Here is a 115343-nt window from a genome sequence, read left to right on the forward strand (position 1 = left end):
ATATTGTTATTGTTAATATAGAAAAAGATCTGTCCACAGCAGGCATTGCTGCAAAGCTTTCTGGTATTCCTGTAATACAACGGATTGGTTTACCACATGATATCCCTTATCGTTTAAAAACACGTCTTATCCATACATTTATTAACCCTTCATTTTTATGTCCATGTGAATATATTGCTTCTGGATTTAAAAAATCACTTTCTTATATACCTCCACAGCAGGTAAAAGTTATAATGAATGGTAGAAAGGCTACAAGTGAATTTTTAAAAGTACATAGTCCTCTTAAGTTTATTTGTACACAACAGTTAGAACCTAATAAGTGTCATTCTGTTTTATTAGAAGCTTTTGCAAGAGTTAAAGGAAGTTTTGAATTTCATATATGGGGCACAGGCTCTGAAGAGAAAACACTTAAGCAGATGGCTTCTGAGCTAGGATTAACTGGCCAAGTTTTTTTCCATGGATTTTCAGATAATATTATTAATAAGCTAGAAAAAGGAGATATTTTTTTGTTAGCTTCTGTTAGTGAGGGATTGCCAAATACTCTTATTGAAGCCATGTCTGTTGGATTATTACCTATTGTAAGATTGGTAGGTGGCGTAGATGAAGTTCTTACACCAGAACTTCGTGATTGGGTTTTACCTTATGAAGCAAGTTCAGAAGATTTTCAAAAGGTTATTTCTATGGCTCTTAGTCTTTCTGTAGATGAATTAACAGGCCTTCGAGAGAGTGCACGTGAAGCATGTAGACGTTTTTTTGATATAGATATACAAGCAACTAAACTTGAAGAGTGGTTTTATGAAGTTGTGAATAGAGAGGTATAGTCTTTTTTGAAGGTCATAGTTATTTATCATGAAAATATTTTTCTGTAATTGGCGGGGATTAGAATCTAATTCATCTAGACTTCGGTCAGTACTCTTTATTTTTTTTAGTTTGTCAATTTTATTATTTCCTCTTGGACAAGCATTAAGAGTTATTCTACCTATTCTTTGTTTACCTATAATTATTTTACTTTACATACAGGATTGGAATAACTCTACACTCCGTATATTACCCTTTCGCTGGCTATTTATTATTTTTATAGCAAGTTTTATAATACAACTAGTTACATCTGAGTGGTTAGCTGCAAGTTGGGCTTCAGTAAAACCAAATTTGTTAAGAGGGATTGTTTTAGCTTTTGTGGGAATGGAAGTTGTCCGTTCAGAGAAAGATTTGCGATGGCTTATTATTATTTTTGCGGTAACATTTTTTTATGAAGGGTTAGATGGTGTATGGCAGGTCTTAACAGGATTTGACTATATAAAGCATACAGCTATTATGTCAGGAAGGTTAACAGGTTCTTTAGGGACATATCGAGTAGGTAATTATATGGCAATAATAGCTCTACCTGCCTTTGGGATCTGGACTCTTCTTCCTATGAAAAATAATAGATTACGTATAGTTGCTGTAGCAGTATTGTTATCTCCAGGTTTATTTCTTTGGTTAGGTTCATTTACCCGTATAGGATATTTAGCCCTTTTAGGGGCTTTATATATTTTGTGGATTTGTATTTGGACAAAATTCTCATTATTAAAAGTTATTGTTCCTCCAATGTTATTGCTAGTAGTATTAAGTATGTTTGGAATTGCAAGATTAAGCTGGGAAACAATGCTTAATGATCCACGAATAGAGTTATGGATAAGAGCTATAGAGGTAGGAAAAGAGCATTTATGGCTTGGAACTGGTAGTAGTACTTTTATATTAGCTCTACAGAAACAGGGTATAATTTTACAGTCTGTCCCCTCTATGGATCTTGGTCATCCTCATAATATCTATATTCAATTTTTTATTGATGGGGGACTTATTGGATTTACTAGCTATATTTTATTTTTTGTTATTATAACTCTTTGGACATTGTTTCATATTCGAAGGGGTGTCCAAAAAGAAATACAAGGTTTATTCCCTGGATGTTATTGGCAGTTACTTTCATTTATTTGGGCTGGTTGGGTTGCATATTTAATTACAGGATTTTGTGGACATGATTTTTATCGAACATGGTGGCTATCTACTGCTGCCACATTGTTAGGAATTCTTATCGGAGGATGTCAGTGGGGCAAAAAAGATAGTAAAAAAGAGTTGGATAGTGTTTCCTTAGTTTGATATTGTGAATTTTATTATGAGCCTTTGTGGATAGAAGGTTTGGTCACATGGCCAGAGCGGATACAACGTGTACATATAGTAATAGTTTTTATTCTTCCATCAGGAAATTGATTACGCATATGTTGAAGATTGGGATTGAAAACTCTTTTAGTTTTAATATTTGAGTGGCTTACATAATTACCAACAAGGGGTTTTTTCCCACATATTTCACACTGTTTTGCCATTAACTTCTCCGTAACTATAAAGGATATTTTTAAGGGCTTTCTTATAACTTTAACATAAAAAAATAGCAAGTTTATTATGGAATATTTTTTAATAGTAATAGTAAGTTCTCTTACCTATAGTAACATATCGCTATTGTTTGTTTATTAGTTTTTTATGTTGAACTATTATTGAGTTGTTATGAAAATAAAGCTACTTCAAAAAATTTGTATCATATTATTCCTTATTAACTATAGTCTAATATCAGGATGTTCTTCAACTAAAATAGTAGTCCCAGAAGGTAATAGTTCTGATTTGTTAGAAAAAACACAGGATATAAAAAGTATAGAGGATCAGGATAGGAACATTTCTGCTCAGGCAGAAGAAGCTTGGAAGAATAACAATATGCTTGAGGCGCAAAGACTTTACAGGATTGTTGTGACACAGTCTAACTTAACAGCTTTTGAACGTAACTCCGCATGGGAAAGGTTAATCAAGTCATCAATTGCTAATAATCATTTCCATATAGCACTAGAATTTTTAACTCAATGGAAGCTTAGTGATCCAACAGCTAATATGCAACCAGTTTGGCAAGATTCATGGGGAATAGCTGTACTAAAATCTTCACGTGTACAAGCAATATCTCATGCACAACAGGTCTGGGAAGATGCTTCTTTACCTATTCCATTACGGGGAATAGCTGGAGGAGTATTGATGATTTTAAGCCCAAAAGAAAATAAAACATTGATAGCAAGTAAACTATCAGAGCTTTATAAGCACTCAGATCATGCAAATTGTATGATGCTAGAACAAAGATTATTTACGTTGCTTAGTAATAGTTCTAGTGAGGAATTGTTAGCACTTGAATTTCTTACAGGGCCTGAGAGAGATTTTATGTATCCTTGGTCAATTATTATTCTTGATGTATTACGTCGAGAGTGGCCTAGTAAAACTAATCGTACTGCAGAGTTGCTGGGGAAAATTAATTACCCAGGCGTATTTTCAGACTCTTCGTTGCTTGCTTCAGCTATTCATGTAGCTGAGCCTAAATCGTTGTTAGTTGATCATACTAATATATTATTTTCACCAGGTTGTTATGCGTTAGTACTTCCAATGAGTGGACCATATAGTTCTATTGGTTGGAATATTGCTAAAGGAGCTAATGCTGCCCAAGAGGAACTTATAAGCGCAGGGGTTGATGTTGAAGTTGTTATTATAAATTCTGAAGCAGTAGGTTGGTTAGAAAAACTAGAACAGTTACCACAGAAGTGTATTATTGTTGGTGGTCCATTACAGGCAGAGATATATGCAGCCATAAGAGAAAAGAATATCCTTTCAAATAAGATATTTTTTACATTTTTGCCTTCAATTGGAGAAGGTGATGAAGGTATAACTGCTTGGCGTTTTTTTTCAAGCCCAGAAGATCAAATTTTAGCTCTTCTTCGTTTTAGTCATGAACTTGATATTACCATGTGTGGAGTATTATATCCCGAAGATGGATATGGTAGAAAAATGACAGAATTATTTGTTAAATTAGCTGAGCAAAGTGGAATATCTGTTATGACAACTGGATACAATCCACATGACACATCTAGTTGGTCAAAATTATTAGCAAACGTTACAAAAACAAGAATGATAGGGAAAGTTCCTGTACCATCTACTCCTTTTCAAGCTGTTTTTCTTCCAGATAGCTGGAAAAATATTGAAGTATTATTGCCATATCTTTTTTTCCAAGGGGAAGATAGGCTTGTTTTAATGGGGACAAACTTGTGGGAGCAAGGTCTTTCTCATGGAGAAAAAAATTTTATAAGGAATATGGATCTTGCTGTATTCCCAGGAAGTTGGAATAAGTCTACACCTAATGCCACAGCTGCCATGCTAATAGAACGATTTACAATGGATAATCAAGAGGAACCTGACTTTTGGGTTGGGCTAGGGTATGACTTTATACGTTTTTCTTCAGCATTAAATATACATGAAGTTAATTGGCAAGCATCTCAGGTAAATAAAAGCATAGAGAAAGCTCAACAAATGGATTGGAGCATAGCTCCTATTTATTGGGAAAATGGGAAAGCTCAACAGAAGTTATTTCTTTTTTATCCAACATCTTCAGGGGGTAAGTTATTAAATACTAATTTATTTAAAAAGCGTCTTGATGCAATTAAAAAACGGCACTTAAAACGTGTTTCGGCTGCTGAAAGGGAGGTGTCTAAATAAGATTATTGTTTCTTAAACTATACTAAGGAATATCTGTCCATATAGGTTGAGTTTCGTCAAGGCTTTCATTTCTTAACTGTCTACATAAAAGTTTTTGTACGGCTTCATGAGGAGATATAACTCCTTCAAGAACATTATATACAGCTTTTGTTATAGGCATATCAACGTTCAGCTTACTGGCAAGAGTATTAACAGCATAAGTTGTTTTGATACCTTCAGCAATCATATTCATTGAGTTTGTTATATTTTTTAAAAGTTCTCCTTTCCCAAGACGTAATCCAACTTGCCTATTTCTAGACAGCTCCCCTGAGCAAGTTAGAAATAAATCTCCAAGCCCTGATAATCCTGAAAATGTAAGTGGTGAAGCTCCAAGAGCTTTCCCCAGGCGAGTTGTCTCTGCAAGACCACGAGTCATTAAGGCTACTCTAGTATTAATACCAAAACCTAGACCATCAGAGACTCCTGCTGCTATTGCAATTACGTTTTTAGTTGCCCCACCAAGTTCTACACCTGTAACATCTGTACTTGAATATGTTCTAAACCATGGAGTAGAGAAAATTTCTCGTAGATGTTCACCCAGTTGTTCATTGCGACATGCAAGGACGACAGCTGTAGGTTTTTCACACATAACTTCTTCTGCAAAAGAAGGTCCTGAAAGTACAGCATAGTGAGAAACACGATGAGCCATTTCATCTAATATCATTTGTTCAACTGTTTTTAATGTTTCTACTTCAATCCCTTTTGCTGTATTCACAAGTATACAATTTTTTGTCAAAAGTGGTTCAAGTTCTTGTAATACAGGCCGTAAAGATTGACAGGGGACAGAAAGAATTACAATTGTTGCTTTTGCTAACACATGAGCGGGTTCTTTAGTAAGAAAGCTAATTTTCCCTGTTACAGCGTGGATTGCAGGGTGAATAGAGAATCCAGGAAGGTATATATTATTCTCATGGTGCATATTGATATAGTCAGCTAACTTTTGACTACGTAATACTAAATGTACTTTATGTCCTCCTGTGGCTAATAGATGAGCTACAGCTGTACCCCAGCTTCCTCCTCCAAGAACGACAATAGATTGTGGGTTAGACATAAAGATCCCCTTGGATATTTACTAACATAAAATAGGTAAAAGGGTTATAAAATGGATAATAAGTAGAATATATAATTATGGACAAATAAATAGACTTCATTTTTATTAATAGTTATTTTTATAGTATAATATATAAATTTTTTGTTTTTTTTTTTCAAGGAAAGTATATTTACCTTATAACCTAAAGAACAATTTTTTATTTATTATATATTTAGATAAGATAACATAAAAAAATAACTAACAATTTAAAATTAGTTATTTTAAATATAGTAGTATATTTTTTGGATATCAGTAATCTGATGGAAGTCAATAAACTTTATGAAAAAAGAACGACAAGAAACTAAAAATGCATAATTTTCATTTTGTTAGTGAATATATTTGTTCTACTATTTGTATTTCTAATAACTTTAGAATCCCTTGACCCTTTATGAGGTGTGAGGTACACACTTGTTATAAGGATAAGACCAATAAAAGATATATATTATATACGTAAGTAGTAGAAACAATTTTTTATTTTTTACTATAGAATTTTACCTTTTTTTTATTTATAATGAGTTTTATTTTACTAATCACAGGGAGACTCGGAAAGAATGACCGGGAAAGGTTGTATCATTGAACTAAAAAACGTCAGCAAAATATTTGAAGATACCTGTGCCCTTGATAATATTAATCTACAGATTGCAAATGGTGAATTTTTAACTTTACTTGGTCCTTCTGGGTGTGGAAAGACTACTATCTTACGTATTATTTCTGGGTTTGAAACCCCAGATGTTGGAGAAATATTAATTGCAGGGGTTAATGTAAGTGGCTTCCCTCCGGAACGAAGACAAGTGAATACAGTCTTTCAGCATTATGCATTATTTCCTCATATGACTGTTCGTGATAATGTAGCATTTGGTTTGCGTATGCAAAAATGTCCTCGTGAAAAAGTGAATGAGTTGGTTTTTGAAGCATTACGAATGGTCCATCTTGAAAATTTTGCTGATAGACGCCCTTCTCAACTTTCTGGAGGACAACAACAACGAGTAGCTATTGCAAGAGCTGTAGTAAATAAACCATTACTTCTTTTACTAGATGAACCTTTTAGTGCTCTTGATCATAAGTTACGACAGATTATGCAGCTTGAAATTAAACATTTGCAACGTAAACTGGGCATTACTTTTGTTTTTGTAACACATGATCAAGAAGAAGCATTTGCTATGTCAGATAGGGTAGTTGTTATGAATCAAGGTAGGATAGAGCAAATTGGTACTCCACAATGTATTTATGAAGAGCCAGTTAATTTGTTTGTAGCTCGGTTTGTGGGAGAGATTAATAATTTGGCGGGAACTATTCTTTCTTGTAATGATGAGGGAATATATGAAGCTGCAATTGCAAATGAAGTTTTTCCATTAAGAACACCACATCGTTTTTCTCCAGGAGAAGCTGTGAATGTATTGTTACGCCCAGAAGATATACGGATATACTTATTAGATGAAGAAGTTTTGAAAGTCCCTCACCTTAGAGGTCGTATTGAAGAAACAGTATATAAAGGCGCAACAGTAGATATTATTATTGCATTAGACGTTGGTGGGACTTTACGTGTTGCTGAATTTTTTAATGAAGATGATGCAGAAATTAGCTATAATGAAGGAGAAAGAGTAGCTGTAACTTGGGTTGATGGTTGGGAAGTGGTATTGCCACATGAAATGGCTTAAAGGTTTTCAACTTGTTGTGATAGCACCAACTGTGATCTGGCTTGGTTTATTTGCTTTATTACCTAATGTTGGTCTTTTAGTTGTTACTTTTTTAACAAGAGGTGACCAAGAATTTGTTATTCCAGTATTAACCTTTTCTAATTATGCTAGACTGTTTGAACCTTCTTTTTTAAAAATTTTATGGGATTCTATTTGGTTAGCTCTTATGAGCACACTTTTTTGTTTATTGGTAGGATACCCATTTGCATATCGAAATGCTCGTTCAAAAGCAAAAATTAAACCATGGTTGCTTCTTCTCATTATTATCCCATTTTGGACTAACTCATTAATCCGTACTTATGCACTTGTTTTGATTCTTAAAGCAAATGGACTATTAAGTACTGTACTTATATGGTTAGGTATTATTAATGAACCTATATCATTTATGTATAGTGACTTTGCTGTTTTTATAGGTATTACTTATACGTTTTTACCATTTATGGTTCTTCCTTTATATACGACTATTGAAAAACTTGATCCACGTTTGTTAGATGCAGCAAAAGATTTGGGAGCAGGGGGATTTCGTGCTTTTTGGCATATAACGTTACCTCTTACCTTACCAGGTATTGTGGCTGGATCAATGTTTGTTTTTTTACCTTCTTTAGGCGCATTTTATATTCCTGAAATTTTAGGTGGCTCAAAAGATATCTTAGTAGGAACGTTTATTAAAAATCAATTTTTTGTAAATCGTGATTGGCCACTAGGTGCAGCCTCTAGTACTATTCTAACAATTTTGCTATTTATTTTACTTATACTTCACCATATTACAACACAGTCTTTCTCTATAAAAAATAGAGCTGAAAATGATCCACGATTTAGGAGGCCTGTCTAATGAAAAGATTAGGTCTTATATGGTTATGGATTGTTTATATCTTTTTATATTTGCCAATAATAGTTGTTATTGGCTACTCATTTAATATTGCTAAGTATACATCTGACTGGAAGGGATTTACATTACAATGGTATAGCCAACTTATGAATAATACTCCGTTGATAGATGCAGGGATTAACTCTTTAAGTGTAGCAGCATTGTCAGCTAGTTTTTCGACTTTTTTAGGTGTTCTTACAGCATTAGCTATAAGAAGGTATAGGTTTCCTGGTCGGAAAATTTTGTATGGTTCTATTTATGTTCTTACAGTATCACCAGATATCGTTATGGGTATATCTTTATTAATCTTTTTTATATTTTTTCATATCCCATTAGGTTTTCTTAGCCTTTTTATTGCTCATACTACTTTAAGCTTACCGTTTGTTGTTCTTACTGTTTTAACTAGATTAATGGAGTTTGATGAACAGCTTGTTGAGGCAGCTCGAGATCTTGGTGCAAATGAGTCTCAAGCCTTTCGCTATGTGATATTACCTCTTATAATGCCAGCTATTGTTGCAGGGTGGTTATTAGCGTTTACTTTATCTATGGATGATGTCTTAATTAGTTTTTTTGTCACTGGACCAACTTTTGAAATTTTACCTTTAAAAATTTATTCTATGGTACGCCTAGGAGTAAAGCCAGAAATCAATGCACTTTCAGCTATTATGTTTTGTATTACAGTCGTTTTTGTTTTTATTGCATGGCTGTTGCTTCCTAAGACTCGTCATACAGGAAACTAATATTATTATAAGGGTATTGGCTTTATTAATCTAGAGTGGGATAGCTATTGTATGATAATGGAGAAATACACTATGAAAAAATACGTTAGCTTAGCTCTAATTTTAGTAATATCTTGTTGTCCTCTTTTTGCTAATGATAAGGACACACTTAATGTGTTTACATGGTCTGAATATATTCCTTCAGATGTACTGGCTGATTTTACAAAAGAAACTGGTATTAAAGTGGTTGTGTCTACATTTGAGTCTAATGAAGCAATGTATGCAAAGCTAAAATTATTAGGTGGTAAAGGGTATGATATTGTTATGCCTTCAAGTTACTTTATAGAAAGATTATATAAAGATAACTTATTAGCACGTCTTGATAAATCAAAAATTATAGGGCTTAATAACCTTGCTCCTGAATCCCTTGGACATTCATTTGACCCCCATAATGACTATTCCATCCCTTATATGTGGGGTGCTTTAGGTTTATTGTTTAACAAAAAAGTTGTTGATCCTACAGTTATAACTAGCTTCAATGATTTAAATCGTCCTGAGTTTAAGGGAAGAGTTTTGCTATCTGACGATATGCGGGATACATTTGGTGTAGCACTTAAAGTAAGAGGGTATTCTGTTAATACGACAAATCCTGATGAAATCAAAGCAGGCTATGAATGGTTACAACAGTTAAAACCAGAAATTCGTGTGTTTGATATTACAGCAACAAAACAGGCATTTATTGGAGAAGAGGTATTAGCTGGTATAAGTTGGAATGGTGATGCATTTATAGCTATGAAAGAGAATCCTAACTTACAGTTTATTTTTCCAAAGGAAGGGTTTATTCTTTGGATTGATAATTTTTCAATTCTTAATCAATCTGAAAATAAAGAAAATGCATATGCATTTATTAATTTTTTACTTCGTCCAGAAATAGCCAAGCGATGTGTAGAAGAGTTTTTTTATACAACTCCTAATATAGCTGGTCGAAAACTTCTTGATCCTATTTATCAAGAAAATCCTATTATCTTTCCAAATGATGGTGTAATGTCAAAAGGAGAATTAATTAGTAATATTGGTAATGCAATTAATATTTATACTTCATATTGGGAAAAGTTAAAAATGAGCCATTGATAATCTATTTATTATAAATTCTTTAACCTAAAAAAGATGACTTCTCTAAGAGAAGTCATCTTTTTTAGGTTAAAGAGTGTTTGCAGCTAGAAGTAATAGTTATATTATTAGTAGATGTTATCTTTTAACTCAATAGGTTAAATAAATATATCACTATTTATTATTAATTATGTTTTTATCTTATATGGCTTCCTAAAATATCATCTTTAGATAAAGCTTTTGGTATTTTTAATTTATCATGTGCCCACTGAGCGGAAATATCCATAATTGGTGAAAGTTTTGGAAGTGCATCTGCATAAATACCTACTTCTACAGCTGCACGTGTATCAAATCTAAATGATGGTAGTAGAGTTGTATCTTCTACTTTGCAGTTTAGAGCAGCCATTGGCATAATTAATTGTTTTGAGATAGTTGAAGAAATTTGTAATGCATCTGTAACCATTAAGTCTCTTCTGACTTCATTATGAACTTTCCCAAGGGCATTTGTACTTGTTTGTCCATCAGCCTGAGTTGTTAATGTTCCTCCAAGGATAGCTTTACTCATTCCTAGTTCACAACGTGTGACAAGTTGCCCAGGAAGATCATGGGATGTATTTGTAGGGGATTGGAAAATGATTTCCATGCCAGAAGGTATAATCCCAGCAGCATCTTTCCCAAGTGTTTGAAGTGCCCTTAGAAGAGCTCTTTTGTCTGAACTACTACTTCCAATATGGTATTTCCCAATTCTAAATGGTAATCCATGTATTTGAACATAGTTGATACTGGCTTCAAGAGCATAAGAGCGTACTAAATATGCCCATGCTACTACGCGAAAGAGTCCAGCTCTTGGTAGCCATCCAGATCTAGATCGATGAGTACGAATAACCCAGCCCAGTGGCCAAAGAGGATCTCCTTCAGGATCTTTATTTCTTAACCGTAAGACATTTTTATTTTGTGGTAACATTTGGAACCAGGATTGAGGTCGATGATGAAATGCTTTTGGGATGTGGATATGACCGTCATATTCCCATTCAATTTCTATTGCACTGAAACCATGACCTATAGCATCTGCCATATCTAGTAGTAAATCTTCTATGGAGTAAATACTATTAAACTGTTCTCTTATAGCATCTGCTATTTTTATAGCAGTAGGATTATCTTTTCTTGCAGGAACTATTTCCCAATCTAATGTTAGTATAGCTCGTTTTCTTTTGGATATTTCAGCAGCAAGGTGTTCACAGCGATCTTCCATGTCAGAAAAGAGTTGATGCTGTTCAGTGATATTTCCTTCATCTGCAGCTTGAAGGATAGATCTAAGGCGGCCAGGGGTCAGACCAAAAGAAATATTTCCCCACTGTTCTAAGGTTAATAAAGATTGTGCAGTGTCTGATGTTGTTGTTTGAAGCATACCTGATACAGTTTCAGGTTTATTTTTTTTATTTTTAATGAATTGGAATAACTTCATGTCACTATCTACCTTTATTTTAACAATTTTTAAAAGCTGCTGGAATAGTATAAGATTTTTTTAAAATACGCCAAATATGTCTATCTGAAAGCTTATATCTTCTTGCAAGATCAGATACTAATTGCCTTTCAGAAATACCTTTGGCAGCAAGTTTATCTCTATCTTGAATTATTTTTGCATGTTGTTTTGCTGTAAGGAGTTTTTTACAGTTAGGTATGTATATACATGTTCCGCCAAATGTTTGAACAATATTATGTACTTCTTGCTTCCCAATTTTTTGTGCAAGCAGGTCAATTTTTGTCCTTCCTACTATAGTATCTCCTCTAGGGATGCGTAATGTGCTACCGCCATAATGCTGAATAAGTGAAAATGTACCATCTTCTCCAATAAGGTTGATAAGAAATTGTACTGCTTCTGGGAAGGCTTTTAAATCTAGTTCAGTATCTGAAAGTAATTTTTTCATAGTTGTTTCTCTCTTCTTTAGGAGCCAATTATGACAAACGGAGATTATAATGAGGACATTTCTAGTGAAATATTTTTAAGTTTTCCATCAGGCATCCGTTCATATATACGGATGTATGATTTCGTTTCTACTAAGTGGATACTATCAACTATAGCTTGCATTGCTTGTTCCCAGCGAGGATCTTTAATATTTAGTCTTCGTAGTGCAAGGATAGCATTAGTATTTATTTTCCCCTCCTTATCTATTTTAAATGCATGTTCTATTACTGCACGTAATTCTCCAGGGCTAGATTGGCTCCATATCCTAATACACTCATCAATAATTGCTTTAGCTACTTGTAGTCCTTCATCAAATGAGATGCGTTCCACCATTTGTTTTTTTATTTGGTAATTACCATCAAATGACATAAGTGTGATATTTCCTTTTACTCCACCCATATCTACTTTGTATTGTTTGGCTGTTTGTTGAATAAAGGTATTAAGATCTGTTGTAAGTTCTTTTTTTAATTCTTTGAGTTGTTTCTGTATTTTTTTTACTTTGTTAACACATTGCATAACAAAATTATTTCTTTCAATATCAATAGGCTTAATGTGTTCTTTAAGTATGAAATGCCCTTGAGTATTTTTCATGTATCTATCTTTTGGTAATGACATTGTTTTTACTGTTGATTTGTCCAGTAGCTGTGGCATAATATCCTCTTTTTAGTGCATATGGTAAAACGTTGAAGAATAATTTTCACATTGACCACCAAATAAATATTTGTTAATTTTATTGTGTTGATAGTTCATTGTTGTGTACGAAATATTGTAATTACACAATTTAGTGTAATAGTCAAACATTTTTTTGTAACTATTGCATATATATTACAAAAAATAAAAATTTTTATTAAAAATTTTTACTATAAAGAGTGCGTAGGTACCATGCATGGATATACAAAAAATAGGTGAAAAACTAAAAGCACTACGTGGTCAAGAAAGTAGAGACTCTTTTTCTGCACATTTTGGTATACATAGAAATACACTAGCTGCTTGGGAATCTGGTGAACGTTTACCGTCTCTTGAATTTCTTTCTTTACTTGCACAGCAAAAAAAACTTTCTGTAGCAGAAATTTTAGGAGAGGCTGGAGTAGTGAGTACAAAAGGGCTATCTTCACCTCAAAAAGTACAACAAGAGGCAGATACTACAGTTAATAGTGAATATAAATTAGAGAGGGAGAGGGCATGTTCTCAGTTTTCATGGAAAGGGAATGATTTTACATTGATTCCTCTTGTAAAAGCAGTTCTTTCAGCTGGTGGTGGATCTTTTGAAACTACAGATAAAATAGAAGGACATTATGCCTTTAGAAATGATTTTTTATATTATCGAGGAAATCCAAAAACAATGAAGCTTTTCCGGGTAGATGGTGACAGTATGGAACCTAGGGTTAGTGATGGTGATATAGCTCTTATTGATCAAGGCCAAGTTGCTCCTAGGGCTGGGAAAATATATGCAGTAAGACTTGAAGATGTAATTTATCTTAAAGTCCTTAATACACAGCCAGGAAAGCTGATACTTTCAAGCTATAATACTGACTATACACCTATTGAGTTTGATACACGAGGTGATATGGCGGATTGTTTTTCCATTATAGGGAGGGCTGTTTGGATTGGACGAGAACTTGATTAATACCTATATAGTAAAAGGTTAGATATAAAAAGGGGGAGGAGGATTAACTCCCTTTTTTAATAGTAATAAGTATAGAAAGAAATATATATATATATAATAGTAACAACTATAAGTTAATAATGTGATAAGCCTTATTACACTGTATGTTTTTAATACTAAATCATTTATTTAAATGTTATAGAAATATTATTAATAGTAATATAGTGTATTAAGCAAAGTATAATAACATTCTACCTTGTACTCTTTAGTATAACTAGCTTTAAACTATTTACTAATTAAAAAGAAGTAGGTTTGATAGTATGGCACTACTTTCTGAGCTAATCCAGCGTTTACCTTTAGTAAAAAATACTCATATGAGTTCACAGGGCTTTTCTCTATGGATATGCTGGGATGGTGAATTAGATAATGCTGTTCCACAAGCACTGCAAGATTATGGCGGAATGAGTGTTGTTATAGACAGGTCACAAGCTCTTTGGTTTTTTTTCTCTTCAGACGTATTTCTAGCCCTTGCAAAACTTACTGTATGGTCTAAATTTCATCCTTTGCCTATAAGTGTCCAGGTTTTCCCTAGTAAACTTCTTCTAAGTGTTCGACGTGAGATATCACTCTCCATTGATCCTTCATTAGCTACTCAAGAAGTGTTAGTTCCTCAATCACTAGAAATTTGGGTACATCCTAAAGCAAAAGAGATTGCAGGCATTATTCCTGGAATAACTTATACACTAAGTAAAGAGTTGCAGGGGATGGCGTCTGTTAAGTGGGAAAATCTTGAAGCAGACCCACGGTTACCTTATATGTCTTCTCAGGGCTGGTATGTCCTTATTCATCCTGTTGGGAATCCTTTAGATAAGCTTTTTCAGTCAGGTTGGAAAACAATGTATGAGGCAATAGAAAAAATTATTCAGGCTAATAAATTTAAGTATAATCTCCATAATAACTATCTTATGTTGTCTATTGATAATTTAAGACAACTTAGAATTTGGGTTCGAGACATCCTAAAGTGTATATCAGATGCTAAAGTGCAAGGAACTTATTGGCCTTGTGTCTGTATCTCTATTGATAAAAAGGGATTAAATTTTACAAATGATCTTCCAACAAAAGTGGGTATTAAGTGGGATAACCTTATTCCTGACGTCCCATATATTACATATCGCAATGCATTTTTATTAGGAGAAGGGTTCAAAATTACGGATTTAAATTTTTCTAGTTCACATGTTTCAATGGATAGTTGGTGTGCAGTTGAACTTACCGAAGATAGTTCTTTTGTTAGTGAAGTTATTCCAATTCTTATGCCTGAAAAACTTGTTTCAGGTGAGAATACAGGGTGTTTTTACTGTGGTTCTAAAAATCATGATAATTCTCAATGTGTTACAAGAGGTATGTCACTTTCTACACAAAATATTTGGAATGATTTAGCAGAAATGAGCGTAGAGGTGATGAGTGAAGGATTTCAACTTATTGAACAGGAACTGAATGGAGATGATGTTATTGTTGGATATGAAAATATCCTTTTTAAGGATAATACATTAGAACAAAGGTTATTAAAAGCAATTTTTGAAACTAACTTACCTTTACAAGTAAGAAGTATTAGGAACATTTGGTTAGCTACAGGAAGAGAGTTCCCAAAAAGTGGAGATGTATTTTCTAGTAAAAATAATGTAAAAGATGATAGTCTTGCTTGGGGGTTACTTGAACGATTCAAAAAGATACAAGCTTCAGAGCTGCTATCCTTTGAAAAAGATGTGTTATCTGCTAGTAGGAATGCTCCAAGGGACTTTCGACTTCGTACACTACTTGGATTTATTGCAGTTGAAAAAGGTGATCTATCCCGAGCACAACTTTTATGGAAAGAGGCAGAATCCCTTGCAAGCACAGGGCTACATCAAGTATGGCATATGTTTTTGCAAGCAAGACTTCTTGAAATACAAGGACGTTTTTCAGAAGCTATAGAGATATATCAGAATGTACTTCGTCTATATCCTTCTTGGTTAGATGCAGAATATCGTCAAATTGTCTGTCATGTAAAAATGGGTTTTGCTGAACAAGTACAGACTAAAATTTTTCAACTTATTGAGCAAGACTCCTCATTTTTTAATAGATTTTTTATTGATCCAGAACTTGACAGAGGGTATTTAAGTATCCTTAGTGAACTTCTTGTAGCTTTAGAAGAGAAAAGAAGATTAGCTAGTGATGAAAAAATAAAAGCAGAAAAGCTACTTATAGAGTTAGATGAATGGTTTCCAAAGGACCATGCTATTGCTAATACATTTCGTCAAAAACTTAAACTAGTTATTAATAACTTATCTTTGAATACGTATGTTGCATTTCTTTCTATAATTCAGATGCGTCCTATTATAGAAAATGATATTACAAAACAAATTAAATATGAAATTAAAAACCTTAAACAAATTTTTAAAATTTATTTGAAGCAGTTAGAAAAAATACGTGATGAAGCAGCATGGTTCCCTTTCCCTAATATCCTTATTGAGTTTAATAAAAATTTCAATGAATGTGCAAATATTTTTAATTGGGCATTTACTTCAAATTTTAATGATGCAGAAGTTTTTAAGAAAGCAAGGGGGTATGCACCACTTCTTCAAGAATATTTAGAAGGATTAACACAAAGGTTAAAATTTTTACGGATAGTACGTGACGTAACATTGTTTATTCTTATCTTAGGAAAGACATTTTTTTGGATAGAGGTTATAGGATTATTGCTTTGTGCAACTAGTGTCCCTTTGATTGCTGTTTTTGGAAGTAAAGTTGGACTTGGTTGGTTAAGTACATTGATAAAAGAAGAGCAATGGGGATTACAGCGAGTTTTATTACTTATTATTAGCAGTGTGGCAATAGGTATTTCTGCAATACATACAACATTAGTTTTTGAACGTAAGAGGGATCAATTGATTGCAGAGGCACGTGGACAGCGTGAGAAAATACAACACATAAGGCTTAAACATATTAATGAAGCTAAAAAAGAAAAACAAAAATCTATTGAAAAAATATAGTATTTTTTTTTACTACACTTGTAGTATTATTCTTAAGCCCTATTCGTTAGTACGTTGAATAGATGCTCCAACAGCATTAAGTTTTTTTTCAATAAATTCATAACCTCGATCTAAATGATAAGTTCTTTGTATTGTTGTGATTCCTTTTGCAGCAAGACCTGCAAGAACTAAAGATGCACTTGCACGTAAATCTGAGGCCATAACAGGTGCTCCTTTTAACTCTTTAACACCTGTAACAATAGCTGTGTGTCCGTTTAGGCGGATATTAGCTCCCATTCGAGCAAGTTCTTGTACATGCATGAACCTATTTTCAAAGATAGTTTCATTAACTGTACTAGTTCCATAAGCAATAGACATAAGGGCCATAATTTGTGCTTGCATGTCAGTTGGGAATCCTGGAAATGGCCTTGTTGTTACATCAGTAGCTTTGAGTGTTTTTATAGGGGCAACATAGATACCACATTCTCTTTTTTCAATGTGTATACCCATTTGCATAAATTTATTAATAATAGCTTCCAATTCTTTATAGGGACAACCTGATATAAGCAGTTCTCCCTTTGTAATAGCAGCAGCAGTAAGAAAAGTCCCAGCTTCAATACGATCTGGCATGATACTATATGTACAACCATTAAGAGAAGGGACTCCTTGGATATGAATGACATTTGTACCGTGTCCTTTAATTATTGCACCACAGGCAATAAGAAATCGTGCAAGATCTTCAATTTCAGGTTCTTGAGCAGCATTTTCAAGAATAGTTTCTCCTTCAGCAATTGAGGCTGCTATAAGAAGATTTTCTGTCCCACCAACCGTTGGGAAATCCAAGTAAATATGTGTACCTTTAAGTTTAGTACAGTCCCCTATAAGGTATCCATCTTTTAGGGTAAACTTAGCACCCATTTTTTCAAGTGCTTTGATGTGAAGATCTATAGGACGAGCACCAATAGCACATCCTCCTGGCATAGCTACCTTAGCTTTACCAAGCTTGGCGAGTAGTGGTCCCAGAACAAGAATTGATGCTCTCATTGTACAGACAAGTTCATAAGGCGCCTCATGTTGTAATGTTCCTGGTGTTAGTTCTATACATTGCTCTGTTTGCTGAATAGTGCATCCAAGGATTTCTAGAAGTTTTATTGTTGTCCTAATATCTCGTAACTGCGGAACATTATGTAACGTAACTTTTTTATTTGCTAAAATACTTGCTATTAGAATAGGTAGTGCAGCATTTTTTGAACCACTTACAGTTACTGTGCCTTTAAGTGGGTAACCACCTTCAATAATAAGTTTATCCATGTATTTTTTGCCCCATGATTTGTCCTAATAGCATATTAGATCCTTCTATCTTTTTATTTTATTAGTTATATAAAGTTATTCCATCCATTGTTGATGGATATTTTTTATCTGATTTTTTTGTTTAAAGAAATGGGAATCAAAGAGACTTGGCTTGACCTTATTATTTGTTTAAGATACACACCATCGTGCATATGGCGGATGTAGCTCAGTAGGTAGAGCACCTGGTTGTGGCCCAGGTGGCCGTGGGTTCAAGTCCCATCATTCGCCCCATTCTTATTAATGTTATATTTCCAACGTTAGTCCTACAGGGCAATGATCAGAGCCTTGAATATCCATTTCAATCCAAGCATCACGAATTGTAGGCATAAGTTCTATAGAAACAAAAAAATAGTCTATTCGCCATCCAACATTACGCTCTCGAGCACGCTGTTGATATGACCACCATGAATAATTGTTTGGTATATCCCCATGAACATAGCGAAATGTATCAATATAACCTGCAGCAATAAAACGATCCATCCAGGTTCTTTCTATTGGCAAAAACCCAGAGGTTTCCTCATTTGCTTTTGGGCGAGCAAGGTCTATAGGTCTATGGGCAGTATTAAAGTCTCCACATACGACAATAGGTTTTGTCTTTCTAGCTTCTTCTGCATAATTAAGAAAACTATCATAATAGCCAAGCTTATAGCTTAGACGGTGGTCTCCTTGAGTTCCGTTAGGAAAATAAATATTCATAAAGTGAAAAGATGGATATTCTAAATGGAGTAAACGGCCTTCACCTTGAAAGGTAGGATTAGGTAGTTCAGCTGTAACAGCAAGTGGTTTAGGCTTACTAAATACAGCCACTCCTGAATATCCTTTTTTCTTTATAGAGGCTGACCAGTAAGATAGCCAACCTTCTGGCTTTTGGAGGTTATCTTGGAGTTGTGAAGGATCTACCTTTGTTTCTTGTAAAGCAATAATATCGGATTGATTCTCATGAAACCAATTCCAATGTGGTTTTTTTATGATTGCCCTGAATCCATTGATATTCCATGATGTAAGTCGTAACAAGGAAGGCATAGTAGTCATCCATTTAATAGTCTATTGCTATGGTAAGTCAGCATCATAAGTATATTGCTTCTATAAAAAAATTTAGTAGAAGAATATAGATTATCTAAAAAACAATATTACATGTTAAAGTTATAGCTTTTTTAATATTAATTAATCTTATTAATAGAGAAGCCTAAAAGTATAAGAATTATCTCTTTGCTGTAAGAATCATATAGTTTAGTGGGATAGTAGTAAATATCTTTTCTTTTTTTAAAGTACTAACTGCATCCTTTTGTTTCAAAATTTGTTAAAAATTTTTGTTATCTTTTAATATGTTTTGTTAATCGTTTTAAATTAATGATGGCTTTATAGATGTGATAGGCTCAAGAATAGATGGTTTTCTAGTGAGAGTTGTAGGTTCTTTTTTAGTTGAGTTTATAGATGCTTGATTAGAATACTCTTTAGGTGTTTCTGGTTGTCCGTTAAGTTTAAGCTGAGCTTCTTTTTGTATACTAATATCTTTAGATAATTCTTGTTTTTTTATTGAATTTGAAGGCTTAATTCTAGCTTCCTTTATAGCAGCTTCTTTTTTATTAGAGATTTTTTTATCTTTAGATATAAATGGATTAGAGTTTTTTGGGCTATAGGAGGAAAAAGTTTGCTTGTGTGATACATAGGACTTCCATAGTTTATCAGATAGAAGAGTCCTACTTTCTTCGTGCTGTTCTAGTCCAGTATAGGTTGAAGTACTCCCCAAAAATGAGAGACTCATTTCTCCAAAGGCATACGGTGTATATATCAAAAGGGAGAGGCTTAGAATAGATAAAAATAGGCGAGTCATGTTGAGATCCTCCAACTAATTTATGTTTGTTACAGACTAGTATCGGTTGAAAGTAGAGAATGTTTAGGGACAGTTTTTATATAAAATCACCATTGATGATGAAATGAAGATATTTATCTGATCTTATAATATCGAAAAAATTATCCTTGATTAACAAGGAGTTACTAGGAGCCTATTAATTATAGGTATAGCTCAATGAGTACTTTGTCAGTTCATTGATGAATTTTCTGTTGGTGCAGAAATATTAAGAAATAGGTGTAGTCCCATTAGCCATACCTATTTATATGGGACTTACGACAATAGAGATGTTAGTAGTTATAGGTGGAGGTGGTTTATTATACAACATCTAAAAAGTTAACTATAACTTCACTCCTTCAGGTATCTATTCTTATAGTTATTATGTTTTTTTTTTTGCAGAACATATTCGGAAACTTTTGGAAGAAACAGAAATTGCTGCACACAAAGTTTTTTCAGGGGTAAAGAATTTTTTAAGAATTAATAACTAAGTCCAATAGGATCCTAGTAGTCAAAAATAAGGATCTTATTGGACTTAAAATGCTTAAATTACAATTTGAAGTTAGAATGTTAAACGTGCACTTAATATAATTTGATGCATAAATATTTCTTTTGTTTTTAAACTAGCATTAGCAGTTGCAGTAACAGGTCCTAATGGTAGGAGGTCAACTATTTGACTTTTATTCCAGCTTTTAGTTTCACCTTTACCAAATCCAGCAAAACGATATCCTAAATCAAGAGCAAAAGTTTCTGAAATTTCATATGAAGTACCTACTGTAGCCATCCAGGCAAAGTTCTTTTTTGTTTTATCATCAAGTTTTACTTTGATATCGTAGCCTAAGCTATCTATGATAGCATTAGACTTTGTTTTTACACCAGCAATGCCAAGTCCAACACCTATATATGGTGTAAATGGAGAATCAGTTTTTATATCAAAATATCCGTTTACTAGAAGAGCTCCAAGGGTAATATCCGTCTTTTGCCCATTGTGTTTTATATCCATTTTTTTAAAAAAACTAAATTCAAGCTCTGTACGTATAGGAGTTTGAAACATATGATTAAAATCATATCCAACAGCTAATGCTCCCCCAGGAAGTGATTCTGTTTTTTTATGGCTAACAGAGTCTGAGATAGTTTGTACGTTTACTATACCAATTGTTCCTGTTGTTTTGATATCAACAGGTGCAAATCCCCAAATGAACTTAGGAGCAATATATAATCCTGTTTGTTCAGCTGAAGCAATTGTAGGTGATATAGATAATAAACATGCTGAAAGTAAAATCCATAATTTTCTCATTGAATAATTTCTCCTTTATGTTAGGGCTTAAATTTTTTAATATACTAAACTATAAAAAAAGTAAATAGGATAATTTGTGAACTTATTTTATTTGTTACAATAGGATAAATTACCTTAATAAGGTAAAAGAATTATATTGACATAACATTGTTACAATGTGTAGAAGCATCATTAATTGGGGCTGTAGCTCAATTGGGAGAGCGCTTGAATGGCATTCAAGAGGTAGTCGGTTCAATCCCGACCAGCTCCACCATATTTTTTATAATATATAATAGCTTAATAGTTTAGGTAGCTTTATTATATTAGATTTCTCTTCTTTTTTAAGATACTTTTTATTGTATAATTTACAGTAGTATCATTGTAATTTTTATTTTAGTTAGATAGTAATAGTAAGAATCATCTTACATTACTATCTAACTGTAATTAGTTCTGTCATCTTAACTTCTTATCTACTAGCTAAAAATTAATCAGTCTAAAAGACATTATTATAATAATATTACCTAGTAATAGTTATTATAATATTCATTACCAGTGGATATAAAGTTTAATTTAGAAGGGTATTATGGCTAACAAGTATAAACTCAAAACGAATAATATGCTTAAGTGTGCTGCATGTGGAAACAATGAGTTTGAAGAACATCATAAAGAGAAAGAAGGAAAAGAAAAGTGGATCTATGTTTGCTCAAAGTGTGGATTGATGATGAAATTTATTAATCAGTTGAACGTTGAAAGTTAATAGCCAGGAAGGAGGGGAGTGAGCTCCCCTTTATTTATGCCTGTAATATTGTACCAGAGTATATTAATTTGGAATTAAACTAAGGATGAGCTATGTAACTTCATTTAACTTTGAGTATTGGAGGTCCTATGGGTAATAACAATAATGATAATGGAATATCAGTTAATTCTCTACCATTTAGAGATGGGAAGTCAGCAGAACCACACTATTCTAATACTATCCCCCAAAGTAAATATAAAATTTCTCAAAGACCAACACCACCTGGAGTTGAGCCTATGACTTCAGGTTCATTTAAAACTCCAGATAATACTACAGAAAAGATTAAGGCTATGGACTCAGTTCGTGTCAATGGTCATGATATGGCTATTACAACTAATCTTGGCGTAAAAATAGCTAATAATCAAAATACACTTAGGGCAGGAGTACGTGGTCCATCGTTACTAGAAGATTTTCATCTTCATGAGAAGTTAGCACACTTCCATCGTGAAAGAATTCCTGAGCGAGTTGTACATGCAAGGGGGTCAGGAGCTTATGGATATTTTCAAGTATATAAATCAATGAGGCAATATACAAAAGCTGCTTTTCTTCAGGATCCAGGAGTCAAAACGCCAGTTTTTGTTCGTTTTTCTACTGTACAAGGTTTTAGGGGTTCTCCTGATACTGCAAGAGATTTACGAGGCTGGGCAACAAAGTTTTATACTCAAGAAGGTAACTTTGACTTAGTAGGTAATAATACAGCTGTATTTTTTATACAAGATGCTATCAAATTCCCAGATTTTGTGCATGCTGTAAAACCTGAACCACATAATGAGGTTCCTCAAGGACAGTCTGCACATGATAATTTTTGGGATTATGTATCATTACAACCTGAAACATTGCATAATGTTATGTGGGCTATGTCTGATCGTGGTATTCCAAGGAGCTATCGCATGATGGAAGGGTTTGGCATACATACATTTAGACTTATTAATGAGCAGGATAAAAGTTGTTTTGTTCGTTTTCATTGGAAGCCAGTGTATGGTACTAGTTCTCTTCTTTGGGATGAAGCACAAATTCTTACAGGACGTGATCCTGATTTTCATCGTAAGGATCTTTGGCAAGCAATTGAAGCTGGGGATTATCCTGAGTATGAGTTAGGACTACAAATTATTCCAGAAGAAGATGAGCATAAATTTGACTTTGATATTTTAGACGCTACAAAGTTAATCCCAGAAGCATTAGTCCCTATAGAACTTGTAGGGAAAATGGTATTAAACCGTAATCCAGATAATTTTTTTGCAGAGACTGAACAAGCTGCATTCTGTCCTGCTAATATTGTACCTGGGATTGATTTTTCAGATGATCCACTCTTACAAGGCCGTATTTTTTCTTATTTTGATACTCAATTGCATAGATTAGGTGGGCCAAATTTTAATGAAATACCTATAAATAGGCCTATTTGTCCTGTTACTAATCAACAGCGTGATGGAAATCATCGTATGCAAATTGATTCTACTGTTGCTAATTATGAGCCAAATACTGTAAGTGGAAATTGGCCTCGTGAAGTACAACCATCAGAGCATGGTGGAGGGTTTACTACATATAAAAGTAAAGTTGAAGGGACTAAAGTACGTGAGCGTAGTCCATCTTTTTTTGACTATTACTCACAACCACGCTTATTTTGGTTAAGTCAAACAGCCCCAGAACAAAAGCATATAATTGATGCATTTAGTTTTGAGCTTAGCAAGGTAATGCGACCATATATACGGGAGCGTATAGTAGATTTACTTAGTTATATAGATCGTGATCTTGCTAAAGGTGTTGCTACTAATCTTGGTTTAACTTTAAGTCAAGAACAATTGTCATACGATCTTCCTAAGCCAGTAAATGGATTAACTAGTGATCCATCGCTTAGTTTATACGCTAAAAATAAACAAAATATAAAATCAAGACGAGTAGCACTACTTGTTGCAGATGGTGTAAGTAAGGAGTCAATAGAAACTATTAGCAATATGTTACATAAAGAAGGAGTATATCCACAGTTTTTTGCGCCACATATGGGAAGTATTAAGACGGAAGAGGGTAATGAAATAACAGTTGATGGTACTATTGAAGGGAATCCTTCAGTTGTTGTAGATGCTGTTATTGTTCCTCAAGGGAAACAAAGTCTAAATACATTATTAAATGATGGCAATGCAAAATATTATTTATGTCAAGCATATAAACACCTTAAGCCTATAGGGCTTCCTGGAAATACAAAAGAAATGCTTAGCTATATAGGGTTATCAGAAAATGATATTGATGAAGGATTAGTATTGGCTCCTGATAGTCCAAAAATGATAGGAAAATTTATAGATGCTATGAAACAACATAGGATATGGTCTAGAGAATCTAAGATAACAAGCTTCTCTGCATGAGTATGTAATTATTTATAAGTAACTGCTAAAGAGCTCTCTTTTTATAAGGGAGTTCTTGTATATTTTTTTATTTTTATACTAACCTAGTGTTTAACTTCATTATTTAATTTTGTTATATAAATTTTAATATATATATATTATCTATAAGACGAAAATAAATTAGATAGTTATACCTAAATATACTATATTAAATTTTGTTAATTACTAGTTATTTAATAAGTTTTACCTATTAAATAAACTATACAAAATTAGTAAAAATTTTTACTAATGATTAAATATTATAGTTTATTATATTACTTATGTTATTTAAAGAATATATTAATTAGTATGTATAAAATAAGATTTCTATTTCTAACAATATTAGAATTAATATATTTTATTATAAATTACTAAAAACAAAAGGGAAAAATATTTTTAATAATAGAATAATAGATAAATACTTTTATATTTAGATGAACTAAGTTGATATATTGAAATTTATCATAGTATTGATACATTTTAAATTATGTTAATTTAGTACATAAAATAATTTTTAAAATGTTACAAAAAGTTTTATTTTTACAATTATTATATCAGTAAATTGTAAGTCTCATAATATTTGAACTATAAAAATATTGTGAGACTTCTTAATATGTTAGAAGAAACATAAGCTTTTTATATTAATTTAATAACATATTTTATTATATGCTTAACTAGACATATTCAACCATGTAGCTATATTCAAATACTATAATAAATTTTAATAATTTTTACTTATTATATATACATTATATAAAATAATTTTGTATGGTTAATTTTATTAAAATTAATATAATTATATATGCTTAAAATTATAGTAAATTCTTATTTATAATATCAAATATAACCTATTACTATTTTTAGAATAAAGATTAACTTAGTTACAGTGAAGTGTAATGTTTATATATAGATACAATATATTTTTCCACCATATTAAAAAAAGTTATATTATATAACTAAATTTGATTATTATTGATGATGCATGGCCTTCAAGCAATTGTGATTTTACTTTGTGTAGAATTAATATGGAGGATTCCAATATGCGCTGGAAAGATATTTCTATTTTTAAAAAGTTATTAATAGGCTTTTCTATAGTTATTCTTGCAGGGGTTATTGGGCTTGCAAATGATTATTTTGAAGTGACTAGGATTCGAAATATTACAGATCAAGTCTTATTAGCTGTTAATTATAGAAAAGCTATTTTGAATGCTGAAGTTGCACACCTTACATGGGTAAATAAAGTTGCTAACTATCTTATTGAAAGGGGGAAAAATGAATTACATGTTGAGTTAAATGATCATCTATGTACATTTGGTAAGTTACTTTATGGGGAGCAACGGAAAGAAATAGAAGAACGTATACCAGAAACTAAGTCTTTATTTCTTTTTATAGAGGGACCACACAACCGTCTTCATCAATCTGTTATTGGCATCACAGCTGCTATGGGAGAAGGTAAAATAAATGAAGCATCACAAATTTTTCAGAATGTTACTTTAAAAGAACTTGATCTTATTCGAACAACTCTTAATAAGCTTGTTGTCGTTTTTGATGCTAGGTCTACAGTTCTTGAAGATTCACTTATAAATACAATCCATTTTGCATTAGTCGTTATATTATTATGTGTAGCTGTGATGCTAATTGGTGGTTTACTTTTATCTTTATTCCTTGGAAGAAGTATTGTTAGACCAATATGGAAGCTAGTAGCTTATGCTCATGAAGTAAGTGAAGGAAATTTAAAAGATCCAACATTAAATCAAAAAGATGAAGTTGGTCAGCTTGCAGGAACATTAGGAATAATGGTTAATAAACTTAAGAAAACTATTGAAGAAGCAAATATGAAGGCAGATGAGGCCTATAGAAAGGAAGAAGAAGCAAATGCAGCACGTGTAAATACAGAGTCTGCTATCCAGGAAGTAAAAAAGAAACAGCAAGAGCTACAAGATGTTACAGTTCAATTAAAAGGTGTTGTAGATGTTCTTAGTAGTGCATCAAAAGAAATGTCTACACAAATTGAAACATCTGAAAGGGGAGCAATTTTACAAGCAAAACGTATTAATGAAACTGCAACAGCTATGTCAGAAATGAGTTCATCTGTTTTAGAAGTTGCTCGAAATGCAAATGTAGCAGCAGAACTTTCTGCAGAAGCACGTACTCGAGCTGAAGAAGGATCTGGCATTATGAATAATGCAGTAGAAAGTATTTATGAAGTCCAAAAGCATTCTTTGATGCTTAAAGAAGATATGCAGATTTTAACACAACATGCACAGAATATTGATCAAATTATGAGTGTTATTTCAGACATTGCTGATCAGACAAATTTATTGGCACTTAATGCTGCAATAGAGGCGGCTAGAGCAGGAGAAGCTGGGCGAGGATTTGCTGTTGTAGCTGATGAAGTTCGTAAGTTAGCTGAAAAAACAATTACTTCTACTGCAGATGTAGGTAAAGCTATTGGTGCTATTCAGCATAGTGTTGAGAAAAACATGGGACAGGTTGATAAAACCGTTCAGTCTATTGAGTCAACTACAGATTTATCAACTAAGGCAGGAGAGTTATTGAGAAATATTCAAGAGATGGTAGAATCCACAGCAAGTCAGGTACGTTCAATTGCTACAGCTTCTGAAAAACAGTCTGCTACAAGTGAAGAGATTAGTTCTTCTATTGAAGAAGTAAATCAAGTTGCAAAAGAAACTGCTTCTGCAATGGTTTCTTTAAATAAAGCTATGGTAGATCTTGCTGCTCAAAGTCGGGGATTACAAGAACTCATTAGAAAGTTGGAACAAGAGACAATAGGATAATGATATACAAAAGTTTATCCTAGTATTAGATAGAGATGTTTTTACTTCTTTATCTAAGACTAGGGACTTTTATTTTTAGTAACTAATAGAACTTAATAATTAATTATTCTAGATAATTACTTTTCACTCCAAAAAACTCTACCATTTTTTACTTTAAGCCTTCCAAGTGGAAGTTCTTTCCAAAATAGTGGGACTTCTTTACCTTTAAAATCTGTCATTATGCTTTGTCCTTGTGTAATTTTTTCAAGTTGTTGAACGTTATCAATATGTAAACAATAAGCTAGGTCTGTTGTTGATTGTAATAGACGTAGCCGTGGTGAAGGTAAGATATTTGTCTTTGATGTTTTACCAATAATAGGGCCTTGCCAATATAGAGTATAGGGTAAATAAGTTAAGGCAGCATGAGGAATAAAATGGAGATTAGAGTTGAAGTCAACAAGATTTCCTTGTGGTAATTTAGTTATATCAATGCCAAAAGGTCCAAGGGTATCTAATGAATAGTGAGGATATGAAGATATATCTATTTTTTCATTAGTAGTATCAATTTTGGTTGTATTTTTACCAGGCTTTTGAAGACAAGCAATAAAAAATCCTTGAGAGTCATGGGTATTAGGTAAACGGATTACCCCTTCATAAGAGGGTGATATAGGTTTTATAACAGAGAATCCTAAAGGGAGTTCAAGCGGGATTAATTTTAATCCAAGGTTAGTTATAGCAAATTGTATTTGTGCTTCATTTTCATCTATATTAGTTGTACATGTGGAGTAAACAATTTTCCCCCCGGGGATTAATAGACGTGTTGCCTCTGTAAGAAGTTTTTTTTGTAAAATAATAAGTGGATTAATTCGTTCTCCCTGCCAAATTTTTGTAACTTGAGGATTTTTTTTTATAGTTCCCCATCCAGAACATGGAGGATCAAGCAAAATTTTCCCCCAGGTAGCATCTGGCATAGGTAGTTTTTCAGCTGGCCATGAACATGTAACTGTATTAAAACAATTAAGTCTACCAAGATTATTACGTAATGTTAGTAGACGACTTTTGGTAGGATCATTTCCTACAATAAGTCCAGTGTTACCTACAAGTTGTGATAGTAAAGTTGTTTTACTACCAGGGCTTGCACACATATCTAATATAATATCTCCAACATTAGCTTGTAAAGCTAATACTGGCAACATAGACGATCGATCTTGAATATAAATTAAACCAAAAAATGCAGCTAAACTTTTTCCAAGGGGGAATGGCTCATATATAATTTTTCTTGCTAAATATAAGAAAGGATCAGGTTCAAAGATAAATCCTTGTTCAGAAAGTAAGTTTTCTACTAAAGAAATTTCATTAGGATAACATATAATCCTAAAGGATCGATGGCTAGATTTGTTTATAGACATAAGATTAGTAAGTAATTATGGTTATTTTTTGAGTGATACTAAAATGTTTCATAGTCTTATTTGGAATTTGGACAAAAATAGATAAAGGCCCTTATGGGGTATGTTAAAGAAGCTTTGGTAATAGTTTCTAAGGAGTTATTTAATGCATCAAAAAAGTTGTTTAGTTGCTTTATGTATTATGTTTATTATTATGGTGCAAGTTCTTCAGGCAAATGCAGCTAGCTATGTGGTTTTGCCATTTAAAGTAAATGCTCCTCCAAGCTATACTTATTTGGAAAAAGCTATCCCATCTATGTTAACTTCTAGACTTTATTGGGAAGAACGTTTTCAACCTATCCCGGATGCTAATGCTATTAAAGCAGGAAAGGTAGAAGATATAAAGGAAATGGATAAGGCAAGGATAGCTACAGGTGCAGACTATCTTATATGGGGACAGGTAAATATTGTAGGTGATGAAGCTACGCTTGATGTACAAGTTTGTGATATAGAAGGATCAATTTGGAGGAAAAGTAAAAATACAAAAGTTGATAATTTAATTACTGCCCTTCAAGATACAGCAGATGCAATTAATAGTGAGTTGTTTGGGCGTGCAACTACAAAACCATCATCAAAAGCTACTATTGTAGCTCAAATGAACTCTGGATTGATTAAGGGAAAAGGAAATGAAAATCAGTCATATCTTAATCCAGAATTTCGTTATCAAGGAAGCAATCTTTCCCGTGGCCGAAGTCAAGCTCTTCCCTTTGCTTCAGTTGGTATAGTTGTTGGTGACTTTATAGGAGATAATAAAAATGAAGTTGCCATATTAAGTGAGTATAAAGTCCATATTTATCGATGGGAAGAAGAAAGGTTAGCTCTTCTTGGAGAATATAAATTCCCTCGCTCACTACAGTCTTTACATATTCGTGCTTTTGATGTGGATCATGATGGTGTACAGGAAATCATTGTTTCTTGCTTTGATCCTTCATATGCAAAGCCATATTCGTTTATTCTTAGTTTTAAAAATAGAGTGTTTAAAGAGTTAGCCACAAACTTACCATTTTATTTAAATGTGGTTAAACTTCCACCAGATTTTTCTCCTATGTTAATTGGTCAAAAGAGTGACAATTCAAGGATTTTTTCTCCCTCTGGGGTTTATGAAATAGAAAAACATGGACGTAACTATATAATGGGAAATCGTCTTAGTCTTCCAAAGGAAGCTAATATTTTTAATTTTTCTTGGTTACCATCAGATTCATTAAAAGATGAAGAAGCTAAGTTAGTACTTGTAACCAATAATGAAAGATTAGTTGTATATAATACAAAAGGTACAAGACTTTTTATGACTGAAGAAGTGTATTATGGTTCTTCTGTTGGTATAGACGAGCCCAGTAATATGCCTGGTCTTGGAAAGTCAAAAGAGCTTATCCCTTCTAAATATTTTATCCCAGGACGGATGATTCCTATTAATCTTGATTCAATGGGGAAATGGGAGTTGCTTGTAAGCAAGCCAATTTCTGTTGCAGCAAAATTTTTTGAAAATTATAGATCTTTTGCTGAAGGCGAAATTCAGGCTTTAACATGGGACGGCTTAGGATTAGGTCTTGTATGGAATACACGTCGTATTAAGGGAACTATTACAGATTTTGCCTTAGCTGATATGAATAATGATGGGAAGTTAGACTTAGTTGTTTCCGTTAATAGCCATACAGGGATTCTTGGACTAGAAAAACGAAAGACAATTATAGTATTTTATCCTTTAGAGGTAGATAAACAAGGTATCCCTAAGGCTGTTGAAGATAACTAATTTTTTCCTATTAATTATTTTTTTATTCTGATAGTTAACACTACTATAGTTATATTATTTACTATCTGTTTTAATTTGGTACAGGTTGATATAATAAAACTATTAGATTTATAAGTAGATTTCAATTTTATAAAAGGAAAGTAAGTAGATTCATCATAAATAAACGCTTAAGTAAGGTATAAGGATGGCTTCTATTGCCCTTATGTTACCACGGTTTGGACTATATGGCGGTGTTGAGCAGTTTGCTTATCGTTTAGCAGAAGCGCTTGCAGAAGAGCATAGTGTAGATTTTATTTGTGCTAGGGCAGAAGCTTCTCCTCCATTGGGTGTTCGAGTTATTATTGTAGGTAGATTGGGTTGGTTTAAATGGTTAAAAATAGCTTGGTTTGCTATTTGTGCTGAGCAAGTTCGTAAAAAAGGTTCATATGATCTTGTTATTGGTCTTGGGAAAACATGGAATCAGGATATAGTCCGTATAGGTGGTGGTCCACAATCTAAGTTTTGGTCTCTTTCTGAGCAAGCATGGTCTCCAGGCTTTCATCGTTATAGTAAAAAGTTTCGTAGATATGTTAATCCTGCAAGTTGGCTAAATTTTATTATAGAAAAACATCAAATTTATAGTCAGAGTACTTTAATTTGTGTTTCTGAAACTGTTCGGCAATGGGTACTTGAAGCATACCCTAGTATTCAATCTCCAGAGGTTATTTATAACTTACCAGATTTTAGTCGATTTACACCTACTACTTATGAGCAAAGAGTAGTGGCAAGAGCTAAGTTTGATCTAGACATGGGACACATTGCTATTGCTACAGCAACAAGTAATTTTATGTTGAAGGGAACTAGAAGTTTAATCAAAGCAATGAAGCTTCTTCCCTTAAATTTTAAGTTATTTATTGCAGGGGGTAGGGATATATCCTCTTATAAAAAGCTTGTTCATTTATTAAAAGTTCAGGATAGAGTTGTATTTATGGGGAAAGTAGAAGATATGCTTTCATTGTATAGAGCAATAGATTTATTTGCTCTTCCCACTTATTATGATGCTTGTTCAAATGCTGTATTAGAAGCAAGGGCATGTGGATTAAAAGTTCTTAGTAGTAAATATGATGGTTCTAGCTCATTTTTACCCCAACATTGGTTAATTAATAACCCTAGTAATTCTCAAGAAATAGCAAATAAACTTTTGTCTATGAGCCAAGAACCACCTCCTAGTCCTATGTATATACCAAGTACTATAAAAGCAGGTCTTAGTTCTTGGGTGAATTTTATTGAATTTATGCTTCAAAAGAAGTCTTTAATGAAGATGTAATATAGGAGTTTAATTGTGCTAAATTTGATATAGCTAGCTAAGAATCAAATAGTATGATAAAAAATAATGCTGTATTTATTATAAGTTATTGACTACATCATATTACTTTTTTAAAATAAGTAACACATAGTAATACTATAATTTTTTGAGGTAAGGAAAAGCAAATGAAATTAAAAATATTTTTTGTAGTAACTATTCTCTTAACTTCATTTTATACAGCTACAGCACATGAATTCCTTATAAAGTCTGATAAAGATAATGTAGTAAAAGAAGAGAAAATAACAATTGATGTTGTTGAAACTCATGTTTTTATAAAACCTGAAGAGCTTCCTGTACTTAAGGATGTTTTACTTTCTTTTATACAAGGTAAAAAATCATCAGAAACAATAAAGCTTGAATCAATTTCAAAAGAGAATTTATTGCGTGGCATTATTGATCCTACTACTAGTGAAGATATTGTTGTTTTTGCTAAAAGATTACCTCAATATTGGAGTGAAACTACAGAAGGTATATTAGAAGGTGATAGAGAAATTTTAGAAGCACAGGGGAAAAAAGTTTTAAGTGTTGGAAGTTATGAAAAGTATGCCCTTCTTTTTATCCCTGGGGAAGATTCAAAAACTATTTCAAACTATGTTGTTCCAGGTGAACATCCACCATTATTTCTTGCTCCAATGTTTAATCCTTATGCTGTGAAAGTGGGACAAAAAATTAAATTTATGGTGACAAGCGAAGGAAAGCCTGTTGCAAATGCTTCTATTTCAGCTACCTATGATGGATTCAGTGATAAAGAAAATGTTTATGCTATAACTACAAAAACCTGTAAAAAAGGTTTAGTCCAGATTAGTCCAGATTCTCCTGGGTTATGGTTAATTACAACAGAAGTAAAAGATAAACTTGTTGACTCTATTGCTGATGAAAAGAGCATTCGTTCAACAACACTATTTTGGGTAACACCCTAACAAAGTATATAGTAATTTAATTGAAGAAAGACATTAATATTCACTAATGTCTTTCTTTTTTACTATCTGATTTACATTATATGTATTAATTCATTATTTAACCAGTGATAAAAATCTATTCTTGCCCTTTGTGCATACCATTCTTTACGCTCTTTCTTTTTAATTTTTTCTGTGGGTTCTGGAACAAGGCCAAAATGAATGTTAGATGGTTGAAATTGTTTTGATGGACATGATATATGTTCAAGTAATCCTCCAAGGGCACATGTTTTGGGAGGTCTTAGAATTTTTTTATCTTTAGAAAGTGCAAGCAAAAGTATACTTACCCAGAGACCACAGGCAATAGATTCTACATAGCCTTCAACACCTGTTATTTGGCCTGCAAGATGTATACATGGAAAATTACGGAGTGCTAATTGATCTGTAAGTATTTTGGGTGAATTGATATATGTATTGCGATGCATACTTCCAAATCTAACAAACTCAACATTTGAAAGGCCGGGTACAAGTCTAAATATGGTATCTTGTGCTGGATATGTAAGTTTTGTTTGGCAACCAACAAGATTTAACATACTTTTATTAAGATTTTCAGGGCGTAACTGTAGGACAGCGTAGGGGCGTAACCCTGTATGAGGATTAATAAGACCGACAGGTTTAAATGGACCAAAAAGAAGTGTTTTTTCCCCACGTTCAGCAAGGGCTTCTATAGGCATACAACCTTCAAAGTGTATTTCTTTTTCCACCTTTGAGTTGGTTACTTTTTCTCCTTTTAATAGTGAAGAATAAAATATTTGATATTCTTCATAAGACATAGGACAGTTAAGATAATCCCCTTCTCCTTGTTCTTCATAGCGTGATCCCCAGAAAGCAATGGACATATCTATTGAATCTGCAGTAACAATAGGGGCTATAGCATCATAAAAATAAAGATATTTATCCCCAATAAGGGTTGATAGTGAGTTAGAAATGTTTGGACTAGCTAATGGACCAGTTGCAACTATAATACGATCATATTTTTCAAGGAATGATGTACTCAAAGAAGAAACTTCTTCTCTGATAAGGTGAATTTTGGGGTGAGATTCAATAAGTTGTGTAACTTGTTTAGAAAAAAGTTCGCGATCAACTGCAAGAGCTTTTCCTGCAGGGACACGGCATGTATCTGCTATGGCCATAAGAGGACTATTAAGTTCTCTAAGTTCTTGTTTGAGTAAACCAATACCTGTAGTAAGCTCATTAGATCTTAATGAATTAGAACAAACTAATTCTGCAAGTAGAGGTGTATTATGGGCTGGAGAGAATAGCTGAGGTTTTTGTTCAAATAGTGTGACTGAGAAACCGAATTTAGCTAGGGTTAGAGCACATTCACATCCAGAAAGTCCTCCACCAATAATAGCAATGTTATGTATATTCATATCTTATTATTAATTATTGTTAGGGATAGGGGAGAGCAGGATAATATTTATAAGGTAGTAAAAAGAAGTTTATAAAAATAGATTAAGTTATTATAGAGAGAGATAGTAATATATTATGCCACATTATTAGTTCGTTATTGTTATTATTATTATTATTATTAGGTTTTATTATAAAAGTAGTTATTTACTTTTTGTGACTATCATCTTTTTTTAACTCTCTGGTTTCCCACCAACGTTTATTTTTTTGTTTATACCACCAGTCAGTATGATCAGATATAAGAATAACATGATAAAGTTCTTTTGCTAGACTACTTTTTAATCGACTAAAAAGGTTTTCTAACCAGTTTTTAGCATAAGGATTTCCTAAATTTTGTTCAACTTTGAGATTAAGGGCAAGATCAAGTTGGTCTGCATCATGAGCAAAGATAGCCTCTAGTGTTTGACAGTTAGAATATTCATCCCATAATGAAAGAATACTTTCTCCAATATTTATACCTGAAATAGAATCTTTTAAAGCTTTTCTGGTATTAGCTTTGACATATATATGATTTATGTAGTTAAGATCCCCTATACGTACTTCTGGAAAATCATGAAATAAGCAGAGTAAGCTTGTATGTTCAGGGTTTGCACCACATTCTTTTGCAAGGATATAGCCTATAATTGCTGTTCGATAAGAATGTTCTGCTACATTTTCTTTTCCTGTCCCAAGAAAAGGATAACCACTTCGAGGGATATATCGAAGCATTCCTGCTTCAAAGAAAAATTGGACTATGTTTTTGATAGTGTCACTATTTAATGAAGTATAATTATAATTATTCATAGTAACTATATTTATTTTTAAATAATTCTAATAGTATTTAATATTAATAGGTTAACGTTGAATTGTTTTCCCAACAACATAGCCGCTTGCCCAAGCCCAATGTAGATTATATCCTCCCAAAAGGCCTGTAATGTCAAGAATTTCTCCAGAAAAATAAAGGCCTGGTATTATATTGCTTTCAAGGGTATGAGGGTTAACTTCATAGGTATTAACACCACCAGCCATAGCTTCAGCTTTTTTTATACCCTCTGTTTCAAGAGGGCTCTCAACATAAGCATGAAGTTTGTTACTAAGCCATATACGGTTTTTTTTACTTATTTCAGCGACTTTTTGTGACTGGAGATTAATAGGAATAAAATTATCAATAAATCGAGTAGGAAAAAAGTTTTTTAATAAGCTTTTTACTGTTTGCTTTGTATTACTAAAGGAATGCATATAATCAATAAGAGAAATATGAGGTAAGAAATTTATAGTAATAGTTTGTCCTTTTTCCCAAAAACATGAAGCCTGCAAAGCAGCAGGACCACTAATACCTTTATGTGTAAAAAGAAGTGGATAATGAAATGTGCGTTTTTTATTATCTGCTCCTATAGTGATACTAACATTAAGGCTAATTCCTGCTAAATCTTGTAATGGAGAGTTTTTTTGAAGAATAAATGGAACAAGAATTGGCCGAGTTGGAATAATAGTATGACAGCATTGTTTTGCTATATGTATTCCTAAGTCTGTTGCTCCTGTGGCAGGCCACGCTTGACTTCCTAAGGCTAGCACTAAATTAGAGGTTTTTAGAAGTTGAGTAGAAGTTTTTATTACAAATGATTTTGGGTTAGCAGATACTTTTTGTATACTATTTTTTAATAAAAATTGGACATTATTTTTTTTACATTCATCTATAAGACATTTTACAAAGTGAGCAACTTTTACTTTACAGAAGACTTGATCATGGGATCGTATTTCCCAAGGGATATTATATTTTTTTAGGAGATCGATGATATCATGGGGTGAATATTGTAATAAGACATCTTTACAGAATATAGGATTTTCTCCTACATACCATTTTGGGCTTAAATTTAAGTTAGTTATATTACCTTTTCCTCCACCTGCTAGGCATAGTTTACGCGCTATAGTAGGTGAATGATCTATTATTATACAAGATAAACCTTTTTGAGCTACTGTGAGCCCACACATGAGTCCAGATGCACCTGCTCCAAGAATGACGACATCATAATCATGTTCATAATCATATTTTGGAGATAAGTTGTTTGTCATAAATAATACTATCTTTTTTATATAACCTTAGTTTTATGTTTTATAAAATAATTTGTTTTGAGTATAGATTAACTAGTTTTTTGTAGTATATTGATATACTTATTTACTCTATAAATTTTGTTTTATTATATTATTTAACAATAGTGAGCAACAATATAGCGGAGGGGAAAAAGTTATGAATCCTACTAGTGAAGCATTAATGGCAGCATGGGAGTTTCGTTATGCTTGTAAAGAGTTTGATCCTGTAAAGAAAATTAGTGAAGAAGACTTTCATATAATTCTTGAAGGTGGTCGTCTTTCTCCAAGTTCTTTTGGTTTTGAACCATGGGAGTTTCTTGTTGTACAAAATGTTGAGTTGAGATCTGTAATTCGTGCTTTTTCTTGGGGTGGACAAACACAAATTCCTACAGCTAGTCATTTGGTAATCATCCTAGCACGGAAGCCAGAAACTATGGGGCCAAACTCTTCATATGTTCGAAAAACAATTATGGAAGATACTTAACATTTACCTGAAAATGTTGCTAATGCTAGAGCAGAGAAATATGGAATTTTTTTGAAACATGATTTTAATTTACTAGGTAATGAAAGAGCTTGTTTTGAATGGGTAGCAAGACAATGTTATATTCCATTAGCTAATATGATGACGGCAGCAGCATTTTTAGGAATAGATTCTTGTGCAATAGAAGGCTTTATAAAAGCAGATTTAGAAAAATTACTATCAGATAAAGGATACATAGATCCAAATGAGTTTGGGGCAGCATGTATAGTCACTTTTGGTTATCGTAAAGAGTCATCTCCACCTTTTTTAAAAACACGCCGTCCAGAAAAAGAGGTTGTTCATTGGATAAATTAAATTTACGACCAATGAAATAAAATCAAAAGTTCTAATGCTGGATGAAGACTATGGCAAAGGGGACAGTCTTTAGCAATAGTTTCAAGAGCTATTTTATCTTTCTCTGTAATGTTTATTGTAGATATATTTAATATGATTTCTATTGTTTTGATTCTTTTAGGCTCATGGGTAACTATTGTTTTCGTCTCTGCTTCTAATTTAATGAGCTTAATATTATGTAGTAATGCATGAATATGCATTGCTGTTATAATACAGGTTGTAATAGATGTAACAAACAAGTCCATTGAAGAAAAGGAAGAACTTTGGCCATAATTATTTAATGGAGGATCTGTTATGATTTTTGTTCCACTACTTACATGAAGACATTCTACTTGAAAATTACCAATATATTTTGCTAGAATTACAGACACACTTCTTCATCCTATTTTTTGTTAAAGGTTATATACAATTACTATGAAGAAAAATATATTGTTTCATCTAAACAAAAAAAATTTAGTTATTAAAATTTTTTTTGTTAGAGTATTATAATACATTTTTTATTATATTGTGTAATATTTTTTTATTAATATATAATAAAACTATCTAAAATTTTTAAAAAAGATAGACTGTATAAAATACAGTCTATCTTTTTTAATTAATATATAGAAAATACAGAAATTTTAGAGTTGATATTGTAAGTAACAAGAAAAATATATTCTTTCTTTTACTTAAAGTTATATAGATGTCTAAATCCTGTAAAGTCAAATTTCTATATTTCTATTAGTTTTGTTTTATATAGAAACTCAGTTTTAGTTGTAATATATTTGTTTAGAATTATGGTTTGTTATAAAACAACTGAAGATAATAAAAAAGGAATATATAATGAAGAGGTTACATATTCGTTTTTTTTTTTTTTTTACTCTATTAACATTAAATTGATAAAATAGGAGATCATAATGAATTAGAAGTCTGTTTAGGTAGATCATATAGTCCATATCATGAGTTGATTTATGAATACAACTAATATTGTTATACAACAGTGATTATACTACACTCTAAACCTATTCTAAGGTAAATACTAAAAACTAAACAACAGATAAACCTGCTGGCTCTATATCTGCAGGAGACTAAAGAAGGTATTCAGCAGGGCTTAAAATCAGCTGTAACCAATTTCTGCACTACATCCACCAGTACTATAGTAGCCTACTTCTGATTGACTACAACATGAAGTTTTACAGTTATTAGAGTGATTGGGAGTAGGAGATATTGCAAGAGGTTGGTTAGGAAAATATACTAATAATACTACGATAATATAATATAGTTATTATTTTTTGAATAATCTGAAGATAAGAAATTATATAGTTAATAAGAAATTTTTAATTATTACTACAAGTAAAAAGCGAAAATGTTGTATATAGATATATAATAGTGCTTCCAATGTATTTAATATATTACAGTATAATATCATAATTAAATAAAATTATGTACCGTATTTTAATATAAGTTTATTATATATTAGTGAACCAAATTTTTATTTAGTTATTAAAAGCTAGTAGTAGCTATATAAGGTATAAAAAGATATATAAACTTTTTAATAATAAGTTATAGTTAAATTTTTTTATGAAAAAGATCTAACTATAATAGATAGATGTAGAGAATAAGAAAGAGAACTAGTTGATTTAGATAAAATTAATTAATAAATTATTGGGAATAATGGTGTGCCCGGCAAGAATCGAACTTGCGGCCTACAGCTTAGGAGGCTGTCGCTCTATCCTACTGAGCTACGAGCACATGTTTGATAGTAGATTTAGGTATACTTCACTATATCTGTCAAGTTTATTTGTTTAATTATCTTGAAGTTAGTTACTACAGTTTATTTTATAACACATTAGTTTTATTATAACTATTTTCTTTTGTTGGTTGATGAAGTATTTCCCTTTGCTAATCCTATATTGCAATGATTTTTATAGATATGTAGGAAAACTTTTTGCCTAGCTTTGTGTTTACGATGTTGTGTTTTATATTTTTCTATTTTTTTTATAAGTAATTCTGAGAGACCAATCGATATTATACATGCTACTATTCGTCCTGTTGTGATAACAAGCCTTTTACATTTAGACCAATAGTCATCCCAAGGGTCAAATATTTTTTTTGTTTGCCTATGGTTATCATTAGTTAATAATTGTTGTTTACCCTTGTAGTAATTTTCATAGCTTTCTCCTTATGAAAGCACTACGAGGACTACCTATGAGCAAGATCATGTAATAAACGAAAGGAATCTTCTAATGTAGAACGATCACTAATATTTTGTTTTAGAAATGATTCTATAGGACCATGCATTGTTATAGCTTTATCTATTTCTTCATTAGAGCCTTGAATATATGCTCCAATATTAATCATATCTTCAGCTTTACGAAATGTTGCCATATATCTCCCCACAATACGCCCATCTTGAACCTGTTCTGGAGTGCAAATATCAGATCGTAAACGGCTAATAGAGCGTAATACATCAATAGCTGGGAAATGATCTTGATCTGCCAGGTCACGTGTAAGAACAATATGTCCATCAAGTATAGAGCGAACAGCATCAGCAATAGGTTCATTAAAATCATCTCCATCTACAAGAACAGTATATATTCCTGTGATTGTACCAGTATTACTACGACCTGTTCTTTCAAGAAGTTTAGGTAGTTGTGCAAAAACTGTGGGTGTATATCCTTTTGTAGTAGGAGGTTCACCAACAGCAAGTCCAATTTCACGCGCTGCCATAGCAAATCGGGTTACTGAATCCATCATAAGCAGAACATCTTTCCCTTGATCTCGAAAATATTCTGCTACTGCTGTTGCAGCATAAGCGGCACGCATACGTACAAGAGGAGATTGATCAGATGTAGCTATAATAAGAACAGATCGTGTCATTCCTTCTGGACCAAGCTCTTTTTCCATAAACTCAACAACTTCTCGACCACGTTCTCCTATCAACCCTATTACATTAACATCTGCAGAAGTGTACCGAGCCATCATTCCCATAAGAGTTGACTTTCCAACACCAGATCCTGCCATAATACCTACTCGTTGTCCTTTACCAAGGGTAATCATGGAGTTAATAGCACGTACCCCTACATCAAGAGGATCTTTAATACGTGGTCGTTCAAGTGGTGATGGAGGATTTGAATAAAGAGGGATTAATTTTTCTGGTATAATTGGATTTCCGCCACTAAGAGGTTCTCCAAAAGCATTGAATGCATGTCCAAGAATCTCTTTACCTACGGGGAACACAGGAGGTAAACTAGTATTTCTAATAAGACTTCCAGGTTGGATACCTCTCATTTCTCCATAAGGCATAAATAACAGATTCCCTTCACGGAAACCTACCACTTCTGCAGCAATAGCCTCTCCATGTTCATCATTCCCAGAGAGCATATGACATACAGCACCTAGAGGCGACTTTAACCCTGTTCCTTCAGCAACCAACCCAACTACTTTATTTACTTTACCATAAACACGTAATGGATTGCTTTCTTTTAGCAGTTTTTGGCATTCTTTTGGTGTAAGTCCCATAACCGTACTATACCTTTATTTTATTTATTCACTGGGGGTAAAATTTGTTAAGGTTACTTGAGATGGAGTATTATCCATATTTAATTCATGATTACTACCTTGCTCTACCATAGCAGAAGAGAATTCTTCCATTTGCAAATTTTTTGGTAGTTCAGAAAATATATCCCGTTCTATATTGTCATTTATATCAGTATGATGAGATGTTAGTATGGAGTTGTTATCAGTAGATATATCAGAAGTAAAAGAATCAGTGAGTGATGTTGAAAGAGAAGGATTAGTTATAGTAGATTCATCAGTGGAAGATAGACCAGAAGAAAGTTCTTTATTAATTTCATATTGTGGAATATCAGGAGGCAATTCTATTCCTTCAAGTTCAGGAAATGTGAATTCTACCTCTTCTGATGGTGGGTTTATTAAGTCTATTTCAGCTGGAGAGATAGGTTTTTTATCATTGGGAGATAATGTTTCCTTACTGGAAGGAGTTTTTTCAGAAGAGTCATTTTGTACAGGAGTATGTTGCAGTATTGCTGCCTCTTTTGATAATGCTGTAATTCCTGTTATATCTGCAATATCTGCTATAGATTGAGCTGCAACAATGTCAATTTCACTTTCAGGTATAATTAATTGTTGGAGTATGGCTCTAACTTCTTCTTTTCGAAGTTGGCTGTTACTATCTACCATCCCTGAACGACTTTCTACAATTACATCATTTTCGCCCATTGTTACATCTATTTTTATTTCCCAGTTTTTTAATTCTGGAAATTGATTTTTGATGTTAGTAATGAGGTCGATAATAGTATTTTTATTATTTGGATTAACACGGATAGTAACACGTTGTCGTTCTTCAAGCTGTTGAACAGCCTTGTTAAGAACGCTATCTAGTATCGCCGTGTGTTCTTTGGATAATATCCAATCAGTTGCAACTTCTGTAGCTGTATGTAATAGTTTTACTAAATCTGAACGCCAGTTATCAAAAATGACAGTGTATTGTCTTTCAATAGTCTTCAGTATAGAAGCAGCAGTCATGTGGATAGATTTTATTTGTTCTTTTATCTCTTCTTGAGCTTGCTCAATGCCTAATCGGTATCCTTCTTCATGAGCTAATTCTCTAATATGATCAGCTTCTTCACGAATACGTTCAGCTTCTTTCAATGCTTGTTGAGCTTGCTTATGAAGCTTATCGCTTTCTTTCTTGGTTTTTTCTGCCCATTGTTTAGCTGTTTTTCTAATTGTTTCTGCATTGGCACGTGCTTTATCAAGCATTGCTTGTACATGTATTGTTGCACGCTCTCTCACACGTGTCATGTATTCTGAAACAGTCCGACGGTTCCATACTTCTTGTTCATGTGTACCTATGACTTGTTTTAATGAAGATTCTTTATCAGGAGAAGGTCCCATAAAAACTGTCCCAGTATTCAGTTTATTTTTGGGATGGTTTTTTTCATCTGTAGAGAACTTTTTATTATTCATAAGTTTTGTTACCTGATACTACATTGATAGTATCTTATATATACTATTATAAAAAGACATCTCCACTACCATGGTTAATAGTAACTTTGCCTTCTCCTTCAAGTCGTCGTACAATTTTAACAATATTTTGTTGGGCTTGCTCAACATCAGATAGCTTTGTTGGTCCCATGAACTCAAGTTCTTCACGTACCATATTTGCTCCACGTTCAGACATATTTCTGAAAATGTATTCTTTAAGCTCATCTGAAGCTCCACGTAAGGCCAATGTTAGTTCTTCATTAGAAGTTTCTTTAAGAACTTCTCTAATTGATCGATCGTCAAGTCCTTTTATATCTTCAAATACAAACATGAGATTACGAATATCTTCAGCCATCTGTGCAGAATCCTCTTCAATCTCAGCAAGAACTTCTTCTTCTGTAGCACGGTCAACTGCGTTAAGGATTTCAGCTACAGATTGAACACCACCAACTTTTTTCCCTTCTTTACTACCCATTGCAATGAGTTGGCTTTGTAAAACCCTATCGACTTCTACTAACATATCTTCTGGAACTGATTCTAGTTTAGCAAGTCTAATAAGTACTTCAGCTCGAACTCCAGCAGGAAGCATAATAAGTAAGCTTGCTGCTTGTTCTGGGCTAAGGTGTCCAAGGATTAGCGCAAGAGTTTGAGGATGTTCATTACGTAACATTTGGGAAAGAAGTTTTGGGCTTACTTTTTCAAGTTCTTTAAAAGGAGCAGGTCCGGACTCAACGTTAAGTGAATCCATAATATATTTAGCTGTTTCACCATCAAGGTTTTTCATAAGCATACGTTTTAGACTATCTTGACCACCAATAATGAGATCTTTTCCTGTAACTAAATCTTGGTGAAATGTACGTAATACATCTTCTACAGTATCTTTAGAAACTGTATCTAAGTCTATAACAGCTTTAGATATAGCAGCAATTTCTCTGCGTTCCATACGTTTGAACACTTCAGCAGTGAATTTATCACCCAACACAAGTAATAAAACTGCTGCTTTTTGTGTTCCAGTTAATTCCATATAGTTGACTCCTTGACATAGGTATATGGTATTTATTTAACTAGGATATATGGTTTTTATGTGGATAGATGGCATACTATCTTTTATAAATGCAATCTGCATGCCTATAAAGTTTTTGCTAGGAGTTAAAATTATAGATTAGGAGAACAACAACTTAATTTATACTATATCTAATGTATCAATATGGATAAAAAATAGTATAGGTACTAAAAATGTTAATTAAGATTCATTCATCCATCTACGAAGAATACGAATTGTAGAATCCATTTGACTTTCAGCAAGATTAAGAACATGCTTTTTAAGCTCTTCTACACGCTTTCTTTTTTTTGAACGAGATTCTTGCATACTATGTTTTTCACTAGGCTGAACATCAGGTGCTATGTTTTGGTTAAGAGAACCAACTGTATTAAGAGGAGATTGCTGTTTTTGTATCATCTTTCATCCATCCTCGAAGAACTAAAATAGATTGTTCTATATTATTTTCTGCAAGTTGTAATGTATAATTTTTTATATCTTCTAAGTGCTTAAGAGATTCAAATTCTTCTTCTTCCTCAGAGGCTATTCGTACAGCCTCCATTGCGGCTGCTTTAGCAGCTTCTTCTTGTGTTTCATATAATGCTAATTGTTCTTCTGCAGAAGGTAACCCTTCAAGGCCTTCTACAATGGCTTCTGATTCTACTTTTGGACGTATAAGAGCAAGGATAACAGGTCGTACAACTAACATGAGAAATAGAAATGCTAATAGGGCATTCAAAAGTGGTTTCCCAAGTCGTTCAGCATACTTAGCAATGACTTCTGCTGCAGGTGGTTCTATAGGTAAGTCTGCTTCATCAAAAGGAATAGAACTTACTTCTATTGTATCTCCTCTTGCACGATCAAAGCCTATAGCATGTGAGACAAGAAGACGTATACGATTAAGTTCTTCTTGGGAACGTGGTACAAATTTATATTCACCATTTGGTTCTTTAACATAAGTCCCATCTACAACAACAGCAACAGTCATTCGATTTATTTGTCCAACTTCTCCAACAATATTTTGTTCTTCACGGTTAATTTCGTAATTTGTGGTACGGGTTTCTCTTGTTCCTTCTTGTGTACTCATAGCTCCATTTGGACCATCTCCTCGAAAGTTTACGTCGGGTGAGCCAGATTCAAGATTTGATTGTCCTCGGTTTGTTTCTTCACTTCTTTGTTCAGAACGTATAACAGAACTATTAGGATCATAAATTTCACGACGGATAGTTTTTTGGTTAAAATCTAAGTCTACATTGACTTTAGCAATAACTTTTCCCTGCCCCATAAGTGGGATAAGTAGTTCATCAATACGACGTTCAAGCCCTTGTTCTACTTTTAATTTATATTCACGTTGGGTGACACTAAGCCCTGCTAAATTATCTTCATTTGGGAAATAAAGAGGTTTCCCAAGACTATCTGTTATAGAGACATGCTCTTTATCTAATCCTTCTACAGCCATAACAAGCATATTAACCATCCCTTGAACTTCTTTTTGGTCCATTTTTCGAGATGGGTTTTTAAGTTTTAATACAACAGAAGCTGATGGTTTTTGTTGTTCTTCAATGAACAGGCTGCGTTGAGGGATAACAAGATGTACTCGTGCACTTTCTACATTTGGGAATTCACTAATGGTGCGAGAAAGTTCGCCTTGTAATGCTCGTTGGTAGTTGATTCTTTGTACAAAATCTGTTTGTCCAACATTAACAGCATCAAAAATTTCGAATCCAATACCAGAGCCTACCATCCCACCTTCGCCAGCAATTTTTATTCGTAAGTCATATACACTGGAAGCAGGAACAAGGATTGTTTTTCCATTATCTGCTAATTGGTAACTTACTTTGTCTGCTTGTAATGTTTTGATAATATGATTTGCATCTTCAGGACCAAGGTTAGAATATAATACTTTATAATCAGTACGATTAATCCAAAACATGAGTCCTATAAATATGAGGGTAACAAATACTGCTGAGCCACCAATAAAAAGTTTTTGTGTGAGGTTACTATTATTCCAAAATTCAGTAATTCGGGCGATAATTTGACTAATAAAGTTTTGCATGCATCATTTCCTAGTGGAATTATGTCAAAAATATATCTAACACTAATTAACAGATATCTAATTCTAGATATCTAATTTTTCTTTTATAGAGATAAGTGTCAGAAAAATTACACTAGAATTGTAATCTACTAAGTTCCTTATATGCTTCTAGTACCTTATTCCGAACAGCCGATGTCATGTTTATAGCTAACCCAGCTTTTTGTAATGTAATCATAAGTTCATGAACGTTTTGTGTCTCCCCAGAAGCAAATGATTGAATCATTTGACTTTTTGTTGTTTGCATTTCGTTAACATTTGAAAGAGAATCTTTAAAAGTATCAGCAAAACTTTTTTCAACAGGTTTACTTTGGGGTATAGCTGCAGACTTTTCTTTAAAAGTATCTTGTACCTTTTTAAAGTCACTCATTACATTTGTGTAAGCTTTAAGCCCTGTTGACTGGATACTCATAGTTTTCCCCATAATATATATATATATTAGTTAGATTACATTAAAATATTCAATTATTCTTTATCCTCTACCTATATCAAGTGCCCTCATATACATATTTTTGACGGTATCTATAGTTGTTGAATTTGCTTCATAATTACGACTAGCTGTCATCAGATTTGCCATTTCTTCAACAACATTAATATCAGGGTAAGAGACCATTCCATTTTCGTCAGCATCAGGATGGCCTGGTTCATATATTTGTTTAGGTGGTCTATTATCTGGTAATACATTTAAAATACGTACACCTTTTAGTTCACGATCAAGAGCAGATTGCATTTGTTTACTGAATGGTTCATCTACATCTGTTGCTGCACGGATGACCGTTTTACGTCTATAAGGACCACCTTCTGGTGTACGTGTTGTTTTAGCATTTGCAAGGTTCATTGCAGTAACGTTAATGGTCGTTCTGTCAGCGCTTAGTGCTGAGGCACCAATATCAAAAGCTGTCATGAAGTCCATAATTATACCTTTGATCCTTCCATAATAATATTTTTTACCCCATCAAGGTTACCTTTAATCACTTGTGTTAATGCATTATATTGTAAAGAGTTTTTGGCCATATTTGCCATTTCTTTATCAAGATTTACTCTATCTTCACCATGGACTACGGTTGGTTTTATTGCTTTATCCCACTCAGCATTGAATCCTTCAGGATTAAATACAGCTGGCAAATGATTTTCTTCAGTACGTGACATACGGCCACGCATGTCTAGACCCAAAGCTTTTTGGAGTTGATCTTCAAATTCTATTGTTCTGGGTCTATATCGTGGCGTATTAACGTTAGCAATGTTACTCATGATAACATTCTGACGTTGTAGCTGCATGTCCATAACCTTAGCAACAAGGTTTACATGTGGTTCATACAAGCTTTTCATGCATACGCCTCCTTACTTTCAAAGCTCAATGCTGGGTGATAAAAGTAATAAGCAAAACATATGCCATAGGTGAGTTATCTAAGCTTCTGATATAGGAGGATTATTATATATTGTTATTTGTCAAAAAATGAACGTCATAACTAGTCCTTTTAGTTTAGTTACCTAACTTAGGTTTATATGTTATTTTTATCTTTTTAAAGTTAACATATTTTAATAGTTATCTTTTTACTAGTTATTTGTTCACCTTTAACTATGTATAGTTGAATAATTTTTTGTAATGATAATAAGCTAAGTCAGAGACATGCAGGATTGTAATGATAATGGTAACTCAAGATCATATTTTTTGAGTAGTTGTTCGTTAGATAGAAGTTCTGCTGATGGTCCATCAGCTTTAATTTCTCCTTTACTAAGAATTAACACTCGATTTGCAAAATGAAGGGCCATATCAAGATCATGAGTTGCAATTAAGATTGCAGTATCAATTTGTTGTAATAAATGGATAAAATTTTTCCTTGATTTAGGATCTAGTGCTGCAGTAGGTTCATCAAGCAGAAGTAATTGAGGATGGCTAATAAGTAATACAGCTAACGCAACACGTTGTTTTTCTCCTAATGATAGTCGTTGTGGGGGGAAGTCTAATAAATGAAAACAGTCATATTGTTTAGCTATTGCTTCAATAAGCATTTCTTTATTTTTTTGGTAGATAGAAGATTGGGTTAGTGCAAAAAGAAATTCTTCTCGTACAGAAGGAAAAAGCAGTTGTACATCAGGGTGCTGAAAAAGGAGGCTTGTATATTTTCCTGCCTTTTTAGGACTCCCTGTAATATCATTATTCATAATTTGAACGGTTCCTGCTAGAGGTTTTAGGCAGCCAGCAATAGTTAGAAGTAATGTAGATTTACCAGAACCATTAGCTCCAATTAATGCTACTTTTTCATTGTTATCTAATGAAAATGAAATATAGTTTAGTGTGTTATAACTAGTAGGTAATATAAAAGAATTATGTAAGTTATATTTAAAGAGAATATTTTCTACTTTAAGCAACATTACTCCCCTCAAGTATTAAAATAATATGTTACAGTGACTGTCATAAGCAGTATAAGAATACAGACTGAAATATCTTTATATGTTGTTTTTGGATAAGAGTTAGAATTATACATAATTGGGGAATTTTTTTGCAATAGTACCATTCGGATATTATTTGCACGGTCTATATTATGCACTAAAAGTGTTCCTACAAGGTAAGCATATGCTTTTAGTTTTGGAATACCTTTTAGTTTTGGTGCCCGTAGTGAAAGACTTTGTAAAGCAGAGATAATATCTTTATGTAATAAGCAAATATGTTGATAGAATAAAATAAAAAGAACAATAAGTTTATTGGAAATTTTTAGTGACTGTAGCGTTTTACCAAACTCATGTGGGTTATTGGTTACAAAGCTTATCAAAAAAAGTGCAGTAGCATTTGTTTTTAGTGTGAGAATAAAAGCTAGTTTAATACCAACTAAAGAAATAGAGAAATGTGGGAATATTGTGATAGGGGTAGGATCATATATCGTTAAGGGGAAAGTAATCCATACAATGATTATAAAAATATTGATAGGTAAAAGTATTGATAATACTTTTTTAATACTTTTACTCCATAGAGCAATAATTACAGCCATGGAAAAAAGTATTCCTATGCTAATTAATGAATGGTTAAGAATAGTTCCTATTATAAGAATGATTGCACAAAATAAGCCAGCTCTTGGAGTTAAGATATCTAAAAGTGGATGATTTGGTTTACCATATAAATCAAACTTCATTACAATAATTATTGGTAGTACAATTAGTAGAAGACAAGAGCTCTGGTGCAACTTTCTGTAAAAATACAATAGCTAGTATAGTAATAATTCCTTCTAATATAGCAAGTGGGACATTTGCTGTAAGTAAAGTTAATGCAACATATTTAAATTGTTGATTACTTAAAATAAGTGCAAGGTACAATAAGCATGTTGCTAGAAAAATAGCTCCAAAGCCTGCTATAAAAGAAAAAAGTTTTATTTTATTAGGAGATTGGCAGTGTAGTTTTTGTCTAAATATTAGTGCAATAAGAAGAGCAGGTAGCCCCATAACAATACAATTTACACCTAATGCAACAATCCCTCCAAACTGGAATAATATTGCTTGTAACATTAGTGAAATACAAATAGCTGGGAAAGTCCCCCAACCTAAAATAAGACCAAGAAGACCTAGTAAAGCAAAATGTGCTGAGGTAGGTCCAATAGGTACTCTTATTAGAGAGGTAAGGAAAAATATACTTGAAAATACAGCCATAGTTGGTAAGCATGAATAAGTAATACGGCGTAATGATATTACTAGTAATATAATAGTACAGGTCCAACCACCTGCTAGTACAGGTACGGATAATACTCCCTCACTTATGTGCATGACAGGATTTCCTATATTTAAAGATAATAAATAATCCGATAAATATGTTAAATAAGAGACTTACGCCTAAAAGAGCTCTTAACCATAAAGGCATTGCCATAATAGGACATACTTGTGTTGTGGAATTTAAGGATGACACTGTAGTAGATGTTTGGGTAAGGATATCATCTTCTGTAAGTGTGATTGGTAACTCTGCACGATGACCAACATTATCACTCATGATAATAGTCCAAGTCCCTTGAGTATTGGGTATAAAAGCAAATCGACCAAATTTATCTGTTCTAGCGTTTTGATATTCAATATTTTTATTTTCAGGGCTGTAGACTTCTATTTTTGCATAAGGAACAGGTTCACCTGTAGAATATAGAAACTCAACACCAATAGGCTGTTGTGTTGTAATAATTTGTCCTGAAACGCCATGTGCTAATGCTTCATGGACAAAAGAACATAGTAGTAGGAATATAATAAGAAAAAAATATTTCATAGTTGATATACAGCCTTAGAAGTAATTAAGTTAGTTAACTAGTGTAACAAGATTTAATTCAATATCATTAAGTAATACATTTTTAAAAAAAATGATACGCTAATGTCAATCTCTTTATTTTATCTAGTCCAGTATCTTATTTATATTTCATTAGTTAGAAAGAAGTATAAAATAATTATGAGGAGGAACTATGTTAATTGGGTAACTAATTTTTTGAAATAGTTTTGTATAATATTGGATATTGGTGGGAAAAAATAGAATGCAAGTATGAAATAAAAAATACTAAATGTTATTGTATTAATAGCAATTGTGAGAAGATATAAAATGAAGGGTGAAAAAGATGTTAAAAAAGAAGAAGTTAAAGTTGTAATTATCCAAGCTGATAATCCTGATGGAATGACTATAAAGCAAGATCTCATGAGAATTGTTTTTAGCCCAGTAAATGCTGTAATACCAAAAGTTTTGTACCATTTATAACTAATGAGGAACGTATATGTAATAATAGATATGGCGGTAAGAGAAGCTATCCCTATACTACCCCATGATTTAACAGCAATAGAGAAAAATGGTATAAAAATTACTGTAGAAAAAGTTCCTATTAATGCTGGGGTTAAAGTATTTTGTCGAGCATAAAAGGCTCTTCCAATTACTTGTTGGACTACCCAAAATGGTACTGAGAAGAGCATAATTTGTAGTAATGGTGCAGTAAGCACTGTTTGTATATGACTGAATCGACCCCCTTCAAAAATAATTCCTAATGTTGGTAGGGCAATACCAATCATCCATCCGGTTATAGGTAGTGCAATTATTAAACTACCTTTTAGAGCTTTATTAAGTGTTTCATTGAATTTTGTATTATTATTTTTAGCAGCTAGTGTAGCTAAAAAGGGGAATGAGGCTACACTAATAGATTGAGCTACGACTCCTACTGGGACAAGCATAATGCGTCGTGCATAGTTTAAGAGGCTAACAGCACCTTCTCCTGCAAGAGAACCAAATATACGTATTAATTGTTCGTCAAGTATAATAATGGATTGTCCAAGCATAAGAGGTAGTGCTAGCCAAAGAAAATGTTTCATGAGTGGATGTCGTAGCGAAAAGTAGAAGTGGATACCATTTATTAATCCTACTCCAAATGGTAGGAGGAAAGCACCTAATGCAGCTCCTATAAGGACCCCCCAACAAAATCCTTCCATTCCATTAGAAGAAGAAATTAGTCCACCTAAAATAATACAGCTGTTATAAATAATTGGCATAAGCGCTGGAACAAGAAATTGTTTTCGAATATAAAGTAAAGCAGAGATACATGCTCCAGAAATAAAAAATATTTGACCAGGAAGTATAATGCGTAGGAAGAATCCAAGACGTTCCTGATTAGAGGCTGTAAATCCTGGTGCAGTTATTTTAGCAAGGTCATAAGCAAAAAACCATGCTATGAATGTTGTAACACTGATAGCTATTGTTGCCCAATAAAAGACTGTGGAAAAGAATTTCCAACCATTTTGCTCGTCTTCTTGGAATGACTTGGAAAGAAGAGGAATTAATGTGATGGAAATATACCCACCAGCAAGGAGGTAATTAATAAAGTCTGGGATAACAAATGCTGCAAAATAAATATCTGCTTCAGACGTAGCTCCAAACTCCCATGATATTACTTTATCGCGAATAAGCCCCATGACCCTAGAAAGTATAACACTTCCTGCCATAATAAGAGCTGCCATTCCCATTTTATAAGATGTTGTTAGCCACATGTGGATAGTCTCTTTTATCCTTTTTTATTTGGTTATGCTAAAAATAGTATAGTAGGTTCAGAGTGATAAAAAGATTGCTATAAATTTAATGTAACTTATCAAGATCCCACTCAAAGGTAAGTTCACCTTCTTCTGCTGTTGTTCTTAATGGTATATCGTATTGTAATAATGCATTATGAACTTTAGTAGAAGGAAAGTCATTAGTGTTTAAAGTTCCTGTACTGGCAACAGCAACAGTAGGATGGATTTTTTTATATAATTCAGGAAGAAAACTTGATTTAGAGCCATGGTGAGGCAATACAAGGACTTCTGATTGAACTTCAAGGTTTGTTTTGAGTAGTTCTTTGAGGTCGTTATGTTCTGCATCTCCAGGAAGAAAAGCAAGACCATGGTTTTTAGCAACTAAACGCAAGATAAGTCCTGTGTTTCCTTTTGGAATTACACCTTTTGGTGGTGATAAGACTTCTAAGTAGATATCGTTACTTAATGGAATTTGTTCTCCACGAATAAGAGCTTTTCTTGGTATACGTTTATTTTTAAGTATTGTATCAAGTTGTAGCAAAAGAGGTGAGGCATTCCCTTTGGGAGAATCAATTGCTGGTAAGATAGCAGAGTAGACCTGATCAACATTAAATACATTTGCAAGAAAAAGAAAGCCCTTAATATGATCTCTATGAGGATGGCTTATAGCAAAAAAGTCTAAATGGAGAGAATGAGTTGTAGATAATATAGGTGCCAAAATATCTCTTCCTGTATCTAAGCGATTAGAATAAAATCCACCAGCATCAATGAGTGCTCTTTTATTTTTCCCCCACTCTATAAGAATAGCTTGTCCTTGTCCTACATCCATAATACGTAATCTAATTTTATTAGAATTATCTTTTGATAAGATAAAAAAGAGTGGGGTAACAACTAGTATCATACCAGCAATTAATATACGTTTTGCTGGTGTAGTAAAACCTGTTCTACCTAGCTTTATCCCAATGCTTAACAAGATAAGATAACAACCAAGGAGCATAGTCCAAGATGGTCTAGGTAGCCAAATAGGACTTATTATTTCTGTATTTTTTAAGCTAAGTAATAAACGGATAAGAATTTCACAAGGTATTTGTGCTAGATTAATACATAATATCCCAATAGATGTACATTGAAGAGAACAAAAAAGTAGACTAACAAAGGCAAGGGGTAAGACAAATATCCCCAATATAGGTAGCCAAATAATGTTTAATGGAAACCAAATAGGAATATAGCCAAAGACATATAGGCATAGAGGAAGGGTGCATATCTGTACAATAAGTGTTGTACCTATAGTAAAAATAATAATTTTTATACTTGTTGTTATAGTTGAATAAAGTATCTCTGAGGTTATAGTTGTAGATATCCTTTTGTGGATTGCTTTCCAACATTTTTGTAACAATGGGTTAAAAAATGAAATACTTAATACGGCTAAAAAAGAAAGCTGAATCCCTATATGGTATATCCCTTGAGGATCAAATAAGATAAGGCAGATTAGAGCTATAATTGCAATATCTAAAAAGCATATTGGTTTATTTTGTATAAGATAAATAGACCATATAAATAACATAATTGTTGCACGAAGTAATGAAGGTGGTGCACCTCCAATCCATAGATATAGAAGTGCAAAGGGCAAACTAAATAATGGGATAGCCTTGTATCGTGGTAACGAAAGGAAAAAACAAGGTAAAATTTTTATAAGAATTATGATAATAGTTATAGATGCTATACTTATTACAGCTAGGTGTTGTCCAGATAAAGCTAAGCTATGTGCCAGTCCTGTGTAGCATGTAACTGCATTAAGTGTATGTGAAAGAAAAAATCGATCTCCAAATAATAAGGCTGGGATAAAACTTTTTTCTGGTGGTATATGAAGAGTTGTAGACTTTTGTGTAGTAATAGATTGTTGATTGATATTGCTTGTTTGCTGAATACATTGGATAAACTGATGATAAAGTTTCCCACGTAACCATGAACTAAAATAAGGTGTCCCAGAAATAATAGGATGGACTGCTGCATCTTTTGACCATGCTTGGAAATAAACGTTTTGTCTATACCAGTAGTTAGCTATATTATAACCACCTTTATTACGGAAGCCTTTTATCGGTCGAACTATAACTCCTATAGTAACTTTTTGGCCTGGAAGGATCATATCTCTATTTATTGTGGGGTTTTCCCAGGTCCAAAGAAGTTGACTTGGTAAGCTTACAATTTTTGAAATATTATTTATTTCATTTTGTTGAGAAAATGAAGCAGGATAAACATTTTTTAAAATAAATTGTAAGCGATTACCTGGAATGCCTTGAACTTTTTCTATTGTCCCTGTGATCTGAATAGGCTTATGCTTTTCTAAACATCGAGCTAACCAGATTGGCGTATATTGTGGTTCTTTTGGTTTGGATAGTATCCCAATAATTGAACCAACCGTAATACATATAATAAAAAGGCTGAACGTGTTCCATTTCCAATATCGGCTATCAATCCAAAGAAATATGAGAGATGCAACAAAAGCATATAATGGGAATTCAATAGCAATGATCCCAATGAGAGATACTAAAACAAGTGATTGCCAAAAAAGAAGTGGCTGTATTACCGGATAATAATAACTATTTGTTTTAGTTGGCCTTAAAAATATATTTCTTACTAATAAAGATGGTAAGATAGTTGAGCATGGATAAAAGTATAAAACACAATTGTCTCATATAAAAAATATAGAAGATAATTTTAATGTATATTAATAGAGCAGTGAAGTTTTTTGTATAAAAATAAAAAAGGTTTAAAGTAAACTAGGTTATATTAGATACATATTAATACTTATTTATAACTTAATATAAATAAGTTACTTTTTAAAAGTGTTATATTGTTTAAGCTAACTTAGCTATAAATTTTATATAACTTAATGAATAGAATGATTATCTACTAAGAATAGTTAGAGTAATATTCTTTGGTTTCAGATAGAGACAGTAGCATATTAATAAATTCATATTAAAAAATGAAAGATTCTTCACAGAGAAATAGTTTAAAAATACATTCTATGAGGCATAAAATTTTATCTTGTTATCTAATATAATATAGTGTTATTTAGGTAAGGAGTTATAATTTGAAACTAGTGATACATTTATATTGTTAGAGAATACTTTTAAATTTATATAGTTATGATAAATAGTTGGGTTGTACATTAGTCATATGTAAGTCAACAACTTCTATTTTATCTTCTTGTATGGATGTATTTAAGAATAAACTTCCTATCCTAGCAAATCGAACTTTATCGTCAGTTGTAAGAAAAATAGTAGAACCAATTAGGTTTGTGTTTGGATTTACCATATTATGTTGAATGATACATGCTTGAACAAGTTTTGCTGTTGCTACTGTGGAGTCTACAATAGTTATGTCATTTCCAATAATTTTTTGTATAGTTTCTGATAATAGAGGATAGTGTGTGCACCCTAAGACAAGACAGTCGGGTTGGTCTTTAATTGAGCGATTAAAAAATAAAGAGGAAAGATAGTGTATAATGATTGATTCAACAATAGGGCCACTAAACCAACCCTCTTCCACAATAGGAACAAATAATGGACATGCTTTACTCTCTACAAGAATCTCTGGTCGATATCGAAGGATAGTTTCTTCATAACATTTCCCTTGAATAGTAGACTCTGTCGCAATAACAGCTACATGTCCTTTTAGTGAAGTTTTACAAGCAATTTGGGCGCTTGGCTCAATAACACCGATTATTGGAATAAATGGAAAAGTTTCTTGAAGTAAAGGTAAAGCTGCTGCTGTAGCTGTATTACATGCAATAATTAAGAGTTTTATTTGTCGTTCTATAAGAGTAGAGGCTGATTGTATGGCATAATGCAATACTGTTTTTGGACTTTTTGTTCCATAGGGTAAACGTGCTGTATCACCTAAATAAAGATAGTTCTCGTTTGGCATAAGATTCTGTAAAGCCTGTAGTACTGTTAGCCCTCCTACACCAGAATCAAATAAACCAATAGGAGAAGATTTATTCATTATTTCCCCCAGTAAATTATATCTATGATTATAGAGATAGATGTAATATATAGAATTTCAAATGTATCTTCAATAATTATCCTGCATTATGGAGAATAACATATAGGTATATCTATAAAGCTATATAGCAATAAAATAAAATAGAGGATTATCCACTGTAATAGTGCAGCTCTTATTATAGATAAAAGTTTTTTATTATAGTAATAATATAAATTAATTTGACTATACTCATAAGACGTAATTACTTGCAAGTAAAGGTTATTCACTTAGTTATATAAGGTAACTTAGATTAATTGTACATTTTTTTTTAATAACTTAATTTCGTCATTTTTAAGAGGTCGTACTTCACCTGGTTGAAGATTAGATAGATTAATATTTCCTTGTTTAACTCTAATAAGTTTAAGAATAGTAAGGCCTAACTCTTTACACATACGACGAATTTGACGATTAATTCCTTGCTGTAAGGTTATTTCAAGCCATGTTGTATTAGTTTCAGTTATGCTAGATAGAACACGAACTTTAGCGGGTGGAAGCTTTGTTCCATCAGAAAGCGTTATCCCTTTGGATATATTTTTTAATGTTGTATTTAAAATACGTTCACGAATAAGAACATGGTAAACTTTAGATATATGATAACGAGGATGTGTTAACCGTTGTGTGAGTTCACCATCATTTGTTATAAGTAAGAGGCCCTCAGAAAAAAAGTCTAGTCTACCAACAGGATAAAGGCGATAGTTTTTCCATGGGAATGGAATAAAGTCTAAGACAGTAAGACGATTTTGAGGATCTTTGACTGAAGAAATAACTTTAATGGGTTTATACATTGATAGATAGTAATATTTTTTATTTTTTAGTTGAATATCTACTCGACGTCCATGGAGTGCTATAATATCTTTATCTGGATGAATGTATATTCCTGGTTGTGTGACAGATTTCCCATTAATAGTTACCTCTCCATTTAGGATATATTTATCAACATTACGGCGTGAGCAGACTCCAGCATTAGCTAATGCTTTATTTATACGGATGCTAGTTGTGGTAGAAGATTGTGTATGGTTTCTTAGAAGTTGTGGTATCTGTTTTTGTTTTGTTTGCATATACTAATAGTTGTGTAAGGGTTCTCTTTTATAAGAGATGTTGTCGTGGTCTTCTTTTATTATAATACATAACTAGTTATTAGTCATAAAAAGAAATGAGTCTATATTTAGGACTTAGAGTTATTTTTATTATAGTTTTATTAATTTCTTAGATGTGTCAAGGAAGAATGAATGATAAAAAAATTATTCCCTTTTTTTTTCTTAAAGAATCAAAATCAAGAAAAACAAACTATTATAAGGGTTCTTCAATATTTTTATCCATATAAGTGGGCTGTTATAACAGCTTTTATTGCTTCAGGTATTGTTTCTTTGTCAACAGCAGGTATTGCTTGGCTTATCAAACCAGCTCTTGATGATATTTTTATTCGTAAGGATGTTGAGGCTATTGTATATATCCCTATTATTTTTATTATTTTGACTCTTCTAAAGGGTATTGGTCGGTATGTGCAAAACTGGTGTATGAGCTATAGCTCTTTTGGGGTTCTTGAAAAACTACGTCAGGAATTATTTCATAAGATTATAAGGTTACCTTTATCTTTTTATGAAACATCACAGACTGGTTCTCTTATGTCCTATGTTATTAACGATGTAGGAATGATTCGTCAGAGTTTACCAGCAATTATCCAAGCTGTAAGACAGTTTTTAACAATAGGTGGACTACTATATGTTGTTTTTACACAAAATTTTAGTTTAGCTTGTTGGGCATTAATTGTTTTACCTATTGCAGCTTTCCCCTTTGTTATGTTTAGTGTAGCATTAAGACGATATGGTCGTCGAAGTGCTGAAATTATAGCAAAGACTTCTAGTTTACTCCAGGAATTATTAAGTGGCATTAGAACTATCAAAGCTTTTGCTACTGAAAAAGAAGAGATAGAGCGTTTTGATATAGAAAATAGCTATATTTCTAAACTTAGTTTACGCCAATCAACCATTTCTGAGTTATCCTCTCCGGTTATGGAACTTATTGGTTCTATTGGTGTAGCTATAGCTATTTGGTATGGTGGAACTGAAGTTCTTGAAGATAAAATGACACCAGGAACTTTTTTTTCTTTTGTAGCTGCATTAATTATGCTTTATGAGCCAGTAAAGGCGCTAAGCAATGCCAATATGTCTTTACAAAATGCTTTAGCAGGAGCAGAGCGTATTTTTAGTATACTAGATGATTCAAAGCTGCATATAGAAACTGGAGGGAGTGTATTATGTGGAAAAGAGTTTTATGAATTAACGTTTGACCATGTAACATTACGTTATGACAGTGTTAGTGAACCTGCATTAAATGACGTAAGTCTTACTGTAAGGACTGGAGAAAAAATTGCTCTAGTTGGTCCTTCAGGAGCAGGTAAAAGTACTTTTGTAAGTTTGATACCAAGATTTTATAATCCACAGGCTGGTTCTATTTTTTTTAACGGAAGATTGTTAACAGAATATGATCTTGTCTCATTACGTCAAGCTATGGCTATAGTTTCACAAGAACCATTTTTATTTAATATGAGTATAAGAGATAACATTGCTTATGGTCAACCTTTGGAAGTTAGAGATAATATTATAAAAATTCAGGCTGCAGCAGTAGCAGCATTTGCTGATGAATTTATTGATTTACTACCTGATGGTTACAATACTAAGGTTGGTGAAAGGGGTGTGAAACTTTCAGGAGGTCAAAAACAACGTATTACGATTGCAAGAGCATTGCTTAAGGATCCTTCTTTGTTGATTCTTGATGAAGCTACAAGTTCTCTTGATTCAGAGTCTGAAAGGATGGTCCAAGGTGCATTGGAAAATCTTATGAGAAATAGAACAAGTTTAATTATAGCACATCGGCTTTCTACTATTTTAGAATCTGACCGTATTATTGTATTTGAAGATGGAAAAATTGTATCTTCTGGAAAACATAAAGAGTTGTTAGGAAGTTGTGAGTTATATACTCGTTTATATATGATGCAATTTAGAACTGGTGAGTTTCAGGATGCGCCTATCGAAAAAGGTTGTTAAACCACTATGTAAAATATTAGAGTGGCCTCTTTATGGATTATATTGTCTATGGTGTGGGACACTTCAATATAATGCGATTAATAGGCAAAGCGTTGACTCTAGAACAGATGCTGGACTTCCGGTTATATTATGTTTATGGCATGATGAGTTATTTCCTCTCATTTATTTTAGGGGGAAATTAAAAATCATTACTGTTGTGAGTAAAAGTAAGGATGGAGATATACTAGCTAATGTTATTCAACGGATAGGGTTAGAAACAGCTCGTGGTTCTAGTTCTCGAGGTGGCTCAGAAGCATTGCGTAATGTAATTAAACGGATGAAGGATGGGTTTTGTGCTTGTATCACTGTAGATGGCCCTAAAGGACCACGGCATAAAGTTAAAAAAGGTGTAATTTTTTTGGCACAACAGACAAATGCACCTATAGTACCTATTCGAATATTTATGGAAAAGTCTAAAAAGATAAGTAGTTGGGATAGATTTCAGCTACCTATACCTTTTAGCAAAATTCACGTTATATGTGGGGATGCATATTATGTATCTCCTTCCTTAACAACTCAAGAAGAACTTACTGATCAATGTAGGTTATTAGAAGAACGTCTTAATAACCTGAGGTTATAATGCATGGGGGATATTTCTACACTTACTTCTTTAACATATAAATATTTCCCTCTGCTATTTCATAAATTAGGTTTGTCTAAGTTACGTCTTATTGCTAGTATACTAAGTACATTATCATGGTGGTGCCTACCTTTTAGGAGAGGGTTAGCTTTAAGAGCAATAGAAAAACACTTAGATGTTTCTTTACCAACAGCAAAGCGGTTAGCAAAAGAGAGTTTTACTGAAAATTTTTTATCATTTCTTGAGAGTATGCTAATTCCTTCTTTTGGTTTTGAATGTTCTTCATTAATAATGGCTCAAGGAGATCTTTTAAAAAAAATACAAATGTTGCAAAGACCTATTGTGGCAACTACAGCACATTTGGGAGCCTGGGAGCTTTTAGCAGGTCTCCTTGGGGACTTTTCAACAGTAACCCCTAGTGCTGTTGTTGTAAGAAATTATAAAAATACATTTATACATGAGATAACAACAAAACTGCGTTCAAGTCGTGGAGCTATAGTTTTAGGACATCGTCAAGCTACACGTTCTATTTTACGTATACTGCATAAAAATGGTACAGTAGCTTTCTTAGTTGATCATAATACCAGTCAAAAGGAAGCAATTTTTTTACCTTTCTTAGGAGAGCTAGCAGCTATAAACATAGGTCCAGCATTACTTGCTATAAGGTCAAAAGCCCTTGTCCTCCCTTTGTTTCTTGTAAGAGAAAATAATAAGTATATTTTTTGGGTTGATGATCCTTTAGATACCTGTCTTCTTAAAGGGAATAATACTGAAAAAGTAGAAACAGTAGCCAGTTTTTATACAGAAGCTGTGGAAAAAGCCATTCTTCGTACTCCTAATCAATGGTTTTGGATGCATAATCGTTGGAAAACACGTCCATCTATCTAGTGTTATATATTTTGGAAAAATTAAACAGTTAAGTCTATCACTTTAGTGGTATGCTTAACAACTAATATTATATTTCTAACAACTAACAGAAAACTTAATTAGATATAGTTATAAGTTACAACTCTTCACTGGTTAGTATTAATATATAATTAGTTAGAGTAGTTAAAAGTGAATAACTAATTAAAATAATTAGATGTATAACATTAAAGTTAATAACAAGCTAATAGAACAGTAGAGTCTAATAACTAACTGTTAATAAAAGATATAGGGATATTTATAGTTGTAGAGTAACATTTTTAGATCTCTCAAGGCTTTTTGCTATATTTTATAAAGCTACTTTTTTAAGTTTATAGGTAGCTTTTTTATTTTAATTTTAGAAAGTTATAATAATTAAGAACAAATTAGTTACAGAGTTACTAACAAAATAAGAACATATTTTGTGCTCAATAAGCTTAAAAAACTTAATAAATTAAAGTAATTAAATATATTATGTACAATGCTAGATAAATATTATTCTAATTTTTCGTAGTTAAGAACAATTTAGGAACAATAATTATTCTTTTTTAAGAAAAAATAGTATATCTATTCTAGTTAAGAACAATTTTAGTAACAATAGAAGTAATGATATGAAAGATTGATGAGATACTATATGCAACTCATCTATTGTTTTGTTGGATGACTAATATGGTTCTAAAAAAGGACAAAAAGTGAACTATAATAATTAGAATAAATAAGATATTTTTTAACTAGTTATGGTTTTAGTTATATAACTTTGTTGATAAAGAAATTAAGTATATTATTAGTTTCTCAAGCTAGAGAGGGGTGCTGGTATACATCCTCCATGTTTAATAAAGGTTGTTGCATTACCTTTAGGGACAGGAGTAATAGTAGCCTCGCCAAGTAATCCACCAAAAAAAGCTTTTTCACCAACTTTTTTCCCTGGGACAGGAATTATACGAACAGCTGTTGTTTTTTTATTGATTACTCCAATAGCCATTTCATCAGCAATAATTCCTGAAATAGTTGATGCAGGTGTATCTCCAGGGATGGCAATCATATCAAGTCCTACAGAACAGACACTTGTCATAGCTTCCAGTTTTTCTAGGGATAATATATTTGATTGGACTGCAGCAGCAATGCTAGCATCTTCTGAAACAGGAATAAAGGCAGAAGATAATCCTCCAAGTTGTGAAGAGGCAAAAGCACCACCTTTTTTTATAGCATCATTTAACATAGCAAGAGCAGCTGTGGATCCTGGAGCACCAATAGAGGATAATCCCATACTTTGAAAGATTTCTCCAACTGAATCTCCAATAGAAGGAGTTGGTGCTAATGATAGATCTACAATACCAAAAGGGATTTTTAATCTGGAAGCAACCTCTTTCCCAACGATTTCTCCAACTCGAGTTATTTTATATGCTGTTTGTTTAATAATATCATATAATTCAGTAAAAGTACATGTATCACAAGTAGACAAAGCTCTATCAATAGCTTTTTTTATTACTCCAGGCCCAGAAACACCAACATTAATAACAACATCAGGTTCTCCTATTCCTAAGTATGCACCAGCCATAAAAGGTATATCTTGAGGAATGTTTGAAAAAACAACAAGTTTTGCACAACCAATACCATTAGCTGTACTTGTAGCTGATGCAACATCAAGAATTTTTTGTCCCATAAGAGCAACTGCATCCATATTGATGCCTGCAAGAGAGGAAGCAACATTTATAGAAGAACATACTCGATTAGTTACTGCAAGTGCTTCAGGTAGTGATTCAATAAGGTTTTTCTCTCCAGGAGTCATTCCTTTTTCTATAAGAGCACTATAACCTCCAATAAAATCAACACCTACACTTTCTGCTGTTTCATCAATGAGTTGACAGGTTTTGATAAATTGCTCTGTAGAAAAAGATGCCCCAAGTACTCCAATAGGACTAACACTAATACGTTTATTTATAATGGGAATACCAAAATGTTCTTCTACCTGTTTACAAATAGGTACAAGTTCAGTTGCATAACGAATAATTTTAGAGCTAACTCGATAAGCAAAAATATCAAAATCATGACTAGCACAGTCGAAAAGGTTTATACCAATTGTTATAGTACGAATATCAAGGTTTTCATTTTGTATCATATTCAGGGTACTAATAATTTCATGTCCTGTTATCATAATATCTCCAGTTAAGCTAATTTTCTTATTGCTATTTAATTAATATAGATAATAAAGAATAGAACATTTTAGTTTTATTTTTTTGTCTATGATATAATGGTACTATAAATAGTGAAAGTTTTTCTCTTAGAAAAGAATTATAGTATTGGTATACGATGCATAGCTTCAAAAATTTGAGAATGTTGGATAGTTATATTACTACTATGTGGTTGTAATTGAAGTTTGAGGTCATTATATAAAGCGTCTTTATTTATTAAAGATGATAATGTAATTTCACAACTAACAAAAGAAGTTTGAGACCTATCATCTGTATCAACAACAAGTTTTTCAATATTAATCTTATATTGTGTTATTACTTTTGATAATATGGTAATAAGATTGATAGAGTCTTTACCCTTAACAGTCACTATAAATTTCGAATTATTTGTACTAAGATGTAAAGGTATAGGATCATGAAATGGATGAATTGTTATGTGAAGGTCCATATTTTTTTGTAAAAAGGTGTTAGATAATTGTTGATGAATAATATGATTATCTAATCTGTCAGGCTTTATTATAATAAAAATAGCTGCAAATTGATTTTTAATAACTGTTTGACTGACGGTATCAAACATACAGTTAAGTTTTAACAATGTATCAGAGACGGTATAAATAACTCCAGGAGAGTCCATTCCAATAATAGAAATAACACTTTTATTCATAGGTTCCTTAACTCATAATAATTTTTTATTTTATTATATCATATTCTCTTTTTTCTTTAGGTACAATTAAAGACATTTCCAGTTTTCTCATGAGAAAAGTAAAAAGTTAGTATTTGATTCTATAGTAAAGTGTACAAGAATATCATAAGATATTTTTATATAAAAAATACTAACTAAGCATCATTTTTTTTTGAGGAGGGTTTTATGTCATTAAGCCCATTGAATTATGCTGATTGGGAAATAGCCCAGGCAGCAGAAAAACATATGAAAACAGTATATGATCTTGGTAAAGATCTTGGATTGGACCATAAGGAAATATTTCCTTATGGTCATTATATGGGGAAAGTAGACTATAAGTCTGTACTTTCAAGGTTGGAGCAATCATCTGATGGAAAATATATTGATGTAACAGCTATTACCCCAACTCCTTTAGGAGAGGGAAAATCCACTACTACAATTGGATTAGTCCAAGGCCTTGCAAAACGTGGGAAGCGATCTTCTGCAGCTATACGACAGCCATCAGGAGGACCAACCATGGGGGTTAAAGGTTCTGCTGCTGGAGGCGGTCTTTCACAATGTATTCCACTTACACAATATTCTCTTGGTTTTACTGGTGATATTAATGCTGTTATGAATGCTCATAATTTATCAATGGTGGCGTTAACTTCACGTATGCAACATGAACGTAATTATAGTGATGAAAAATTGTATGCTTTATCTAATATGAAACGATTAGATATTGATCCTACAAATATACCTATGGGATGGGTAATGGATTTTTGTTGTCAATCATTACGTAATATTATTATAGGAATAGATGGGGTGAGCGGGAAATCAGACGGATATATGATGCGTTCGCATTTTGATATTGCTGTTTCGTCAGAGGTAATGGCGATTCTTGCTATTGCTAAAGATTTAAAAGATTTTAGACAACGAATTAGTAAAATTATTGTTGCATATGATAAGCAAGGAAAAGCTATTACAACAGCAGATCTTGAAGTGGATGGGGCTATGACTGCTTGGATGGTTGAAGCTATTAATCCCAATTTGATCCAATCTATAGAAGGACAACCAATTTTTGTTCATGCAGGCCCTTTTGCTAATATTGCTATTGGACAAAGCTCAGTTATTGCTGATCGTTTAGGTTTAAAATTAAGTGAATACCATGTTACTGAGTCAGGCTTTGGTGTTGATATTGGTTATGAAAAATTTTGGAATTTGAAGTGTCATTATAGTGGCCTTACTCCAGATGCTGCAGTTATTGTTACAACGGTTAGGGCATTAAAAAGTCATGGAGGCGCACCAATTCCTATTCCAGGACGTCCTCTCCCAAAAGAATATACAGAAGAAAACGTAGGGTATGTGGAAGTTGGCTCTGCAAATTTAATACACCATATTAACACAGTAAAAAAATCTGGTGTACCACCAGTAGTATGTATTAATGCATTTACAACTGATACTCCATCTGAAATTGCTAAAATTAGACAGTTATGTGAATTGGTTGGAGCAAGAGTTGCTGTTTCTAAGCATTGGGAATATGGAGGAGACGGTGCTTTAGAATTAGCGGATGCTGTGATAGATGCTTGTAATGAAGAAAAGAATTTTTTGCCATTATATGATTGGTCTCTTCCATTGAAAGAGCGTATTGAGAAAATTGCATTTGAAGTATATGGGGCTGAAGGAGTGGAGTTTTCTGAAGAAGCAATCTATAAACTAAATAAATTACAAGCAGATAACAATAGTTCCGACTTGGGTGTATGTATGGTAAAAACACACCTTTCTTTGTCTGATGATCCTAAACAAAAGGGTGTCCCTGATCATTGGAAGTTACATGTAAGAGATATCATGTTCTTTGGTGGTGCAGGATTTGTTGTACCTATTGCAGGTTCAATTACACTTATGCCAGGAACAGGTTCTAATCCATCTTTTCGTCGTATTGATGTGGATACAGATACAGGGAAAGTAAAAGGAATATTTTAAAAAATTTTTTAGAGAAAAAGTATAAAACTAGGAGTATTATGGCTGCAGATATTATTAATGGGATGGAAATTAGAGAATCTATTCTTGAGGAGTTACGTGGAGAGGTAGCTAATCTTAAAAGGGATTATAATGTTGTCCCAGGACTTGTTACAATCTTAGTTGGGAATCATCCAGCATCATTAAGTTATGTCACTCTTAAAATAAAAACAGCTATTGAGTTAGGTTTTCATGAAATTCAAGATAACCAGTCTGAGACAATTACAGAGGAAGAACTCATTGGTATTATTAAAAAGTATAATGAAGATCCTCTTATTCATGGGATTTTAGTTCAACTTCCTTTACCTAGTCACATTAATGAGGGGAAAGTATTACATGCGATTGATCCAAATAAGGATGTAGATGGATTTCATCCTATGAATCTTGGAAGGTTAGTTATAGGTGGTAATGCTATTACTTTTTTACCATGTACTCCTGCAGGAATCCAAGAACTTCTTATACGTTCTTCTGTAGAAACGTTAGGAGCAGAAGTTGTTGTCATTGGTAGATCAAATATTGTTGGTAGACCAATATCAATTATGCTTACTCAAAAAGGAGTAGGTGGCGATGCAACTGTAACATTGGTTCATACAAAGTCAAAAAATATTGTTAGACATTGTCAACAGGCAGATATTGTGATTGCTGCAGTAGGTGTTCCTAATTTTGTAAAAGCTGAATGGATTAAACCTGGAGCTACTGTTATTGACGTAGGTGTAAATCGTATTGGTTTTAATGAAGATACAGGGAAACCAATACTTTCAGGAGATGTGGATTTTGTTAATGTAAGTCAGGTGGCAGGAAAAATTACACCTGTACCGGGAGGGGTTGGTCCTATGACTATTGCTATGCTTATGAGGAATACTGTACGTTCAGCATTTTTCCATCTTTCTTTATGAATAGCTATGCCCTATTTTTTCTGTATGATTGCTCCAAACATAATATCTGTTCCAAAACGATCAGGTATTCCTTCCCATTGTTTTTTTAGAGAAGCTTGTGGATAGTCTTTTAGAAATTGTATGACTTGCTGTTCATTTTCGGATGGATTTACTGTACATGTTATATAAATAAGTTCCCCCTGTGGTGGAAGAAACTCCCAAGCAGTATTAAGTATTTTTTTTTGTAGTTGGATAAGTTTATCAACATCTTTTGGTGTACGAAATTTTTTTATATCAGGGTGACGAGAAAGTGTTCCTAGGCCACTACATGGTACATCTAATAAGATAGTTTTAAGTTGAGAGCAGAGGACATTTTTTAGTGCAGGCTGGGTAGAAGAACTACAGAAGATAGATGGAGTTAAAAGTTTAAGACGTTTAGTCTCAGCTATTAACCCTTGTAATTTACTAAGAGAAATATCACTTGCTGCAAAAATTGGTATACCCCATTCTAATAATAATGATGTTTTCCCACCTCTACCTGCACAGGCGTCCCATATAGGTATCTTCCATGTTTGGATATCAAGGGCATCCATAACAATCTGGCTACCTGCTCCTTGGATAGAGATGTATCCTTGTTCAAGATAATATTGTAGCTCCTTTGGTTTTCTATTTGGTTTGAAATATATTCCTGAACGACCTATAGGGATTCCACCATTTTGACAAAGATTTTCATATAGTTCCCTCCAGTTGTCATATATTGGGTTTACTCGAATGCAAAAATATGGTCTTTGTAAAGAGGATGCTGCAAGTTTTAATGTTTTTTGTGTTCCATAATTAGAAATCCATAGTTTAATAATCCAAAGTGGGATGCTATACCAAATAGAAAGATAATGGATATCTTCTGGTAGTCTTTGTTTATAAAAGGTATTATATTTAGGTCCATCATTATGTTTACTTTTTCTAAATATTGTTTGAAGGCTAGCATTAGCTACTCCTGCAAGGATTTTACCAAATTTAGATTTAATAGTTGAAACAGCTGTATGTATAGTAGCATAAGGAGGAATTTTATCGAGAAATAGTAACTCATAGGTAGCAAGACCTATGATAAGTTTTACTTCATAAGGAAGATGTTCAGATTTTTTTAAAAATTGCTCTAGAATCCATACTATACGTATTTCTAATCGTAAGTATCCATAAACAAGCTCAGTAACTAAAGCAATATCTTGTTTGGATAATGGATATGTCAAAAGTATATTATTCAATAATACTTGGATAGGTTGGCCTTCTTTAATTTTTTGCAGTGCTATTGTTGCTATTTCACGAGCTGTTTTTGTTTTTTTTCTATTAGTATATTTTTTTTCTGGTGATTTAATCATTTATATATTTAAAGAAGATAGTAATAGTGATAGTGGATAAAAAAAGTAGTTATGAATGTTAATGTCCAGTAATATTATATTTTTTTAGTTTATATTGTAGTAAGCTTTTTGATAATCCTAATAATTCTGCTGCTTTGACTTGTGTAAAGTTTGTCCTAGCAAGGGCTCGGCGAATAAGTGTTGCTTCAATTTTTTCAAGTGTAGCTGCTAAATCAATTTCTACAGGGAGTAAATCTACAGCACTTTTAAATTGAGCTTCTTCATCTTTAATTTCAGATGGGAGATCATCAATAGAAATTATGTCATTAGGAACAAGGACTAGGCATCGTTCTATAACATTTTGTAATTGTCGGATATTTCCTGGCCATTCATATCCAGTAAGATAGTTGAGAGCTTCATCTGTAAAATTTTTAGATTTAATATCATTTTCTGATGCAATTTTTTCAATAAAATGTGCAACTAATAAAGGGATATCTTCTCGTCGTTCTCGTAGAGGGGGTAGGGGAATATGGACAACATTAAGTCGATAATAGAGATCTTCACGAAAAGTCCCATTTTGTACCATAGACTGTAAGTTTTGATTAGTTGCGGTTACAATACGTATGTCTATATCTAACTCTTCTGTTCCACCTACTCGTTCAAATTTTCTTTCTTGTAATACACGAAGTAACTTGACTTGTAATTCAGGTGTAAGCTCCCCTACTTCATCTAAAAAGAGTGTTCCTTTATTTGCTTGTTCAAAGCGGCCTCGACGCATAGCAACAGCACCAGTAAATGAACCTTTTTCATGGCCAAATAGTTCACTTTCAAGTAGTGTAGGGCTTAATGCCATACAGTTAACAGAAATAAAAGGTTGTTGACTTCGTGGGGAAGAAAAATGAATAGCTCTTGCAACAAGTTCTTTCCCTGTCCCAGATTCACCTGTAATAAGTACTGTTGCTCTGCTTGGAGCTGCTCTTGTTACAAGTTTCATCATATCTTTTATTGCATTACTGCGTCCAATAATTTGATGCTTTCCAAAACGTTCTTCAAGACTTTCATGAAGTATACGATATTGTCTGTGAATTTTTGCAAGTTCTGCAGCATTTTTTATGGAAAGAAGAAGCTCATCATTAGCAAATGGTTTAGTGATATAATTAAAGGCTCCATACCTCATTGTCGCTACCGCATTCTCAATAGAGCCAAAAGCGGTCATTATAAGAATTGGGATATGTGGCCAACGTTGTTTTACATATTCTAGTACTTCTTGGCCACTTATTTTTGGCATTTTCATGTCTGTAACAATAATATCTACTTCTGACTCCTCAAGAAATGCTAATGCTGTTTCAGGATCATTGAGGGCTGTAACTTGGTACCCTTCATCTTTTAAGAGGGTTTCCAAAACTAATAAGTAATTTTTTTCATCATCAATAAGTAAAATATGTTCAGGCATTGTGAGTCCAATAGCTACTTTTAAAATACTGGTAAGAATGATTAGTCATAGTTTCTATATTATGATTATTTTGAAGTAGGAAGTAAAATTTGTATTAGTGCACCACCATTGGAATCATTTTTTAGTATAAGCTTCCCATGATGGCTTTGAATAATACTATTTGCAATAGGTAGCCCTAAACCTGTGCCATTATCTTTAGTTGTATAAAATGGGCTAGTAACATGTTGGATTTGATCCTGAGGGAAGCCTGCCCCACTGTCTTTGAAAGTAAGTTCAATAAAGCCATCTTTATTTTTTTCTCCATTAATATGTATGAAACCATCTTTATTAATAGACTGAAAAGCATTAATGAGTATATTATATAATGCTCTATAGAGTAAAGATGTATCTCCATAAAGTTGGAGTTCTGATGAAATATCTTTTGAAATTGTGATATGTCTTTTTGTTGCTTCTCCTTGTAAGAATCCTAGTACTTGTTCAAGGACTGAATTAAGATTAAGAAGTTCTTGTTTAGGTATTTTAGGGCGTGCATAATCTAGAAAGTCATTAACAGTTTGACTTAGACGGCAGGATTCATCATATATTGCAGTTAATATTTGTTTATTATCAGGATTTATATCCACAGCACGACGTAATAATAGTTCTGCACTAGAGCGAATAATCCCAAGGGGATTACGGATTTCATGTGCAATACTAGCAGTGATTCTTCCCATACTTGCAAGTTTTTCATTTTGATGTAGTTCCATTTCAAGACGATGATTTTTTGTCATACGTTCTGAGAGGATCCGTTCTGCTTTAACAATAAAAAATTGTAGAAGGATAAAGAGTATAATTGAAGAACTTAGGCAAGTAGCAAGTATAAGCCATTGGAATCGAATGATATAACCATAATCATCTGTGATATCTTGTGTTATTTCAAGAAGTCCTGTTACAATGGATTCAGAAGGTTGTGTTTCTTCATTTCCAGTAAAAGGAATTGTAAGAGGGAAAATAGTACGTAATATAAAGCTATTAGGTGGTAGTTTTAAGGTAAACATTGCAGATAGTAGACTTAACGTAGAAAGAATTTCAAAAGAGGGTGAAATTGTTTCTATAGCAGGTTCTGCTGTTGGAGGAATATGACCATCTTGTCCAAGTTCATCTTTATTTATAGAATAAGTAACAATTTTATCCATTCCATAAATACGTAAGCTATTTATATGAAGTCCATGAATAGTAGATAAAATAACTTCATCAAGTTGTTTATATTGAATAGGTTGCCGTAATGCTATTCTACCAAATGTTAAGAAGGTTGGTAGAGTAAATCGACGATAAATTTGATGATTTAAATTTCCAACGATAAGTAACGCATACTGTTGCTGTCTTAATAATAAAGTATGTCGAGCAGAGTTACCAATAAATAATGCAAGTACAATACTTGAGATAAGAATAAGGACTAAAGATATCCATGAGAGAAATCGTGTAAGGCCAAAAGGGAGTTTTGTTTTTATAGCAGGTTTTTGGGACACTTTAGGTGGGATCCTCCAGAGAGGTAGTATTAAGAAATGACTGAAGGATAGCTGCCTCTTTAGGATAATGGTTATCTCCTAATTTGACTCGAGCAAGACGTTTACCAAGTTCAACGGCAGGTTGATCAAGAGGATTAATATGTAATAACCAGCCGGTAAAGAGTGTTGTGGTCATTAAAAGTCCCATCAGTTCCCCCGCAGCATAACAGTTTGTGTTGTCAAATTGAAGTTGTAATAATGGTACATCATGTGTAACAAGAGCAGCTGCGGTTCCTATTTTTTCTGCTTCAATAAGTTCATTAAGTTGTCTATGTTTTAACCAAGACCAGTTTTCAGGGATAGTTGGTGGAAAGACAGGTCCAGGTATATAGTTTTTTGTTGATAATAAGATACAACCTTTATCCTTTGGGCCATCAAGAAACATTTGTTGGGTAGAATGTTGGTCTGTAACTCCTATTGCAGAGAGAGGCATACTTCCTTGTCCAGACTTACCAAGACTTTCCGCCCAAAGTTGGATAAACCATTGTCCAAACATTGACCATGTAGCAATATAATTAAAGAAAATAAGTTGAGTATATCCATTTTTTAAAAGAGTATAACACCATTTTGCTATTGTCCAGGCAGGATGTTTTTGGAGACTTTGGATTGTTACATGACGTAATGGGAGCATTATTTGATTGGCTCCATTAAGAAGCTCTTCCCATTCTATACCTAAAAATGCAGAAGGAATGAGACCAACCGCAGATAGTACAGAGTATCGTCCTCCTAAGTTTTTAGGAACTGGTAATGTTTGAATGTTTTCTTTTTGAGCTTCTTGTCTTAAGAATCCAGAATCCGGATCAGTAATAAATAAGCAATGTTTTTGCCAAGAATCCTTTAAAGTAGTTTGTAACCATGTTTTTATAAGGAAATATTGTGCCATGGTTTCAATAGTTTCTCCTGATTTACTGATAGTAACTACTAATGTTTTTTTAGGGTTTAAAGATGTAAGTAGTGCATTCATGCTTTCACTATCAATATTATCCATAATCCAAAGCCAGTTACCACTATGATTAGGTCTATCTTGTTCAGGTGCAAAAGCTTTTTGTAGTGCTTTAGCTCCTAATGCAGAACCTCCAATCCCTAAAACAACCATATATTTAAATTTATGTAATAATGGGGTAATATGATTAATTTGTTGTTTAAGTTTTTCTTGATAACTCATAGAAATAAAAGGAAGAATGTCATCAGATAGATCTTGGTTTAGCCGAGTTATGTATTCTTCAATTGGAAGTGGTGATTGTAAAGATTGGGTTAGACGGCCTTCCCATGCGTGATTCCAATTAATGTAATACATAATATTTCCTTAGTTATTATTTTGTTACTATTTATTTACTACTTTACTGTTCTAAGGCTAACTATTTTTCTATTTACTATAGATTACTACATAGCACATATTGGTAACTTATTGGATAATAATCTGATTATATATTTGATGAAATAATGTATATATGTTATTTTAGAATATTAATTTCTTTTATTTTAGTACATTAGTATCTTATAGTTAGTTATGTTGAAGTTAACTACTATACTCCAATTCTATAAAAAGATTTAAGAATCGTAGTAGGTTATGGGAACTTCATATGATGTGTTATAATTCTGAATGAATTAGTTTTCTACTAAAAGCTATATAGTTCTAATAAGCAATCTTAATGTTATTCTAGTAGAATATAAATAGATATAGACAGTTATGAATGGTATAGATATTATTACTAATAGACTGATATTGAATAAAGAGATATTAATTTGAATAGGAATAGTTAATGGAAAAAACAATTATTTATTTCCCGAAAGGTTGTGTTATTGGGAGGTTTGTTAAAAGATATAAACGTTTTTTTGTTAATGTCCTTGTGGACGGTGAAGAAGTAGTAGCACATACAAATAATACTGGTTCAATGTTAGGATTACTTAATTCTGGGACTCCAGTATTATTATCTCCTGCATTAAATCCAACACGTAAGCTTCAATGGACATTAGAACTTGTTTGGACAGGAGGGACATATCCTGATGAAAACAAACTTCCTTCATTTCCAAATAAAGAAGGAGGGGTAACTCCATTCCATTCTGGTTTAGGTTTTTGGGTTGGAGTCAATACATTAATCCCTCATAAATTTTTTAAATTAGCTTTTGAAGCAGGTTTATTTCCTTGGACTAAAGGTTATTCTATCTGTAATACTGAAACTAAGATAGGTATGAGTCGTTTAGATATTTGTTTACATGGAAATGGAGTTCCACGATTATGGGTTGAATGTAAAAATGTTACATTAGTTGAAAACAATGTTGCTTTATTTCCAGATGCTGTTTCACTAAGAGGTCTTAAACATCTTCAAGAGTTGAAAAAGATTATAGATAGTGGTGAACGAGCAGCAACTTTTTATTGTGTGCAACGTAAAGATGGTAAGTTTTTTGGTCCTGCCGCTTCTATTGATCCTCAATATACAGAAATGTTTTGGAAAGTAAAAAAGAGAGGGGTTGAAATATACCCTTATCATATAGATATTACAACTAAAGGTCTTAGTCTTGGCCCTATATTGCCATTATTATCCGAATAAAGAATAATACGTTAGTTAGCAGAATGTATTTTTAAAAGAAAATTTTTTATGGGGGTAATAAAAAAGAGTTTCCATATAGTAACACTCATTATTACTAGGTTTGCAATCCAAGCACCTATAATAGGCGATATAATACCTTTATTCCCAAGAGATATTCCTATTGTATTTAATGCATTATATATAAAAGTATAAAGAAGAGAAAAAGCTATAGCAATATAAATATTATTTTTCCATGCTACAATAGTTGTAGCTAATAATGCCATTACTACAAGGGAGAATGAATATGAAAGCTTGGTGTGCCAACTAGTTTTTAATAGTTCTACATTAGATCCTGAACGTTCTAATTTATGAATAGTTTCTCTTAATTCCCAAAAAGAAAGTTGTTGAGGTGCATTATTATTTTGGATGAATTTTAACGTTTCTGATGATTGGTTAAAAGTAAGTGTTAACTCTTGCAACATTTCTTGTGAATATAAAGCTGGTTCTGAGACTGCAACTTTTTTTAATATCCATTCATTATTGTGAATAGAAAAAGATAATGCCCAGATGATTTTTTCTATTGTAAGACCATTTTTATCTAAAAGATATGCGCTAAATCCACTACCTGTATCATCAGGCTTGAGTGTATTTATGGATACTATCCAATTTTTATCTGTAAACCAGATATCTTTTAGAATAGTTTTTGATTTATGTTGGTTATGGACATATTCTTGCCATATTTGAAGTGATTTTCGACCACAAGCTGTTCCTATATATTCTGAAAAAATAAACTGTATTGTCCCCCAAAATAAACTTGCTATAATTATAATAGAGGCTATTCGAGTGAAAGATATGCCTCCAGCTTGAAGTGCTATTAATTCTTTTTTTTTTGCCATAATGCATAATTGAATTACCGTAGAAATTAAAAATATAAATGGTAATATTTGTGCAATAGCAAAAGGTGTTTTATATATAAAATATGTTAGAATAATTTTAGTTGAAGTATGAGCTTCTATAAAATTATCTAAACGTTCAAAAAGATCTGTTAAAATATATACACCAATACCGATAGTTAGAGTCAATAGTAAAATTTTTGTATTATTTTTTATTAGATAACGAAATAGAAGACTCATCTTATACCTTTTATTTTCCTTAGTATATTTGGGATAAGGTATACAATATTTGCAGTTTTTTCACGTGATGTAAGATAGATACCATAGAGTCCAAGTAAGAAGAAGAGTATATTTGGAAGCCATAAGCCAATGGCAGGAGGGATAGTACCAGATTCGCCTGTGCTAAATCCAAAAGACATTAATCCATAATAAATAAAAAACATGATAAGCGCCAGAATAAGTCCAAACTGTCTATGTATCCCTTCAAACATGATTGCTAAAGGTAGTGCAAAAATTGTAAGAGCAATACATGCTGCTGGGTAAGCCCAACGTTTATGAAGTTCAACAGAAATTTTGTTTTGGTATTGCATAGTATTTGTTATATTATACTCTTTTATAAGCCTTTCCCAAGACATTTCTTTAGGGCGTAACTCGTTGAAGTTTATATTTTTAAGAAGAGTAGTAAGTGGGATTCGAACAAGATATTGATCAAAAGAAAGAAATGATGTTTTATTTAGACTCATTGTGTAGATATTACCATTTGTTAGGTTAAAGATTAATTCTCCTTTTGTAGGATTTGTTTCAATTGTTCCTGTTGGAGCAAGGATAACAAGATGGCGATCTTTTTGAGAGCGATCTTCTAGTAAGATTTGATGTAGTTCTCCTGAAAGAGGGTCTACCTGTCGAGCAAAAAGAACAAAACCTGGGAAGTTGTTATTAAAAACTCCAGGTTGTATGGAAATTTTTACTTTTGTTCTAGCTATATCTAAAAGTGTTGTCTTAAATTGTTCCATTCCCCATGCTATCCAAAAGAGTGATATCCATAATGTAAGTAATGTACAAAAAAAACTAAATGCTAGAGGTGCAGGAAGCATTTGATATATACTTATACCAGAAGCTTTTAATGCAATAAGCTCTTTATCTAAATTCATTCTAAGAAAGGTTAGAAATACACCTAACATACAAGCAATAGGTATAACTAATATAAGAAATAATGGTACCATGTAGCTAAAAAGAATTAGAACATCTAAAATTTCTAATTTAAGACCTATAAAAAGGTCTCTCATTTGTATAGCACGATTTATAATAATAAGTGTTAATAAGGCTCCTACTACTAGGAAGAATATGTATGTGCTTTCACGGAATATTTGACGTTGAAGGAGGGGGATCATAATAAAAGTATGTTATATTTTTTGGGTAGTATTGTTGTTTTGTATTAGTTGAGGAGAAAAAATTTTTGTAAGATGCATTGCATCTAGTGGGGTAAGATTAAAACGCATACTAGCTTCGTCTATTAGTTCTACTATTGATATTGATGGACGACTTTTGTGTGCTTCTATCAGAAAGTTTAGAGCATTTTGAATAAGCTGATTATGTTTTATAATAGACATAATTTAGAGCTCTTTTGATGTATTTGGCTCCATAGCAATATACTTACATTCAGGGGCCATTGCCTTAAGATAATTTTTAAACCGTTCAGGAGTTTGTTCAAGGACTGGAAACGTTCCCCAGTGCATGGGGATAACCATTTTACATTTAAGCATTTTTGCAGCATATGCCGCTTGATAAGAATCCATTGTAAAGAATCCTCCAATAGGCAAAAGTGATAAATGAAGGTTATATAGTTTCCCGAACGTTTTCATAGTTTGGAAAATTCCTGTGTCTCCTGGGTGGTATAGTGTAAAATTGTTAGGCATAGTGATAATATATCCTGCAGGAGAACCAGACTCAGATGTATGAAAAGATTGTGTCATAGTGATACGTACACCTTTTCTCTCTATTGTTCCACCAATGTTGAAGCCAATTTCACCAATAATGAGGTGTTGTGGCATACCTTGTTGTATAAGTTTATCTGCAGTACCAACAATACAACCACAAAGTGCACCTGTAGATTTACAGATTGCAATGGCATCACCAAGATGGTCCGAATGATCATGTGTTATAAGAACAATATCAGGTTTTTGAATTTCATTCCAATTTTTTGTACATCTTGGATTGTTTGTAAAAAAGGGATCAATAAGAACAGATATTCCATTAGCATTAATTTGAAAGTTAGAGTGTCCATGCCAAATAATAGTTGTATTCATTGGTTAAACCCTCCACTAATGATCATTAAGTTAATAGACAGAGCTTATACCTTGACACAGTATGTTACAAGGGCTAGTTTCCCCATCTATGCGCTCGTAGCTCAGCTGGATAGAGCGTTAGCCTCCGGAGCTAAAGGTCACAAGTTCGAATCTTGTCGGGCGCACCAGTTAGTTTTTTGTAGCCCTCTGTGTTAAAAGAAAAAATATACTTAATGTATAACTTGTAAAACTACAATCTGGCTATGATTGTTTTTCTGCTTAGGTTGATAGGATTATTAATGAGTTCGTATTTTTTGTAGTAAAGTTATAAGGTTAAACTAAGGATTCCTGAGTTGTCTTTTATCACCTATTCTAATGGTTAATTTTTCTTTATCAAAATACTCTAGTAATGGAATACTATACTTTCTGGGAAGTCCTCCAGATAACTCTTTAAATGTTGCAATATCAAGTTCTTTATGGGAATTAAACCAATTCTGAAGTATAGATTTTAGTTTTTTTATTGCTTGTGTAGAGTAATACATATCTTCTGTTATATGAGTAAGAGCTTTTCTTTCTAAAAGTAATGTAATAATAGGAGTGGCTTGTTTGATAGTACTATTTAATGTCGTAAGAATATTGCTCAATTTTGGAGGGGTATAACCAGCTTCTATATATAATTTTAATATGTTGTCGTAGAGATGTTGTTGTTCAAAAGAAAGAGAAATAGTATGTGAAGGTAAATAGATATAATTCCCTTCAGAGGTTAAATTTCCTTTTTGAATTAGTTGGTTGATAATAAAACCAATAAGTTTATGAGGAAGAATTTTACCCCATATTTTATAATTTGTAAAAAAGGTTCCTTGTTCTATTCCTTGCTTAATTGGGTTTTTTTTATGAAAATTTGTTATAGCAACTAAACATTGTTCAACTAATGTTTTCATTGTGTTAACAGACAGATATCCATAGTTTTCTTTATCAAAACATATAATTATACCTCTTTCTATAAAAGAAGTTAATATAGATAGAAGACGATTATGTTCAATATTGGTTACTATAGATAATGTTGTTAAATATATTCCTGTGGCATCTAAAAATTCTATTTGTTTTTTGACAAGTTCTTCTTCTGTTGCAGATGGAAGAGAAAGAAGAGTATCTATAGTGTGATCAGTAATAGTATGGCGTGAGATAGGTGACGCTATAGGGTTAACTATACTCCCACCAGCAACAGTTTGTAATGGTGAAAAGGTTCGAATAACAACATGGTCACCAAATATTCCAACTAATGGTTTTTTTAATCTGATTTCACATAGGATAGTTTCCCCAGGGGCAAGAGAGTTTTTATTAAAAAAATATAGCTGTGCTAGAATTTCCTGTGTTCCATGATGTAAGTGGACTTCTGAACAATGTTTTAGTGGACGAGGTGAAGATGGTAGGCAGGTTAGGGATATCAGCCAACGTGTTGAAAGCACTAAAGTGTCAGGATGAGCAAGTATATCACCACGTTTGACTTCTGAAGTATTTATTCCATGTAAATTAATAGCAGTACGTTGGCCAGCATATGCTGTTTCTACTATATTACCATGATATTGGATTTGTTTAACTTTTGTTTTTTTGTTTGAAGGAAGAATAGTAATAGCTTCTCCTGTAGCTATAGAACCAGATGCAATAGTCCCTGTGACAACAGTCCCATGTCCTTTAATAGTAAAGACTCTATCAATAGGTAGACGAAAAATATCTGTTTTTTGTTTGGAGTGAGGTATAGAAAGATAATGATTAAGATGAGTTTTAAGGTTTTTGATTCCTTCTCCTGTAGTAGAAGATACTTGTAATATTGGTGTATTATGAAGAAAAGTGTTTTTAAGGAATAGTTTAATATCTTCCTTTATAACTTCTAACCATTCTTTATCAACTATATCAGTTTTGGTAAGGACAATGAACCCATGTTTTATCCCTAACAATGAACAAATTTCTATATGTTCTTTTGTTTGTGGCATAACTCCTTCGTCTGCTGCAATAACAAGCATAACAACGTCAATTCCTGAGGCACCAGCTACCATATTTTTGATAAATTTTTCATGACCAGGGACATCTATAATGCTTAGTTTTTCCCCTGTAGGAGAAACATAGTATGCAAATCCAAGGTCAATTGTAATGCCTCGCCGTTTTTCTTCAGATAGTTTATCGCAATTGATACCTGTAAGTATTTGGACAAGGGATGTCTTACCATGGTCAATATGTCCTGCTGTTCCAATTACTATAGACATTTGTGCTACTTTATAACGCCTTTGAAAGAATTAACACATAATTACAATGTAATTTTTATTACTAATCAAAAATAATAAGCTATTATATTATATACTAGTTAGAAATAACTAAAGGTTAGGTTGTGAAGTTGGCCCTAAGTATTTATGTAGTATATTCCCAATAGATAAAAGAGTAGATTCGTCAAAGGCTTGCCCTATTAGTTGTATCCCTACAGGGAGTCCTTTTACAAGTCCTGCAGGAATGCTCAGGCCAGGTAATCCAGCAAGGTTTAAAGAAACAGTAAAAATATCTTTATGATATATTGTAATAGGTTTTTTTATAGTAGAACCTATTTCCCAAGCTGTTATTGGAGAAACAGGTGTTAATAATATATCACACTTTTTAAATACTGATAAAAAATCTTGGAGGATGAGGTAGCGTACTTGAGCAGCTTTATGATAATAATTTTCATAATAGTCAGTTGAAAGAACATGTGTTCCAAGTAAGATACGTCGTTTAACTTCTTCTCCAAACCCTTTTGTTCGAGAGTTTATATATAATTCTTCTAATGTATGACTATTTTTTGCACGATATCCATATCGTACACCATCAAAACGTGCAAGATTTGATGAAGCTTCTGCTGTGGCAATAATATAATAAGTGGCAATCGCATGATCTGTGGCATGAGGAAGTGAAAGATCAATAGTTTTTGCACCAAGTTCTTTTGCTTGTTCTATAGCCTGTTGGTAGATATCAAGTATAGGGGGGTCAATATGTTCAGAAATAAATTCTTTTGGGATACCAATGGTTATACCTGTTAAGTCTTGTTTTTTTAGGTTAATATAATAGTTATCTGTTGCTTTAAAGGATGATGTAGTATCTTGAGGATCATGTTTAGCCAAGACAGAAAGCATTATAGCTGCATCTTCTACTGTGCGAGTTATTGGTCCAGCTTGGTCTAAAGAAGAAGCATAAGCAATAATACCATATCTAGAAACTCTTCCATAGGTTGGCTTTAAACCTATACATCCACATAGTGCTGCCGGTTGTCTAATAGATCCACCTGTATCTGTCCCAATAGCCGAAAAGCATTGAAAAGCTGCTACGCTAGCTGCAGAGCCTCCACTTGATCCCCCAGGGACACATTTTGTATTCCAAGGGTTATATGTTGGACCAAAAAAAGAGGTTTCTGTAGAAGAACCCATTGCAAACTCATCCAGGTTTGTTTTTCCTATAATAATAGCACCAGCATTTTTGAGTTGCTGTATAATAAAAGCATCATACTGAGGTATAAAGTGTTTCAACATGCAAGAAGCTGCTGTAGTAGGGATATTCTTTGTAAGAATATTATCTTTAACCGCAATAGGTATACCCCAAAGGGGTTTTTTAGGATCAGGAGTAGACTGATCTAGTTTTTTTGCTTCACTTAGTGCTTCTTCTGCACAGATTGTTATAAAAGCATTGATAGTAGGCTCTGTAGCAATAATACGATCAAGACAAGCTTGTGTAACTTCTTCAACACTTTTTTCTCTTGAGATAAGTAAATTATGAATTTGTGCAAGAGAAAGGTGTATATCACTTGTCATAATTTCCCTTATAGTTAGATTTTATTATACAATTCGTGGAACAACAAAAAATTTTTCGTTTGCCTCTGGTGAATTTGTAAGGAATTCCCTTGGGTTAGGGGTTGGTATAGGAATATCATTTCTTTTATTATCTTGCATAATTGTTGATGGGTTATAAAGGGCAGGTATATTTGTTGTTTCTACTTGAACTAATTTTTCTATATCATGTAATATATCTTTATATTCATCATTAAATTTTTTAAGTGTTTCACTGGATGTGTTAAGTTTTGCCAGTTGTGCAAGATAAGTTAAATGTTCTATTGTTAACATAAAATTTTTATTTGAAATTTAAGGAATCTTAGAGAGCAATATATACACTAATTATGTCATGAGTGGTAAATAGAATCAAGTGTTATTAGTGACTGATGACAATTTTTGAAAGATGTAAGTCAGTTTTATTGGACATCAATAAAATTGCCTGGAACTGATTTCCCAGGCAATTCAATATGTGTAGGATAAGCCATAAGGATAGAATGTTTATTGGAGGCGTTTTTTTATTATAGCATATAATCACCACGGTTAATTTTAGCTTTTTCTACGACAGCCATGATACTTAGCTCATTAACCATAGATTCTAAATCAGAATTAGGAGGTTGTATGTTTGCAAGATTTCCTTGTAAATTTTTAGTATGATTTTCTATAGTGGTAAGTTTTTCCCAAGCTCCACGTGTTGTTATTCCTTCTTCTAGTGCTGAGCTATATTCATCCCATGAATTTAAGAGTATACTTGCTTGTTCTGTAATAGAAGTTAATGTAGCATCTTTAACAAATTTTGCTGCTTTTGGCTTAGCAAGTCCCATTAGAAGCATTTGCTCAACATTGCTACTTTTCCCACTAAGGACCTTAGAGGGATTTATAGTACTTGTTGCTGTTAGTTCTTCTGAAAGGAGATTTTCAAAAGAACTCCCTTGGATAGGCTTAGATATTTTTTTAGTTTCTTCTTGTCGTTGTAATTCATTAGCATAATTAATACGGATACTCATATCGCCTCCAAAGCAATCTTATATCTAAAAATTTAAGCAAAAAGCTTGCCAAGAGTAAAGTTAAAATAACCTAGTGAAATATAAATTAATAATGATTAAAAAGATACAGGCAAAAAATTCCAACTTATGATTTTTAATCTGTTAAAACTAGCTTTATACTTGTTTCTTTGCTAGAAAGAGACTATTTTTTAATGAAGTTAGAAGTAAGTGGAATTTTAATTTTTAGCTTAGAGGAATTGATGGATAAATAAGGAGAAAAGAGATGCCTGTATTAAATAAAATTGTTTGTGCGATTGATTTATCGGAGCAAAGTAGAACTATTGCTGACTATGCTGTAATGCTTGCTAAAATGTCTAATGCTTCTATTATAGTTGTATATGTAGCTCCAACACTTACTCAATATACAGGATTTCATATCCCGCCAAATACTATTGATAGTTTTGTTGGTGAAATTGTTTCTGGTGCTGAACAAGCTATAAAAAGTTTTGTGGATACACATTTTCAAGGAGTTAATGCACAAGGAACAGTTGTTGTTGGTTATGCAGCTGAAGAAATATTATCTTTGGCTGAGATTGAAAAAGCAGATATGATAGTTATGGGTACAAGAGGAAGAAAAGGGCTTGATCGTATTTTATTTGGATCTGTTGCTGAAAAGGTTGTAAAAAGTTCAACATGTCCAGTACTTACAGTACATCCTGTAGAGGAAAGTGTATAGAAGTACTAAGCTAGTATGTATCTACAGTTTAACTATTTATCTATTACCTTTTTTTATTAAAAGAATATATTTTTTTATGTTGAAGAGTCCATATTGCAAATCTATATTTAATTAAAAACTTTATATAGTAGGTTTAATATATATTTTCATTAAAATTTTCTATAGATATGATAATAAAAAGCATTTTTTATGTACTATGAGTTATACTTACTGTTATGAAGTTTTACTGTAATATAAGTATGATAATTATATATTTTATATAATAAATAGATTTATTAAAGATGTATGTATTTTCCTATAAAATAATAAAAATAAAAGTGTATAATTATCAATAAAAAGATGTACAAAATTTAGTTAAAGTTTTTAATTTAGTAATACATAATGATATAAAGTATAAAGTCAATATAAAAAATAATATTGTATATAAACAATATATATATATATTCATTTTTGAATAAATTTTACTGTTGATTCATATATATATATATAATAAGTAATAAGCTTTTTATTAAATCTATTACTTAATAAAAGTTCTTTTTAATTAGTTGTTGACCTTATAGTGATATGATACCACATAGTTCTGCTGCTTTTTCTTTGACTTTATTACTTTTAATAATACCTTCACGGAGTATACTTATTGTATTATTTGGATGTAACTCAATGAGTGTTGATGGTAATCCGCCAGTAGGGATAGGAGGTATATCTATAATTCCTTCTATATAGGGATAAAGTCTTATATCAAGTTGAGTAATTTTTGTAACAGGAGGATTTTTATTTATATTTGCACTGGTAGCTATAATAGGTTCTCCAACAAGATCTGCAATTTCCTTTGCAATAGGATGTGAAGAAAGACGAACAGCAACTTTTTGTGTACTAGCTGTAATATATGGTGAAATATTTTTTTTAGCATTAAGTACGATAGAAAGTGCCCCAGGCCAGAAGTGTTGCAGTAAAGGATAGATAATTTGAGGAACTTCTGCTGTTATAGTAAGTTGTTCCCAGTTACCTATAATAAGTGGAAGAGGCATATTAATAGCACGTTGTTTAGCTATAAAAATTTGTTGTATTGTATCCTCATTATTAAAAATTTTGCATCCAAGTCCAAAGAATGTTTCTGTAGGAAAAATAATAAGTTTCCCTTGATTGATGAAATTTACAGCTTCTTTTAAAGAAATTATTTTTAACATATTAAGAATAAGTTGTAATTTTTTTGACTAACCTTTTTTTGATAAGCATTAACGACATTTTTTTATTAAAAGAATATTTTTTTATGTTGAAGAGTCCATATTACTTGAATGTGCTATAATATAAAAGCGATATTACAATACTTAAGTAATTAAGGTAGTTACTTGAGTAAAGTTTATAAAAGTTTCCATTATAAAAGTTATTAACTGCAAAAAGAGATGTACATAAGTGTATTGTAGTAAATGTGATGGGGGTACAGCTAAAAATATATAAGGTAGAAAGTGAATGTGGCTGTATTATGTATTATGTATTTAGTAAGAGAGGTGTATTCCTAGGAATACACCTCTCTTACTTTTTATAGAATGAGTTAAAAAATTAATTAATAGTAATAGTTGAAATGAAAGGAAATATGTTGTTTCTTTTCAATTTTTTTTCTTTTTTCAAAAGAAAGTATCCCATCTATATCAAGAGTTAATGTTGGTGAGAGTTGTACTTCATATGATAAGCCACCTTCTGCCTTTGTATATTTTTTCTTATAACTAGGAGCCGAAATAGTATATTTAAATAGAGGCGTTATCATTGAGTTTGAACTCAAACTATTTGTTTGTTTTAAACCAGAGCTTCCAACTATCCATGTTTGTAGTTGAGAATATTCTGTCAATTCCCATTTAGTTTTCAGACCAATACTTTTTTCTAAAAGGTTTTCCCTATTCTCACTAATTTTACAAACAACAGGAGATTGTTCTTCAGTGTATGGACTCCATCTAACATTGGAGACAAGGCATCCAATATATGGTGTAAGTATTAAAGTTTTTATTGCAGGTATGTTATAGCCAAGATGGATTAATCCACCAGTTAAGGTTATGTCAGGGCTGCCTTTTGTAACAATATGCTTCTCTCCATGGGTAACCCGACGAGAATTTGTAACTTTCCCCCAACTATAGAAACCTATCATAGTACCTGTAATCCCTTTTTTTTCAGGGTTTAAAGTAAAAATAGCAGCTAAACCATCAGTTGTTGATTTAGACTTCACAGAACCATTACTAGAATTAAGTTGTGTTCCTGAATATTCTTTGTATTCTTTTTTGTTAAAGTTATAAGCTAAGCCAATATTAGTTGTAGGAGAGAAGTTAAGCATAATACCTGCTTGTGCTGAACGGAGTTTGTTTTCTAAGTTAGTGGTATACTTATTTATAGAAGTAAATACAGTGTAAGATTTAGTAGGCTGTAGTGCCTCTATAATATTAGTATTTTCAATAGTAGATTTATTGAGGGAGCCAGAAGTTTTTCTATTATTTAAGCAAAGTTGTAATTTTTTATGTGTAGTAGTGGAGAGATGTTTACTAGAGAAGTGGGCCTTTAGAGCAAGAGACTTTAAGGTTTCTGAGATAAACTCAGAGGTGTCAGATAGAGCAAATTGTAAACTTTGTAAAGAACTAAATTGTCCTTCAGGTAAGAGTTCTGCGATTAAGGAGTTAGTGGAGGGATGTTTTTTTGTAAGCAGTTGTGTTTGCCTAGTTTGTTGTCTTCTAGCTCTTCTTCCATTCCCTGGGAGTGGAGTAGGCTGTGCAGGAGTTTGTGCAACAATTGGATGTTGAGGAGTATTTTGTCCTAATGGGCTTGTCCCTGTATTATTTGTACATTGAGGTTGTTGTTGTTGTTGAGCTTGAGATTGTTCACTTTCTCTTACAGCTACTTGGATTTCTTCATTTTCACCAACATTTTTTTGGGGGTCTTCGTTATCTTCTTCCCCTTCTCCTAGGGGGCTATTATAGATATCAAGAGTTTCTAATGTTTCAGTTGTAATACTAGTAACATCTCCTATAATATTAGGAAGATAGGTATGTGGTTTTTTAGGTCTAGGACTCTCCAGATCTAAATTATTACCACAGAAAACTCCTGGGATATACATTGGTCCAGAATCTTCTTTAGTATTATCATCATCTGAGAATTCATCTGGTGGACTTAATGGACAGTTTTTTAATGCTTCTTTTTTGTCTTTATGGTCTTGATTGATAAAGCCAGAAGGTGGTTGTATAGGTGTGGTGTCAGATGTACTAGTTGTTCTTCCTTCAGAAAGCAGAGAATCTCCAACAAGTGTACCGAGTCCAGGTTTCTTTTTTTTCTTTGGTTTTTTCTTTGGAGTATCTGGAATTTTTAGTTCTTCAAATTCAGGTCTATTTAGGGTTGGATAGGGAATGGTAGAATCTTCATTACTAGTAGAAGTTTTTTCTTCTTCACAACAAGTTGGGATGGAACTTGAGGGGTTTTTAGGTGTATGTTTCAGATGCTTTTTCTTTTCTTTTTTTTTCCTTGGGATATCTGGAGTGCATTCATTTTCTATAGCCTCTTTTGTTTTAAGAGGCATAGCATTAGATTGCTGAGAGGTTGATTCTATAGATGGCGAGGGACTATTTGCATGTATAGAAAGTAGTGATTGGTTGCTAGATAGCGTTGAAGTCTGTGTTTGTTTCTTTTTCTGTTTATGATGAGAGCTAGAAGAAGGTTGTTGTTTGTCCCCTGTAGCAACAAGAGTTTTAGCTTCTAATGGCATTTGTACTGTTGTTTGTTCAGAGCTTATAGAGGTTGTAGTTATAACTTCTTCTGATGGAATGTTTGCTGAAAATGTATGTGTTTTAACAGGACTTGTTTTTTTCTCTTTTTTCTTTTTTTTAGTGCTATTAGAGCTAGAAGAAGATTGTTGCTCAGATGAATGTGGTGGTTCGATATCTGTCTCTAAAAGTGAAGAAGACTTGTCTAATGTAGCTATTAGATTCTTTTTTTTTGTTTTTTCCTTTGTATTTGTGGTTTGAATTCCTTGTTGGTTTATTCTAACTGTTGTTTTAGATGTTTCACTTCTTCTATCATCTTTTTTTTCTAATATGATAAATTGTATATTGTTGCCATCTTCACTTTTGGGGGAGGGAGGAATTTTTTCTTTCAGAAGTTGAGTTATTGCTTTTACCTCTTGTAATCTATATGCAAGTCCACTGGTTGGTGGTAATTGAGACAGTTTTTCTTCTGAGAAATTTTTAGTAGCCATTAGTACATCTGTTTGCAGAGTAACTAGGTATTGATATTTTTGTTGTAATGTTGGATCAACTTGTTTTCCTTCTTTAATTTGTTGTCTTATTTGGTCTTCCAGCGTGCGTCTTTTGCTTTCTACAGGTTCAAAAATATTTTTTAATGTAGTTAAATCAAGTTGACTTAGTTGATCAACAGGTAAGCTTAGTAGATCAAAATTTATTTGTTCGGGTGTAGAGGTAGAGCAGGATATATTTTTCTTTAGCATTTCTAATAAGTCTTGAACGTTTTCATGTCTTTTCATTACTTGTTTGATTTGTTGTTGTTCTTCTTCTTCTTCTTTTTCTTTAATAAACTTTGCAAGTTCTACTTGTTGTTCAAGCATGCTACGATATTTTTCTGTTAATTCTTTATCAGCCTGCCCTTCTCTATGTAAATCTTTAATGGTTTGTAGTAGTATATGTAGGGTACTTTGTCCTTCCTCATAGATTGCTTTAATTTTTTGTAATCCAAGATTTTCTAGTAATTGCAGATTAAGAGAGAATACAGATCTTTTAGAAGCTGTCACTAGAGTTTGGGGTTTATCTAAGGGAGCTTTGTTTTTCCCCTGTTTAGTTGATGGAATTTTAGGTCGTACAACAGGTTCTTCTAGGTTTGAAGTTGTTATTATAGAGCTTGAAGCTGATTGAGTAGACTGTGGTATACTACTAGTTTCTATAGAGCTTGAGGTTCTAGTGGTAAGCGTTTCAGTTGATGACACTGGAGCGTATTTTCTCTTAGAGCCTAATGGTGAAGTTAACTGTGCAGCCGTTTGTAATTTATTACTGCTTTCTGCACCTGATAGTCCTAGTTGTGCCAGTTGTCTAATTGTTATCGGTTGTTGAACTAGTGTTTTTAATAATTCAAGCTCACTTTGATTTACCTGAGTATAGCTACCAAATATTAATGGTTCTCTGAGTTGTGGATGTATTATAGTGCAGTTAATAATAATTGATTTTTGACTTGGATTTTTAGTTTTTTGACTTTCTTTTATAGCTGTAACGTTAATATCAAGCTCTGTCTGTTCATCATCAAGGTAGCAGTGAAGTTTTTTTGGTACTAATCCCTTGAGAAAGTTTGAAATATTTGGAGTAGAAGCCTCCTTATCATTCATATCACTATTTTTATCCATAGCAAAAGTTATAGTTACTTTAATACACACTATAGAAAAAAGTAGTATCAGAATACATGGTATACTTTTTATATTAATTTTTGTTAAATATTTAGAGTTATTATTTATATTATTAATATATTTTACTAATCTATATCTATTTAAAAATTTTATTATATATAATAGTTTAATATAATTTATTAGACTTAGTACACATGTATTATTCATTATAAAATTCCTGTAAATATAAATAGTAGAAGGTTGTTTGTTTTATATAAAAACAATAATTTTTCTCTTAATAGAGAATATTTTATTATAAAACTTCATTTTAGAATGAAGTTTTATAATATTTAACTATATAATAAAAAATTATATAACTAAATATTCATAAGTTACAGTAATTATGCAAAGCTATTGCAATAGTATTTGTAAATAGTATGACTATATAATAGTCAAAAAAGCAGTATAATATTTAGCCAAGATTTTTAACTACGGTGATATATAAGGGGAAAATATAAAAAGTCAAGGTAAGAAAAGAAGATTAGACGTAGGTTGAATATAGCTATTTGTGAATATTACATTTTTATAAATAAAATTTTTATAGAATTTTTAACAGCCAGTAGTTGTAACTTATTTCTAATCTTATTCTTATTATATTTTTTTAATAAAAGAGATTAAGTTATAAATTTTTATGTTTATAGCGTTTTTTATGTATGAAGTAACGTTTTACATTAAACTAAGTAGTAAATATGAAGTTTTTGTGTATTTTATTACTAGCTGTAATAGTCTTTCTATATAAGACTTGCAGTTTTTTACAGGTTGTGAAAAGAAGCCTAGTAACTTATATATTAGTTATAATATATAAAGTGAGAAGTTTTTACTTAGCATTAATTATGGTAGTAGTGCATTATACCAGAAGTAATACAATAAAAGATAGACAATCTAAGAGATTTCTGTTTGTATAGGCAGCTTTTTTAGTCCTAAGAAAGATAAAAAATATAAGTAACTACTAGTAAAAAAATTGTGGTATTATATTCTTGTTGTTAAAGGTGTTATATCCAATACTAAAGTATATTGTTGTAAAGGTAATATAAGTTTTGTGAGCTATAAAGTATGTAGTTTCTTTTAAAGAAATTGTATTTAATCTTGCTAAATGAGAGTAATCTCCTATTTGTTAGTTTCTTGTGCTGAGTATAATTATGTCTTCAAAATCATTACGATTAATTGTTGTAGGTCGGTTACGTATACCTTTTTGGAGAGCAGCTGCAGAACATTATTATAAACGTATTTCTTGTTGGAGAGCAATTTATGAAACTATCATTAAAGATGGAAACTCTTCATTATCTGTTTCTCAACGCAAAGCAATGGAAGGAAAAAATATACTTGCAGCCCTTGAACCTATAGATATACCTATTTGTTTAGATGAAAAAGGTAAATCTATCTCTTCACAAGAGTTTGCAAATTTTCTTAGAAATTATTTTGAAAATACAACAAAGCGACCATGTTTTATTATTGGTGGTGCCTTTGGTCTTGATAGTAGTGTATGTAACATTGCTAATGACTGTTTATCGTTAGGGAATATAACATTCCCACATGAACTAGCAAGAGTTATATTTCTTGAACAGGTTTATCGTGCAGAGACTTTATTACGTAATATACCTTATCATCATTAGTACTAGAGAATGTATAGGTATCTTTTTTGAATTGAAGAGGGGAATAAAATTGTTTGTTACTAATAATTAGTTTTAATATAGTATTGTTATGAAGATACATAGTAGTGCATGGATCATTATTGGAGCTTTAGGCCTATGGTTTGGTGTAGAAAATCCTATATGTTATATCCCAGGTCTTATTTTTTTCTATCCTTTATCTTTAATTATATTAGGACATAATGCACCAGGAAAAGTTGATGCATTAAGAGCTGGCTGGATTCTAGGATTACTAGGATCATCTTTAAGTCTTTATTGGCTAGCTGTTCCCATACATACTATAGGTGGTTTACCATGGTTGCTTGCTTGCCCTTGTGTTGTCCTTGTTGGTGGTTCTTTAGGATTTTTTTCTGGTTTGTTTTCATTCTTTGTTTTTTGTTTTCATCATATACAATTTTGGCAGAAAAGCTTAATGCTAGGATTGGTATGGTATTTAATTGAGTGGATAAAAAGTTGGTTTTTTACAGGGTTCCCTTGGCTTCCTTTTACAATGGGATTTGCACGATATCCTGTTATGTTACAATGTGCATCTATTATTGGTTCATATGCTTTGAGTGGACTATATGTAGCTATTCTTTGTTTAGTTTTCTATAGTATTCTCTATTCTCAGTCCAAAGATATTCATAAGTGTAGTATTAAGTGGCCCTTAATAAGGGCTCTATCTGTAGCCTGTATTCTTTTTATAAGTATTGTACTTTTTGGATACATAACTTTAAAGACAAATCCCATTGATATGAATATACAAGATGGAGTTACTATAGCTATTATACAGGGGAATGATGATCAGATTGTTAAATGGAATCCTCAAACAAAATATCGATCTGCTCAAAAATATGTTAGGGCTAGTGAGGAGTTGTTAAAAAATATTTTTCGACTTCATGAAGGTGGGAATACATATTATCCTGACGTTTTTTTGTGGCCTGAAACAGTCATTTTATTTGATTTTAAAGCTGAAGTTGAAAAAGGCATACATAATCCTTTAACATATTTTGTAAATAAATATCAGATTCCTGTTATTTTTGGAGCACCTGGAATAGAAACAGCAGGGAAAGACATAACTATTTTTAATAGATTATATTATTATAGTCCAGGTAACTATAGATTAGATTGCAGTGAATCAAATAAAATAAATAAATCTCTTCAGTGGTATGATAAAGAGCATTTAGTCCCATTTGGAGAATATACACCTCTTTTTTTCAATTTTCCTTTTTTAAGTCAACTATTGCAGGAGGTAGGTACATATACTCCAGGTGAAAAGGTGGCTCCACTTCTTTTTGAAATAAAAGAAACAGTAAAGAAAGGAAGTATAGCATGCTATAGAACTATTTCAATGGGTATACTTATTTGTTATGAGGTAATTTTCCCTGAGTTAGCAAGAAAGCGTGTAGCTGAGGGGGCACAAGTATTTATTACTGTAAGCAATGATTCATGGTTTGGCCATACTATTGCACCAGTTCAGCATTTACAAATTGCCCAGATGCGATCAATAGAGTTTGGACGGTGGATGGCTCGAGCTGCTGTAACAGGGATATCTGCTTTTATAGATCCTTATGGCCGTATTATAGATTCAACAAAAATTTTTATCCCTACATACCTTGTTGGAACTATAAGACCTATTATAGATAATACGGTCTTCTTTTGGATAGAGCCATGGCTTCCAACTTTTGCTATCTTAGTATTATGTATTATGTTGTGGAAAAATAACTTAATAACCCATTCTTGTGGACATAAAAGTAGAGGGTGTTCATGATTCAGTTTCCTGAGTTAAAGGCATGTATCCTATCTTTATCAGAGCAGTTTGAAATTTTTTGGAGGCGTCTTTGACCAACCATCTTATAAAAATCGTCTTTCTGAAATAGAGAAAATTCTTTCAGCACCAGATGCATGGAGTAACCCAGAAGCATTAACGCCTATACTTAAAGAGAAGAGTCAACTTGAAGCAGATAATCTTCGATTTGAAAAATTACATCTTTGTCATACAGAAATGATAGACTGGTTTGAGCTTGTTCAAGAATTTTTAACAACTAATGAGTCCAGTACTGAATTTTTAGAAGCATTAACTGCACTAGAATTACAGGTAAAAAAATTTCAAGATGCTATGGAAGAAGCAGAGATGTATCTTCTTCTTGGAGCAGAAGAAGATAAAATGGATGCTATATTAGAAATTCATCCTGGAGCTGGAGGTACAGAAGCTCAGGATTGGGCAGAAATGTTAGAGCGTATGTATTTACGCTGGGCAGATTTACATGGTTTTTCTAAAGAAGAGATGGATTACCTCCCTGGTGATGAGGCTGGTATTAAATCAGTAACATTGAGAATTTCTGGTGAGAATGCTTATGGGTTGCTTAAAGGAGAAAGAGGAATACATAGGCTTATTCGCATTTCTCCATTTGACTCGTCTGGAAGGCGTCATACGTCTTTTGCATCTGTTGACGTTATTCCTGACGCAGGTGAAGAAGTTGTTATAGATATAAAAGATTCTGATTTACGTATTGATGTTTTTCGCTCAAGTGGTCCTGGAGGACAGAGCGTAAATACAACAAGTTCTGCTGTTCGTATAACACATATCCCCACAGGAATTGTTGCTCAATGTCAAAATGAAAAGTCACAACACCATAATAAAGAGTCTGCAATGCGTATTCTTAGAGCTAGGCTTTATGAGCAAGAAATTAAATTACGTGATGCTGCAAAACAAGCTCAATATATGGGGAAAGAAGCAATTAGCTTTGGAAGCCAAATACGTACATATACAATGCAGCCTTATAGGCTAGTCAAAGATCATAGAACAAACTGTGAGTCTAGTGATGTTGAGGCTGTTTTAGGTGGACAGATTGATAAATTTATTAACTCTTATTTATTATCAACATATAGAAATAATAGCTTATAAGAAATATTAGTAGTTATGATAACTTTTATAAATGAATAGATAAGTATAATCTTTGAAATATGATGAACTAAATTTTAATAAATAATATGTTATTAAGATAGAAAGTGTTGAAGTATTTTTTAAAACTGTAAATAAGTGTAAATATTATTTATAGTTAGTTACATAACAAATGTATATTCATTCTATTTATAGAATAGTATTCTTTATTTAAAAGTAGATATACTAAAACTAAAAATAGTATATAGTTATTTTAAAAGTAGAATTAAATTATGTCATGATTTTTTGATAATATAATAGAAATAATAGAGTAAATTATGGTGATAATGTGATACAATAAATTCTTATGATAGATAATATGATAATTTGATATCTTGATTTATGGTGGAGTATAGATTATATTGCTGTTTCTCTTACACATGTAAAGATTCCTTATGGAGTTGCCATGAACAAAAGTGAACTTGTGAAGTCTTTATCTGAACAGGCAAATATTTCTTTAGATGAAGCTACATTGGTTGTTAATACGTTTGTAGATAGCATGAAAGAATCTCTTCTCAAAGGTGGTCGAGTTGAGGTTCGTGGATTTGGTAGTTTTAAAGTAAAAGAGTATGAAGGATATGCTGGCCGTAATCCTCGTACAGGCGAAAAGGTTGTTGTACAACCAAAACGTCTTCCATTTTTTCGTGCAGGTAAAGAGCTGAAGGAATATCTTAATAGCTAGATTTACCTCTTTGTTAGTAAATATAATTTTTCTTTATTATAGTATAATTCTTTTCTAGAGGGAGTAAAAATTTTTAATAAAGATATTTATTAAACTATTATTAAATAACTGGCTATAGAATTATATTATATTCTATACTTAATTAAGACTACTTAAAAGAGAACTATCTTTTAGTAGTCTTTTTTATTAGTTATTGATTATGCCAAATTGATTAACTATGCTATAATTGTATGCTATCTAACTATTTTTTACTTTTATTTATATAATAACCTTACATTATAATTAATGATTGTAACTAAGAGCAATAATTAATATTGGAAAATTACTATGTTTAGCAGAGAAGATATACCTAGTATAGAATTTTTTAAACTTCATGGTTGTGGAAATGATTTTGTTTTTATTGACAATAGATCTCTTTTTATTCCTAAAGAAAAAATGTCTAGTTGGGCAGAGGTAATTTGTAGACGTAAGAGAGGCGTTGGAGCTGACGGTATTGCATTTTTTGAGCTATCTACAATAGCTGGTGCTGATTATATGTGGCATTTTTTTAACTCTGATGGTTCAAGAGCTGAAATGTGTGGGAATGCTAGTCGTTGTATGGGGGTATTAGCTGTTAAGATAGGTCTTGCTAATATGCAGCATACATTAAGTACGGATGCTGGGTTAATAAGTATTACTGTTGGTGATGAGTTACAGGATGCAACTGTAACTATGACAGATCCAACAAATATTTTGTTGAATGTATCTCTAGAAGTAGAAAAAGAAACACAACAAGTACATTTTGTTAACACAGGGGTACCACATCTTGTTGTATTTCATGATAATCTTATTGATTATGATATTATACCTAAAGGAAAGTTATTACGAGGACACTCTCATTTTTCTCCTGAGGGAGTAAATGTAAATTTTGTTAAGATTGAAAGTCCAAATTCTATGTTTGTAAGAACTTATGAGCGTGGTGTGGAAGATGAAACTCTAGCTTGTGGTACAGGTGTATGTGCATCTGTTATTATTGCAAATCAACTTGGGTTAGTTGGAACTAACGTCAAAGTCATGACGGCAAGTAAAGAGATAATAGAGCTTAATTTGAATAATGGAAAAGTATTAATGAAAGGACCTGTTGTTCATGTTTACACAGGACAACTGCAATTGTCAGAGCTAGGTCTTTTTTGACAATAAAAAATAAAAAAATTATTATTTTGGTAGGTTATATCTTTTAATGGAGTATGTTATGGGGCAAATACAATTTCAAGGAGCAATCACAGCACTAGTCACACCTTTTAAAAAAGGAGAGATAGATCTTGAGTGTTATCGAGAAATCATTGAATGGCAGATTGAGCAAGGTATTAATGGATTAGTTTCTTGTGGTACTACAGGAGAAAGTGCAACATTAACATATGAGGAATATAAGTTATTAATTAAAGCATGTGTTGAACAAACAAAAAGCCGCGTCCCTGTAATTGCAGGTGCTGGTTCGAATGATACAGCTAAAGCAATTCAGCTTACAAAAATTGCAAAAGAGTTAGGGGCGGATGGAGTATTACATGTTACTCCATATTATAATAAACCAACTCAAGAGGGTTTATTCCAACATTTTAAGACAATAGCAAGTCAGGAATCTATTCCTATCTTATTATACAATGTCCCAGGGCGTACTGGTTGTAACTTACTGCCTGAAACAGTTGCACGTATTGTCCAAGATATACCAGAAGTTGTTGGCATAAAAGATGCTACAGGAAATTTAGAACAATTTTCTGAAATTATTGAATTTTGTCCTATTGGGTTCCAAGTATTAACTGGTGATGATTTTACTATATTACCATCTATGATCCTAGGAGGATGTGGCGTTATTTCTGTAATATCTAATATTGTTCCAGCTATGGTTGTTGAGCTATGTTCATTAATTGAAAAAAATAAATTAGAGGAAGCACGTCAAATCCATTATAATTTAGCGCCACTATGTAGGTTAATGTTTGTTGAAACAAATCCTATCCCTGTAAAAACGGCTCTTTCTTTAATGGAGAAGTTAGAGCTTGAATTTAGGTTACCTTTAACAGAGCTTAGCCCTATAAATTTTACTAAGCTAGAGTCTACACTAAAAAATATAGGGATTATAAGTAAATAGTAATCTTTCTTTGTAGATAAGTATAGTTAAAGTAAAATAAATAGATTAGATTTGGATGTTAGTTGAGTTCTTAGTATAAGAAACTAACTATATCTAATAGCAAATTATAATAATGTACTATTAGTAACTAATGTTGTTTTATGAGATTATTAATCTATACTATTTATTATAATAAATGATACTTTATTAACTAACTTATTTATGTTATATATTAAAAAAAGTCTTATAGCATTATCTTTTGGTACCCTTGGACTGGGTATTGCAGAATTTATAATAATAGGCATATTACCTTATATTGCTACTGATTTTGGTATAACTATACCTACTGCAGGACATCTCATTTCAGCATATGCTTCTGGTGTATTTATTGGTGCTCCTTTTTTAATATTTGTTCGTCGTTATCCCCTAAAAAATATTCTATTGGCTTTAATAGTTATTATTATGTTAGGCAACCTGATAGCATCCATTGCTTTTAACTATGAGACAATGATGTTAGCTCGTTTTATTTCTGGACTTCCTCATGGATCCTATTTTGGAGTTGGTTCTATTATTGCTGAGAAGTTATCAGATAAGGGAAAATCTACAGAAGCTATTTCTATAATGATATCTGGGATGACGGTTGCTAACTTATTTGGTGTCCCATTAGGAACATTCTTAGGTGTTACGCTCTCTTGGAGAATAGGTTTTTTGATTGTTGTTGGCTGGGGACTAGTCACATTTTTTTATGTATGGCGATGGGTTCCTCAGATAGAGAATGTACCAGATACAGGCCTTAAAGGACAATTTTATTTTCTTAAAAGACTTGCACCTTGGTTACTAATTATTGCTACTATATTAGGTAATGGAGCTGTTTTTTGTTGGTATAGTTATATTATACCATTATTAACAAATGTATCAGGTTTTTCTCCTCATAGCGCAACATTGCTTATTGTTTTTGCAGGTGTGGGGATGGTAATAGGTAATTTTTTTGGTGGAGTATTGTCTGATCGTTTGATGCCAATTCGTATAGCAATTTTTATACAAGGGTTGCTCAGTATTGTCCTTATTTGTATCTTTTTTTTCTCTTATATCCCATGGGTTTCCATCTTATTGATGATATTAGGTACTGCTTGTTTATTTGCTTTAAGTAGTCCACAACAGTTATTATTAATTAAGTTTTCCAAAGGCGGAGAATTGTTAGGAACATCAAGTGCACAAATGGCTTTTAACTTGGGGAATGCTATTGGGGCATATTGTGGTGGGTTACCTATTCAAATGGGGTTAGGATATCAGTATTCAGCATTAGTTGGTGTTCCATTTTCAGTAATAGGTTGTTTTATATTATATTTCTTTTACCAAAAATTTGGTATGATAAAAGTAAATTGAGTAATGAGTATTCTGAGTTATTAATAGTATCTTCTTATTAATTATTACTATATTAGTAGTATTGGGACATTAATAAGAAAGATAGGATAAGTAGAGCTATAATTATAATTAAAAATGTATTTTTGTAATTCTATATATGTCTAAAAAATCTGTAATTAGACCTAATCCTGAAGATTTAAAGTTGCCCTTAATTGGTGCAGATTCTCATGCACATTTAGTGTTTCCTGAGTTATTTACTAGACTCTCTGAAGTTATTAAGAGAGCAGCCTCTGCAGGTGTTGCTTTTTTAGGGAACGTTTTTTTAAGTATTCAAGAGTATCAAGAGTATAATGAAGTTTTAAAAACTATTCCTGGAATATTTTTTCTTTTAGGCATTCACCCTTGTGATGCTATGAAGTTTAATAAAAATATCCTTAAAATTATGTATGATCTCTTTCGTTGTGATGAACAATTAAAAGCAGTTGGTGAGATAGGGTTAGATTTTTATCATAAAGATTGTACTGCTACTCTCCAAGAAGAAGTTTTTAGAGCTCAGCTTAACTTTGCAAGAGAGATGAGAAAACCCATAGTAATACATTCACGTGATGCTGCAAGGGATACGATTAGGATTCTTGAGTCTGAAGGATGTATAGCTTACCCTGTACTTTGGCATTGCTTTAGTGGTGATGCAGTATCTTTTCTAGATAGAATTTTAAGTAATGGTTGGAATATTTCTGTTGCAGGGCCTGTTACATATCCTGGGAACAAAGAACTACAAGAAGTAATCCCTATGATTCCAGAAGACAAGTTATTAATTGAAACAGATTGTCCATACCTTTCTCCAGTTCCATGGAGAGGAAAGTGCAATGAACCAGCTTTGGTTGTTTTTACTGCAGCATATATAGCTTCTTTAAAGAAGATAGATATTATAGAACTTTGGACACAATGCGGAGAAAATACTAAAAAATTTTTTATGTTATCATAACTTAAGCGTATCATTACTCTATTGTTACTTATACATGTTTATTAATTCCACTGAAAAAAGAAGTTTGTCCTCCCGAGAAATCCATAATAGAACTAATGCCCCCTCCTCCAGAGCCTGAATACCATGCCATCATAGATTCAACTTGAACACGTTGTCTAATAGCATTAACATCAATTCGTTGTTGTTTTCGTGATTCTTCAACATTGTTAAGAGCTTGTATTTTTTCAAATTGTTTAACAAGATCAGGGTTGTCTTCAAAAAATTTTTCTACTTTTTCTTTCTCTGGTGAGTCTGCAATAACTTTTATTCCTCCTTCATCTCCTGAAACAAGTTGAAATTTAACATTTTCATCTAATCCTGCTTCTTTTAATCCTTCTTTTACTTTAGTATCAAATTCATTTTGGAGTTGATCTCTGTAAGAAATAATAGTTGAAAAAGATATTTTATCAGTAGGCCCAAGTCCCATACCATCCATGGTGGCACTTACAGCTTGTTGTAACCAACTTATAGGATTACTTGAAAGATAGTTGTTGTTTTTTTGTGTTCTTTGAGAATTATTTTTTACTGCTTCTGTATTTTTTGTCTCAGTATTTGAATGTAGGTTTTCAGTAGATGATTTTTTTTCATAATTAGTTGAAACGTAACTATTTTTGAGTGGTGTAATAGACATATTTAATTCCTTATTGTAAATAAATATTTTTTGTATTTATAATGCAATATTCATACTATTAATGTATAATGCTTTTGTTTATGATTATGTTAGTGATAAAGAATAGTTTAAGAAATTAGTAATATTGTAGAGATAGTTAAATTTTTATTGTGTGTTATTTAAATAACGATATAATAAAGTTTAATATTCAACATAGTAGTAGAATAAGAAATATGAAGAATTTTAAATAGTAAGAAGAAAGGATTAAAAAATTAATATGGCTGTAATTTTGTTAGGTAATGAACATATATGGAAGTTACCTTTTTGTCGTTTAGAATTTGTTGCTATTCTTGAGAAAATGTTATCTTTTGCAAAGTTACAAACAATAGAAGTTTATTTAGTATCAGATACAACAATTGCGTTTTTTAATCTTCATTATATGAATTGTTTAGGGATAACAAACGTCCTTTCTTTTCCCATGGATGACGAAGATCTTGCTGGAAGTATTATTTTATCTGTTGATGCTGTTTGTCGAGAATCATTATTATATCGTCAGCCTATTTTAGATTATTGTTTATCATTATTATCTCATGGAATTGCACATATTGCTGGATATACTCATGGAGTAGAGATGGATAAATTTTGTAGTAACTTATTATTACCTTTTAAGTTAGCTTAGGTATGCTAGCAGAAATGTAACGTAAGTTATTATACCTCCTCATTTTCTCTTGCTATTTTTTTGTATATGTAGTATTAATTATTGTATAGTGAGTGATGTTTTTTATTTTTTGATAATAACTTGTTATATTTTTTTATATAATTTAATTGTTAAATATATCCATAATAGTATCATTTTACTAGGATATAAGGGTTGTCCAAGGAGGACATGCAGATGGCTGAAGTTATATACAAAGGAAAAAACTTCGAAGTCGATGAAGATGGTTTTTTATTAAATTTTGAAAATTGGGGCCCAGAGTGGGTTGATTATGTAAAAGAATCTGAGGGTATTAGTGAAGTAACAGATGCTCATAGAAAGATTATAGAATTTTTGCAAGATTATTATAAAAAAAATGGAATTGCACCTATGGTGAGAATTATTTCTAAAAATACTGGTTATAAACTTAAAGAAATTTATGAATTTTTCCCATCAGGTCCTGGGAAGGGCGCTTGTAGAATGGCTGGATTACCAAAGCCAACAGGCTGTGTTTAACTAATTTTATTCATATATTATAAATAATGTTAAATCTATTATGATTTTTTATTTTTATGCATTAACTATATTGTAATAATTTTACTAATAATTAGATTATTTTTATTTTTTTCAAAAAATATACTTTTCAAAATACAACATTTTAGGTTAGTTATCTTATCAGCATAAAATAATGTACTATGAAAATAATACAATTAGAATAAATAATGATTATTAATTTTATAATAAAAAATACTTAATGAACTTCTTTACCTTATTTGTTATGGACCGGTATACTAGAGGCCAGGACTAAAACAAAATAGTCTTTGTTAGGGAAGGGATTGTACCTGAGAAAGGGAGGCGTACATGAAAATTATCCATTCTGCAATTTTTGCTGTTACATTATTAACAGCATGGTCAACAGTTTGCTTTGCTGCAGAAGTTACAGCTAGTTGTACTAAACGTGTTGAAAGCTATAATTATCTTGTGGATTATTCAGGCTCTATGATGATGAAACATGTTGCTGTTAGAGAGCCTAAAATAGAATTAGCAAAAGAAGCTATATTAAAAATTAATGCGGCAATGCCTAAAATGTCATATCAAGGTGGATTATATACTTTTGCACCTTATTCTGTAATTATTCCCCAAGGTTCTTGGAATTCATGTGTTGCCGAATGTGCGGTTAATACAATTAAGTCTGATTTAGAAATTTTTGGTCGTCTTACTCCTATGGGAGACGGCATAAAAATGCATGAAACAGTCATTAATCAAATGCCCCCTCAGGCAGCCGTTATTCTTCTCACTGATGGTCATAATAATTTAGGGATGAATCCTGTTGAGGAAGTAAAATCTATATATCAAACAAATCCTAATGTTTGTTTTCATGTAGTTTCATTTGCAGATGATGCTGAAGGCAAAGCAATAATTGATCAAATTGTTGCACTTAATAGTGGAAGTGTTCTTGTTGATGGTTTACAGCTTCTACAAAATCCTGCTGTTTGCCAAGAATTTGTTAATAGTGTTTTTTGTCAAGAGCAAATTCTTGTTACAGAAGAAGTTGTTGTACTTCGTGGTGTAAACTTTGCTTTTGATTCTTTTGCATTAGATGATACTGCTAAAGCTATTTTAGAAGAAACAGTTCGTCTTATCAGAGCAAATCCAGATTTTAATGTTCGTTTGCTTGGGTGGACAGATAGTACTGGTCCTGATGCATATAACTTGCGTTTATCACAAGAACGTGCTGATGCAGTTAAAAACTTCTTGGTTAAAATGGGTATACCTTCAAATCGTTTATTTGCTAAAGGAATGGGTAAATCCTATCAGTATAATAATGCTACAAAAGAAGGACGATATATGAATCGTCGTACAGAACTTGTCTTTTTTGATTAGTATATAAAAATTAATTACTAAATAAGAAGGGCTTGGATTCAAGCCCTTTTTTTGTGAAGGGGTTTTATATGAAAAAATTTTTTTTCTTTTTAGTTATGCTTATACCTTTTTTAAGTATAATTCCTCAGGTAGAAGTGTTAGCTAAAGTTAATATACAATCAGAACAAGAGGTAAAAGAAAAATTAGAACATTTTGCAAAAGAATATCTATGTCAAGCTAATAAAAATTTAAAATGTAATAGAGATGCAAAATTTATTACTAAAGTTGGGGATGAATTTATAGCTAAATTCCATGAAGTTGACATAGATAGCCTTTCAATAGAGTTATATCCTAGTTCTTCTTCAAAAAGTATATTGTATGTTGGCTATGTGATATATATAGAGAAATGTTATGAGTGTAGGGCAAAAACAAAAGTTGAAGCTGAACAAGGGAACTTTAAAGTTACAGCAGGAAGAAGAGTTCGTGAGTTAGCAAGATTTACAAATGGGAAATGGATAATATAGTTTTGCTATTTATATGAAATGAATATTTAGATATATCTAATATAAAGCAAAAGAAGGTATGCAAGGCATACCTTCTTTTGCTTTATATTAGATATATCTAAAACTAAGAATCTATCTCTATTAAAACAGGACGTTCTTCAAGTTCTTCAAGAAATTTGTTTGGACGTTCTTTTTGTTCAGGAACAACAATATCTAACTCCATATATTCCCTATAACCTGTCCCTGCAGGAATAAGTCGACCAACAATAACGTTTTCTTTTAGTCCTCTCAGGTAATCCATTTTTCCTTTTAGAGAAGCTTCTGTAAGAACTTTTGTCGTTTCTTGGAATGAAGCTGCTGAAATAAATGATGAAGTTGTTAGTGAGGCTTGAGTAATTCCTAATACCAATGGTTCTGCTGTAGCGGGTTCTAATCCTTCTTCCACAATTTTTTGGTTTTCTTCTTTAAAGTCACCTTTATCTACTTGTTCTCCAACAAGGAACGTTGTTCCTCCAGGATTTGTTACAGTGATTTTACGTAACATTTGTCGAACAATGACTTCAATATGTTTATCGTCAATTCCTACACCTTGAAAGCGGTAAACTTCTTGAATTTCATCAACAAGATATGCAGCAAGATACTTTTCACCTCTTGTTTTAAGGATATCATGAAGTTCAGGATGTCCTTCTGTTAAGAGATCTCCTGCTTCAACAAAGTCACCATCAGAAACGTTAATGTGTTTACCTTTTGGAATAAGATATTCTTTAGGATCACCTATTTCAGGAGTAACAATAAGTTTACGTTTTCCTTTGGATTCACCTGCATAAGTAACTATACCTGCAATTTCGGAAACAACAGCCATATCTTTTGGTTTACGGACTTCAAACAATTCAGCAACTCGAGGAAGCCCGCCAACAATATCACGTGTTTTTGAAGTTTCACGAGGTTTACGAGCTATAATGTCCCCAGCTTGTACTTCTTGACCATCTTTGACCATTATAATAGCTCCTGCAGGGAGACTATATATTGCAGGTGTTGTACTTGTGATACGTTGTTTTGTTTGGCCTTCTGCATCACATATTGATATTGAAGGACGGAAGCTAGTAGTTCTGTATTCAATTATTGTCATGGATGATTGATGAGTAGCTTCATCAAGTTTTTCTTGGTATGTTTTCCCATCAATAAGATCGGTAAATTTGATAAATCCATTTACTTCAGAGACAAAAGGTTCGTTAAAAGGATCCCATTCTGCAAGAAAAGTACCTTTTGTGACTTCTTGTCCTTCTTTTACATAAAGTCTAGCTCCATTAGGTAAAGAATATCTTTCTCTTTCTCGTCCTTGTTCATCTACGATAGAAAGTTGACCACTTTTACCTATTACAAGATGGACGCCATCACGATTTTCAACTGACTTAACACGAGTAAGAACAATTCTTCCAGAATGAAGAGCTTCAAAATTAGAGCGTTCAATTTCGCGTGAGGCAGTTCCACCAATATGGAAAGTACGCATGGTAAGTTGTGTCCCAGGTTCACCAATAGATTGAGCTGCAATTATACCAACAGTTTCACCTATGTTGACAAGATGGCCACGAGCAAGATCACGTCCATAACATAATGCACATACCCCACGTTCAGACTGACAAGTTAATGCAGATCTAATAGTGACAGAAGCAATACCAATTTCTTCAAGTTTTTTAACAACATATTCGTCTATAAGAGTATTTTCAGGGAAGATGATTTCATTAGTAACAGGATGATAGATAGGATAGAGAAGAACTCGGCCTAGAATTCTTTCACTAAGGTTTTGTTTGATTTCTCCACCATCTTGAACTTGTTTAACTTCAATACCATCTACAGTCCCACAGTCATTTTTATAAACAATAACATCTTGGACAACATCTACAAGACGACGAGTAAGATATCCAGAGTTAGCAGTTTTTAGAGCAGTGTCTGCAAGACCTTTTCGGGCACCATGTGTAGATGTAAAATATTGGAGTACCGTTAATCCTTCACGGAAGTTAGAAGTGATTGGTGTTTCAATAATTTCACCTGAAGGTTTAGCCATTAACCCACGCATTCCTGCTAACTGTCGCATTTGATCCTGGTTTCCTCGAGCACCAGAGTTGGACATCATAAAAATAGGATTAAAGCTTTGGTTGACTTCTGTTCTTTCTGTCTTTGGATCTTTAACAACTTCTGTAGAAATTTCTTTGGTCATTTCTGAAGAAATATCTTGTGTAGCTTTAGTCCAAACGTCAACAACTTTATTATATTTTTCTGTACGGGTGATAATACCATCACGGTATTGACGTTCAATATCGTCAACTTCAGAAGTAGCTGTATCAATGATTGTTTTTTTGGTAGCAGGAATAATGAGATCTTTCACACCAATTGTGATGCCTGCTCTTGTAGCATATTCATATCCAATGTCTTTTAGGCGGTCACAGAGAATAACAGTTGCTTTGATTCCAGCATCACGATAAGCATTTCCAACAAGAGTAGCAATATTTTTTTTAGTAAGAACACAATTAACGTATTCGAATTTAAGCCCTTTGGGCAGACCTTCCCAAACAAGAATACGTCCTGCTGTAGTATTATATATATTCCCATCTTCCATGCGGACTTTAATTTTTGCATGGATGTTGACTTGGTTATTATCAATAGCTGAAATAACTTCCCATGGGGCACAGAAAACCATTCCTTCACCTTTTTCAAAAGAGCGTTCTACAGTCATATAATAAAGACCTAGAACAATATCTTGTGATGGTACAATAACAGGTGAGCCATTTGCAGGAGAGAGAATATTGTTTGTACTCATCATAAGCACACGACACTCTACCTGTGCTTCTACTGATAAAGGTATATGTACAGCCATTTGGTCGCCATCAAAGTCTGCATTATATGCTGCACAAACAAGAGGATGGAGTTGAATTGCTTTTCCTTCAACAAGGAGAGGTTCAAAGGCTTGAATTCCTAGCCTGTGAAGGGTAGGGGCACGATTAAGTAGTATTGGGTATTCACGAACAACATCAGAAAGGATATCCCATACAACAAGTTCTTCACGTTCAACAATTTTTTTGGCACTTTTGATAGTAGATGCATGCCCTCTTTTTTCAAGTTCAGAGTAAATAAAAGGTTTAAACAGTTCTAGTGCCATTTTTTTAGGTAATCCACATTGATGTAGTTTTAACTTGGGACCTACAACAATGACTGAACGTCCAGAATAATCTACTCGTTTACCAAGTAAGTTTTGACGGAATCGACCTTGTTTTCCTTTAATCATGTCAGAGAGTGATTTTAAAGGTCGACCATTTGTGCCTGCAATAGCACGTCCACGACGTCCGTTATCAAAAAGAGCGTCAACGGCTTCTTGAAGCATTCGTTTTTCATTACGAATAATAATTTCTGGAGCACCAAGCTCCATAAGTCGTTTTAAACGATTATTTCTATTAATAACTCTACGATATAGATCGTTTAAGTCAGATGTTGCAAAACGTCCTCCATCAAGAGGAACAAGGGGACGTAATTCTGGTGGAATAACAGGTATAACCTCCATAATCATCCATTCAGGTCGGTTTCCGGACTCAATAAAGGCTTCTACAACTTTAAGACGTTTGGTAAGTTTTTTCTTTTTTGTTTGTGATTTAGTTGACTGAGATTCTTCACGTAGGGAGTTACGCAGTGTTTCAAGATTTAATTCTTCTAAAAGTCCACGTATAGCTTCAGCACCCATTCCTACAACAAAAGATTCTTCATTAATATGCTCTATGACTTGTAAGTATTGATCTTCAGAAATAACTTGCATTTTTGTTAAGTTAGTAGAGCCTGGATCAAGTACAATATATGAGTCAAAATATAAAACTTTTTCAAGATCTGCCATAGCCATATCAAGAAGGGTACCAATTTTAGATGGTAGAGTTTTGAGAAACCATATATGTGCAACTGGAGCTGCAAGTTCTATGTGACCCATTCGCTCACGCCTTACTTTAGAAGCAATAACTTCAACACCGCATTTTTCACAGACAATACCACGGTGTTTCATTCTTTTATATTTACCACAGTTGCATTCGTAATCTTTAACAGGTCCAAAAATTTTAGCACAAAATAAACCATCGCGTTCTGGTTTAAATGTACGATAATTAATAGTCTCTGGTTTTTTAACTTCACCATATGACCATTCTCTAATATTCTCAGGAGAAGCAATAGAAATTTGAATAGCTTTAAGATTACGAATTTGTGTAGCATTTGCAGTTGCTGTACTACGAACAGTAAAAAGTTCATCAAGGCTCATGTATATGTCCCCCCCCCCCTTCCTGAATTAGGCCAATGGGTTATCTTAAATAGTTATTAATAATTATTGATTATCTTATTCTTTATCTATTAATCCAGTTCTCTTGGGTTTTTTCTTACCCTCTTCTTGATGGAGAGTTACATTAAGTCCAAGGGACATAAGCTCTTTAACTAAAACATTAAATGATTCAGGTAAGCCAGCTTCAAGGAAATTATCACCTTTGACAATTTTTTCATACATTTTTACACGACCTGAAACATCATCAGATTTAACTGTAAGAAATTCTTGCAATAAATAAGAAGCACCATAAGCTTCTAATGCCCATACCTCCATTTCTCCTAGTCGTTGACCGCCGAATTGCGCTTTCCCTCCAAGAGGTTGTTGCGTTACTAGGGAGTATGGCCCTGTTGAGCGAGCATGAATTTTTTCATCAACAAGATGGTGAAGTTTAAGTATGTACATTACTCCAGTTGTAACTCTATTTTTAAATGCTTCACCTGTACGACCATCATATAAGATGGCTTTTCCGTCACTAGGAAGTCCTGCTTTTGCTAACCAGTCCCATACTTCGCTTTCTCCAGCACCATCAAAAACTGGAGTCATTGTGATAATGCCTTTTTTGAGTTTTTGTACAGAAGTACGAAATGTATCATCATCCATTGCATCTATTTCTGCAGAGATTTCTGGTGATTCAAAGACACTTTTAACTTGTTCACGAAGTGATTGTATTGCAACACCTTGTTCAACCATATTATTTAACTGCTGTCCAAGCTCTTTAGCGGCCCAGCCTAAATGTGTTTCCATAATTTGCCCAATATTCATTCGTGATGGAACGCCAAGAGGGTTTAGTACAATGTCTACAGGTGAACCATCAGCAAAAAATGGCATATCTTCTTCAGGTAAAATACAAGAAACAACACCCTTGTTACCATGGCGTCCAGCCATTTTGTCTCCAACAGCAAGCTTACGTTTCACCGCAATATGTACTTTAACCATACGAATGACTCCAGGAGGTAAATCGTCACCCTCTGTAACTTTCCCTCTTTTAGAATCATAAATTGTTTTTATATAGTTGATTTGCTTTTCATATTGTGAAAGCATTTCTGTGATAGTTTCATTAAGTTCTTTGCTTTTAAATGCACCCTCCAGTTTTTTTAAGGGTAGTGAATCTAACAGTTCTGGAGTTATGGCACTATTTTCTTCTGCAAGTACTTCTCCTTTCCCTTTACCAAGTATAGTTGTTCCTAGTTGTTTTCCATTTATAAGGGGAAGGATTTTTTCCTTCATGCGTTGGGTAATGGATTTAATATAGTTTTGCTCTTTGCTATCCATAAGACTTATTTCATAGTCTTCTATAAGGCGGGTACGGTCATCTTTTTCTCCTGAACGACGATTAAATACTTTTACATCAATAACCGTTCCTTCTATTCCTGGAGGTACTTTTAAAGATGTATTTTTTACATCACGTGCTTTATCACCAAAGATTGCTCGCAATAACTTTTCTTCAGGAGTAAGTTGTGTCTCACCTTTAGGTGTAATTTTCCCAACTAGAATGTCTTCTGGCTTAACAGCTGCACCAATACGGATAATACCGTTTTCATCAAGATTTGAAAGCATTTCCTCCCCAACATTGGGGATATCTCTTGTGATTTCTTCAGGACCAAGCTTTGTGTCTCTTGCCACAATTTCAAATTCTTCAATATGTACAGATGTATATGTATCTTCTTTAACGACTCGTTCTGAAATAAGAATAGAGTCTTCAAAGTTATATCCACACCAAGGCATAAAAGCTACAACAAGATTTTTTCCTAAAGCAAGACCTCCGTCACGGATAGCTGGGCCATCAGCAAGTACTTCTCCTTTTTTGACGATTTGTCCTGGGATACAGGATGGTCGTTGTCCAAAACAGAAGTTTTGATTTGACTTGTGGTATTTCAGTAAATCATATGCACGGACACCGCCGAATTCAGGATAAAGGTTGGGATCGTCATAAGAAACAATAATTCTGTTAGCATCAGCATAACGAATAATACCATCACCTTCAGCTAAAATACATGAGCCAGAGTCATGAGCAACATCTACTTCCATTCCTGTTCCTACCAAAGGGCGTTCAGAACGTAATAATGGTACAGCCTGACGTTGCATGTTTGAACCCATTAATGCACGATTTGCATCATCATGTTCAAGGAATGGGATAAGCGCTGCAGAAATAGAAACCATTTGGCTAGGAGAAATGTCCATAAGGGTAACTTCTTCCCTTGCAGACATCAAAACATCACCTCGTGCACGAGTAGTTACATAGTCATCTATAAGACGTCCTTCACTATCGATGGATGCATTTGCTTGAGCAATAACTTCACTAAACTCACAAGAAGCATCTAGATGTATGATTTCATCAGTAACATAACCGTTACGGACTACCCTATATGGAGTTTCAATGAATCCATAATCGTTTACTTTTGCATATGTTGTTAGTGAGACAATAAGCCCAATATTAGGTCCTTCAGGTGTTTCAATAGGACAAATTCTTCCATAGTGAGATACATGGACGTCACGGACTTCAAAACCAGCACGCTCACGTGTTAATCCCCCAGGACCTAAAGCAGAGAGACGACGTTTATGGGTTACTTCAGATAAAGAGTTTGTTTGATCCATAAATTGCGATAACTGTGATGTCCCAAAGAATTCTTTAAGGAGAGCTGCTACTGGTTTAGGATTAATAAGATCATGTGGCATGAGTGTGGCAACCTCTTGGATACTCATGCGTTCTTTTATGGCACGTTCCATACGAACAAGGCCTATACGATATTGATTTTCTACAAGTTCTCCTACTAAGCGGACACGTCGATTTCCTAAGTGGTCAATATCATCAGCTGGGCCATGGCTATCTTTTAGATGTGTAAGTAACTTAATCGCCTCAAGAATATCGTTATCAGAAAGCGTACGAAGAGTTGCATTTTCATAGTTATCTAATCTCTGATTAAGCTTATAACGTCCTACAGGAGAGAGATCATAATAACTATTATTTCTAAAGAGATTATCAAAGAAAGAAGCAGCAATTTCAGGCGTAGGAGGTGAACTTGGTCTCAAGCGACGATAAATTTCTTCTTGAGCTTTTTCTGTTGTAGGTATTTTGTCTTGGACTAATGTATCACGGATAGATGACGAGGTATCATTACCTCTTGTGTGTAATACAGTAAAGGTAGTAATCCCAGCATCACGAAATGTTTGTATGAGACCTTCTGTAATTTCTTCAGCAGATTCAGCAAGGATTTCACCTGTTGAAGTATCAATAATGTCTTCAGCAAGGAATTGTCCTATAACTGTTGAGGGATCTACTTCAAAGGCTTCAAGTCCAGATGCCTCCATTTGTCTCCATACTCGTTTTGTAATAGTTTTTCCTGCTGCTACAAGGAGGTTATTGTCATTATCAAGTATATCAGTATAAGCAATATCTTTTCGGAACAAGCTAGGATCAAACTTCCATTTTATACGTCCATCATTATCTAAAATATATGTTTCTTTTTTATAAAAAAAGTTAAGAATATCTTGTTTTCCCATGCCCATAGCTTTAAGTAAAATAGTGGCAGGCATTTTGCGACGACGGTCAATACGAACATAAAGGATGTCTTTATGATCAAAGTCAAAGTCAAGCCAAGAGCCACGCATAGGAATAATTCGGCATGAATAAAGGACCTTTCGACTGGCATGGGTTTTACCACTATCATGTTCAAAAATAATTCCAGGAGAGCGTTGTAACTGATTTACAATAACTCTCTCTGTTCCATTAATAATGAATGTTCCTTTTTCAGTCATGAGAGGCAAAGTGCCAAAGTAAATATCTTGTTCTTTAATGTCATGAACAGTTCTACTTTCAGTATCACTATCTACATCGTATATAATTAGTCGCACTTTAATTCTTATTGGTGCTTCATAAGTAAGGCCTTTGGCTATACATTCTGCTTGGTCATACTTTGGTTCACCAATTTTGTAGTTAACAAACTCAAGACTTGATGTGCGATTAAAGTCTTCAATAGGAAAGACAGAACGGAAAACACTTTCTAATCCTTCTTCTGGGAGAGGCTCTAAGAGTCCTTCTTGTAGGAATTTTTTATATGAATCTACTTGGAGATTAAGAAGGTGCGGAATTGGCACTTCAACTTTAATTTTTCCAAACTGTTTTGTAAGTTGAACCATTGTTTCACCTCTAAATAAGGTTGGCCGAATAGCTATGAATAAAATTCAAGAAGCCCATAATAGTACTTATCCAAAAGTACAACAAAACTAAATAACTTATCCAAAATTTTGGAAAAGCTATTATAAACAATAGTGTCTAAGTATATTAGGGAATACTTGAGTATAACTACCTCGTTGATGCAATGCTTGAATAGATAGATATTAAAAAAAAGACAAAAAAGTAGCAAGTATTTTTGTAATGTCAAGGTTAAAATTATTTTTATTTTAGTTAAATAAAAGTATCATTCATTTTTTTAATGGTTGTGTATGACATAACAAAAAGCTAGACTTATCTAAATTAATTAACATCAGTTATATTAAACATTATTTTTTTGGCTGCAATAAGAGCTTTTTCAAATTCTTTTTCTTTATGTGCAAAAGATACCATATTTGTTTCAAATGGTGAAGGAACAAGAAAAATATTATTTTTTTGCATTGAACGAAAAAGAATACTATATAATTGTGTATTAGTTGTTTTTACGTCATCAAAACTTTTTAATTCATTATTTGTAAAAAAAACTGTAAACATAGATGCAAAATTTGATACTTGTACAGGGACACCTTTGTCTTTGAGGATTACTTCAAGCTCGTTAGCAAAAGTAGCAACCTGTTTTTCAAGTATTGTATAATTTATATCTTTAAGAAGTTGTAATGTTTCAAATCCTGCAGTCATGACAAGAGGATTTCCTGATAATGTTCCTGCTTGGTAGATTTCTCCTAATGGTGCAATATGCTCCATATATTTTGCTTTTCCTCCGTATGCACCTATAGGTAGTCCCCCACCAATAATTTTTCCTAATGTTGTGAGATCTGGAGTTATATCAAAACGAGTTTGTGCTCCTCCATATGCAACACGAAAACCTGTAATTACTTCATCCATAATGAGGAGTGTTCCATGAGCATCACATAATGCACGAAGGCCTTTTAGAAAACCTTCTTTGGGAGGTATAAGCCCCATATTTGCAGCTATAGGTTCTACAAATACAGCAGCAAGATCTTTACCATACATAACAAATAAGTCTTTTACTGTACTTAAGTCATTATATGGAGCTAAGAGAGTGTCTCGAACAGTGACTTCAGGAACTCCTGGAGTCCCAGGGATAGATAGTGTCGCAACTCCAGAGCCTGCGCTAGCTAAAAAAGGATCTGCATGACCATGGTAACAACCAATAAATTTTAATACCTTATTACGTCCTGTAACACCTCTCGCAAGACGTAGAGCACTCATAGTAGCTTCTGTCCCAGAGCTTACCATACGAATCATATCCATTCCAGGGAATGCATCAATAATTTCTTTAGCTAATAGTACTTCAGCTTTACATGGTGCACCAAAGGTTGTTCCATTTGAAGCTGCTTTTTTTATAGCATTTGTTACAGTAGAATTAGTATGACCAAGAATAATTGCTCCCCAAGAAAGAACAAAGTCTAATAATTCTTGACCATCTACTGTAGTGAGATATGCTCCTTTAGCGGACTCTATAAAGACAGGTTCACATCCTACATTTCGGCAAGCTCTTACAGGACTATTTACTCCTCCAGGTATAAGTTTTACAGCTTTGGAATAAAGTTCTTTTGAAGATTCTTCTTGCACTATATGTTCCTCTCATTAACTAATTGAAAATATTTCATAGATGTTTTTTTTAATTCTTTAATACTTTCAAGGATAGCATAGTCTTTAAGTACTGTTTTGTTTTTTAACTGCTCAATAACTTTTTCACAATCCCCTTTATTGCGTCCATGAATCATCGTATATAATGTATATGGCCAATCTTCGGCAGTTGAGGGCCTGTGGTAACAATGGGAAATAGAAGGATGTTGAGCTGCTTGTTCTCCTGCTTCATCTATTAATGTATCATCTATTTTCCAAGCTACCATAGCATTGTGTTCCCATCCAGTTTGTTGGTGTTTTATGCTTGCACCAAATCGGCGAATTACACTATCATCTTTCATCTGTTGTAATAGTTCAAGTACAAAATGTTCTTCTGTACCAACAGCATTAGCAATATCTGCATAAGGTGTCATAGAGTCAGGGATGTTGTTTTGAACCATTCTAAGGATAGCACATTCTATTTCTGAGAAAGAGTAGCTCATGTATAAGATATCCTGTGTTTCAGAATAATATATTTATTAACTTAATATGTTAGTATAACTAAATAATTTTTATCTATACTCTAAAAATAGATGACTACAGTTTTTTTATTCATAGAATTAATACACTATAATAGCATAGCTCATTTACTTCTTATATGGAAGTCTTTATTTTAGTAGTCATTATAGGAGGAGTAACTAGTTTAAATAGTAAATATATTGTTTTTATTTAAGTAAAAAGATAAGATTTTTTATGATAATGTTTATAAATTTATAGCTTTTTTGAAGAAGAGGTAGGATTAAATTAGTAAAAAAATAAGTATGATATATTAAGATAGTTAAAAGTTAAGTTATAGTTTTTATATAGCGGCATGATATATTATCTTAGTAAAATTATAATAAAAATTTTTTATAGTAACTTGTTAAGATGAAGTAGAGTTAGCATAATAGTGACTATCATTATAATTACAGTTGGTAATATAGTGAAATATTATAACGACTATTAGAAAATGTTCATTACTTTTAATTTAAATATGTTAACTACTTCTTTTATGAAGACAAGTTAATATATTTTTAAAGGTAGAAAAGGTATGTTAGCTACACAAAAGCTGAGTGATCCAGTTCTATGTAAGGTTTTACTTAATAAATTAAATAACCTTTTAGATCGTCCTTTAAGATTTATGGAGGTTTGTGGAACACACACAGTATCTATTTTTAAAAGTGGTATAACAACCCTTCTCCCAAAAGGGATAGATCATCTTTCGGGACCTGGATGTCCTGTATGTGTAACACATGATAGTGAAATTGAACTTTTTTTAAGGTTTGCAGCTAAACCAAATGTAATTATTGCTACTTTTGGTGATCTTATGCGAGTACCTGGTCCTAATAGGAAATCACTTAAGCATGCACAAGCAGAGGGTGCAAGGATTTCTATTATCTATTCTCCTATGGATATTTTAAAAATTGCTATTGATAATCCAAAAGATATAGTAATTTTACCAGGGATTGGTTTTGAAACAACAGCTCCTACTATAGCAGCAACAATCCTTATGGCAGAAAAAGAAGGTATTAATAATATTGCTGTTATTCCATGCCATAAACTAGTTCCACCAGCACTTGAAATGTTACTAGCAGATCCAGATTGCCAAATTGATGGGTTTCTTTTGCCTGGTCATGTATCTATGGTATTAGGTTTAGAGCCATATGCATTTGTTGTTGAGAAGTGGGGGAAGCCTGCTATAGTTGCTGGTTTTGAACCAGCGGATATTTTAGATGCGTTATGCCGTATGGCAAAACAACTACAAACAGGAAAGTACAAAGTAGAAAATGCCTATCCACGGGCTGTTTATCAAGATGGTAATCCACAAGCACGTAATATTTTATATAAGGTGTTTCAAGTAGGAGACTCTCAATGGAGAGGATTAGAGTTTCTCCCAATGAGTGGCCTTACTTTTAGAGATCATTATAAAAAATTTGATGCGTTAGAACGATTTGATATAACAGGAGTCAATGTACATCCTAACACTGGTTGTATTTGCGGAGAAATTCTTAAAGGTAAAGTTACACCTTCTGCATGTTTATTATTTGGGAAAGAGTGTACTCCAGAAGAACCGATAGGTCCCTGTATGGTATCAACAGAAGGAAGTTGTGCAGCATACTTTAAATATCATATGATAAGATAAGCATACTTTTTATAAGCAAGATTTTAGTAATAGATAACTTAGAGTGCAATATAGATTAAGTTATTACTATCTTAGTGCTATGTATTTATGAGAGGTAAAGAATACCACTTTTAAATGAAATAAAAATTGTTAGGCCAGTATACCTTTTTAAGGTATTAATTAGAGGAATAAGCGTATATTATGACTCTAATTTATTAATTATTCTGCTTTTTAATTAGAAATATATCTCTATATGTTAATAAGTAACAATATAGATTATGTTTTTTAGCATAATATTACTATCTAGATGAAATAACATAAAAAGTTTTGATATTAGGTCAAATTTTGTATATTGATTAAACTTTTTGTATAGTAATGTATCATTTTTATAATTATTGATTAAATTATCCATAGACATAAAAATTTATGTTGGATATAAGCTAGAAATACAAAATTATTATTTCATGCGGTAGATAATACGACCACGTGTTAAGTCATAAGGAGATAGTTCTACTTTAACTCGATCTCCAGGAAGAATGCGGATGTAAAATTTACGCATTTTCCCTGAGATATGCGCAAGGACAGGGTGTCCATTATCAAGCTCAACACGAAACATTGCGTTAGGAAGAGCTTCTTGTACAACACCGTCTACTTCAATGGCATCTTCTTTTGCCATGGAGCCTCCTAAAAAATAAATGGGCCTTAAGTATCCCCTAAAAAAAGAGGTATGTCAATAGTTATAAGATAATCTGTTTAAATATAGTATAACTAAATACAGTAAGGGAGATTTTATGAATAAAACGTTAAGTATGAGTTTGTCTGTGTCTTGTAATAAGCCAGAAGCCAATAATAATTAATGGTACACATAATAATTGTCCCATTGTAAGCCAACCAAAGGCAAGATAACCAATATGTGCATCAGGTTGTCGAATAAATTCTATTCCAAAACGAAATAATCCATAACATAACATAAATAGTCCAGATGGATTACCTTCAGGTCGAGGTTTAGAGGTATAACTCCACATGATTATAAAAAGAATAATACCTTCAAAAAATGCTTCATAGAGTTGAGAGGGATGTCGTGGATATGGACCTCCACTTGGAAAAACTATTCCCCAGGACTTATCTGTAATAGCTCCCCAAAGTTCACCATTAATGAAATTTCCAATACGTCCAAAAAAAAGTCCTGGTGATATTAATGGTGATAGAAAGTCTAATACAGCTAAGCAGTGAAGTTGTCTTTTATATCCCCAAATACAGGCAGCAACAGTAGCACCTAGAAATCCACCGTGAAATGACATTCCACCATTCCAAATTTTGAAAACCTCTAGTGGGTCTGTATATAATATATTAAAGTCATAAAAAAGAATATAACCAAAACGACCACCAACTATGACACCAATCATACCCCAAGTCAGTAGATCTCCAACATCATTAGTAGTTAGAATAGAATATGATTTTTTTGCTCTATATCTTCCAAGTATCCAGGCACAAAGGAATCCAATTAAATACATAATGCCATACCAATGAACATCAAATGAGCCAAAAGAAAAAGCAATGGGATCAATTAAAACATATTTCATATTTGTTAGCTTTCTTTTTGTTGTTACAGGTTAGTAGATAATAACAACAATAGAGTGAGTAAGTGACACTAAAAAAATTATTATATATTAGGTTAAACTAGCTAATTACATTTACAGTAAAAATATGTTATATAAGGATAACTTATTATTATAATAATAAAAGAGTAATGGATATGTAGTCTCTTTGCAAGATGTAATCTTTTATTGTGACAGATGTGGTATAGTAATATAGTTAAGCATTATTTTTAGTATACTATCAATATCCATTATTGAGCTATCAATGAGTATAGCATCTTTTGCGGGTTCTAATGGCGCAATTGTTCTATTTTTATCAAGTTTATCTCTATAATTAATAGAATGAAGAATATCATTATAGTCTTGAAATATTCCTTCTTTTTTTAGTTGATTAAAGCGTCGTTGCGCACGAATTATTGGGTTTGCATCTATAAAAAATTTAAATTGTGCTTTAGGAAAAACTTCTGTACCTAAATCACGACCTTCAGCAATAATTGACATAGTATTTCCTATTTGTTGTTCAATATTTTTAAGATATTCTCTTATTATGGTTCGTTCTCCTAGTTGTGCAGCTAGTATTCCAGCTGTTTCACTACGAATTTCATGTCCTATAGATTCCCCGTTACACATGAGTAAAGAATTTTTACCAACCCCTTGGAGTTGAAAGGTAACCTTTTTACATTGTTCTTGCAGTATAGAGTCTGGCAGTGTTTCTGCTTTGTTTCCTAATTGGAGGGCAAGCTTACGGAACATAGCCCCTGTATCTAGATATGGTAAATTTAGTATTGTTCCAAGTTTTTTTGCAAGAGTAGATTTACCAACACCAGCTGGTCCATCAATTGTGATGATGGTATGTTGTTCCATCATAAAAATAGCCTCAAAATAGAATGTGTTTATATTTTAAACTAATATCATAAAATAGTTTAAATTAAAATAATAGGCTGGATGATAATACAATAGAGTTAGTTTGATTACTTTAGATTATATATGCTATGCGTAAGGGTTAACATACGGCTATGTTAGATTTAACTTGTAAAAATTATAGTAAGGATTAGAGGTTAGTAAGATCAATGGAGACTAAATAGAAGCTATGTTATTGAAAATAATCTAGTGTATATTTTACAGCAACACTAAAGATAACTAGAATCATGAAGAGTTTTAACCAAATCCCAGGGATAAATTTTTGACAGTATGCGCCTAAATACATACCAATGATACCTCCAATTCCAAATAATAATGCTAATAGTAAGTCTGGAGCAACTGATATATTAGGATATAGTAATGCTAAAAAAGAGTAAAATAAAACACTTATTACAGATATGACTCCACTACCCATGAGAGCAGCGCCTGCAATTGTATGAATTGGTAATCCAAATATAGAAGTAAGGAATGGTACTATGATAGCACTACCACCAATACCATAAATACCTCCAATAATTCCAACAAGAAGGCTTAATAAGAAAGTTTTAATTACAGAAAATGTATAGCTATTATTAGCATAGGTATAACTTATTTGGCGTAATGATTTTTGTATAACTTTAGTAGAAGAAGATTTAATATTTATAAGTGGATGGATA

General features: G+C 32.6%; 91 protein-coding genes, 4 tRNA genes and 1 pseudogene (2 of these 96 only partly in view). 40 read left to right on the forward strand and 56 right to left on the reverse strand.

Going from position 1 to position 115343, the window contains the following annotated elements; all coding sequences use genetic code 11:
- Positions 1 to 821: the 3' portion of a glycosyltransferase gene (locus LI_RS04500; RefSeq protein ID WP_011526907.1), read on the forward strand. The gene continues 238 nt to the left of window position 1, outside the view; the window shows 821 of its 1059 coding nt (coding positions 239-1059); the start codon falls outside the window, past its left edge; it ends in the stop codon at positions 819 to 821.
- 28 nt (positions 822 to 849) lie between these two features.
- Entirely contained in the window at positions 850 to 2136 is a 1287-nt protein-coding gene (locus LI_RS04505; RefSeq protein ID WP_011526908.1) for an O-antigen ligase family protein, read from the forward strand.
- Positions 2137 to 2150: 14 nt separating this feature from the next.
- Here the strand turns inward: LI_RS04505 and rpmB are convergent, their stop codons facing one another.
- Complete coding sequence (gene rpmB / locus LI_RS04510; RefSeq protein WP_011526909.1) at positions 2151 to 2360, reverse strand: 50S ribosomal protein L28; 210 nt, start codon at positions 2358 to 2360, stop codon at positions 2151 to 2153.
- A gap of 178 nt (positions 2361 to 2538) precedes the next feature.
- Between rpmB and LI_RS04515 the strand changes: the two genes are divergently transcribed.
- Entirely contained in the window at positions 2539 to 4554 is a 2016-nt protein-coding gene (locus LI_RS04515) for a penicillin-binding protein activator (RefSeq protein ID WP_011526910.1), read from the forward strand.
- A 22-nt stretch (positions 4555 to 4576) separates the two neighbouring features.
- Here the strand turns inward: LI_RS04515 and LI_RS04520 are convergent, their stop codons facing one another.
- Positions 4577 to 5644 carry an NAD(P)H-dependent glycerol-3-phosphate dehydrogenase gene (locus LI_RS04520; RefSeq protein ID WP_011526911.1) on the reverse strand — a complete coding sequence of 356 codons (1068 nt, stop codon included), beginning with the start codon at positions 5642 to 5644 and terminating at the stop codon, positions 4577 to 4579.
- A 590-nt stretch (positions 5645 to 6234) separates the two neighbouring features.
- Between LI_RS04520 and potA the strand changes: the two genes are divergently transcribed.
- From potA to LI_RS04540, 4 genes are all read left to right on the forward strand, one after another.
- Positions 6235 to 7341 (forward strand): spermidine/putrescine ABC transporter ATP-binding protein PotA, encoded by a 1107-nt coding sequence (gene potA, locus LI_RS04525; RefSeq protein ID WP_011526912.1) that lies wholly within the window; start codon positions 6235 to 6237, stop codon positions 7339 to 7341.
- Complete coding sequence (locus LI_RS04530; RefSeq protein ID WP_011526913.1) at positions 7328 to 8212, forward strand: ABC transporter permease; 885 nt, start codon at positions 7328 to 7330, stop codon at positions 8210 to 8212. Before potA ends, LI_RS04530 begins: the two co-directional genes overlap by 14 nt.
- The gene (gene potC, locus LI_RS04535) at positions 8212 to 8988 is read left to right on the forward strand and encodes a spermidine/putrescine ABC transporter permease PotC (protein WP_011526914.1); all 777 of its coding nucleotides are present in this window, start codon (positions 8212 to 8214) and stop codon (positions 8986 to 8988) included. The genes LI_RS04530 and potC overlap by 1 nt, the downstream gene beginning before the upstream one ends.
- A gap of 72 nt (positions 8989 to 9060) precedes the next feature.
- A complete protein-coding gene (locus LI_RS04540; protein ID WP_015353789.1) occupies positions 9061 to 10098 on the forward strand; it encodes an ABC transporter substrate-binding protein in 1038 nt (345 codons plus the stop codon).
- A 175-nt stretch (positions 10099 to 10273) separates the two neighbouring features.
- Here LI_RS04540 and LI_RS04545 read toward each other — a convergent pair whose 3' ends face one another.
- Genes LI_RS04545 through LI_RS04555 form a run of 3 tightly spaced genes read right to left on the reverse strand, consistent with a single transcriptional unit; the run spans position 10274 to position 12694 of the window.
- The gene (locus tag LI_RS04545; RefSeq protein ID WP_011526916.1) at positions 10274 to 11542 is read right to left on the reverse strand and encodes a DUF935 domain-containing protein; all 1269 of its coding nucleotides are present in this window, start codon (positions 11540 to 11542) and stop codon (positions 10274 to 10276) included.
- Positions 11543 to 11561: 19 nt separating this feature from the next.
- Positions 11562 to 12005: a Mor transcription activator family protein gene (locus LI_RS04550; RefSeq protein WP_011526917.1), complete on the reverse strand. Its 444-nt coding sequence runs from the start codon at positions 12003 to 12005 to the stop codon at positions 11562 to 11564.
- Between the two features lie 44 nt (positions 12006 to 12049).
- Positions 12050 to 12694 carry a DUF3164 family protein gene (locus LI_RS04555; protein ID WP_011526918.1) on the reverse strand — a complete coding sequence of 215 codons (645 nt, stop codon included), beginning with the start codon at positions 12692 to 12694 and terminating at the stop codon, positions 12050 to 12052.
- A gap of 235 nt (positions 12695 to 12929) precedes the next feature.
- On the opposite strand from LI_RS04555, the gene LI_RS04560 reads away from it, so the two are divergent.
- Both LI_RS04560 and LI_RS04565 read left to right on the forward strand, forming a co-directional pair.
- Positions 12930 to 13670, forward strand: coding sequence for an XRE family transcriptional regulator (locus tag LI_RS04560; protein WP_011526919.1), 741 nt, complete (start codon positions 12930 to 12932; stop codon positions 13668 to 13670).
- Between the two features lie 299 nt (positions 13671 to 13969).
- The gene (locus LI_RS04565; RefSeq protein ID WP_011526920.1) at positions 13970 to 16678 is read left to right on the forward strand and encodes a tetratricopeptide repeat protein; all 2709 of its coding nucleotides are present in this window, start codon (positions 13970 to 13972) and stop codon (positions 16676 to 16678) included.
- Between the two features lie 39 nt (positions 16679 to 16717).
- Here the strand turns inward: LI_RS04565 and murA are convergent, their stop codons facing one another.
- Positions 16718 to 17968, reverse strand: a complete 1251-nt coding sequence (murA, locus tag LI_RS04570) for a UDP-N-acetylglucosamine 1-carboxyvinyltransferase (RefSeq protein ID WP_011526921.1) — start codon at positions 17966 to 17968, stop codon at positions 16718 to 16720.
- A gap of 194 nt (positions 17969 to 18162) precedes the next feature.
- Here murA and LI_RS04575 point away from each other — a divergent pair.
- Positions 18163 to 18238, forward strand: a tRNA-His gene (locus LI_RS04575).
- A 12-nt stretch (positions 18239 to 18250) separates the two neighbouring features.
- Here LI_RS04575 and LI_RS04580 read toward each other — a convergent pair.
- The 3 genes from LI_RS04580 to LI_RS04590 form a co-directional block, all read right to left on the reverse strand.
- On the reverse strand, positions 18251 to 19030 hold the full coding sequence (locus LI_RS04580; RefSeq protein ID WP_011526922.1) for an exodeoxyribonuclease III: 780 nt from the start codon (positions 19028 to 19030) through the stop codon (positions 18251 to 18253).
- 319 nt (positions 19031 to 19349) lie between these two features.
- On the reverse strand, positions 19350 to 19841 hold the full coding sequence (locus LI_RS04585; protein ID WP_011526923.1) for a hypothetical protein: 492 nt from the start codon (positions 19839 to 19841) through the stop codon (positions 19350 to 19352).
- A 577-nt stretch (positions 19842 to 20418) separates the two neighbouring features.
- On the reverse strand, positions 20419 to 21153 hold the full coding sequence (locus tag LI_RS04590) for an outer membrane protein (protein ID WP_011526924.1): 735 nt from the start codon (positions 21151 to 21153) through the stop codon (positions 20419 to 20421).
- A 177-nt stretch (positions 21154 to 21330) separates the two neighbouring features.
- Between LI_RS04590 and LI_RS04595 the strand changes: the two genes are divergently transcribed.
- The 4 genes from LI_RS04595 (at position 21331) to LI_RS04605 (ending at position 27101) form a co-directional block, all read left to right on the forward strand.
- Positions 21331 to 21406, forward strand: a tRNA-Ala gene (locus LI_RS04595).
- Between the two features lie 309 nt (positions 21407 to 21715).
- The gene (locus LI_RS07525; RefSeq protein ID WP_155800199.1) at positions 21716 to 21889 is read left to right on the forward strand and encodes a hypothetical protein; all 174 of its coding nucleotides are present in this window, start codon (positions 21716 to 21718) and stop codon (positions 21887 to 21889) included.
- A 128-nt stretch (positions 21890 to 22017) separates the two neighbouring features.
- Positions 22018 to 24285 (forward strand): catalase HPII, encoded by a 2268-nt coding sequence (katE, locus tag LI_RS04600; RefSeq protein WP_011526925.1) that lies wholly within the window; start codon positions 22018 to 22020, stop codon positions 24283 to 24285.
- A 1058-nt stretch (positions 24286 to 25343) separates the two neighbouring features.
- Positions 25344 to 27101, forward strand: coding sequence for a methyl-accepting chemotaxis protein (locus LI_RS04605; RefSeq protein ID WP_011526926.1), 1758 nt, complete (start codon positions 25344 to 25346; stop codon positions 27099 to 27101).
- A 116-nt stretch (positions 27102 to 27217) separates the two neighbouring features.
- Here the strand turns inward: LI_RS04605 and LI_RS04610 are convergent, their stop codons facing one another.
- Positions 27218 to 28489 carry an NOL1/NOP2/SUN domain family protein gene (locus tag LI_RS04610; protein WP_011526927.1) on the reverse strand — a complete coding sequence of 424 codons (1272 nt, stop codon included), beginning with the start codon at positions 28487 to 28489 and terminating at the stop codon, positions 27218 to 27220.
- A gap of 142 nt (positions 28490 to 28631) precedes the next feature.
- Here LI_RS04610 and LI_RS04615 point away from each other — a divergent pair, with 142 nt between their 5' ends.
- The 3 genes from LI_RS04615 (at position 28632) to LI_RS04625 (ending at position 32540) form a co-directional block, all read left to right on the forward strand.
- Positions 28632 to 30275, forward strand: coding sequence for an FG-GAP repeat domain-containing protein (locus tag LI_RS04615; protein WP_011526928.1), 1644 nt, complete (start codon positions 28632 to 28634; stop codon positions 30273 to 30275).
- Between the two features lie 184 nt (positions 30276 to 30459).
- Positions 30460 to 31581, forward strand: a complete 1122-nt coding sequence (locus LI_RS04620) for a glycosyltransferase family 4 protein (protein WP_011526929.1) — start codon at positions 30460 to 30462, stop codon at positions 31579 to 31581.
- Positions 31582 to 31745: 164 nt separating this feature from the next.
- A complete protein-coding gene (locus LI_RS04625) occupies positions 31746 to 32540 on the forward strand; it encodes a DUF4198 domain-containing protein (RefSeq protein ID WP_011526930.1) in 795 nt (264 codons plus the stop codon).
- A 71-nt stretch (positions 32541 to 32611) separates the two neighbouring features.
- Here LI_RS04625 and trmFO read toward each other — a convergent pair whose 3' ends face one another.
- From trmFO to LI_RS04640, 3 genes are all read right to left on the reverse strand, one after another.
- Positions 32612 to 33949: a methylenetetrahydrofolate--tRNA-(uracil(54)-C(5))-methyltransferase (FADH(2)-oxidizing) TrmFO gene (gene trmFO / locus LI_RS04630; protein WP_011526931.1), complete on the reverse strand. Its 1338-nt coding sequence runs from the start codon at positions 33947 to 33949 to the stop codon at positions 32612 to 32614.
- A 184-nt stretch (positions 33950 to 34133) separates the two neighbouring features.
- The gene (locus tag LI_RS04635) at positions 34134 to 34769 is read right to left on the reverse strand and encodes an HD domain-containing protein (protein WP_011526932.1); all 636 of its coding nucleotides are present in this window, start codon (positions 34767 to 34769) and stop codon (positions 34134 to 34136) included.
- 51 nt (positions 34770 to 34820) lie between these two features.
- Positions 34821 to 36038: a BaiN/RdsA family NAD(P)/FAD-dependent oxidoreductase gene (locus tag LI_RS04640; RefSeq protein ID WP_011526933.1), complete on the reverse strand. Its 1218-nt coding sequence runs from the start codon at positions 36036 to 36038 to the stop codon at positions 34821 to 34823.
- A gap of 199 nt (positions 36039 to 36237) precedes the next feature.
- Between LI_RS04640 and LI_RS07700 the strand changes: the two are divergent.
- Positions 36238 to 36891 (forward strand): annotated as a pseudogene (locus LI_RS07700) (NAD(P)H-dependent oxidoreductase).
- 2 nt (positions 36892 to 36893) lie between these two features.
- Here the strand turns inward: LI_RS07700 and LI_RS04650 are convergent.
- The 16 genes from LI_RS04650 to LI_RS04725 form a co-directional block, all read right to left on the reverse strand.
- Complete coding sequence (locus tag LI_RS04650; RefSeq protein WP_011526936.1) at positions 36894 to 37301, reverse strand: OsmC family protein; 408 nt, start codon at positions 37299 to 37301, stop codon at positions 36894 to 36896.
- Positions 37302 to 38584: 1283 nt separating this feature from the next.
- Positions 38585 to 38661 (reverse strand) — tRNA-Arg (locus LI_RS04655).
- Positions 38662 to 39111: 450 nt separating this feature from the next.
- Positions 39112 to 40431, reverse strand: coding sequence for a FliI/YscN family ATPase (locus tag LI_RS04660; protein WP_011526937.1), 1320 nt, complete (start codon positions 40429 to 40431; stop codon positions 39112 to 39114).
- 24 nt (positions 40432 to 40455) lie between these two features.
- Positions 40456 to 41901 carry a FliH/SctL family protein gene (locus tag LI_RS04665; protein WP_011526938.1) on the reverse strand — a complete coding sequence of 482 codons (1446 nt, stop codon included), beginning with the start codon at positions 41899 to 41901 and terminating at the stop codon, positions 40456 to 40458.
- Positions 41902 to 41947: 46 nt separating this feature from the next.
- On the reverse strand, positions 41948 to 42943 hold the full coding sequence (fliG, locus tag LI_RS04670; RefSeq protein ID WP_011526939.1) for a flagellar motor switch protein FliG: 996 nt from the start codon (positions 42941 to 42943) through the stop codon (positions 41948 to 41950).
- A gap of 219 nt (positions 42944 to 43162) precedes the next feature.
- Positions 43163 to 43378, reverse strand: a complete 216-nt coding sequence (locus LI_RS04675; RefSeq protein ID WP_041817050.1) for a hypothetical protein — start codon at positions 43376 to 43378, stop codon at positions 43163 to 43165.
- Entirely contained in the window at positions 43350 to 45014 is a 1665-nt protein-coding gene (gene fliF, locus LI_RS04680) for a flagellar basal-body MS-ring/collar protein FliF (RefSeq protein ID WP_011526940.1), read from the reverse strand. The genes LI_RS04675 and fliF overlap by 29 nt, the downstream gene beginning before the upstream one ends.
- A gap of 112 nt (positions 45015 to 45126) precedes the next feature.
- Positions 45127 to 45462 (reverse strand): flagellar hook-basal body complex protein FliE, encoded by a 336-nt coding sequence (gene fliE, locus LI_RS04685; protein WP_015353791.1) that lies wholly within the window; start codon positions 45460 to 45462, stop codon positions 45127 to 45129.
- A 60-nt stretch (positions 45463 to 45522) separates the two neighbouring features.
- Positions 45523 to 45963: a flagellar basal body rod protein FlgC gene (flgC, locus tag LI_RS04690; protein ID WP_011526942.1), complete on the reverse strand. Its 441-nt coding sequence runs from the start codon at positions 45961 to 45963 to the stop codon at positions 45523 to 45525.
- Positions 45964 to 45965: 2 nt separating this feature from the next.
- On the reverse strand, positions 45966 to 46379 hold the full coding sequence (gene flgB, locus LI_RS04695; RefSeq protein WP_011526943.1) for a flagellar basal body rod protein FlgB: 414 nt from the start codon (positions 46377 to 46379) through the stop codon (positions 45966 to 45968).
- A 288-nt stretch (positions 46380 to 46667) separates the two neighbouring features.
- Positions 46668 to 47426, reverse strand: a complete 759-nt coding sequence (locus LI_RS04700) for an energy-coupling factor ABC transporter ATP-binding protein (protein WP_011526944.1) — start codon at positions 47424 to 47426, stop codon at positions 46668 to 46670.
- 8 nt (positions 47427 to 47434) lie between these two features.
- Positions 47435 to 48181 carry an energy-coupling factor transporter transmembrane component T family protein gene (locus LI_RS04705; protein WP_011526945.1) on the reverse strand — a complete coding sequence of 249 codons (747 nt, stop codon included), beginning with the start codon at positions 48179 to 48181 and terminating at the stop codon, positions 47435 to 47437.
- Entirely contained in the window at positions 48171 to 48806 is a 636-nt protein-coding gene (cbiM, locus tag LI_RS04710) for a cobalt transporter CbiM (RefSeq protein WP_011526946.1), read from the reverse strand. The genes LI_RS04705 and cbiM overlap by 11 nt, the downstream gene beginning before the upstream one ends.
- Positions 48793 to 49290: a hypothetical protein gene (locus LI_RS04715; protein WP_011526947.1), complete on the reverse strand. Its 498-nt coding sequence runs from the start codon at positions 49288 to 49290 to the stop codon at positions 48793 to 48795. Before LI_RS04715 ends, cbiM begins: the two co-directional genes overlap by 14 nt.
- Before the next feature lie 188 nt (positions 49291 to 49478).
- Positions 49479 to 51041: a murein biosynthesis integral membrane protein MurJ gene (gene murJ, locus LI_RS04720; RefSeq protein WP_011526948.1), complete on the reverse strand. Its 1563-nt coding sequence runs from the start codon at positions 51039 to 51041 to the stop codon at positions 49479 to 49481.
- 85 nt (positions 51042 to 51126) lie between these two features.
- Positions 51127 to 53550: a DNA internalization-related competence protein ComEC/Rec2 gene (locus LI_RS04725; protein ID WP_113613206.1), complete on the reverse strand. Its 2424-nt coding sequence runs from the start codon at positions 53548 to 53550 to the stop codon at positions 51127 to 51129.
- Here LI_RS04725 and LI_RS07530 point away from each other — a divergent pair.
- Entirely contained in the window at positions 53510 to 53656 is a 147-nt protein-coding gene (locus LI_RS07530; RefSeq protein ID WP_155800200.1) for a hypothetical protein, read from the forward strand. The two genes, LI_RS04725 and LI_RS07530, sit on opposite strands and share 41 nt — an antisense overlap.
- A gap of 553 nt (positions 53657 to 54209) precedes the next feature.
- On the opposite strand, the gene murI is transcribed toward LI_RS07530, so the two are convergent.
- Together murI and LI_RS04735 are read right to left on the reverse strand one after the other, a co-directional pair.
- A complete protein-coding gene (gene murI / locus LI_RS04730; protein WP_011526950.1) occupies positions 54210 to 55070 on the reverse strand; it encodes a glutamate racemase in 861 nt (286 codons plus the stop codon).
- A gap of 284 nt (positions 55071 to 55354) precedes the next feature.
- Positions 55355 to 56167, reverse strand: coding sequence for a pseudouridine synthase (locus LI_RS04735; RefSeq protein ID WP_011526951.1), 813 nt, complete (start codon positions 56165 to 56167; stop codon positions 55355 to 55357).
- A 171-nt stretch (positions 56168 to 56338) separates the two neighbouring features.
- On the opposite strand from LI_RS04735, the gene LI_RS04740 reads away from it, so the two are divergent.
- Genes LI_RS04740 through LI_RS04750 form a run of 3 tightly spaced genes read left to right on the forward strand, consistent with a single transcriptional unit; the run spans position 56339 to position 59663 of the window.
- A complete protein-coding gene (locus tag LI_RS04740; protein ID WP_011526952.1) occupies positions 56339 to 58156 on the forward strand; it encodes an ABC transporter ATP-binding protein in 1818 nt (605 codons plus the stop codon).
- Entirely contained in the window at positions 58131 to 58775 is a 645-nt protein-coding gene (locus LI_RS04745) for a lysophospholipid acyltransferase family protein (RefSeq protein WP_011526953.1), read from the forward strand. The genes LI_RS04740 and LI_RS04745 overlap by 26 nt, the downstream gene beginning before the upstream one ends.
- 3 nt (positions 58776 to 58778) lie before the next feature.
- Complete coding sequence (locus LI_RS04750; RefSeq protein ID WP_011526954.1) at positions 58779 to 59663, forward strand: lysophospholipid acyltransferase family protein; 885 nt, start codon at positions 58779 to 58781, stop codon at positions 59661 to 59663.
- A gap of 799 nt (positions 59664 to 60462) precedes the next feature.
- Here LI_RS04750 and LI_RS04755 read toward each other — a convergent pair.
- On the reverse strand, positions 60463 to 61833 hold the full coding sequence (locus LI_RS04755; RefSeq protein ID WP_011526955.1) for a PFL family protein: 1371 nt from the start codon (positions 61831 to 61833) through the stop codon (positions 60463 to 60465).
- A gap of 137 nt (positions 61834 to 61970) precedes the next feature.
- On the reverse strand, positions 61971 to 62534 hold the full coding sequence (locus LI_RS04760; RefSeq protein ID WP_011526956.1) for an ACT domain-containing protein: 564 nt from the start codon (positions 62532 to 62534) through the stop codon (positions 61971 to 61973).
- Between the two features lie 204 nt (positions 62535 to 62738).
- On the opposite strand from LI_RS04760, the gene LI_RS04765 reads away from it, so the two are divergent.
- Both LI_RS04765 and folD read left to right on the forward strand, forming a co-directional pair.
- Entirely contained in the window at positions 62739 to 64514 is a 1776-nt protein-coding gene (locus tag LI_RS04765) for a formate--tetrahydrofolate ligase (RefSeq protein WP_011526957.1), read from the forward strand.
- Positions 64515 to 64552: 38 nt separating this feature from the next.
- A complete protein-coding gene (gene folD / locus LI_RS04770; RefSeq protein ID WP_011526958.1) occupies positions 64553 to 65446 on the forward strand; it encodes a bifunctional methylenetetrahydrofolate dehydrogenase/methenyltetrahydrofolate cyclohydrolase FolD in 894 nt (297 codons plus the stop codon).
- An 11-nt stretch (positions 65447 to 65457) separates the two neighbouring features.
- Here folD and LI_RS04775 read toward each other — a convergent pair whose 3' ends face one another.
- The 4 genes from LI_RS04775 to LI_RS04790 all read right to left on the reverse strand — a co-directional run bounded on the left by LI_RS04775 (position 65458) and on the right by LI_RS04790 (position 71077).
- Complete coding sequence (locus LI_RS04775) at positions 65458 to 66801, reverse strand: transcription antitermination factor NusB (protein WP_011526959.1); 1344 nt, start codon at positions 66799 to 66801, stop codon at positions 65458 to 65460.
- Between the two features lie 58 nt (positions 66802 to 66859).
- Positions 66860 to 68233 (reverse strand): sigma-54-dependent transcriptional regulator, encoded by a 1374-nt coding sequence (locus LI_RS04780; RefSeq protein WP_011526960.1) that lies wholly within the window; start codon positions 68231 to 68233, stop codon positions 66860 to 66862.
- A 65-nt stretch (positions 68234 to 68298) separates the two neighbouring features.
- Entirely contained in the window at positions 68299 to 69741 is a 1443-nt protein-coding gene (locus LI_RS04785; protein WP_011526961.1) for a sensor histidine kinase, read from the reverse strand.
- 1 nt (position 69742) lies between these two features.
- Entirely contained in the window at positions 69743 to 71077 is a 1335-nt protein-coding gene (locus tag LI_RS04790; RefSeq protein ID WP_011526962.1) for a hypothetical protein, read from the reverse strand.
- A gap of 466 nt (positions 71078 to 71543) precedes the next feature.
- Between LI_RS04790 and LI_RS04795 the strand changes: the two genes are divergently transcribed.
- A complete protein-coding gene (locus LI_RS04795) occupies positions 71544 to 72332 on the forward strand; it encodes a DNA/RNA nuclease SfsA (protein WP_011526963.1) in 789 nt (262 codons plus the stop codon).
- 11 nt (positions 72333 to 72343) lie between these two features.
- Here LI_RS04795 and LI_RS04800 read toward each other — a convergent pair whose 3' ends face one another.
- The 4 genes from LI_RS04800 to LI_RS04815 are packed head-to-tail and all read right to left on the reverse strand — an operon-like array spanning position 72344 to position 75510.
- The gene (locus LI_RS04800) at positions 72344 to 73444 is read right to left on the reverse strand and encodes an LptF/LptG family permease (protein WP_011526964.1); all 1101 of its coding nucleotides are present in this window, start codon (positions 73442 to 73444) and stop codon (positions 72344 to 72346) included.
- Positions 73441 to 74595 (reverse strand): LPS export ABC transporter permease LptF, encoded by a 1155-nt coding sequence (lptF, locus tag LI_RS04805; RefSeq protein WP_011526965.1) that lies wholly within the window; start codon positions 74593 to 74595, stop codon positions 73441 to 73443. Before lptF ends, LI_RS04800 begins: the two co-directional genes overlap by 4 nt.
- A gap of 12 nt (positions 74596 to 74607) precedes the next feature.
- Positions 74608 to 74814, reverse strand: coding sequence for a hypothetical protein (locus tag LI_RS04810; protein WP_041817051.1), 207 nt, complete (start codon positions 74812 to 74814; stop codon positions 74608 to 74610).
- A 3-nt stretch (positions 74815 to 74817) separates the two neighbouring features.
- A complete protein-coding gene (locus LI_RS04815) occupies positions 74818 to 75510 on the reverse strand; it encodes a metal-dependent hydrolase (RefSeq protein WP_011526966.1) in 693 nt (230 codons plus the stop codon).
- Positions 75511 to 75600: 90 nt separating this feature from the next.
- Here LI_RS04815 and LI_RS04820 point away from each other — a divergent pair.
- A tRNA-Arg gene (locus LI_RS04820) sits at positions 75601 to 75677 on the forward strand.
- Positions 75678 to 75827: 150 nt separating this feature from the next.
- Here LI_RS04820 and selB read toward each other — a convergent pair.
- The 4 genes from selB to LI_RS04840 form a co-directional block, all read right to left on the reverse strand.
- Complete coding sequence (gene selB / locus LI_RS04825) at positions 75828 to 77753, reverse strand: selenocysteine-specific translation elongation factor (RefSeq protein ID WP_011526967.1); 1926 nt, start codon at positions 77751 to 77753, stop codon at positions 75828 to 75830.
- A gap of 108 nt (positions 77754 to 77861) precedes the next feature.
- Positions 77862 to 79319, reverse strand: coding sequence for an Asp-tRNA(Asn)/Glu-tRNA(Gln) amidotransferase subunit GatA (gene gatA / locus LI_RS04830; RefSeq protein ID WP_011526968.1), 1458 nt, complete (start codon positions 79317 to 79319; stop codon positions 77862 to 77864).
- A gap of 24 nt (positions 79320 to 79343) precedes the next feature.
- Positions 79344 to 79628 (reverse strand): Asp-tRNA(Asn)/Glu-tRNA(Gln) amidotransferase subunit GatC, encoded by a 285-nt coding sequence (gatC, locus tag LI_RS04835; protein ID WP_011526969.1) that lies wholly within the window; start codon positions 79626 to 79628, stop codon positions 79344 to 79346.
- 227 nt (positions 79629 to 79855) lie between these two features.
- The gene (locus LI_RS04840) at positions 79856 to 80341 is read right to left on the reverse strand and encodes a hypothetical protein (protein ID WP_011526970.1); all 486 of its coding nucleotides are present in this window, start codon (positions 80339 to 80341) and stop codon (positions 79856 to 79858) included.
- A 262-nt stretch (positions 80342 to 80603) separates the two neighbouring features.
- On the opposite strand from LI_RS04840, the gene LI_RS04845 reads away from it, so the two are divergent.
- The gene (locus LI_RS04845) at positions 80604 to 81056 is read left to right on the forward strand and encodes a universal stress protein (RefSeq protein WP_011526971.1); all 453 of its coding nucleotides are present in this window, start codon (positions 80604 to 80606) and stop codon (positions 81054 to 81056) included.
- A 554-nt stretch (positions 81057 to 81610) separates the two neighbouring features.
- Here the strand turns inward: LI_RS04845 and LI_RS04850 are convergent.
- Both LI_RS04850 and LI_RS04855 read right to left on the reverse strand, forming a co-directional pair.
- Complete coding sequence (locus LI_RS04850; protein ID WP_011526972.1) at positions 81611 to 82243, reverse strand: L-threonylcarbamoyladenylate synthase; 633 nt, start codon at positions 82241 to 82243, stop codon at positions 81611 to 81613.
- A 377-nt stretch (positions 82244 to 82620) separates the two neighbouring features.
- Positions 82621 to 86436, reverse strand: a complete 3816-nt coding sequence (locus tag LI_RS04855; RefSeq protein ID WP_231850138.1) for an autotransporter outer membrane beta-barrel domain-containing protein — start codon at positions 86434 to 86436, stop codon at positions 82621 to 82623.
- Between the two features lie 1178 nt (positions 86437 to 87614).
- Between LI_RS04855 and LI_RS04860 the strand changes: the two genes are divergently transcribed.
- The 8 genes from LI_RS04860 to LI_RS04895 all read left to right on the forward strand — a co-directional run bounded on the left by LI_RS04860 (position 87615) and on the right by LI_RS04895 (position 96183).
- A complete protein-coding gene (locus tag LI_RS04860; protein ID WP_011526974.1) occupies positions 87615 to 88088 on the forward strand; it encodes a 23S rRNA (pseudouridine(1915)-N(3))-methyltransferase RlmH in 474 nt (157 codons plus the stop codon).
- 88 nt (positions 88089 to 88176) lie between these two features.
- Positions 88177 to 89874: an apolipoprotein N-acyltransferase gene (gene lnt / locus LI_RS04865; RefSeq protein ID WP_011526975.1), complete on the forward strand. Its 1698-nt coding sequence runs from the start codon at positions 88177 to 88179 to the stop codon at positions 89872 to 89874.
- Positions 89871 to 91011, forward strand: a protein-coding gene (gene prfB / locus LI_RS04870) for a peptide chain release factor 2 (RefSeq protein WP_172621351.1) whose coding sequence is annotated in 2 segments (ribosomal slippage) — positions 89871 to 89945 and positions 89947 to 91011 — 1140 coding nt in all. Because the reading frame shifts where the segments join, the coding sequence is not laid out codon by codon here. The genes lnt and prfB overlap by 4 nt, the downstream gene beginning before the upstream one ends.
- A gap of 442 nt (positions 91012 to 91453) precedes the next feature.
- Entirely contained in the window at positions 91454 to 91729 is a 276-nt protein-coding gene (locus LI_RS04875; RefSeq protein ID WP_011526977.1) for an HU family DNA-binding protein, read from the forward strand.
- A gap of 327 nt (positions 91730 to 92056) precedes the next feature.
- The gene (dapF, locus tag LI_RS04880; protein WP_011526978.1) at positions 92057 to 92902 is read left to right on the forward strand and encodes a diaminopimelate epimerase; all 846 of its coding nucleotides are present in this window, start codon (positions 92057 to 92059) and stop codon (positions 92900 to 92902) included.
- A 67-nt stretch (positions 92903 to 92969) separates the two neighbouring features.
- On the forward strand, positions 92970 to 93854 hold the full coding sequence (gene dapA, locus LI_RS04885) for a 4-hydroxy-tetrahydrodipicolinate synthase (protein ID WP_041817097.1): 885 nt from the start codon (positions 92970 to 92972) through the stop codon (positions 93852 to 93854).
- A 201-nt stretch (positions 93855 to 94055) separates the two neighbouring features.
- On the forward strand, positions 94056 to 95219 hold the full coding sequence (gene araJ / locus LI_RS04890; RefSeq protein ID WP_011526980.1) for an MFS transporter AraJ: 1164 nt from the start codon (positions 94056 to 94058) through the stop codon (positions 95217 to 95219).
- 136 nt (positions 95220 to 95355) lie between these two features.
- Positions 95356 to 96183: a TatD family hydrolase gene (locus tag LI_RS04895; protein WP_015353795.1), complete on the forward strand. Its 828-nt coding sequence runs from the start codon at positions 95356 to 95358 to the stop codon at positions 96181 to 96183.
- Between the two features lie 28 nt (positions 96184 to 96211).
- On the opposite strand, the gene LI_RS04900 is transcribed toward LI_RS04895, so the two are convergent.
- Positions 96212 to 96853 (reverse strand): hypothetical protein, encoded by a 642-nt coding sequence (locus LI_RS04900; RefSeq protein WP_011526982.1) that lies wholly within the window; start codon positions 96851 to 96853, stop codon positions 96212 to 96214.
- Positions 96854 to 97109: 256 nt separating this feature from the next.
- On the opposite strand from LI_RS04900, the gene ybeY reads away from it, so the two are divergent.
- The 4 genes from ybeY (at position 97110) to LI_RS04920 (ending at position 99913) form a co-directional block, all read left to right on the forward strand.
- Positions 97110 to 97511: an rRNA maturation RNase YbeY gene (gene ybeY / locus LI_RS04905; RefSeq protein WP_011526983.1), complete on the forward strand. Its 402-nt coding sequence runs from the start codon at positions 97110 to 97112 to the stop codon at positions 97509 to 97511.
- A 213-nt stretch (positions 97512 to 97724) separates the two neighbouring features.
- Positions 97725 to 98042, forward strand: coding sequence for a TusE/DsrC/DsvC family sulfur relay protein (locus tag LI_RS04910; RefSeq protein ID WP_011526984.1), 318 nt, complete (start codon positions 97725 to 97727; stop codon positions 98040 to 98042).
- Positions 98043 to 98387: 345 nt separating this feature from the next.
- Complete coding sequence (locus LI_RS04915) at positions 98388 to 99410, forward strand: OmpA family protein (protein WP_011526985.1); 1023 nt, start codon at positions 98388 to 98390, stop codon at positions 99408 to 99410.
- Between the two features lie 68 nt (positions 99411 to 99478).
- On the forward strand, positions 99479 to 99913 hold the full coding sequence (locus LI_RS04920) for a hypothetical protein (RefSeq protein ID WP_223604166.1): 435 nt from the start codon (positions 99479 to 99481) through the stop codon (positions 99911 to 99913).
- Between the two features lie 103 nt (positions 99914 to 100016).
- Here the strand turns inward: LI_RS04920 and rpoC are convergent, their stop codons facing one another.
- The 4 genes from rpoC to ahbB form a co-directional block, all read right to left on the reverse strand.
- On the reverse strand, positions 100017 to 104183 hold the full coding sequence (gene rpoC / locus LI_RS04925; RefSeq protein WP_011526987.1) for a DNA-directed RNA polymerase subunit beta': 4167 nt from the start codon (positions 104181 to 104183) through the stop codon (positions 100017 to 100019).
- A gap of 75 nt (positions 104184 to 104258) precedes the next feature.
- Positions 104259 to 108380, reverse strand: a complete 4122-nt coding sequence (rpoB, locus tag LI_RS04930) for a DNA-directed RNA polymerase subunit beta (protein ID WP_011526988.1) — start codon at positions 108378 to 108380, stop codon at positions 104259 to 104261.
- 337 nt (positions 108381 to 108717) lie between these two features.
- On the reverse strand, positions 108718 to 110010 hold the full coding sequence (gene hemL, locus LI_RS04935) for a glutamate-1-semialdehyde 2,1-aminomutase (RefSeq protein WP_011526989.1): 1293 nt from the start codon (positions 110008 to 110010) through the stop codon (positions 108718 to 108720).
- Positions 110010 to 110510 carry a siroheme decarboxylase subunit beta gene (ahbB, locus tag LI_RS04940; RefSeq protein WP_011526990.1) on the reverse strand — a complete coding sequence of 167 codons (501 nt, stop codon included), beginning with the start codon at positions 110508 to 110510 and terminating at the stop codon, positions 110010 to 110012. The genes hemL and ahbB overlap by 1 nt, the downstream gene beginning before the upstream one ends.
- 587 nt (positions 110511 to 111097) lie before the next feature.
- Between ahbB and hypD the strand changes: the two genes are divergently transcribed.
- A complete protein-coding gene (hypD, locus tag LI_RS04945) occupies positions 111098 to 112189 on the forward strand; it encodes a hydrogenase formation protein HypD (RefSeq protein ID WP_011526991.1) in 1092 nt (363 codons plus the stop codon).
- A 436-nt stretch (positions 112190 to 112625) separates the two neighbouring features.
- Here hypD and infA read toward each other — a convergent pair whose 3' ends face one another.
- The 4 genes from infA to LI_RS04965 all read right to left on the reverse strand — a co-directional run.
- Complete coding sequence (infA, locus tag LI_RS04950) at positions 112626 to 112844, reverse strand: translation initiation factor IF-1 (protein WP_011526351.1); 219 nt, start codon at positions 112842 to 112844, stop codon at positions 112626 to 112628.
- Between the two features lie 127 nt (positions 112845 to 112971).
- A complete protein-coding gene (gene lgt, locus LI_RS04955) occupies positions 112972 to 113751 on the reverse strand; it encodes a prolipoprotein diacylglyceryl transferase (RefSeq protein WP_011526992.1) in 780 nt (259 codons plus the stop codon).
- A gap of 201 nt (positions 113752 to 113952) precedes the next feature.
- Entirely contained in the window at positions 113953 to 114630 is a 678-nt protein-coding gene (gene cmk, locus LI_RS04960) for a (d)CMP kinase (RefSeq protein WP_011526993.1), read from the reverse strand.
- Positions 114631 to 114859: 229 nt separating this feature from the next.
- On the reverse strand, positions 114860 to 115343 hold the 3' portion of the coding sequence (locus LI_RS04965) for a sulfite exporter TauE/SafE family protein (protein ID WP_011526994.1). 413 nt of this gene lie beyond the right edge of the window; the window shows 484 of its 897 coding nt (coding positions 414-897); its start codon lies off the right edge, out of view; it ends in the stop codon at positions 114860 to 114862.

The sequence above is a fragment of the Lawsonia intracellularis PHE/MN1-00 genome (assembly GCF_000055945.1).
GTDB lineage: Bacteria > Desulfobacterota > Desulfovibrionia > Desulfovibrionales > Desulfovibrionaceae > Bilophila > Bilophila intracellularis.

Bases quoted from the DNA above. Each gene is read 5' to 3' on its own strand.
- murI (WP_011526950.1), bottom strand. From the start codon at position 55,070: ATGAATAAATCTTCTCCTATTGGTTTATTTGATTCTGGTGTAGGAGGG.
- LI_RS04810 (WP_041817051.1), bottom strand. From the start codon at position 74,814: ATGTCTATTATAAAACATAATCAGCTTATTCAAAATGCTCTAAACTTT.
- ahbB (WP_011526990.1), bottom strand. From the start codon at position 110,510: ATGAGCTACTCTTTCTCAGAAATAGAATGTGCTATCCTTAGAATGGTT.
- LI_RS04550 (WP_011526917.1), bottom strand. From the start codon at position 12,005: ATGAAAAAATTACTTTCAGATACTGAACTAGATTTAAAAGCCTTCCCA.
- rpmB (WP_011526909.1), bottom strand. From the start codon at position 2,360: ATGGCAAAACAGTGTGAAATATGTGGGAAAAAACCCCTTGTTGGTAAT.
- LI_RS04845 (WP_011526971.1), top strand. From the start codon at position 80,604: ATGCCTGTATTAAATAAAATTGTTTGTGCGATTGATTTATCGGAGCAA.
- LI_RS04515 (WP_011526910.1), top strand. From the start codon at position 2,539: ATGAAAATAAAGCTACTTCAAAAAATTTGTATCATATTATTCCTTATT.
- LI_RS04565 (WP_011526920.1), top strand. From the start codon at position 13,970: ATGGCACTACTTTCTGAGCTAATCCAGCGTTTACCTTTAGTAAAAAAT.
- LI_RS04855 (WP_231850138.1), bottom strand. From the start codon at position 86,436: ATGGATAAAAATAGTGATATGAATGATAAGGAGGCTTCTACTCCAAAT.
- LI_RS04590 (WP_011526924.1), bottom strand. From the start codon at position 21,153: ATGAGAAAATTATGGATTTTACTTTCAGCATGTTTATTATCTATATCA.
- LI_RS04675 (WP_041817050.1), bottom strand. From the start codon at position 43,378: ATGATACAAAAACAGCAATCTCCTCTTAATACAGTTGGTTCTCTTAAC.
- LI_RS04615 (WP_011526928.1), top strand. From the start codon at position 28,632: ATGCATCAAAAAAGTTGTTTAGTTGCTTTATGTATTATGTTTATTATT.
- ybeY (WP_011526983.1), top strand. From the start codon at position 97,110: ATGGCTGTAATTTTGTTAGGTAATGAACATATATGGAAGTTACCTTTT.
- LI_RS04760 (WP_011526956.1), bottom strand. From the start codon at position 62,534: ATGAATAAAAGTGTTATTTCTATTATTGGAATGGACTCTCCTGGAGTT.
- LI_RS04640 (WP_011526933.1), bottom strand. From the start codon at position 36,038: ATGACAAACAACTTATCTCCAAAATATGATTATGAACATGATTATGAT.
- LI_RS04840 (WP_011526970.1), bottom strand. From the start codon at position 80,341: ATGAGTATCCGTATTAATTATGCTAATGAATTACAACGACAAGAAGAA.
- fliF (WP_011526940.1), bottom strand. From the start codon at position 45,014: ATGCAAAACTTTATTAGTCAAATTATCGCCCGAATTACTGAATTTTGG.
- LI_RS04900 (WP_011526982.1), bottom strand. From the start codon at position 96,853: ATGTCTATTACACCACTCAAAAATAGTTACGTTTCAACTAATTATGAA.
- flgB (WP_011526943.1), bottom strand. From the start codon at position 46,379: ATGAAAAGCTTGTATGAACCACATGTAAACCTTGTTGCTAAGGTTATG.
- LI_RS04605 (WP_011526926.1), top strand. From the start codon at position 25,344: ATGCGCTGGAAAGATATTTCTATTTTTAAAAAGTTATTAATAGGCTTT.
- LI_RS04715 (WP_011526947.1), bottom strand. From the start codon at position 49,290: ATGAAATATTTTTTTCTTATTATATTCCTACTACTATGTTCTTTTGTC.
- LI_RS04780 (WP_011526960.1), bottom strand. From the start codon at position 68,233: ATGCCTGAACATATTTTACTTATTGATGATGAAAAAAATTACTTATTA.
- LI_RS04635 (WP_011526932.1), bottom strand. From the start codon at position 34,769: ATGAATAATTATAATTATACTTCATTAAATAGTGACACTATCAAAAAC.
- LI_RS07525 (WP_155800199.1), top strand. From the start codon at position 21,716: ATGGCTAACAAGTATAAACTCAAAACGAATAATATGCTTAAGTGTGCT.
- LI_RS04545 (WP_011526916.1), bottom strand. From the start codon at position 11,542: ATGAAGTTATTCCAATTCATTAAAAATAAAAAAAATAAACCTGAAACT.
- potC (WP_011526914.1), top strand. From the start codon at position 8,212: ATGAAAAGATTAGGTCTTATATGGTTATGGATTGTTTATATCTTTTTA.
- murA (WP_011526921.1), bottom strand. From the start codon at position 17,968: ATGGATAAACTTATTATTGAAGGTGGTTACCCACTTAAAGGCACAGTA.
- LI_RS04665 (WP_011526938.1), bottom strand. From the start codon at position 41,901: ATGAATAATAAAAAGTTCTCTACAGATGAAAAAAACCATCCCAAAAAT.
- LI_RS04735 (WP_011526951.1), bottom strand. From the start codon at position 56,167: ATGCAAACAAAACAAAAACAGATACCACAACTTCTAAGAAACCATACA.
- flgC (WP_011526942.1), bottom strand. From the start codon at position 45,963: ATGGACTTCATGACAGCTTTTGATATTGGTGCCTCAGCACTAAGCGCT.
- LI_RS04775 (WP_011526959.1), bottom strand. From the start codon at position 66,801: ATGATTAAATCACCAGAAAAAAAATATACTAATAGAAAAAAAACAAAA.
- LI_RS04740 (WP_011526952.1), top strand. From the start codon at position 56,339: ATGATAAAAAAATTATTCCCTTTTTTTTTCTTAAAGAATCAAAATCAA.
- selB (WP_011526967.1), bottom strand. From the start codon at position 77,753: ATGTCTATAGTAATTGGAACAGCAGGACATATTGACCATGGTAAGACA.
- LI_RS04560 (WP_011526919.1), top strand. From the start codon at position 12,930: ATGGATATACAAAAAATAGGTGAAAAACTAAAAGCACTACGTGGTCAA.
- hypD (WP_011526991.1), top strand. From the start codon at position 111,098: ATGTTAGCTACACAAAAGCTGAGTGATCCAGTTCTATGTAAGGTTTTA.
- LI_RS04700 (WP_011526944.1), bottom strand. From the start codon at position 47,426: ATGTTGCTTAAAGTAGAAAATATTCTCTTTAAATATAACTTACATAAT.
- LI_RS04585 (WP_011526923.1), bottom strand. From the start codon at position 19,841: ATGACTCGCCTATTTTTATCTATTCTAAGCCTCTCCCTTTTGATATAT.
- LI_RS04755 (WP_011526955.1), bottom strand. From the start codon at position 61,833: ATGATAACAGGACATGAAATTATTAGTACCCTGAATATGATACAAAAT.
- LI_RS04750 (WP_011526954.1), top strand. From the start codon at position 58,779: ATGGGGGATATTTCTACACTTACTTCTTTAACATATAAATATTTCCCT.
- LI_RS04765 (WP_011526957.1), top strand. From the start codon at position 62,739: ATGTCATTAAGCCCATTGAATTATGCTGATTGGGAAATAGCCCAGGCA.
- lgt (WP_011526992.1), bottom strand. From the start codon at position 113,751: ATGAAATATGTTTTAATTGATCCCATTGCTTTTTCTTTTGGCTCATTT.
- cbiM (WP_011526946.1), bottom strand. From the start codon at position 48,806: ATGCACATAAGTGAGGGAGTATTATCCGTACCTGTACTAGCAGGTGGT.
- LI_RS04875 (WP_011526977.1), top strand. From the start codon at position 91,454: ATGAACAAAAGTGAACTTGTGAAGTCTTTATCTGAACAGGCAAATATT.
- LI_RS04920 (WP_223604166.1), top strand. From the start codon at position 99,479: ATGAAAAAATTTTTTTTCTTTTTAGTTATGCTTATACCTTTTTTAAGT.
- LI_RS04580 (WP_011526922.1), bottom strand. From the start codon at position 19,030: ATGCCTTCCTTGTTACGACTTACATCATGGAATATCAATGGATTCAGG.
- LI_RS04520 (WP_011526911.1), bottom strand. From the start codon at position 5,644: ATGTCTAACCCACAATCTATTGTCGTTCTTGGAGGAGGAAGCTGGGGT.
- LI_RS04620 (WP_011526929.1), top strand. From the start codon at position 30,460: ATGGCTTCTATTGCCCTTATGTTACCACGGTTTGGACTATATGGCGGT.
- fliG (WP_011526939.1), bottom strand. From the start codon at position 42,943: ATGGAATTAACTGGAACACAAAAAGCAGCAGTTTTATTACTTGTGTTG.
- LI_RS04610 (WP_011526927.1), bottom strand. From the start codon at position 28,489: ATGTCTATAAACAAATCTAGCCATCGATCCTTTAGGATTATATGTTAT.
- LI_RS04850 (WP_011526972.1), bottom strand. From the start codon at position 82,243: ATGTTAAAAATAATTTCTTTAAAAGAAGCTGTAAATTTCATCAATCAA.
- lnt (WP_011526975.1), top strand. From the start codon at position 88,177: ATGAAGATACATAGTAGTGCATGGATCATTATTGGAGCTTTAGGCCTA.
- potA (WP_011526912.1), top strand. From the start codon at position 6,235: ATGACCGGGAAAGGTTGTATCATTGAACTAAAAAACGTCAGCAAAATA.
- LI_RS04860 (WP_011526974.1), top strand. From the start codon at position 87,615: ATGTCTTCAAAATCATTACGATTAATTGTTGTAGGTCGGTTACGTATA.
- trmFO (WP_011526931.1), bottom strand. From the start codon at position 33,949: ATGAATATACATAACATTGCTATTATTGGTGGAGGACTTTCTGGATGT.
- LI_RS04790 (WP_011526962.1), bottom strand. From the start codon at position 71,077: ATGTATTACATTAATTGGAATCACGCATGGGAAGGCCGTCTAACCCAA.
- LI_RS04795 (WP_011526963.1), top strand. From the start codon at position 71,544: ATGGAAAAAACAATTATTTATTTCCCGAAAGGTTGTGTTATTGGGAGG.
- lptF (WP_011526965.1), bottom strand. From the start codon at position 74,595: ATGATCCCCCTCCTTCAACGTCAAATATTCCGTGAAAGCACATACATA.
- LI_RS04705 (WP_011526945.1), bottom strand. From the start codon at position 48,181: ATGAAGTTTGATTTATATGGTAAACCAAATCATCCACTTTTAGATATC.
- LI_RS04530 (WP_011526913.1), top strand. From the start codon at position 7,328: ATGAAATGGCTTAAAGGTTTTCAACTTGTTGTGATAGCACCAACTGTG.
- LI_RS04745 (WP_011526953.1), top strand. From the start codon at position 58,131: ATGCGCCTATCGAAAAAGGTTGTTAAACCACTATGTAAAATATTAGAG.
- LI_RS04815 (WP_011526966.1), bottom strand. From the start codon at position 75,510: ATGAATACAACTATTATTTGGCATGGACACTCTAACTTTCAAATTAAT.
- cmk (WP_011526993.1), bottom strand. From the start codon at position 114,630: ATGGAACAACATACCATCATCACAATTGATGGACCAGCTGGTGTTGGT.
- LI_RS04895 (WP_015353795.1), top strand. From the start codon at position 95,356: ATGTCTAAAAAATCTGTAATTAGACCTAATCCTGAAGATTTAAAGTTG.
- LI_RS04660 (WP_011526937.1), bottom strand. From the start codon at position 40,431: ATGGGACTTACACCAAAAGAATGCCAAAAACTGCTAAAAGAAAGCAAT.
- rpoB (WP_011526988.1), bottom strand. From the start codon at position 108,380: ATGGTTCAACTTACAAAACAGTTTGGAAAAATTAAAGTTGAAGTGCCA.
- LI_RS04505 (WP_011526908.1), top strand. From the start codon at position 850: ATGAAAATATTTTTCTGTAATTGGCGGGGATTAGAATCTAATTCATCT.
- folD (WP_011526958.1), top strand. From the start codon at position 64,553: ATGGCTGCAGATATTATTAATGGGATGGAAATTAGAGAATCTATTCTT.
- LI_RS04625 (WP_011526930.1), top strand. From the start codon at position 31,746: ATGAAATTAAAAATATTTTTTGTAGTAACTATTCTCTTAACTTCATTT.
- rpoC (WP_011526987.1), bottom strand. From the start codon at position 104,183: ATGAGCCTTGATGAACTTTTTACTGTTCGTAGTACAGCAACTGCAAAT.
- gatC (WP_011526969.1), bottom strand. From the start codon at position 79,628: ATGTTAACAATAGAACATTTAACTTATCTTGCACAACTGGCAAAACTT.
- LI_RS04915 (WP_011526985.1), top strand. From the start codon at position 98,388: ATGAAAATTATCCATTCTGCAATTTTTGCTGTTACATTATTAACAGCA.
- murJ (WP_011526948.1), bottom strand. From the start codon at position 51,041: ATGTGGCTAACAACATCTTATAAAATGGGAATGGCAGCTCTTATTATG.
- LI_RS04555 (WP_011526918.1), bottom strand. From the start codon at position 12,694: ATGCCACAGCTACTGGACAAATCAACAGTAAAAACAATGTCATTACCA.
- LI_RS04540 (WP_015353789.1), top strand. From the start codon at position 9,061: ATGAAAAAATACGTTAGCTTAGCTCTAATTTTAGTAATATCTTGTTGT.
- infA (WP_011526351.1), bottom strand. From the start codon at position 112,844: ATGGCAAAAGAAGATGCCATTGAAGTAGACGGTGTTGTACAAGAAGCT.
- LI_RS04910 (WP_011526984.1), top strand. From the start codon at position 97,725: ATGGCTGAAGTTATATACAAAGGAAAAAACTTCGAAGTCGATGAAGAT.
- dapF (WP_011526978.1), top strand. From the start codon at position 92,057: ATGTTTAGCAGAGAAGATATACCTAGTATAGAATTTTTTAAACTTCAT.
- araJ (WP_011526980.1), top strand. From the start codon at position 94,056: ATGTTATATATTAAAAAAAGTCTTATAGCATTATCTTTTGGTACCCTT.
- LI_RS04800 (WP_011526964.1), bottom strand. From the start codon at position 73,444: ATGAGTCTTCTATTTCGTTATCTAATAAAAAATAATACAAAAATTTTA.
- gatA (WP_011526968.1), bottom strand. From the start codon at position 79,319: ATGACAAGTGATATACACCTTTCTCTTGCACAAATTCATAATTTACTT.
- katE (WP_011526925.1), top strand. From the start codon at position 22,018: ATGGGTAATAACAATAATGATAATGGAATATCAGTTAATTCTCTACCA.
- fliE (WP_015353791.1), bottom strand. From the start codon at position 45,462: ATGAGTATCCAGTCAACAGGGCTTAAAGCTTACACAAATGTAATGAGT.